The sequence below is a fragment of the Pseudomonas sp. NPDC090208 genome (assembly GCF_044746785.1).
Taxonomy (GTDB): Bacteria; Pseudomonadota; Gammaproteobacteria; order Pseudomonadales; family Pseudomonadaceae; genus Aquipseudomonas.
In genome coordinates this window covers 1-115,343 of sequence record NZ_JBIVCU010000003.1, presented here as the reverse complement: position 1 = coordinate 115,343, position 115,343 = coordinate 1, and the positions used below count along the sequence as shown (strand labels likewise).

Sequence of the window (115,343 nt, the reverse complement as noted above, 5' to 3'; positions counted from 1 at the left end):
AGATAAGTCGGCATGTAGCTGAGCAGCAGGTAAAACGCCACTGCGTTGAGGCAGGTCACGCCGATGCCGATCAGCAAGCTGCGCCGATGCTGGGTGAGCAGCTCACGCACCGGCGCTTGCTGGCCGCCCTCCTTCTCTTCGAGACGCTTTTCCATTTCCAGAAACTTGGGCGTGTCCTGCAGGCTCATGCGGATATAACGACCGACCAGTCCAAATGGCGCTGCCAGCAGAAACGGCAGGCGCCAGCCCCAGCTGCTGAGGTCTTCGACACTCAGCCAGGCGTGCAGGCCGGCAACGAACAACGCACCGAACAGCAGGCCCGCCGCCGTGCTTGCCGGCACGATGCTGGTGTACAGGCCGCGTTTGCCTTTCGGCGCGTATTCGGCCAGAAACGCTGCAGCGCCTGCGTACTCGCCCGAGGCGGAAAAACCCTGGAACAGGCGAATCAGCAACAGCAGCGCCGGCGCCCACAACCCGATCTGCTGATAACCCGGCAACAGGCCGATGCAGAACGTCGACACCGACATGATCAGAATCGACCAGGACAAGGCGCTGCGCCGGCCGTAACGGTCACCGAAATGCCCCCACACCAGCCCGCCCAGCGGCCGGACGATGAAGGAAATGGCGAATACCGCAAAGGTGGCCAGAAGTCCGCTGGTCTTGTCAGTCTGCGGAAAGAAGATCAGCGCGATGACCGTCGCCAGGTAGCCATAGGCGGCGTAATCGAACCATTCGACGAAATTGCCCATGAAACTGGCGCTGGCGGCGCGACGCAGGGCGTTGCGTTCGGCGCCTTGTTCGTATGCGTGGTGCACGGTGGTGCCTGGAATCGTCATGACGGATACCCTCTATTGTTGTACTTGGCAGGGTGAAAAGTCAGAAATGGCTGCGTGTCTGAGCGCGCATGCCGAAGGCGTGAAGCGAAAACGCCGCACGGTCGGCCCGTGCGGCGTCTGGCTTATTTCTTGATGATGTTGTGTTCCGGGCCGTACGGGAACTTGGTGATGTTCTCGCCGCCGTGCTCGTTGACGATGAGGATGTCGTGCTCACGGTAGCCGCCGGCACCCGGCAGGCCTTCCGGCAGCATGATCATCGGTTCGATGGAGACCACCATGCCCGGCTCCAGCACCGTGTCGATGTCTTCGCGCAGCTCCAGCCCGGCCTCGCGACCATAGTAGTGGCTCAAGGTACCGAACGAGTGGCCGTAGCCGAAGGTGCGGTATTGCAGCAGGTCGTGCTCCAGGAAAATCTCGTTCAATTGCTCGGCGATGTCGCAGCAACGCATGCCCGGTTTGATCAGTTTCAGGCCGGCCTCATGCACCTTGACGTTGACCTCCCACAGACGCAAATGCTCGTCGGAACAGTGATCGAGGAACAGCGTGCGCTCCAGCGCCGTGTAGTAACCGGCGATCATCGGGAAGCAGTTGAGGCTGAGGATGTCACCCTTGCTGACCTTGCGCGAGGTCACCGGGTTGTGCGCGCCGTCGGTGTTGATGCCGGACTGGAACCAGGTCCAAGTGTCCATCAGCTCCGAGTCGGGGAAGGTCTTGGCGATTTCTCGAACCATCGCCTGAGTGGCGTGCAGCGCCACTTCGTATTCCGGCACCTGATCACGCAGCGCCTCGACGATGGCCGCGCCGCCGACATCGGCAATGCGTGCGCCCTGACGGATGATCGCGTGTTCTTCGGCGGATTTGATCATGCGCATGCGCATGCACGGCGCAGCGATGTCCACCAACTCGGCCTGTGGGTAGCGGCTGGCCAGCTTGTCGCGGTTGAGCAGGTTCAAGTGGTCGAACTCGATGCCGATGCGCCCGGCTTTCGGCAGTGCCTGCTGGATAGCAGCGAAGTAGTTGTCGCGCTGCCAGTCGGTGTAGACGATGTTGTCGCCGCTCACGGTGCGGCGCCATGGCTGGCCGCCATCGATGTTGGCGCTGATCGACACCACGTTGTCCTGGGTCACCACCAGCGCATAAGGGCGGCCGAACGAGCAGTAGAGGAAATCGCTGTAGTAATTGATGTTGTGGTACGAGGTGAAGACTGCGGCGTCGATGTTGTTCTGTGCCAGGTGTGCGCGCAGTTTCGCCTGACGATTGGCATATTCCTGGGCGGAGAACGTCGGTTTGACCTTTTCGCCGTTCTTGATCTGGATGGTTTTCGGCATTTGCATGTCTTCATTCCTTCAGTGATTGAGCAACAGGGGGCGCCGTTTGACTGGCCCGCTGGAGATCATTCGAACAGAAGGACGCGGTGCTTTTTTGCGTGAATCCGACCTGTAATTGACTGGATCCGCTGCTGGCTAAATCGTCTCAGCACAAAAAACAGAATGCCCCCGGCAAACGCTGTGCAAGCCGCTTGGCGGGGGCATTGAGAAACGGGGTGAGAGAATCGCGGGGAGTCAGTGCAGATGCTGAGAGGAGGCGTGGGTTTCTTCGGCGAGCAATTCGAGCATCAACCGGCGCACGGTCTGCGGGCGAACACTGGCCAGGTGCATCATCACGTCGAACGGCTGCGCCGGGTCCAGCGGCTGAGTCGCCATGGTGATGCCGTTGCTGGCCTTCAGCGGATGGCCGCGCTGGCTCAGCATCTGCCATTCGCACACGGTCTGACCGGCACGCTCGTTGGCCAGACGCAACGGTTCCAGGGCGCTGGCCAGTGCATAGAAGTCGAAGGCGTCGCTCAGCCAGAAGCCGATGCGCAGCACCTTGACCGGTGTGGGCCGAACGTCAGTCCGTTGCAACATGCGCGCTCTCCTGGTGCACCGTCGGATGAAGGCTGATTGTCGGTGCAATGCCCGCACGGGACGTGTCTGAAGTCGACCTGCGATTGTCCGTCCGTACCGCCCGCAGTGCAGTCCCGGCCCCATAACGACGGCCACCGGCCCGATTGCGACGCGGCGCTTTGGCGCGCTGCCACGGGGCTTTTTTCCACGCTATAACAGGCGCCCGTTGTTCATGGAGCCTTGCCAATGAGTGTCGAGTTTCGTCCGGCCACGCGCGCCGACGCACGTGAAATCGCCCGCCTGTTCCAGATCACCTCGGAAGGTGCTTCGGACTACATCTGGAGCCAGCTGGCCGAGCCCGGTGAGGAATTGCTGGCTGTTGGTACCCGCCGTTATGCCCGTGACGAGGTGGATTTTTCTTACCAGAACTGCCTGATCGCCGAAGCCCACGGCGAAGTCATCGGCATGATGCACAGCTATGCGATGCGCGAAGATCCCGATCCGTCGCCCGCCACCGATCCGGTGCTGGCGCCCTACGCCGACATGGAAATCGCCGACACCCTGTACATCTCCAGCCTGGCGTTGCACGAAGGCTGGCGCAACAAGGGCCTGGGCCTGAGTTTTCTGCAACACGCGCAGGAGCGGGCCAATGCCATGGGGCTGCAAGGGTTGAGCCTGATCGACTACGCCGCCAACACCGGCGCCCGGCGGTTCTATGAGCGCCACGGCTTCAGCATCGTCAAGACCTGCCAGATCGTCCCGCACCCGATGATTCGGGTGACCGGCGAGGCGTATCTGATGCATCGCCCCTCCTGAAGCGGCCACACCATCCTGTGGGAGGGAGCCCTGCCCGCGAATACATCAGACCTGACACTGCCATGTTGACTGACCCAACGCCTTCGCGAGCAGAGCTCCCTCCCACGGTTTCGTGGTGTGAGGTACATCTCGGCCCGACACCATCCCGTAGGAGCGCGCTTGCCCGCGATCGCGTCAACTCAGTCACAACCGTGTTGACTGACCCAACGCCTTCGCGAGCAGAGCTCCCTCCCACGGCCTTAGGCCACAATCGACGGCGGACGGCACGCATCGATCCGTAGCAGTCCGGCTTCAGCGCCGCGCCAGTTCATGCTTGATACAGCCCTCGTAATACACCTGCTTGACACTGGCAGGTCCAAGCCGCGACGGGCTGTCGTAGGTCTGTTCGGTAATCCCCAGCGCGCTCATGCGCATCCACTGCTGGGGAAAGTGCCTGGACTGGATCTTTTTCCGCGCCCCGTAAAGGGTCAGCCCGGAAAGCTTGTACTGTTGCGCGGTGCCGGCAATCCCGGCACCCCAGCTGCAAATATCCCGTTCGTTCTTGTTGGGCTCCCGCGCCAGTGCGGTGGAAGAAGCACCTGCGAGGACGCATAACGTCAGCACAACCTTGATAATTCGCATGCAGTTCCTTGCGTAAATGGCTGAAAGTGTTGCGATTCTGCCGAGTGTTTCAAAACCTGTGGGCCAGCATAATGCCTTCTTTCGCCGACAACCGACCAATGACACCCACACCGCCCCGGCACTTCACAATTGAGTAACGAAAGCCTGCTCCGCCTGCTACCTTGTAAAGGTCGATGGTGAACCTTATCCGCCGATTCCCGGTCGATAGTTGCACCTCTGGTCAGGTCTGTCGTTCGCGGTTTTCGATGCGACGATCTGACTGGCTTCATCTCCAGAAGGACCGTCCATGATTCCAATTCAACGTGTTGCCTGGCTCAAAGCATGGGGCGCCCATGGTTTTACGGCCACCGGTGTAGTGCTGGCCTTTTTGGCGACCATCGCCCTGCTCGATAATCAACCCAAAGCCTGCCTGTTGTGGCTGGGCATTGCCCTGATCGTGGACGGCGTTGACGGCTCACTGGCGCGCAAGGTCAATGTGCAGTCGGTGCTGCCCAACTTCGATGGTTCGGTGCTGGACCTGGTCATCGATTACCTCACCTACGTATTCATCCCTGCCCTGTTCATCTACCGCTACATTCCGCTGCCCGACTACACCCTGCTGCTGACCATTTCGATCATGCTGGTGTCGTCGCTGTTCTGCTTCTGCAACGTCGAAATGAAAAGCAAGGACAACTATTTCCAGGGCTTCCCCGCCGCCTGGAACGTCGTCGCGCTGTGCGTGTACATTCTCTCGCCCGCGCCGTGGCTGACTTTCGTCACCGTCATCTGTCTGGCACTGCTGACTGTGACCCGGATGAAATTCCTCCACCCGTTCCGCGTGCGCCGCTTCATGCCGATCAACATCGCCGTGACCAGCGTCTGGTTCCTCTGCAGTTTCCTGCTGGTGCTCAACCATCCGTACATCAGCTCTGTGGTGCTGGTGGTGTGGCTGGCGATGTCGGCCTATTTCCTGGGCATCTGCATCTGGCGCACGTCGCTGGAGTGGATCGACAAGTCGCGGATCTGACTCTTTCGGAAGACTGCGCGGTGCAGCTTCTGTTTCTGGCCGAAGGCCGTGGGAGGGAGCCCTGCTCGCGAACGCGTCAAGTCAGCCGTCGCATCATTGACTGACACGACGCATTCGCGAGCAGGGCTCCCTCCCACAGACTGTTGTAACCCGGCGCAAGCATTCACCTTACCGCCCCAAACCACCCTGCAACGGTAACTCGAACGACTTCTTGATGGTGCGGATGACCAGCGTCGAGGAGTAGGTGCGGATGGGTATCTCGCGGTAGGTGTCGAGAAAGTTGTAGATGTAATCGGTGTATTCGGTGGCGTCGCGCAGTTTGGCGACCATCACGAAGTCGTATTCGCCGGTCATCAGGTAGCAATCCTGGATTTCCGGGCGGCTGCACAGGATGTGCTGCATGCGTCGGTCGATGTCCGGGGTGTCGCGGTCGAGTTTGACCAGAAACAACGCCGTGACCTGAATGCCCAGCTTCTTTTCATCCAGTACCGCCACTTTGGCGCGGATCAGGCCGGCGTCCTCCATGCGCCGGATTCGCCGGTAACAACTGGTGGATGACAGGCCGACGCTGTCGCTGAGCAGCTCCAGGCTTTCGGTACAGTCCTTCTGCAATCTGCCAAGAATCTTCAGATCAATCGCATCTGCCATGATTCGTGCATCTTCCCTGGAAAAGTTGCAATAAAGGCGGCGCGAACCACCAGTACTTTGCACACCTGATTCCCGACGGCTGGATACCATCTTCAGCATCAGCCTAGCAGCCAATTCGTCTTGTGCAGGCTGCAAGAGAGGGATCTATGATCGTCGCAAAACCGACATGGACGGCGGACGTCCGCGGACTTTTCACGGCCCCCTACTGGATCGCCCCGGAACGTCGGGAAGCGGTCGCCGCAAGCTGGGTCGGCTGCATGAACGGCTATTTCATCTATCTGGACCAGGTCGAGTCGGTCAAGGAATGGTCGGTGACCATCTACCAGCACCTGGCCTCGCAAAACATGCCGCTGACCACCGATCACCGGCAGTTCTGGCCCATCGATGCGCTGGAAACTTTCCGCCTGTGGGTCAATCAGGGCTGGCGCATCGATCAGCACTCGCCGTTCGATCCGGCCGAACGCATCCCGCCGCCCGATCTGCCGCAGCGTTCACGTCGGGTGCGCCGGGACATCCGCTCACTGAGCCTGGAAGAGCTGAACATCTACCGCGCACGGCTGGACGATGTCATGCAGATCGGCAATCCCGATCCGGGTTCACCGTGGCAGCGCTACGCCTATATCCATACCAACTGGTGCCTGCACTATCAGGAGGCGTTCGCGCTCTGGCACCGAGTGTATCTGATGTATCTGGAAGAGCTGATCGACCACGCCATTCCCTATTGGGACTGGATGGCGGCGGACGCCAGCATCGATGGCAGCCCCGAGGCCGGACTGCCCCAGGCGTTTCTCGACGAAACCTACGTGCGCCCGGACACCGGCCTGACCTGCCCCAACCCGTTACGCTATGCCGCAGCCAAGGACGGTCAGTCCAAGCTGTGCAGCACAGGTCAGATGAGCGGGCCGCAATGCCGCTACGTGCAGCGCAATCCGCTGTTCTACACCCACGGCGACGACCAGCGTCAGGCGCGCACGCAGCTGTACGCCATGAGTCGCATCTTTCAGCAGCAGGTGGTCGATGCGCTGAAGTTCGAAACCTTCAGCACGCCACAAGGCGTCCCCGGTTATCCGTGGGCCAATATCCCGACCTTCGACCCACCGCAGCCAGACGATCTCTACCCCTACCGCGACGTCAACTTCGACGGCCTGTTCGAACAGCCCCACGACAACTACCACGGCTGGATCGGCGCGGACATGGCCGACAACGCCTACACCGCCTTTGACCCGGTGTTCTGCTCCTATCACGCCAACATCGACCGCATGCTGGAGCGCTGGATTCGCGCCCATCCGGCGGCGCAGTACACCACGCAGACCGTGCTGCAGCCGTTTCTCGGGCCATTGGGCAAGGAGATCAGCTTCACCAGCGCCGATCAGTGGCGCTACACCACCATCGGCAACATGGCGCAGGACAGCCGTCGCCTGGGTTACGACTACGGCACCCCGGTGGCGCGGCAGTTCGGCGGTCTGGAGAAAGCCGGTGAGGGTCAGGCCAGTTGCTGCCATGCGGCCGCCAGCGAAACCCCGACTCAGGCCACCAGCACCGGCCCGTGGGTGGTGTTCGACCATGTGCGCTGCACCCATGACAGTTTTCTGATCGATGTGTTTCTCGACCAGGCCGACGCCGGCCAGCCGCAGATCGATGCCGACAACCCCCATTACGTCGGCCGCTTCAGCCGCATCGGCATGGGCCTGGTGGACGATAAGGGCCGCTGCATCACCCATGGCGTGTCGCGAATGCTCAACGCCGCGCGCACGGTACGGGCACTGAACCTGAATGAAGACGACCGGCCGCAGGTGTCGCTGGTCGTGACCCACGTCGACAGTGGCCGGGTCTTGCCGCCGCAGGAGTATGCGGCGCTGCCCGGCTTTGTCGCGCAACTGGTGTGGAGGGATCCACGCCAACCCATTACCGGCCCTGCCCCAGGGGCCGGTTGCTGTTCAACTCACTCAGCAGTACGCCCAGGAGATTTGTAATGAACACGAAGTTTACCCAGTTCACTTCTCCCGCTGAACAGGCCCCAAAGGACTACAACGCATTGGGACTCGAGCAGGAGCTGGCGCAGTTCGAGACAGACTGGAACAACAATCTGACCGGCTGGACGCTCTCCTCCATCATCGGCAACCCGTGGTCGGGTCTGAACGATGCGCCTCGCTCGGGCTATTACAACCCGCTGCAAACCGGCTTCGGCAACCAGACCGCGGTGATCACCTGGACGCCCTTCCCCAACCGTCTGATCGCCTTTCTGACCCAGCCGGGTTCGGCAAAAAACCCGCAACTGGGCGGCAAGGCGCTGACCAACACTCAGGTGCTGGCGCTGGCCGACAGCGGTGAAATCACCATCGATGGCACCCAGGTCAAACTCTACGACCCGGACAATACCGGCACCCTGCTGACCCTGCCGTCGGTCCGCTGCCCGCAGATCGACTGGGACAGCAAATACGTGGCCTTCTCGCCCTCGGGGCCGCGTGGCTGGCTGGACGAGTATTGCGAGTGGTCCATCACCCGCGACAGCAACGGCAACATGCGCAGCATCATGTTCACCTGCGAGAACCCGGCGTACTACCTGACCATGTGGCAAATCGATCCGAAGGCGGTGCTGGGCCTGTATCAGAAGTACATCGACCCGGCCGTGCAACTGGAAGACCTGTACCTGCGTTACAGCGTCGACCAGCCCACCGGCAAGAAAGGCGATCCGGTGATCGACCCCACCACCGGCCGCCCTGCCTATGACGTCACCAACAAGTGGAACTCCGGCACCGTGCGCGTGCCCGGCCAGTACGGCGGCGCCCTGCACCTGACCTCCGGCCCCAACACCCTCAGCGCCGAGGTGTATCTGGCTGCAGCTGCGACCATTCAGCGCCCGGACGCCAGCAGCCGCAACTCGCAGACGCTGATCTGCTGCTCGAAATACGGGCAGAACTTCCGCAACTCCGACCCCAACATCGGCTTCAACGCCAACGAGCTGTCGGCCAGCGCCAATATCTCGCTGACCGACCCGGTCGGCCTGTACCTGCAACAGCCCACCAACTTCTCCAGCTGGAAAGGCCCGCAAGGCCAGGATGTCAGCCAGTACTGGAGCGTGACCCGCGGCACGGCCGGTACCGGGCCGAACAAGTCCGACCAGATCCTGCATGCGGTGTTCGAAGTGCCGGCCAGTGCCGGATTCTCCATCAACGACATCACCATCAACGGCACGCCGATCACCTATGCCGGGGTGATCGCCAACCAGATGAAAGTCGCCCTGGCCGCTACGGCGATGGACGCACCACCTGCTGCTCAGCACCCTTGTGTCGGTGACCAGACCGGCAGTGCCCTGCAACCCTGGCCGGTGCAGTTGTTGCCGATCGACCTGTTCTACGGCGAGTCGCCCACCGATCTGCCGGCCTGGCTGGCACCGGGCAGCAGCCATCAGTTCGTGCTGGTGGTTCAGGGCGCCGACCCGAGCACCACGACCGCCACCGCGCGGGTGCAGTTCGACAATCCCGGTGTCACCGCGCAAGTGACGCAATTCCTGCCCAACGCCTCGGCCATTCCCGGCCAGACCAACAGCGGCGGCACTCAGGGCTACATCCTGACCATCAACGTTGCAGCCAATGCGGCGCCCGGGCTGGTCCAGGTGCGCGCGCTCAACCCGTCGGAATCGGCCAATCCGAGTGCCAGCGAGCATCCATGGGAAGCGGGTCTGGCCATCGTGACCCCGGCATGACCGGTCTGTAGTCGTGCGGCTTGTCGGCGGCAGGATCTTCGGATCGATGCCGCCGGCAAGGCGTATCCGTCCGTTTGGTCATACAGGAGTAAGACCATGTTCAGACTCAACCCTGCTGTACGCGGCGGCCTCGCGGGCGTCGTGTGGCTGCTGACTGTCTGTCTGTTTTGCGGTGTCACGGCGCAACCGGCCCGGGCCGCCGCCAACCCGGTCACCCCAGCCGAATGCGTGGCGCAACTGGTGTTCAATCCGGCCAGCGGCGGCTTCCTGACCAGCGACAACCCATTCATTGCCTCGCAATCACCGATCAACTGCTACGCGTGGCAAATGTTCATCGCCATGAACTGGCCAGTGAATCCGGGCTGGCCGGCCACGGCGTCGCTGGCCGGAGAGCCGGACACCGGCACCGCGCTGGCGCAATGGGGTGTGCCGGCCTCGCCGACCCAGCCGCTGGGCACCACGCCAGTGTGGGCCAGCTACAAGGACGCCAACGATATCTTTCTGCCGGGCGCGGCCACCCCGACCGCCTGGGGCGTGCAATCGCCGTCGCCGGCCGGCTGCCAGAGCGCCAATGCGCTGAGGGCGGTGCGGGTCGATGCACGCAAGTTCATGACCGCCACCTCGGAACGCTCGGTCAACGCCATCCACCGCTTCAACCTGTCGAGCAGCACGCTGGCTGTCGAAGACACCCCGGACCCGACCATGGAAGCCTCCGGCGGCTGGCTCACCGACCAGTCCGGCAATCTGGTGTATTTCGAGCGCAAGGTTGGCAAGGCGGAATTCGACTACATCGTCGATAACCAGCTGTACGACGCAGCCGATCAACTGCGCGTGGCCAACAACACCGACGGCCAGCATCCCAAGGGGCTGTCGCTGCCGGCGGGTGCGCATTTCCGCACGGTGCCGACCCAGCCGGTGGCGCAGGAGCAACTGGGCGCCTTCGAAATCAAGGCGGCGTGGCGCATCCTCACCGGCAAGACCAGCCTGTACAGCCGCTACCTGACCACCGTGTCCTGGGTGCAGCGGCCAGACACCGGTCAATGCAGCCAGGAAGTCGTCGGGCTGGTGGGCATGCACATCATCCACAAGACCGAGAGTTTTCCGGACTTTGTCTGGAGCACCTTTGAACACGTCGACAACGTGCCGGACGGCCAGCCGACGCCGCCGGGCGGTTTTACCTTCAACAACCCGGCCTGCACCACCTGCGCGGTGAACCAGCCACGCATCCAGTGCCCGGCCAGTGGCGACGGCCCCTGCACCGACCTGTTTCCACGCAGCGAACCGGTGCAAGTCAGCCGTACCAGCCCGCTGGACAGCACGATGAGTGACCTCAATCAGGCGGTGCAGAAAGCCATTGCCGCGAAAACTGCAGGCAAGTCGGTGTTCCAGTACTACAAACTGATCAACGTGCTGTGGGACGGTTCGCCCAACCCGCCAATCCCCGAACCGGGCCCTGGTGCGGTGACGCCGCTGGTGTACGGCACATTCAACACCGAAGGCAGCGTCCCGGCGGCCAACACCACACTGGAGACCTACATCCAGCAGGACTCCTGCGACGCCTGCCACAAATACGCGAGCATTGCCGGCAGCAACACCCTGGCCTCGGACTTCTCGTTCCTGTTCGAAAATGCCGACACGGCGAAAAGCCCGGCGTTGATGAAACAACTGCGCGGGCTCAAGCCATGACCTGAGCTTGCGCACGCCGACGGCCCGAGAACTTCTGTGGGAGCGGGCTTGCCCGCGAAGACGGTGTATCAGACGACCTCGACGTGTCCGGCCGGACGCATTCGCGGGCAAGCCCGCTCCCACAAGTCTTGTGGTGTCAGGTGATGATTGGCACGACGCTGAATCTGTAGCAGTCCGGCTTGCCGGCGGTGGCAATCTCACAAATACCGACACGGACAAGCCGGACAAATGACCAAAAGTGGGAGGGAGCCCTGCTCGCGATGGCGTCAGTCCTGACAATGTTGTAACGCCTGTCCCACCGCTATCGCGAGCAGAGCTCCCTCCCACAGGTCTTGTGGTGTCAGGTGATGATTGGCATGACGCTGAACCTGTAGCAGTCCGGCTTGCCGGCGGTGGCAATCTCACAAACACCGACACGGACAAGCCGGACAAATGACCAAAAGTGGGAGGGAGCCCTGCTCGCGATGGCGTCAGTCCTGACAATGCCGTAGCGCCTGACCCACTGCTATCGCGGGCAAGCCCGCTCCCACAGGTCTTGTGGTGTCAGGTGATGATTGGCATGACGCTGAACCTGTAGCAGCCTGGCTTGCCAGCGTCGAGGTATCCCGGACCTCACGCTGTCAGCGCGCATAATCCAGCGGCAGGCGCGTGGTGGACTTGATCTGCTCCATGGCAAAACTGGAGCTGATGTCGGTGATCCCGGACAGTTGGATCAGTTTCTTGTACACCGCGTCATAGCCGGCGATGTCCGGCACCACCATGCGCAGCATGTAGTCGGTGTCACCCGCCATGCGATAGCACTCCACCACCTCCGGCAGGGTCGCGATCAGCTCATGGAAGCGGCCCAGCCACTGGGCGTTGTGCTGGTTGGTGCGGATCGCGGCGAACACCGTCACCTTGACGTTCAGTTGCGACGCGTCAAGCAATGCCACGCGCCCGCGGATCATGCCCTGCTCTTCCAGCTTCTGTACCCGCCGCCAGCAGGCCGTGCTGCCCAGGCCGACGCTGTCGGCGATCTCGGCGATAGGGCGGGTGCAGTCGTGTTGCAGGATATCGAGGATGGCGTGGTCGAATTTGTCCATGGACAGGTCAATCCAGAAGAAGGCGTTATGCCGGAATGCGATAAGCATAGCGCCCATCTCGCGCTTTCCAGAAACGATATTCCAGCACACACACAAAACCCGGAAAAATATTCTAATCAGCAGGTAAATCAGCGTTCAGTAATCAATTTTTTTTCAGTTCGTCGCTAGTACCATTTTCTCCATTACTCAGCGCACGGATTGATCATGAGCACACGTCCCCTTTACTTCGATTACGCCGCCACCACGCCCGTCGACGACCGCGTCATTCAGGCCATGGTCGCCTGCCTCGGTCGCGAAGGCATTTTCGGCAACCCGGCATCCAGCTCCCATGATTACGGCACCCAGGCCCGCCAGGCGGTCGAACTGGCCCGACGTCAGGTGGGTGAACTGGTCGGCTGCAGCGCTGATGCGGTGATCTGGACCTCCGGCGCCACCGAATCCAACAACCTCGCCATCAAAGGCATCGCCGCCAGCAGCGACGGCACACGCCGGCACCTGATCAGCAGCCGTATCGAACACAAGGCGGTGGTCGACACCGTTTCGCAGCTGGAAGCCGCCGGTTACCCGGTGACCTGGCTGACACCGGACAGCCAGGGCCTGATTCAGCCAGAAGCGGTGCGTCAGGCACTGCGCGACGACACCCTGCTGGTGTCGCTGATGCTGGTCAACAACGAACTCGGCACCCTCACCGACATTGCCAGCATCGGCCAACTGGTCCGCGACAACGGCGCGCTGTTCCATGTCGATGCCGCACAAGGCGCCGGCAAGACCGCCATTGACCTGAGCGAACTGGCGGTCGACCTGATGTCGTTCTCGGCACACAAGATCTACGGCCCGAAAGGCATCGGCGCGCTGTACGTCGGCGAACGCGCACGACCGTTGCTGCAGGCACAGATTCACGGTGGCGGTCACGAACAGGGTTTCCGCTCCGGCACCCTGGCGACTCACCAGATCGTCGGCATGGGCGCGGCCTACGCACTGGCGGCGGCGGAACTCAAGGAAGAAGTCGCACGCATCGGCGCACTCTCGGCGCAACTGCGCGAGGGCCTGCTGCAACTGCCGGGCGTGCGTCTCAATGGCGATGCCCATCAACGCATTCCTCACACCCTGAACATCTGCGTCGAAAGCCCCGGCTTCGACGCCATGAGCCTGTCCAGCGAACTGGCCGTGTCATCGACCTCGGCTTGCAACTCCGCTAGCAGCAGCGTTTCCCATGTGCTGCTGGCGCTGGGTCTGACGCAGGCACAGGCCGGCAGCAGCCTGCGCCTGAGCCTGGGTCGCTACACCGAGGCCAGCGATGTCGAGAAAGCGATTGCGTTGATTGCCGGTCGGATGAACGCGCAGCCGACGACCTTCTGGTGATCGATTGATCCGCTTCACGCTCCCCGGTCATGCACGTTGCTGGCCGGGGATCCTTGCCATCGAGTCGGCCTTTCTTGTCCGTGCCGTTCTGCGCGTATAGGAATTTGGAATGGACTCGATGAACAATTGATCTATTCCTCGCTGCAACCGCCCTACTAGGCTTGAAGAGTGATATCGCGACGGACGCTCCCATGGCATGCAAGCCACTGCCATTCTTTTTGCAAAAGAGAATGAAAGATCATTATCAGGACCGGTTGAGCCAACAGTGGCGAGGTGTTCATTTATTACGGTCACGCGCACCTTCCACGGGAGATGTTTCGTTGTGCAGCAATGACTACCTGAGTTTGTGTCAGGAGCCGGGCCTGCGTATCGACGCCAACAAACTTTTTGCCACTAACATCTTGATGTCTTCCGTGTTCCTGGACGACGACAGTCTTCAATCTGCCGTAGAGCGCGCCTTTGCTGAATTCTTTCGCGTACAGAACAGTATTCTCTGCCCATCTGGATGGATGGCGAATGCGGGCTTGATTCAGTCCATCGCCGATCAGAATGTCCCGGTCTACCTCGACATGTTGGCACACATGTCCTTTCATGACGGCGCACGCCTGGCTAACGCTCAGGTACACCTGTTCGCCCATAACGACGCGGCTCACGCTCGTAAACAAATCCATCTGCACGGTGCCGGAATCATTGTGGTCGACGCCGTCTACAGCACCAACGGCAGTCGCTGCCCATTGGCTGACTTCGCCCTGCTGGCCGAAGAACATGACTGTATTCTCGTCGTCGACGAATCCCACTCTGCGGGAACCCATGGCGCTGAAGGGCGCGGATTGGTAAATGCCTTGAACTTGCAAGGTCGAGTGGACTTTCTGACAGTGAGCCTCGCCAAGGCGTTTGCCGGCAGAGCAGGACTGATCACCTGCTCTACGGATTTCAAGGACTACTTTTCGCTGGAGTCGCACCCCACCATATTCAGCACGGCGCTGATGCAGCACGATCTGCAGTGGTTCGCCCAGGTGCTGCCATTCGTTGCTCATGCAGAAGATAAACGACGGCGGTTACACGACATTGCCCATCGTCTGCGCGATGAACTGGCCCGCCTCGGTTACCGGGTGGGCAGCGGTACCGAGCAGATCATCGCCGTGGAGATCGGTAGCGAAAGCGACGTGCAGTTGATGCAGAACAGCCTGTTGCGGCAAGGCATCTTCGGCTCGGTCTTCTGCTACCCCGCCACCGCCCGCAATCGCGCGCTGATCCGGCTTTCGGTACACGCTGCGCTGACCGATGCCGAGCTATCCCGTACGGTCCAGGCCTTCAGCCGTACGGCGCAGGAGACAGGCTGCCTGCGCCCTGCCTGATCATTCACTGAAGAAGCCTGTAAAGGCTACAAATCGAAAAGTAGCCTGAAAAGGCTACTTTCCTCCCAGTTTCAGCACCGCCAGCCCTATCGCGATGCTTACGCTGAAGCTGACCAACGTGCCCAGCAGCACGTATTCGCTCAACGAACGTTGCTCGGACCCTTTGATGTCGTTGAAGCGCAGGATGCTTTTTGCGGTGAGCAGAAAGCCGATGGCTTCCCATTGTTCCAGCAGCACGAAGGTCAGGATCAGCGAGCGTTCCAGGTAGCCGATCCAGCTGCCGGCCTTTTTCAGCGAGTCCTTGCTGCTTTCCTTGACCCCCGGCATGAAAGGTGTGAGCACGGCGCCGGTCAGTGCCGAGGCCGGGCGCCACACCAGCAGATACGCGAGCAAGACCAGCAGATTGTGCGGGGTGAACTGGTCCTTGCCGGCATCGGCCAGCCAGCCCCAGTAGCCTTCGACGCTCAGCCAGATCACCAGCAGCAGCGCCACTTGCAGGGCGAACTGCCAGATGAAGCGATAGACCGATGTCAGGCTGTCCATGACCCAGCGGATCAGTCCCCAGCCCACGGCGAATCCAGCGCTGGCGGCCAGCGCCACCAGTACGTGGCGATCAAAACCATACACCAGCGCCCCGACGCCAACGCCCTGCAGCAACGCCATCAACAAAGTCTGCCCGGCATCCGCTACGGTCCGCGCGCGCCAGGATGAAAATGCGTAATCCAGCAGCATGTTGAGCAGGATCAACAGCAACAGCAGCACCGAAACATCATGCATCGCCGTTCTCCTGCAACCATTGGCGGGTGTGGGCCAGATAGCGGTCCAGCAGCCGCGCCTGCCCCCGCTGCAACGCCCGGTTCACTGACACTCGCGATTTGCCCAAGTGCTCGGCGATCTGCTGTTGGTCGCCGATGCCGCGCAAGTGCGCGTCGTAGGTCTGCGCTTCGACCACGGTCCATTTATCGACAATGGCGGCGACGAATTCGGTCAGCAACTCGGCACTGCGCAACAGCGACGCGTCATGACTGAACAACCCCAGGCTGAGTTTTTTCATGCCGTCCAGCCCCTGACCTGACAGCACGTAGGCTTCGCCATAGCCACGGCCTTCGCTGGCATGACCGATGCCGATGGCGATGCGGGCATCCCAGCGTTCACCCTCAGGGCTCGCAGCAATCAGTGCAGCACGAATCGCCAGCGCGCACTCGAACGCCTGCTCGGCGCGCTTCGTGACCACCTGAAAACCATCACCGCGATAGGTTTCAATGCTCAGGCCATAGTGCTCTTCAAGTGCTGCCAGCACACGTTTCAGACCATCCAGATAGGCCTGCGTATCGGCGACGGTCTGCGACTGCATCAAATCGCCGGTCAAGACTGCGTTGAGGGACATGGGGGTTCCGATTGACCTGATAGGTAAAGACACTATAGGCGAATTCGGAAAAAAGTAACCTTAAAAGGCTACTTTCAAGAAAGTAACCTCTAAAGGCTACTTCTATTGAAAAGACAGTGCGCTCCCGCTCTGGCACAATCGCCCATCGTTTTTTTCGAGATTGACCCGAGCATGGACCTGAACAGCGTTTATCAGCGCCTGAACACCGGCAGCAAGAAGTGGAGCCAGTACCCCGAAGATGTGTTGCCAATGTGGGTGGCAGACATGGACTTCCCGGTGGCCGAACCGATCATGCAGGCGCTGAAAACCCGTCTGGAGCATCCGTTGCTGGGTTATTCCGTCGCCCAGAACAGCTTGCGCGAAACCCTGGTCAACCATCTGGCGACGGCCTATGGCTGGCAGATCGACCCGGAGCATCTGGTGTTCCTGCCTGGTGTCGAGCCCGGCGTGAACATGGCCCTGCATGCGCTGCTGCCCGCCGGCAGCGGCGTGCTGGTGCAGACGCCGAATTACTCGCCGCTGCTGCACGCCCCGGCCAACTGGGACCTGCCGCGCATCGACCTGCCGCTGCACGCCGATGCCAACGGCGAATACCACACCGACGTCACCGCCTTGCAGCGCGCGCTGCCCAAGGCTCGCGCCTTGTTGCTGAGCAACCCGCACAACCCGCTGGGCAAAGTGTTCGACCGCGAGGAACTGCTCGCCATCGGCGAAGCCTGCGTGGCCGAGGATGTGCTGATCATCTCCGATGAAATCCACGCCGACATCCTCTTCGACGGTCGCCGTCATGTGCCGATAGCGTCCCTCAGCGACGACATCGCCGCCCGCACGATAACGCTGATGTCGGCCAGCAAGGCGTGGAACATCGCCGGGCTGAAAACCGCCTTCGCCGTCGTGCCCAATGCCGAACTGCGTCAGCGCTTCAATGCCGGGCGCCTGGGCATGGTCGACAGCGTCAATGCTCTCGGGCTTGAGGCCACCGAAGTGGCTTACCGCGAGGGCGGTCCGTGGCTGGCCGCGGTGATGGCGTATCTTCAGGGCAACCGCGACTACCTGGCCGAAGCCATCAAGACCCGTTTCCCCGGCATCCGCATGCACCTGCCGCAGAGCACCTATCTGGCCTGGCTGGACTGCTCGGCGCTGGATATCGAAAAGCCGCAGCAGTTTTTCCTCACCCAAGCGAAGGTCGCGCTCAGCGACGGCCTGGAATTCGGCGCGGACTGCGGCCAGTTCGTGCGCCTGAACTTCGGCTGTCCGCGGTCGATGCTCGAGGAAGGCCTGGCCCGCATGGAACGCAGCCTGCGCGAACGCCGCTGATCAGCCGCGCTGCTCTGCGTGCCGCGTGTCAGCGTCCGGGCCCAGCCGGGCGCTGACAAAATCGATGAAGGCCTTGAGCTTGGGCAGGCGCGAGCGCTGCGGCGGGTAGATCAGGTGAACCGGCTTGGGCGCCGGCAGAAACTCCTCCAGCAACGACACCAGCGCACCACTGGCCAGATCGTCCTCCACCAGAAAGCGCGGTTGCATCAACACCCCGGCACCGGCCAGCGCCGCCAGCCGCAAGGCCGGGCCATCGTTACTCTTCATCACCCAGTCCTGCGGCCAGGGAAATTCCTGGCTGCCGTCCTTCAGTGCCCAGTTGAAACGCTGGGTCCATGTCGAGTGCACCAACAACCGGTGCTGGCCGAGATCCGCCGGTGTCAGCGGCGTGCCATGCCGTTGCAGGTAATCCGGCGCGGCGCAGATCAGCATGGCGTAGGGCTGCAAAGGCCTGGCGACCAGATCGAGTTCATCCAGCCGAGCAATGCGAAACGCGGCGTCAAATCCTTCCTGCAACAGATCCACCGGGTTGTTGTTGAGGATGAGTTCGACCCGCACCTGCGGACAGGCCAGCAGAAAATCCGCCACCAGCGGCGCAACCACGCTGGAACCGAGAGTCATCGGCGCGCTGATGCGCAACAGCCCGCTGGGCGCCGATTGCAGGCCCTCGACACTCTCATAAGCCCGGCGCAGTTGCTCCAGCACCTGCCGCGCTTCGGCATAAAACGCCTGACCAGACTCGGTCACGCGCATCTGCCGCGTGGTGCGCTGGATCAGTTGTGCCGCAAGCCCCTGCTCCAGTTCCTGGATGTATTTGCCGACCATCACCGCCGAGATATCGAGAGCTCGCGCCGCCGCCGTGAAGCTGCCGCTTTCGATGACCGCCACATACACCTCAAGGCTGCGAAGCCTGTCCATTGCGAACCTCTGGTTAGAAATAGCCGAACGAATGCTGCATTTATCACGTTGGCCGTTATCAATACAGTCGCGGGCACGACTTTCATCCAAGGAACACGCGATGCACAGCTCACTGGATCAGGCGCTGCAATTCATACCGCGTCTGCCGCTGCTGGACGGACCGACGCCGATACAACGCGCCACCCGCCTGGAGCAGGCACTCAGGCAGTACGCCAAAGGCGTCGGCATTTACCTCAAGCGCGACGATCACATGAGCATCGGCGGCGGTGGCAACAAGCTGCGCAAGCTGGAATACCTGCTCGGCCGCTCGGTTGAAGAGCGGATCGACACGGTGATTACCGTCGGCGGCGTGCAGTCCAACCATGCCCGCCTGACCGCTGCCACCTGTGCGCGCCTTGGCCTGGACTGCGAGCTGATCCTGACCCGCGCCGTGCCCAAGTCGGACACCGACTACGCACTCAACGGCAACGTGTTGCTGGATCAACTGTTTGGCGCTCGCATGGAGATTCATCCGGCCGGAACCGACAGCGTGGCCCTGGCTCAGGCCCGTGCCGCACAACTGGCGGCAGCAGGTCGCAAGGCCGTGGTGATTCCCACCGGCGGCTCGACCCCGCTCGGCGCCCTGGGTTATGCCCGCTGCGCGGCGGAAATCGCCGACCAGGAGCCACAGTTCGGCGTGACCTTCAATCAGGTCATCGTGCCCAACGGCAGCGCCGGTACCCATGCCGGACTGGCTGCGGGTTTTGCCTTGCTGGGGCGTGACCCGGCGCAGGTGCGGTCGTTTGCCGTGCTGGCCGATCAGGCCACGGCCATCGACAAGACCCGCCAGTTGCTGGATGCGACGCTCGCGTTGCTGGGGGCAGACGCCAGCACGGCTGCGCCGAACATCGACGGTCGCCAACTCGGCAGCGGTTACGGGCTGCCCACGCAGGAAATGCTCGATGCGGTTCGACTGATGGCCCGCAGCGAAGGGTTGTTGCTCGACCCGGTCTACTCCGGCAAGGCCTTCGCCGGCTTGCTGAACGACCTGCGCGAAGGCCGTTATCAGCCGGGCGACAACGTGCTGTTCATCATGACCGGCGGCGCGCCCGGCTTGTACGCCTATCGCGAGACGTTTCAGGGCTGATGCCCTTGCCGGCCTGCCTGGTAGAGAAGAATGCAGAGAATGCAGAGAATGCAGAGAATGCAGAGAATGCAGAGAATGCAGAGAATGCAGAGAATCCTGTGGGAGGGAGCCCTGCTCGCGAAAGCGGAGTGTCATTCAATGTCGTTGTGTCTGACTTGACGCCTTCGCGAGCAGAGCTCCCTCCCACGGTTTTGTGGGGTGAGGTACATCCCGGTCCGACACCCTCCCCGTAGGAGCGCGCTTGCCCGCGATCGCGTCAATCCAATCACAACCGTGTTGACTGCCTCACCGCTTTCGCGAGCAGGGCTCCCTCCCACGGGGCTCGACTGGATGCACGGGCCTCAGTCCGGAGTGAACGCCAAGGCCTTCATGTTCATCCGCGCGTCTGCCGTGCCAGGCTGGACACCGACGCCACCGCATCATGAGGATGCAGACTTTCCAGATGCCGGACCGCAACGCTGCTGCCGGGATAGCGTCCACTCAAGTGCTGCTGGATCCTGCGGGCCGCATCTTCGACGTACATCAGGTTCTGTCCGTTGAGGCGGGCGAACGCCTGCTCGTCGGCACGTTTGACGGCGGTCTGGACCGGTGTCCCCAGCGCGTCTTCGACACCATCGATCAGCGCCAGCAGGCCGACGCGTTCAGCCTGTGGATCGACCTCGACGCGGACTTCGGCAATGCTGCGCTGGCTGTGGGGCGTGGCGTGGGAACCGTGCTGACGCAACCACACGGCGACGCTTGCGCTGTCCACCGGGCCCACGCCGAAGTGGGCGACAAACGCCTGTTCCAGCAACTGCCGCGACAACGCTGCCGAACACGGGCAGGTCGAGGAGTACGTCACTTCGACACTGGCCTGCAGTTGCAACCGGCCGTCCTGCCAGTGCGCATCGATCACCACCGGATAGGATTTCCAGCCGCTCAAGCCTTGAGTCACCAGCGCCGCACGCTTGCACAGCAGCGCGAAACTCAAGCGCAGACGAGCGTTGCGGCTGTGGCAATCGGCGTGGCTGGCGACCATCAATTCCAGCAATGCAGCCAGACTCGCCGGCGTCACCGCCTGATGTTCGGCGAAGCGATCCAGCAGCGTGTACAGGCGCGACATGTGGATGCCCTTGACCTCGGCGCGCGGCAGATCCACTTGCAGATCGGCGCGCGCGTGTACCGGCGCTTCGGCACCGGCCTCGTCAAGAATCAGGGGAATGTCGATGCCCTGCATGCCGACCCAGTCCAGGGGCAACAGCGAGAGCGAATGTTCGGAGCAGGCAACGTCGGGGAGCGGACTGTTCATACAGGTTGGAAATTCTCGGCACGCAGAAACCGGCAAGCACTCAAGAATGCTTACAAAATAGAGTTATAACATAACACTACAAAGGGTCGATCTGGCAACCGGAATTGCGCGGGATCACACCGGACAGGGCGGGCTCCCCTGCCCTGTCCGGCGTGTTTCAGGCTTCAGCGGGCTCAGTAACCCAGCGACAGCCCGGTGTTGCGGCGAGGGTCGTTAGCCCCGTAGAAGCGGTTGTTGCCGACCGGTTTGCCTTCCAGCGAAGGTGCGCCGACCAGAATCGCCGCCAGGTGGTTGGCATCCTGTGGTCCGGCAAACTTGTGGCCCCAGCTTTCGAGGATTTTCTGCGTGTCGGGGCTCACCGCAAAGTTTTCCAGGTTGGTGGTTTCCGGCATCCATTGCTGGTGGAAACGCGGCGCATCCACCGCTTCCTGAATGTTCATGCCGTAGTCGATGACGTTGAGCATGGTCAGCAGCGTCGCAGTGATGATCCGGCTACCGCCCGGCGTACCCACCACCATCACGGCCTTGCCGTCCTTGGTGACGATGGTCGGGCTCATCGACGACAGCGGCGTCTTGCCCGGTGCGATGGCGTTGGCTTCACCCTGAATCAGGCCGTACATGTTCGGCACACCGACCTTGGAGGTGAAGTCGTCCATCTCGTCGTTGAGGATCACCCCGGTCTTGCTCGCCATCACCCCGGCACCGAACCAGTCGTTGAGGGTGTAGGTCACCGACACCGCGTTGCCCCACTTGTCGACGATGGAGTAATGCGTGGTGTTGTTGCCCTCGTGCGGCGCCACGCCCGGTTTGATCGCCTGGGAGTTTCCGGCCTTTTGCGGTTCGATGGCGGCGCGCAGCTTGGCGGCGTAATCGCGGTCCAGCAGATGGCTGATCGGGTTCTTCACGAAGTCCGGGTCACCCAGATAGCTGTTGCGGTCAACGTAGGCGTGACGCATAGCCTCGATCTGATAATGCAGGCCCTGGGCGGAGTGATAGCCCAGATCCTTCATCGGGTAGCCTTCAAGGATGTTCATGATCTCGCAGATCACGACGCCGCCGGAGCTCGGAGGCGGTGCGGAAACCACGTGATATCCGCGGTAATCGCACTCGATGGGCGCCAGTTCGCGGGTTTTGTATTTGTCGAGGTCAGCCTGGACGATGATGCCCTTGCCGGCCTTGCTCGAATCGACGATGGCCTTGGCCACCCAGCCCTTGTAGAAACCGTCGCTGCCTTTGGCGGAAATTTCCTTGAGGGTTTTCGCCAGGTCCTTCTGCACCAGCTTCGCACCGACTTTCAGCGGTTGACCCTTGTTCAGGAAGATCGCCGAGAGGTCCTTGTCGGCCTGGAATTCCTTGGTGGCGTAGTCCAGCAGATCGACGTCACCCTGCTCCAGCACAAAGCCGTTTTCCGCCAGTTTGATCGCCGGCGCGATCACTTCGGCGCGCTGCTTGGTGCCGTATTTTTTCAGCGCCAGTTCCATGCCCGAGACCGTGCCCGGTACGCCGACCGCCAGATGGCCCTTGGAGCTCAGATCCGGGACGACGTTGCCATCCTTGTCCAGGTACATGTTGGCGGTGGCCGCCAGCGGCGCTTTTTCGCGGAAATCGAGGAAGGTCTTGCGGCCATCGGCCAGCTGCACGGTCATGAACCCGCCGCCGCCCAGGTTGCCCGCTGCCGGATAGACCACCGCCAGCGCGTAGCCCACGGCCACGGCGGCATCGACCGCGTTGCCGCCGGATTTGAGCACGTCGACGCCGACGCGCGACGCCAAGTGTTGTGCGGTGACGACCATGCCGTTTTCCGCTGCGACGGGTGCCACGGAGGCCGCGTAAGTGATGCTGGAGACAGTGAGGGTGAGTGCCGTCGCAACCAGCGACCTGGCGAAGATTTCGTACTTCATGGGGTCGACTCTCTTTTTCTAATGTGGAACAGCCTTGATCGGGCGATCCGGATATCCGGCGACGCCCTGCGTCCTTGCCACTGCAGACACACCGACAGGAGCCCTGTAAAAGTAGCGGCTGATGGAAAAGTTGACGAAATATTTCACGGAATCGACGACTGGGCCGTCGCAAGAGGAGCGCTGCCGCCCCTGCGAAAGGGAATGCGGCAGCACGATACAGCGAGGATTAACGCGACACGGCCGCCTGCGGGCTGACCTGTTGTTCCACCGGGCGCGAAGGCTTTTGCGCATGCAGGGTCCATAGCAGGATCACCCCTACTACCCCGGCAGCGGACAACGCCAGCATGCCGGCACGCGGATCGGCGACCCAGATTTCCATGTTGGCCTTAAGCATCGGCGCAACGAAGCCGCCGATGTTGCCGAGCGAGCCGATCAGGGCGATCCCGCCTGCTGCCGCAACCCCGCCGAGATAGCCGGTCGGCAGGGTCCAGAACAACGGCTGCACCGTCACGAAACCCGCCGCCGCGAAACAGAACGACAGCAGCACCAGCGGCAGGCTGGCCAGCAAGGTCGACGCCGCGATCCCCAGCGCCGCCATGCCCAGCATGCACATGGCCATCGGCAGATGGCGGGCGCTGCGGTCGGCGTAACGGGTGACGAAGAACATCACCACGGCGGCGCACAGCCACGGAATCGAGGTCAGCATGCCGACCTTCAGGCCCACCGTGGTGCCGAGCAGTTCGGCAATACGCGTCGGCAGATAGAAAATCACGCCGTACACACTGACCTGCACGCTGAAGTAGATCAGGATGAATTTCAGCACCCGCAGGTTGCGCACCATACCCAGCAGATTGCGCGGGCCGTGGTCGAGCTTCTGCTGGTCTTCCGCTCGCAACTCCGCACTCAGCGCGGCTTTCTCTTCAGCGGTCAGCCAGTTGGCCTCTTCCGGCTTGCTCTTGAGATAGAACAGCGCGACGACACCGACCACCACGGCGGCCAGGCCTTCGACGAGGAACATCCACTGCCAGTTGGTCAGCTCGAACACGCCGTGCATGTCCAGCAACCAGCCGGACAGCGGGCTGCCCAGCATCAGCGCGAACGGCAGGCCGAAGTAATAGATACCGATGGCCTGGCCGCGACGACGGGCCGGAAACCAGTAGGTCAGGTACAGAATCACGCCCGGCGAGAACCCGGCTTCGGCCACGCCAAGCAGGAAACGCAGGACGTAAAAGCTGGTTTCGCTGTGGGTGAACATCATGGCGGCCGAGACCAGGCCCCAGGTGATCATGATCCGGCTCAGCCAGACCCGCGCGCCGACGCGGTGCAGCATCAGGTTGCTGGGCACCTCGAAGATGGCGTAACCGATGAAAAAGATACCGGCGCCGAGGGCGAAGGCGGCATTGCTCAGGCCCACATCGGCCTGCAACGCGGCCTTGGCAAAGCCCACGTTGGAGCGATCGATCATCGCCAGGGCGAACATCAGCGCCAGAAACGGCAGCAGCTTCCAGCGGCATTTGCCGATTGCACTTTCAATAGCCGCCGCAGCGGCATCAGATCTTGTTGTTGTCATTGTTATGTCCGTCGGGGGTTCTGAATGCCCGTCGAACCTAGATCAGCGCTGCGATAATTCCCAATGACAAATGTTCAGCATTTGATAGCCGGAAGTTATTGGGCAACCTGCCTCCCCTACACATAACCACTGTGGGAGGGAGCCCTGCTCGCGAATGCGTCAGTTCAGACACTCTTGCGCTGGCTGACACGACGCTTTCGCGAGCAGGGTTCCCTCCCACAGGATCAGCGCCGTCCGCACAGCGTCGGTACGCCCCCGGACTGCTACGGGTGCGATGTGAAAAATGTCAGAACCATCGATCGTTGCGTTTGCGCCCGCGGGTCAGCGACGGCAGGATCAGCCCCAGCAGCAGGCCTGCACCGGCGATGCTGCCGCCGTAGACCATGTAGCGCATCAGCACCTGATTGTTCTCGTCGCTCAGCTTGGCCTGGGTCGAGCGCAGTTCCGACTGGGCGTCGCTCAACTGTGCGTTGAGGTCCTTGCTCCGCGCTTCCAGCTCGTCCACCAGTTTCTTGCGCGAGTCGAGGGTTTCCTGCATGCCCTGGACCTTGGTTTTCCAGTCATCGTCGATGCTCTTCAGCCGAGCGCTCAGGTCTGCCACTTCCTGAGTCAGCTGTGGCAGGCGCTCGGCCTGGCCGGGCACTTCCTGCAGGTCATTGGAGGGAATCCACACGGTGTCGCCGGACCCGCCGCGCACCTGGCTGTAATCGCCCTGAGTGGTGAGCAGTTCGACTTTCTGCCCCGACTTCAAGGTGCCGACAATGCGGTAACCGTCAGTGGGGCCGCTGCGCACGTAGGTGCTGAGGGTGTCGGTGACCCAACGGTCCTTGCTGGTGGTTTCGGCCTGAGCCGGTGCCACATTGCCGGCAAGCAGGACGCCCGCGACAACGGCGCCAAGCGCGGTAGAACGGGAAGCGATGGAAAACGGGCGAGATAGAGGCATGGGCAATCTTCAACAAAAAATAAAAAGAAAAGGCCGGATGATCGGGCCGGTCGAAACATGGACAAAAGCCTGGCCGACAGCGACGGGCAACGCGCTGCAACTGCGGGGAAAGGCAAGCGAACACGCAGGATTTCTCTGACAACATTGGGGCCGCGTGACCCGACGCGCTGCGCGCACAGTGGTCAACTGACAGTGGAAATGGAGTCAGGTTCACTACAGACAGGTTGCGTTCGTCAGACAGAAAGGCGGTAGCGCCCGGTCTGGCGGCCTGTCTGCGGTCTCTTGTAGGAGCTGGCTCGCCCTGCGACCGGCTGCGCAGCAGTCGTAAATCCGGTAAACGCGGTGTGACAGACAAACCGCATGCACAGGTTTTACGACGACTTCGTCGCCGCTCGCAGGGCAAGCCAGCTCCTACAGAAAGCACGCGTTGGGCATGTTGGCGCGCTGGGAATGTTGGAGAGAAATGGCGGAAGGCAGCGGGAGTCGAACCTGCCCGGGAACGGCTGCCGTCCCCAACCGGGTTTGAAGCCCGGCCGCGCCACCGGGCGCGATTGCCTTCCTTGATCGATCAGACCGTATCGCTTCGCAGCCCGCCATGGGCCAGTGCGTTGTCCGGACGAATCCGGCGCTGGTCGCCCAAGCGCCGGGTCAGGCCGATACGGTCGAAAAACTCGAGAATCTGGATGCTGCGCTTGCGGCCGATGCCCAGTTGGTCGCGAAACGCTGCAGCCTGAATCACCGGCTCACGCTCGGCCAGTTGCAACAGCATAGCCACCATTCGTTCGACCGTGGTCTGCGGATAGAACAGATCCCGCACCACCTGATGCGCCTCGCCGATCCGCGCCAACTTGCGCAACAGCAGACGCACGTCGCCTTCGGCCTGGCCGCTTGCGCTTGCCAGATCGCGTACCCACGGCGGGTCGAAACCGCCCTGCTCCATCAGCGGCAGCAACTGTTGCCACAGCGCGGCGTCGAGTTCATTCAATTGCACTCGGTGCTGCGGCAGGTGCAACCACGGCCCGCTGCTGTGGATGGCGGCGCCGGCCAGCAATTCGTCGATCAACGCGACAAACGCCGAGCGCTCCAGAGGCAGCGCACAGAAACGCCGCAGGCGGTCTCGATCCGGGCCTAGCTGGTCGGGTTCCTGTTCATGGAAGCGCGCCAGTTGCGCCAGCACCTGTTTCTGCAACGCCTGCCAGCGTTCGTGGCTGAACAGCAACGGGCCCTGGCGCGTCGCGATCAACTGCACATCGTCCGGCAACCGCCAGCTGGCGCGCAGGCGATTGAATTGCCGCTCCAGCCGTTGCGGATCGATACCGCTGTCGCTGTGGGCAAGCAAGGCCGGCAACACCTGCTCCAGACTGTCGGCCGTTGCCAGCAGCTCCAATTGTTTCAGGCGCTCGCCACTGCGGCGCTGTCGGGACGGCGCAAACGGATCGAGCACCCGACCGCCACCCAGCGTGCGCTGGGCATTGTGATCGCGCAGCACCAAGCGGTCACCGTGCACGGCATGGATCGGCGCGTTGAGCAGCAACTGGGCGAACATGCGCTGGCCCGGCAGCAGGCGGTTGCCCTCCAGCAAGGCGACCCGGGCCGTCACATCCTGGGTGCCGATGTGCACGTGTACCGGGGTGAAATGTTCGAAGGTGCGGGTCTCGCCGGGCAGCAATTGAAAGTCGATGTCGATCCGCTGGGTCGGCGCGAACAGCCATTCGGACAGCACCCAGTCGCCCCGGTGAATCTGCTCCAGCGCCAGCCGTTCCGCACCCAGGTTCAAGGCCACACGCTGGCCGGCACGGGCCTGACTGGCAGTCTGATTCTGCGCGTGCAGGCCACGGATCCGGACCGGTTTGCCAGCCTGTCCCAGGGCCAGAGTGTCGCCGACCGTGACCTGCCCGGCCAGCGCGGTGCCAGTCACCACGATGCCGGCACCGACCACGTTGAACGCCCGGTCGATGTCCAGCCGAAAGCCGCCACGGTCGCTGCGCTCGCTCACCTCGCCCTCCGCTGCCAGCAAGGCCTGACGCAGGGTTTCGATGCCTTCGCCGTTGTGGCTGGAGACCACGAATTGCTTCGCCTCGGCGTAGGGCCCCGGCGCCAGTAGATGCTGCACCTCGATCTGTACCTGCCTGACCCGCGCCGACTCGACCCGGTCGCACTTGCTGATCACCACCCACAGTTTCGCAATCCCGAGCAATTCGACGATTGCCAGATGCTCACGGGTCTGCGGCATCACCCCGTCGTCGGCGGCCACCACCAGCAGCACCAGATCGATACCCTGAGCGCCGGCCAGCATGTTGTGAATGAAGCGCTCGTGGCCCGGCACGTCGACAAAGCCGGTCAGCGGCGCCTGCGGGATCAGGCTGGCGTAGACATAGCCCAGGTCGATGGTGATGCCACGCTCGCGCTCTTCGCGGCGGCGATCACCGGCCTGACCGGTCAATGCCTCCAGTAACGCGGTCTTGCCATGGTCGATGTGTCCGGCGGTTCCGACAATCACCCCTGCGTGTCCTCCATGTGCAACTGGCTCAACTGTGCAATCCAGCCCGTTTCGTCATCGAGCTGGCGCAGATCCAGCCACAAGGCGTCATCGTCGATACGTCCCAACACCGGGATCGGCAAGCCGCGCAACGCTGCCTCCAACTCATGCAGACAGCGGCCCCTGAGTTTTTTGGAGACGATCGGTCGTAAATGCAGCGCCGCGCTGGGAAGGCGCGCCACCGGCTGGCTGCCGCTGCCGATCATGCCCAGGCTCGGCTGCACCGACACACTCCAATGCTCGCCCAGTGCCGCCGCCAGCAAGGGGCGCAGGCGTTCAGCCTGAGCCAGTATCTCCGCCTGCGGGCGGGTCAGCAGACGCAGGGTCGGCAGGCGCAAGGCCAGACGCTCCGGATCACGGTACAGACCGAGCACCGCCTCCAGCGCCGCAAGGGTCAGCTTGTCGACCCGCAAGGCGCGTTTCAACGGGTTCTTCTTGATCTTGCCGATCAACTCTTTACTGCCGACGATGATTCCCGCCTGGGGGCCGCCCAGCAGTTTGTCGCCGCTGAAGGTGACGATGTCGGCACCTTCGGCGAGGGTCTGGCGCACGGTGGGCTCGGCGGGCAAGCCCCAGCGGGTCAGATCCAGCAGGCTGCCGCTGCCGAGGTCTTCCAGCAGCGGCAAGCCGTGCTGATGGGCGATGCGCGCCAGCTCCACGGTCGGTACGCTGCTGGTGAAACCCTGAATGCTGTAGTTGCTGGTGTGCACACGCATCAGCAGGCCGGTGCGCGGGTTGATCGCCGCTTCGTAATCCCTGGCGTGGGTGCGGTTGGTGGTGCCGATCTCGTGCAGCTTCACCCCGGCGCGGCTCATGATGTCGGGGATGCGGAAGGCGCCACCGATCTCGATCAGTTCGCCCCGGGAAATGATGCCTTCCTTGCGCGCGCCGAGGCTGTTGAGGGCCAGCAGCACCGCAGCGGCATTGTTGTTGACCACAGTCACCGCCTCGGCGCCGGTCAGCTCACGGATCAACCCTTCGATCAGGTCGTCACGGTCACCTCGCTTGCCGCTGGCCAGGTCGAATTCCAGATTCAGCGGATAACGCGCGGCGGTCTGGATCGCCTCGATGGCTTCCTCCGGCAACAATGCCCGGCCGAGGTTGGTGTGCAGCACGGTGCCGGTGAGGTTGAACACCCGACGTACCCGGCTCTGGTGCTGTATCGCCAGCCGTTCGGCGGCCCGCCCCAGCAGTATCTCTGCACCCTGCTCCACGGCATCGAGTTGCCCGGCCAATGCCGCCTCGCGGACGTCATCGAGCAGTTGACGCAAGGCTGCCAGCACCGCGTCGCGGCCATAACGGTCGGTCAGTGGCTGGCAGGCGGGATGGCGCAAAAGGCTGTCGATGGAAGGCAAACGGGGGAAAATCGAGGCGGGGTTGGCGGGCATGCAGCGGCTCCGATAATTCTCTGAATCTCACTCGACGCGTAGCAGTCCGGCATCCGCGAACATCGACAAACCCAAATTCCGTAGGAGTGAGCTTGCTCGCGATGGCGTCCGTTCAGTCACAAGGAGCTGTCTGACAGAAGGCTATCGCGAGCAAGCTCACTCCTACAGGGTTTGGCGATAAATGCACCGTAGCAGGCTATCGCTGGTCTGGCCTGAGTGTAGCCGCGTATTTCACTCCCCTCCGGGCGCGAGCATCAGGTTGGGCGCGAGGCGCTGGTAACCTTCCAGATCGAGGCGCATGTCCAGGGCCAGGCTCGCCAGGTCCGCCGACAGCGCTTCGGCTTCAGCATCACTCTCCAGGTAGATCTGCTTGAGGTAGCTGTTGCAGCCGGGACAGACCTCGGCACGCAACGGCGCCTTCTCGGCGGCCACGCGGTCATCGTCGAGGCTCACGTATTTAAGGCCCTTGCTCTGCTCGCACTGCACGCACTTGACCCGCACCACATGCCACTCGCAGGCACACAGCGAACAGACCAGATAACGCAGGCCGTTGTGTTTGCCGCGATGGCGAATCACCCCGGCCATGGCCGGCGAACCACAGGCCGGGCACTGGCTCAGGCTGTCGCCGGGTTGCAGATCGTGCGACGGCAGGTTGAACAGCCAATGGCTCCAGGCCGCCTGCAATGCCGCGCCGAGAAACGGCATCAGCGCCACCGGCACCCCGGCGTACTGGCCACTGAGCAGGCAGATGGCCCACGCCTTGCGCTGCCCGTCGTCCGCCTCGCGCAATTGCCTGAGCGCCTGTTGTACCTCGGTTTGCGCAGGAGCCGTATACCGCGCGAGAAAAGCATCGAGATACACCTGCCATGGCGCCTCGCGCACCAGGCTGTCGGCGGCCAACGGTGGCAGACCGTGCTGGCGACACAGCGCCACACGCTGGGCATCCGGTAGCCAGTCGCCGGGCGGCAGATCGAGCAGGCTTTGCTGCGTCCGACACACCCCGGCAATCAAGTGCAGATACGCCGCCAGCGGATTGCCCGTGGCGAGCGTTTCCAGCCGCGCAGCCCGCACGGCAAACAGGTTGGCCGGCGGCATGTACAAAAACGGCGGCGCACTGGCCGCCGCTTCGATTTCCCCAGGTTCCAGAATCTGGCTCAATGGCTCATCCTTTTTTCGTCACCCGTGGTTGACCGCCAGCGGTCGGCGGCGATTCCTTCTCGGTGATCTGCCGATACCACAGTTCATGGTGTTTCTTCGCCCAGGTACGGCTGACCCAGCCATGCAGCATCGCCCCCACCGAACCCTTGATCCAGATGCCGGCGTAGATGTGCACGATGATGCTGGTGATCAGCACGAAACCGGCCAGCGCATGAATCAACGCGCCGAAGCGAATCACGGTGATGTCGAAGTATTGGCTGAAATACGCCCGCCAGATCACCACACCGCTGACCAGCAGCCCGAGCATGCACAGCAGCAGGGTCCAGAACAGCAGCTTCTGTCCGGGGTTGTATTTGCCAATCGGTGGCACGCCTTCCTCGGAATTCACCATCACCCGGTCGATGCGCTTGAGCCACAGACGGTCATTGGCAATGAACAGGTTGGCGCGCCAGAAACGGATCACCAGGCCCATGAAAAACACGAACATCGCCACCCCCATGAACGGGTGCAGGATGCGCGTCCACGGTCCGCCGCCGAACAGATTCGTCAGCCAGAACATCGCCGGGTGAAACAGCGCCAGGCCCGACAGGCCGGCCATGAAAAAAAGGATCGCCACCAGCCAGTGGTTGGTCCGCTCGTTGGGGTTGTAGCGCTGGATGGTCTTGCCCGGTTCACGATTATCGCTCATGGCCGTCGCTCCCCTTCAGGTCCCGGTCTGCCGCGATCAGCGCTGCCGGGATCGTAGACATGCACCGCCGGGTCGACTTCGTGGACGCTGGCGTCGCCGACATGTTCCTCTTCTTCACGCTGCGGGCCGATCCGTACGTAATGGAAGAACCCGGCCAGCACCGCCACGCCCATCGCCAGCAGGCCCAGTGGTTTGCTGACGCCTTTCCACAGGCCCACCAGCGGGCTGATTTGCGGGTCGTGAGGCAAGCCGGCGTAACGCTGCGGATCGTCGGCATGGTGCAACACGTACATCACGTGGGTACCGCCGACGCCCGCCGGGTCGTACAACCCCGCATTTTCAAAGCCACGGGACTTGAGATCGACCACCCGCTCGGCGGCGTGCACCTTCATGTCTTCCTTGGTGCCGAAGACGATGGCGCCGGTCGGGCAGGTTTTCACGCAGGCCGGTTCCAGCCCCACCGACACTCGATCCGAGCAAAGAGTACATTTGTACGCCTTGTGGTCTTTCTGCGAGATGCGCGGAATGTTGAACGGACAACCGGTGATGCAATAACCGCAGCCGATGCAGTGATCCTGGTTGAAATCGACGATGCCGTTGGCGTGCTGGATGATCGCGCCGGGGCTCGGGCAGGCTTTCAGGCAGCCCGGCTCGGCGCAGTGCATGCAGCCGTCCTTGCGGATGAGCCACTCCAGGTTGTTGTCGGCGGTTTCGTGCTCGGTGAAGCGCATCAGGGTCCAGGTCTCTGCGCTCAGGTCCTGCGGGTTGTTGTAGGTGCCGTGGTTGTGGCCGACCTCGTCGCGCAGTTCGTTCCATTCCGAACAGGCGACCTGGCAGGCCTTGCAACCGATGCACTTGGTGGTGTCGATCAGCTTGGCGACCTCTTCAAGCTGACGCACCGAGGACGGCACCGTGGTGGTGGCCGAGCGGGCAATGACGTCTTGAATGGCCATCAGATTTTCTCCACGTTGACCAGGAACGACTTGGATTCCGGGGTCTGGCTGTTGCCGTCACCGAGGAACGGCACCAGCGTGTTGGCCAGGTAGCCGTTGCGCGTGGTGCCGGTGAAACCCCAATGGATCGGGATGCCGATCTGGTGCACCACCTGATTGTTCACCTGCAACGGCCGAATGCGTTTGGTCACCACCGCGACCGCTTCGATGAAGCCGCGCTTGCAACTGACCCGCACCCGATCCCCCGCCGCGATGCCCTTCTCCTTGGCCAGCACTTCGCCGATTTCGACGAACTGTTCCGGCTGGGCAATGGCGTTGAGCCGGCAATGCTTGCTCCAGTAGTGGAAGTGCTCGGTCAACCGGTAGCTGGTCGCCGCGTACGGGAAATCCTTGGCGACGCCCAGCGTGTCCCACACCGAATCGAAGATGCGCCCGGCCGGATTGCTGGTCGCCTGCTTGTTGTTCGGGTGCAGCGGGTTGATGCCGATCGGGGTTTCGAACGGCTCGTAGTGTTCCGGGAATGGCCCTTCGTTCATCAAACCGACGGCGAAGAATCGCGCCACGCCTTCGGGGTTCATGATGAACGGGTTCATGCCGGCTTCCGGCGGCGAATCGACCTTGAAGTCCGGCACGTCGGTGCCGGTCCAGGTCTTGCCGTTCCACCACACCAGGCGTTTCTTCGGATCCCAGGGTTTGCCTTGCGGGTCGGCGGAGGCGCGGTTGTAGAGGATCCGCCGGTTGTTCGGCCACGCCCAGGCCCAGCCCTGATGCTGGTGCATGCCGTAAGGGTCGCTGTTGTCGCGACGGGCCATCTGATTGCCGGCCTCGGTCCAGCTGCCGCAGAAAATCCAGCAACCGGAAGACGTGCTGCCGTCGTCCTTGAGCTGGGCAAAACCGGCCAGTTGCGCGCCGCCCTTGACCGCCGCGCCGCTGGCATCGGTGAAGTCGGTGGTGGCTGCGCCGTTGATTTCCTTGGCGATTTCCTCCGGCGAAGGTTCTTCCGGCACCTTGTACGGCCAGCTGAGGTTGAGCAGCGGATCCGGGAAGGCACCGCCCTCCTCCTTGTAGCGCTTGCGCAGACGCAGGAACAACTCGCTCATGATCCGCACGTCGGTGATCGCCTCGCCAGGCCCTTCGGCGCCCTTGTAATGCCACTGCAGCCAGCGCGCGCTGTTGACCAGAGAGCCGTCCTCTTCGGCAAAACAGGTGGTGGGCAGGCGAATCACTTCGGTCCGGATATTGTCGCTCTGTACATCGTTGTACGGCCCGACGTTGCGCCAGAACTCCGAGGTTTCGGTGGCCAGCGGGTCCATCACCACCAGCCACTTGAGTTTGGCCAGCGCCTTCATCACGCGGTTCTTGTCCGGCAAGGCGGCAATCGGGTTGAAGCCCTGACAGAAGTAGCCGTTGACCTTGCCCTGGCCCATCAGGTCGAACATTTTCAGCACGTCGTAGCCGGGAATATCCAGCTTCGGCAGCCAGTCAAAGCCCCATTTGTTCTCGGCCGTGGCGTTGGCGCCATACCAGGACTTCATCAGGCTGACGTGGAACTTGCTGTAGTTCTGGTAGTAGGACAGCTGGCCGGGACGCAGCGGTTTCTGCGTGCGTTTGGCGATGTAGGCGTCATAGTCCTGCTCGGCGTCACCGGCCAGGGTCATGTAACCCGGCAGCGAGTTGGACAACAGGCCCAGGTCCGTCAGGCCCTGGATGTTGGAGTGACCGCGCAGGGCGTTCATCCCGCCACCGGGCATGCCAATGTTGCCCAGCAGCAACTGGACCATGGCGGCGCTGCGGATGATCTGCGCACCGATGGAGTGCTGCGTCCAGCCCAGCGCGTAGAGAATCGTCATGGTCTTGCCCGGTGTCGAGCAGGTGGCGATCTCTTCCCAGATTTTCATCATCTGGCCCTGCGGCATGCCGCAGATCAGGCTGGCGATTTCCGGTGTGTAGCGGCTGTAGTGGGTTTTCAGCAATTGATAGACGCAGCGTGGGTCCTGCAGGGTCGGGTCGACCCTGGCGAAACCGTCTTCGCCGATCTCGTAGCCCCAGCCGGACTTGTCGGTGTACAGCCGTTTGGACGCGTCGTAGCCACTGAAGATGCCGTCTTCGAAGCCGAAACCGGCTTTGACGATGAACGACACGTCGGTGTAGTTGCGTACGTATTCGTGCTGGATCTTGTCCTGGGTCAGCAGGTAATTGATCAGACCGCCCATGAAGGCGATATCGGTGCCGGTGCGGATCGGCGCGTAATAGTCGGACACCGAGGCAGTCCGCGTATAGCGCGGGTCGACCACGATCAGGCGGGCCTGGTTGTGTGCCTTGGCTTCGGTCACCCATTTGAAACCGCAAGGGTGCGCTTCTGCCGAGTTGCCGCCCATGACCAGAATCAGATTCGCGTTGGCGATATCCGACCAGGTATTGGTCATGGCGCCACGGCCATACGTCGGGGCAAGACTTGCCACCGTCGGGCCATGTCAGACACGTGCCTGGTTATCGAACCCCAGCATGCCGGTTGCGCGGACGATCTTGTGCGTCATGTAGCCGGCTTCGTTGGACGCCGCCGAAGCCGCGAGGAAGCCTGTGGTCAGCCAGCGGTTCACCGTCTGGCCCTTGTCGTTCTTCTCGATGAAGTTGGCATCGCGGTCGGCCTTCATCAGGTCGGCCACGCGGTCCAGCGCGTCTTCCCAGGAGATCCGCGTCCATTCCTTGCTACCGGGCTTGCGCACCTGCGGGTAATGCAGACGGCCCGGGCTGTGAATGAAGTCGAGCAGGCCCGCGCCTTTCGGGCACAGGGTGCCGCGGTTGACCGGATGGTCGGCGTCGCCTTCGATATGGATGATGTTCTGCGCCACGTTTTTTGCGGCGTCGCCCTGGCTGTACATGATCAAGCCGCAGCCGACCGAGCAATACGGACAGGTGTTGCGGGTTTCATGGGTGTGGGCGAGCTTGAAATGGCGTATCTGCTCGGCGAACGCCGGCGTCGGGGCCATCCCCAACGCGGCCAGGCTCGAGCCTCCAAGGCCTATGGCAGCGACCTTGAAGAACTGCCGACGGTTGAGATCCATCGTGCTCTCCTGATCAGGTGAATGCCCGGTACATCGCCGGGGACTGTTCGATCACGGTGTCGACGCAATTGCGCCGACGTAGAGAGCCTAGTCCAGATTGCCAGCAGTGCAGATGAAACCAGACTGCTGGTGGCACGCACTTACACTGGGTTGCGGTATCCACAAGAATGTCGACAAACACACCACCTTGTAGGAGTGAGCTTGCTCTGGGCGGCACTCCGACGATGATGTTCGTTCAGTCACATCGATGTTGCCTGCCCCGCCGCTATCGCGAGCAAGCTCACTCCTACAGTGATTTGGAGCGTCTGCGGGAGTTTCGACAATTACCGATACCGTAGGAGCGCGCTTGCCCGCGATAGCAGAGTGTCAGTCACCGTTGCGGCATCAGACAGATCGCCATCGCGGGCAAGCGCGCTCCTACAGGCGCTGACGCCCGCCCTGTCCAGGATGCATGCAATTCACTGTAGGAGCTGGCTTGTCCTGCGACCGGCGGGGAACCCGTCGTAAATCCATGCGCATTGGCCGTTTCAGGCGCATCGCGTTTTGCGGTTTTACGACGGGTTCCCCGCCGGTCGCGAGACAAGCCACGCTCCTACAATGGTCAGCCCTGCTCGCCGGTCGGTTTGAACACCACCACCGCCAACGGCGGCAGGTTCAGCGACAGGGAGGCGGCCTGGCCGTGGCTGAGGATTTCCTCGGCCACCACGCCGCCGCCATTGCCGACGTTGGAACCGGCATAAATCCCCGCATCGCTGTTGAACAGCTCCGCCCATTTACCGGTAAACGGCACGCCGACCCGGTAATCATGGCGCGGTACCGGCGTCAGGTTGGCCACCACCAGCAGCGGCTCACCCTCGCGGCTCCAGCGCATGTAGGCGTAGACGCTGTTACCGGCATCGTCGCCGATCAACCACTGGAAGCCCATCGGTTCGGTGTCGCGGTCATGCAGGGCCTTTTCACTGCGATACAACTGGTTGAGGTCGGTCACCAGCTTTTTCACGCCGATGTGTTCCTGATACTGCAACAAGTACCAATCCAGTTGCTCGTCATGGTTCCACTCACGCCATTGGCCGAACTCGCAGCCCATGAACAGCAGCTTCTTGCCCGGATGGGTCCACATGAACGTCAGATAGGCGCGCAAGTTGGCGAACTTCTGCCAGCGGTCGCCGGGCATCTTGTCGATCAGCGAGTGCTTGCCGTGTACCACTTCGTCGTGGGAAATCGGCAGGATGAACCGCTCGGACCAGGCGTACACCAGGCCGAAACTCAGCTCGTTGTGGTGATGCTGACGATGGATCGGATCCTGCTGGATGTAATGCAGGGTGTCGTGCATCCAGCCCATGTTCCATTTCCACGAAAAACCAAGACCGCCCTGCTGGGTCTGACCGGTGACGCCGGGCCAGGCCGTGGACTCTTCGGCGATGACCATCGCACCCGGTGCTTCCAGCGCAACGACATCGTTGAGATGACGCAGAAAATCGATGGCCTCCAGGTTCTCCCGGCCGCCAAAGCGGTTCGGCACCCACTCCCCGGCCTTGCGCGAATAGTCGCGATAGAGCATCGAGGCCACCGCGTCCACACGCAGGCCGTCGATGTGGAAATGCTTGAGCCAGTGCAGGCCCGAAGCAATCATGAACCCGTGGACCTCGGTGCGGCCCAAGTTGTAGATCAGCGTGTCCCAGTCCTGGTGAAAGCCTTCCTGCGGGTTGCCGTATTCGTACAGCGCGGTGCCGTCGAATTGCGCCAGACCGTGGGTGTCAGTGGGGAAATGCGCCGGCACCCAGTCAAGAATCACGCCGATGTTGGCGCGGTGGCAGGCATCGACGAATGCAGCGAACTGCTGCGCCGTGCCATAACGGGCGCTCGGGGCGAATTGCGACAGCAGCTGATAACCCCAGGATCCACCAAACGGGTGCTCCATGATCGGCATCAGCTCGATGTGGGTGAAACCCAGTTCCTGAATGTACGGAATCAACCGTTCAGCCAGCTCCTGCCAGTTGCACAGCCGCCAGTGGCCGTTCTCGCCCTTGTCATCGGTCTGCCAGATTTTTTGCCAGGAACCGGCATGCAGCTCATAGATCGACAGCGGCGAATGGATGTTCTGCTTGTCACCGCGCGACTGCATCCAGTCGGTGTCCTGCCACTCGAACTGCAGCGGTGCCGCGACTTTCGACGCAGTGTCCGGCGGCAGCGCGGTAGCCAGTGCCATCGGGTCGGCCTTCAGCGGCAGAATGCCGTGCTGGCCGAGAATTTCGTACTTGTAGTGCTCACCGGGACCGATGCGCGGAATGAAGATTTCCCAGACTCCGGCCGGATGGCGCAGGCGCATCGGGTGACGGCGCCCGTCCCAACTGTTGAAGTCGCCGACCACCGACACCCGCCGCGCATTGGGCGCCCACACGGCGAAGCGCACGCCGTCGATGCCATCGATGGTTTTCAGCTGCGCACCCAGCGCGCTGCTGAGGTCGCGGTGGTTGCCTTCGGCGAACAGGTACAGGTCCATTTCGCCGAGCAACTGACCGAAGCTGTAAGGGTCTTCGGTGATCTGTTCACCGGTGGCCCAGTTGATCTTCAACAGGTACGGCTCGCGCACCGGGAATTGCCCGGCAAAGAAGCCGGGCTTGTCGCTCATGGTCAGTTCGCCAAGGTCGCGCTGACCGTCGCCGGACAGCACACGCACCCCCAACGCATTGGGCAGGTAGGCTCGGATCACCTGGCCATCCTTGCCATCGCTGTGGGGGCCCAACATGGAGAACGGATCGCGGTGTTCGGCGCGGATCAACGCGTCCAGATCGACGGCGCTGGGCAACAACTCATGGTTGCCTTTACCGAATGTGGCAGACGCACTCATTTTCACTCTCCATCAGACAGATCCAAAAGCCCGCGAAGCCCTTGAAGCGGCACCGACAACCAGGTCGGCCGATTCTCGGCCTCGTAGGCCACTTCATAAGCGGCTTTTTCCAGGGTGAACAAGGCCAGTGCCGCAGCCTCCCCCTTGGCATCCTGCCAGTCATGGGCAATGCCCCCGGTGGCCCTTGCGTAGCCCTCCAGGAATGCTGACCGTGCCTGACTCAGATAACGTTCGGCAACATGTTTTCGCGCAGCGCCGGCCTCGGCGGAGGTGTCGGCACTTTGCGCATTGCGTATCGCCATGGCGGCAGCGTAGTCGAAAGATCGCAGCACGCCGCTGACATCCTTGAACGGGCTGTATTTGGCCCTTCGTTCCTGCAACGGGCGCGCCGGTTCACCTTCAAAGTCAATCAGATAGGCATCGCCCTTGACCACCAGCATCTGCCCCAGGTGCAGGTCGCCATGCACGCGCATGCGCAAGCCACCGACCGACTGCGCGGCCAGGGATTTGACCTGCGCCAGCAGCGCCTTGCGCTTGCCCAACAGTTCACTGACCAGTTGCTGATCGGCCGGTTCCAGTGAATCGCGATGCTGTTCCAGTAACTGCAAGGCGCGTTCGACCTGGGCCGATACGCTTTTCTCCGAAGCCTGGCTGTCCTTGACGCTGGTGACTTCGGTCTTGAAGTCCGGGTTGTCGGTAGGCGCACTGAGCACGACGTGCATTTCGCCGAGACGTTGCCCCAGCAGGCCGGCGAAATCCTTGAGTTCCAGCAAGGCATTGGCGTGCTGTTCCTGCTCGGAGTGGGCGTGGGCCATTTCGTCGCGCACTGCCCGCTCCAGATTATTCTGCGTCCACTCCCAGGCATCGCCCTGATTGCTCAAATAACCCTGGGCAATCATCAGCAGGTTGCTTTCGCCCTGCCCGTCCACCCGCACCACGGCGCCGAGCAGCGGCGAAATGTGCGGATAACCGGCCTCGGTCAGGTACGCACCCATTTCCAGTTCCGGGTGCGTGCCGGCGCTGACCCGGCGAATCATCTTCAGCACCAGGCTGCTGCCGACCACCACCGAGCTGTTGGACTGTTCGGCGGACAGGTAGCGCACCTCGGACTCTTCGTTCAGGCCCAGTGGCACTAGTTTCGAGGTGCGCTGGAAACGCAACTCGCCGTCGTCGGTGGGCAGCACGCTCTGTTCCTGCATGCCGTGAATGACAGCGCGAATGAATGGCTCCAGGGTGAAGGCATCGGTGATCAAGCCGACCTGACGGCCACGGCGCACGCGGGCCAGGGCCAGTTGCTGGGGCAAGGCGCTGCTGAAGTCGTCTTCGGCGAGAAAGCCGAACGGCAACTGATAACGCACGACTTCGTCACCGGCACTGACTTCGATTTCGCTGAGCAGCACCGGCCGCTGGGCGGTGCCGAAGCGCACGGCATAGGCGATGTGCACCTTGTCGATGGCCGTGCCCTTGCCGGCGAACCAGCGTCGCTTCGGCAGATAGACCGCCAGCGAATCCTGCTCCATGGTCTGGCGCAGCGGTTCGTCGAGCAGTTCTTCCAGGCGCTGCTTGAGCACCAGGGTCGGAAAGTCGGGCATGCTTTCGGCGGCTTCCACGTGCCAACTGGGCATTTGATTCTCCGCAGCCAGCAAGAACCAGTAGAAGCCATAGGGCGGCAACGTCAGCAGGTAATTGAGCTGGCCGATAGGTGGGAAGGCGCTGCCGCCGAGCATCTCCACCGGCACCGTGCCGGCGTAGTGAGACAGTTCGAGTTCGGCAGCCTGAGACGCCGCCGAGACGTTGGCGACGCAGAGGATGATTTCGGTCTTGCCGTCGGGCCCGGTGTACTCGCGGGTGTAGGCCAGGATCCGGCGGTTGCTCGGCGAGAGCATTTTCAGCGAACCACGACCGAAGGCCTTCTGCTGCTTGCGCACGGCGAGCATGCGCCGGGTCCAGTTGAGCAGCGAGTGCGGGTCGTGGTCCTGAGCTTCGACGTTGACCGACTGATAGCCGTACAGCGGGTCCATGATCGGTGGCAGCACCAGACTCGCCGGGTTGGCCCGGGAGAAACCGCCGTTACGGTCGATGGACCATTGCATCGGCGTGCGCACGCCGTCGCGGTCGCCGAGATAGATGTTGTCGCCCATGCCGATTTCGTCACCGTAATACAGGGTCGGTGTACCTGGCATGGACAACAACATGCTGTTGAGGAGCTCTACGCGCCGGCGGTCACGTTCCAGCAACGGCGCCAGACGGCGGCGGATGCCGAGGTTGATCCGCGCGCGGCGGTCGGAGGCGTAGTAGTTCCACAAATAGTCGCGCTCACGGTCGGTGACCATTTCCAGGGTCAGCTCATCGTGGTTGCGCAGGAAAATCGCCCATTGGCAGTTTTCCGGAATTTCCGGGGTCTGGCGCAGGATATCCGTGATCGGGAAGCGATCTTCCTGCGCCACAGCCATATACATGCGCGGCATCAGCGGGAAGTGAAAGGCCATGTGGCATTCGTCGCCGTGCTTGCCTTTGCGCTCGCCGAAATACAGCTGGGTGTCTTCCGGCCACTGGTTAGCCTCGGCCAGCAGCATGCGGTCCGGGTAGTTGGCGTCGATCTCGGCGCGGATCTTTTTCAGGACATCGTGGGTTTCCTGCAGGTTTTCGTTGTTGGTGCCGTCGCGTTCGATCAGGTACGGAATGGCGTCCAGCCGCAGGCCATCGATGCCCATGTCCAGCCAGTAACGCATGACTTCCAGCACCGCTTTCATCACCTGCGGGTTGTCGAAGTTCAGGTCCGGCTGGTGGGAATAGAAGCGGTGCCAGAAGTACTGGCCGGCCACCGGGTCCCAGGTCCAGTTGGACTTTTCCGTGTCGAGAAAGATGATCCGCGTACCGTCGTACTTCTGGTCGTCATCGGACCAGACGTAGAAGTCCCGCGCCTTCGAGCCTTTCTTCGCGTGGCGCGCGCGCTGGAACCACGGGTGCTGGTCCGAGGTGTGATTGATGACCAGCTCGGTGATCACCCGCAAGCCGCGCTTGTGCGCCTCGGCGATGAACTTCTTGGCGTCCGCCATGTTGCCGTAGTCGCTGTGTACGCCACGGTAATCGGAAATGTCGTAGCCGTCGTCGCGTCGCGGCGACGGGTAGAACGGCAGCAGCCAGATGGTATTGACGCCCAGCCGGGCGATGTAATCGAGTTTGGCGATCAGCCCGGGAAAGTCGCCGATTCCGTCGTCATTGGAGTCGAAATAGGACTTCACATGGACCTGATAGATCACCGCGTCCTTGTACCACAGCGGATCGTCGATGAACGCCGCGTTTCTTGTCTTTTTCGCCATGACCACATCCTTCGAATTATCGGTTGGCGGGTTTGATCCGCCAGATACCGAACGGCTGATACGAGGGGTCGATGCGCATCCATTGAGTCTTGCCGTACCACGTCCAGGAGTGCCCGGTCATCAAGTCTTCGCCGAGGGTTGCGGCGTCATCCGGCAGGCCCATTTCCCACAGCGGCAACTCGAAATGCGCTTCCTGGGCGTTGAACGGATCGAGGCTGACCGCCACCAGCACGAAGTTGCTGCCATCGTGGCTGCGTTTGCCGAAATACAGGATGTTGTCGTTCCAGGCGTTGTAGATGCGCAGGCCCAGATGGGTCTGCAACGCCGGGTTTTGCCGGCGGATACGGTTGAGCTGGGCGATTTCGGCAATGATGTTGCCCGGCGCGGTGAAATCCCGAGGACGGATTTCGTACTTCTCCGAGTCCAGGTATTCCTCCTTGCCCGGCACCGGCGCCGACTCGCACAGCTCGAAACCCGAGTACATGCCCCACAGGCCCGAGCCCATGGTCGCCAGCGCTGCGCGGATGAGAAAACCGGCGCGCCCGGCGTCATGCAAAAAGTACGGGTTGATGTCCGGCGTGTTGACGAAGAAGTTCGGCCGGTAGCACTCGCGCCACGGTGACTGGTTGAGCTGGCTGAAATACTCGCTGAGTTCGGCCTTGGTGTTGCGCCAGGTGAAATAGGTATAACTCTGCGAGTAACCGACCTTGCCCAGCCGCGCCATCATCGCCGGCTTGGTGAAGGCCTCGGCAAGGAACATCACGTCCGGGTGCTGGCTGCGCACATCGGCGATCAGCCATTGCCAGAACGGCAGCGGCTTGGTGTGCGGGTTGTCGACACGGAAGATCTTCACGCCCTCTTCGACCCAGCCCACCACGATGTCGCGCAGTTCCAGCCACAGGCTGGGGATGGCGTCGGGCGCATAAAAGTCGACGTTGACGATGTCCTGGTATTTCTTCGGTGGGTTCTCCGCATAGCGGATGGTGCCGTCGGGGCGCCAGGAGAACCAGCCCGGATGCTCCTTGAGCCACAGGTGGTCCTGGGAACACTGGATGGCAAAGTCCAGGGCGATTTCCAGACCGTGTTCGGCAGCGGCGGCCACCAGATTGCGAAAATCCTCGCGACTGCCCAGTTGCGGGTGAATCGCATCGTGCCCGCCCTCGGCACTGCCGATCGCGTACGGGCTGCCGGGATCATCGGGGCCGGCGGTCAGCGAGTTGTTCGGGCCCTTGCGGTGGGCGCGGCCGATCGGGTGGATCGGCGGGAAATACAGCACGTCGAAGCCCATGTCGCGAATCATCGGCAGGCGGCTGTGTACGTCGTTGAACGTGCCGTGGCGGTGCTTGTCGTCGGTGATCGAACGGGGAAACAGCTCATACCAACTGGCGAACTGGGCCAGCTCGCGTTCGACGTCCAGCGGGAATTCCAGGCTGCGGCTCAGGTACGCATGATTGTCGGCCTGGGCCATGATCGCGGCGGTTTCGCTGTGCAACAGCGCGGCGACCTGGGCTTCATGCGCGTCGTTCTCCGCCAGATGCTGCAACACCGTTTCGATCTGTCCGCGCAGCGGCTGCTGGCTGCGCTCGGCGGCGTGAACCAGGTGCAGGCGGCCTTCTTCCAGCTCCAGGCCGATCGCCACGCCGGCGGCGTATTTTTTCTCCAGCTCGTAGCGGTAGCTGGCGAACTGATCGATCCAGGCTTCCAGACGGAACACATAACGGCTGACCGAGGTCGGGGTGAATTCACCGATCCAGCTGTCGTTGCCCAGATCACGCATCGACGCCTTGTGCCACGTTTCTTCATCAGCGGCACGCCAGCGGATGCGCACGGCCATCTTGTCGTGGCCGTCGGCGAACACCTTGCTGGTCACGGTCACCGGCTGGCCGATGATCGCCTTGGCCGCCAACAGGCCGCCGTCGATCACCGGCTGCGTGTCTTCGATGACGATACGCGGCAGTTGCAAGGCTTGGGTCAGGGGTAAAGGCCGGGTCGGGTGCGGAACATCGGTGGCCAGTGAATCCGGGCCAAATGGCTGATCAGCAGTCACATTCATCGCGCATTACTCCTCACGCCCCACGGACGCTCCTTGGTTAGGGTCCATTCCATCGGTGTTTCATCCATTGGCAATCAAGGGCAAACCGCCGGATCACACACATCCTGACGCGGCCGCATAGGTTCCGAACGCCGCCTTCGGGGAAAAGTTCAAAGCCCTTTCGTCCACTGTGACAGCGCGTCATGAACAATCCGCTGCCAGCTTAGACGGCCTGGGGAAATTGCTCGAAATCTTCACGACCGGGCACTGTCGAAGCCTGCAAGCGCCTGTGACAGGCACTCTGAAACCCTGTAGCCAAACGCTCTGAAGGAAGGTGAAGCAATGAACATTCCCATTCCCGCAGAAACGCCCGATCCGATGATCGACGACCCGGCCCTGCCGGTGCCCAAGCCGGACAAAGAGCCGCCCGACACCATGCCGCCGGTGATCGAACCGCCCAAGGGCGACCCGCCGTCGCAGGAGCCGCCGGCGGTGTTGGGCTGAGCATCACAGGACAAACTTCACCAAGAGAGATGCTCTGCAGAAGATGAGCGCAGAACTCTCATTGTAGGAGCCGGCTTGCTGGCGAACGCGTCAGGTCAGGCAGCTCATGGTTGAATGGCACACCGCATTCGCCAGCAAGCCGGCTCCCACAGGTTTTGTGTATGGCTGACTGGCACGCTCAGAAATCTTGACCGACCCTCCAAGCCAGGCCTGCTCCCACAACGCTCTACACAGCAGGCCAGATGCTCAAGGTTGGTGCGAATCATCCTTGGTGTCGCTACCGGCGCGCGGATCATCCGGCGTATCGAAACGGTCGGTGATCAGCGGCACCAGGCTGAATATCGCCAGCGCCAGCACCGTGCTCAACACCGCCGTCAGTTCCTTGCCCACCCCGGCGGCAATGCCGATGGCAGCGGTCATCCACAAACCGGCGGCGGTGGTCAGCCCCTTGACCTGTGCCGTGCTCAGTTTCTGCCCCTTGAGAATCGTCCCCGCACCGAGAAAGCCGATCCCGGCGACAATCCCCTGCACCACCCGGCTCAGCGCGGCGTCATCGGCGCCCGCCAGGCTCGGCACCAGCACGAACAGCGCCGCGCCCATGCACACCAGCATGTGCGTTCTGACCCCGGCAGCCTTGCCCTTGTGTTCGCGTTCAAAACCGAGAATGCCGCCCAGCACGGCGGCGATCAGCAGGCGCACGGTCACCCGTGTCAGTTGCGAGGCATCGGTGATGTCCGAGAATTCGGCGTCGAGGGTTTCAACGACTTCCTGCCACCAGGCGTTCATGACCGATCCCTTTCTGTGGGCTGCACAGGTTATGGACCGCCGCCGACGCCGCGAGTGCTGGTGGTCGGAAAAGCGAAACGACAGACACCGGGTGCAGTCGTACTTTCATTGCCCGTGTACCGCCCGAGAAGGAGTACCGCCATGCCTGTTCAATTCGACAGCACCCATCAGTTCTGCTCGGCGGTGATCGATGACGTCGAGTACCGCAGCGCGGTGACCGACGTGGTGATCACCACCAATGACAGCACCCACATGTCCGAAGCCGATATCGGCGGCAGAAAGGTGCCGATCACCGAAGCGGAAGCCGACGCACTGACGGTGTACAAGGCCAAGGATCTGCGTCATCACACCATCGGCGTCGAGCCCGGCGAGAATTCCCCGGTGATTTGATCTGATCTGCTGTTTCTCGGAAAAACTGCATCTGTACTGAAAACACATCTGCGCGCATAGTCTGGCCATTACAGGCCTTCGGGCCTGCCCTGTACCGGACCAGACTGTGTAAAAACTATTACGCTCGACGGGGCTGCGTTAAAAACAGGCGAAAAATGCTCATTTAGAACACCTAGACTCCGCTTTTTCGCCTGTTTTTGCCTTGCCCCGTCTTCGCTCATGACGTTTTTACACACTCTGGGACTTTTGCGAGCTGCCATGAAGCGATACGAGAAGTTTGCCGACGACATTGCCGAGATGATCCGCTCCGGAGTGCTCGCCGCCGGCCAGCGTGTACCCTCCGTGCGCTATGCCAGCCAGACCCACGGCGTCAGCCCGTCCACGGTGTTTCAGGCCTACTACCTGTTGGAGCGTCGTGGCCTGATCCGTGCCCGGCCGCGCTCGGGTTATTTCGTCAACGACACCTTCGTCAACGAAAGCGTGAGCAAGCTGGTGTTCGAGCCATCACTGGGGCCGTTCCATACCCAGCCGACCCAGGTCAGCGAATCGACCAGCGTAGACGTCAGCGAACTGGTGTTCTCGGTGCTGGAATCGATCAAAGACCCCAACACCGTGCCGTTCGGCTCGGCGTTTCCCAGTGCTGCGCTGTTTCCGCTGCAGCGTCTGGCCCGCTCACTGGCCAGCGCCACCCGCGACATGGACCCGAGCATGGTGGTCAGCGACCTGTCGCCCGGCAACCCGACCCTGCGCCGGCAGATCGCCCTGCGCTACATGGTGGCCGGCCACACGCTGCCGATGGAAGAACTGCTGATCACCAACGGCGCGCTGGAAGCGCTGAACCTGTGCCTGCAGGCGGTGACCGAGCCGGGTGATCTGGTGGCGATCGAGGCACCGGCCTTTTACGCCTGCCTGCAAGTGCTGGAGCGGCTGAAGCTCAAGGCTGTGGAAATCCCCGTGCACCCACAGACCGGTATCGACCTCGCCGTGCTGGAGCAGACCCTTGAGCGGCATCCGGTCAAGGCCTGCTGGAGCATGACCAGCTTTCAGAACCCGACCGGCGCCACCGTCACCGAATCGCGCAAGCGCGCGCTGGTGGAACTGTTGCGCAAGCACGAAGTGCCGCTGATCGAGGACGATGTCTACGCCGAGCTGTATTACGGCCAGAACGCGCCGAAACCGGCCAAGGCCTTCGACACCGAGGGGCTGGTGCTGCATTGCGGTTCGTTCGCCAAGAGCCTGGCTCCCGGTTATCGGGTCGGCTGGGTCGCTGCCGGGCGCTATGCGCAGAAAGTCGAGCGGCTGAAACTGATGACCTCGCTGTGCGCGTCGATGCCGGCCCAGGCGGCGATTGCCGACTACCTGCAACACGGTGGTTATGACCGTCACCTGCGCAAACTGCGCAACAGCCTGGAAGACCAGTTGCGGGCGATGCTCGGCGCCGTGGCCCGGCATTTCCCGACCCAGACGCGAGTCAGCCAGCCATCTGGCGGTTACTTTCTGTGGCTGGAACTGCCGGAACAGGTCGATTCGTTGAAGGTGTTCCAGATCGCCCTGGCGCAGGGCATCAGCATCGCGCCGGGGCCGATCTTCTCCCCGACCCGACGTTTTCGCAACTGCATCCGTCTGAACTACGGCACGCCGTGGAACGACACCACCGAGCGAGCGATGGAGACGCTGGGCAAGATCGTCAAGTCGATGATGACGGTGTAAGTCAGGCTGTTGCAGGAGCGCGCTTGCCCGCGAATATCTCCGGATCTGTGGGAGCGTGGCTTGCCCGCGAAGACTGTCGCCCCGTCAGCATCCATGACACAGGCAGATCGCAATCGCGGGCAAGCCACGCTCCCACAGGGTTTGCGTCAGATTTACCGCCCACCACCCAGATCGATAAACGTCCCGGTCGAATACGAAGCCTTGTCCGACAGCAGCCAGATAATCGCTTCGGCCACTTCATCGGCCAGGCCACCGCGGCCCATGGGGATGCTCGGTTCCAGCTTGCTGACCCGCTGCGGATCGCCGCTCAGCGCGTGGAAATCAGTGAAGATGTAGCCCGGACGTACCGCATTGACCCGCACGCCCTCGCCCGCCACTTCCTTCGCCAGGCCAATGGTGAAGGTGTCCAGCGCGCCTTTGGAGGCGGCGTAGTCGACGTACTCACCCGGCGAACCCAGACGCGACGCCACCGATGACACGTTGACGATGCTGCCGCCATGGCCGCCATGCTTGGGTAGCATGCGCAACAGCGCGTGTTTGCTGCACAGCATCGGCCCGACCACGTTGCTCATCATGATTTTCAGCATGCGGAACTCGGACATGGTTTCCACCCGCGACGCATGACCAACGGTGCCAGCGTTGTTGACCAGCGCATCGAGGCGGCCCAGTTCACTGTCGACCCGGGAAAACAGGCGGATGATTTCGTCTTCGTTGCTGACGTCGGCCTGAATCGCAATGGCGTGCCCTCCTGCCTCGCGAATCTGCCCGCAGACGCGCTCGGCGGCGTCATGGTCGGACAGGTAGTTGATGCACACGCGATAACCCTGAGCGGCGGCCAGAATGGCCGTGGCGGCGCCGATACCCCGGGAGCCGCCGGTAATGAGGAGGTTTTTATCCATTTGAAATCCGAATCAATGCTGTTGACTAATGTTTGTGCAAAGCGTGAAACGTCAGAGTGTGTTGGCTGAAACCTTTCGGGTGGCGGCGGCGCCGATCTCGTTCATGAAACGGTCTGCCGGCAGTGGATGGCCCAGCAGGTAACCCTGCAGGGAGTCGCAGCCCAGTTGAGTCAGGAAGCTCTGCTGGCTGCTGGTCTCGACGCCTTCGGCGACGATACGCAGGTTCAGCGCCTGGCCCAGGGCAACAATCGCCGACACGATGGCCGCGTCGTCGCTGTCATGCTCAAGGTCGCGGACAAAGCCGCGGTCGATCTTCAGTTCGTTGGCCGGCAGCCGCTTGAGGTACATCAGGCTCGAATAGCCGGTGCCGAAATCATCGATGGACAGGTCGACGCCCATGTCCGACAGCTTCTGCAGCACTGTCATGCTCGCGTCAGCGTCGCTCATGGCGGTGGTTTCGGTGATTTCCAGGGTCAGGCAGTTGGCTGGCAGGCCATGGGCAGCCAGGGCCTTGGCCACCGTCTTGACCAGCCCGGCGTGACAGAACTGCAGCGCCGACAGGTTCACCGCGACGCGCCATTCGGGGTAACCGGCGTCGTACCAGACGCGCATCTGTCGACAGGCCTCGTTGAGCACCCATTCGCCGACATTGATGATCAGGCCGGTCTTTTCGGCCAGCGGAATGAACTTGTCCGGCATCATCAGGCCGTGCTCGGGGTGGTTCCAGCGCACCAGCGCTTCGGCGCCGACCGGCTCACCCGAACCCGCCGCGAACTTGGGCTGGTAGTGCAGGCAGAACTGGTTCTCGCGCAGGCCCACACGCAGATCCTGCAGCAGTTGTAACTGGTTGCGTGCGTTGGTGTTCATCGATGCATCGAAGAAGCTGTAGCCGTTCTTGCCGGCGCTCTTGGCGTGGTACATCGCGGCGTCGGCGTTCATCAGCAGTTCCTGCTGGGTGCGGCCATTGCCGGGGTACAGGCTGATGCCGATGCTGACCGTGACCTGCAGGTCATGGTCCTGCACGTTGAACGGCCGGCTGACCAACCCCACCTGGCGCGAGGCCACGGTGGAGGCGTCATCCAGCTCTTCCAGCTCCACCAGCAGGACGAATTCGTCGCCGCCGATGCGTGCCAGCGTGTCATGACGGTGGAAGTTTTCGCGCATGCGCGAGGCGACTTCGCGCAGCAACTGGTCGCCGACATGGTGGCCGAAGGCATCGTTGACCGGTTTGAAGCCGTCCAGATCCATGAACATCAGCGCGAACAGGCCGCCCTGAGAGTCGACCTTGCGCATCGCCTGTTCGATCCGGTCGGCCAGCAGAATGCGGTTGGGCAGCCCGGTCAGGGTGTCGTGCAGGGCCAGTTGCGTGAGTTCGCGGTTGGCATCGCTGAGCGACTGCGCCAACTGCGCGGTGCGTGCCTCCATGCGTGCATCGAGCACCGAAGTGAGCAAAGTAATACTCAGCACCGCCAGACTGGTCACCAGTACCAGTTTGTCGAGGCCGTCAGTGCGCAGGCCGGTGACGGCCGCGCCGCAGAAGCTGCCTTCGGCAAAATTCGCTGCCGCCATGCCGGTGTAGTGCATGCCGACGATGGCGAAGCCCATGATCACCGCCGCGCCACCGCGAATCATCCGCACATGGGGTGTTTCCTTGCGCAGGCGCAGGGCGATGCACAACGCCGCGCCGGACGCCGTCACCGCAATCAGCAGCGAGGCGCCGAACAGCGTCGGGTCGTAATCGATGCCCGGCTGCATGTGCAGCGCGGCCATGCCGGTGTAGTGCATGGAGCTGATGCCGACACCCATTGCCAGCGCACCGAACAGGATATGCAGCAACGGTACCCGTTCATGGCTGATCAACCACAGGGCAAAACCCGAAGACAATACGGCGATGGCCAGCGACAGCAGGGTCAGTTGCAGGTCGAAACCCAGATCGATGGGCAGCTTGAACGCGAGCATGCCGATGAAGTGCATGGACCAGATGCCGATGCCCATCGACAGGGCACCGCCGCCGATCCACATGAGCATCGCCCGGCCTTTCGCACTGGCGATGCGACCGGCAAGATCCAGTGCCGTATAGGACGCCAGAATGGCCACCAGAATGGAAACCAGGACCAGAGAAAACGTGTAGTGTCCAACCATCATTGGGGCGTGACTCGCGACAGGATAAATAAGGCTCGGTAGGCCTGCTGAATGTGCTGGCGATTCTACCGAAATCCGTAAAAATGTCGCGTCACTCCGTCTAAAGAATGGCATTTCGCCATTCATTTGGATTTAGCGTCTGGACATCTCCGGATTCCGCACCAGCCCGGTCTCAGCGTTCCACCCACCGCCCAAGGCAGCAATCAACTGAACGCTGGCCACCAGCCTGCTCTGCAACAGAGTCAGCACGCTGCGTTCGTTGCTCAACGCCGTTGTCTGCACGTTGACTACATCAAGATAGCCAATCAACCCGGCCTTGTATTGGTTACTGGTCAGACGCAACGATTCGCGGGCCGCATCCAGCGCCTCGTTGCGCACCGCCGCCTCTTGTTCATAGACCCGCAATTGCGCCATGTAGTCCTCGACTTCCTTGAAGCCGTCGAGCACCGTCTGCCGGTATTGCGCCACGGTCTGGTCGTACACCGCCTCGGTGCGCTCGACCTCGGCTGAGCGCTGGCCGCCGTCGAACAGGGTCATCGCCAGTTGCGGACCGACCGACCAGAAACGGTTCGGCAGGCTGATCCAGTTGCTGATGGTACTGCTGCTGTAGCCACCGTTCATGCTCAGGGTCAGATCAGGGTAATACGCCGCCTTCGCCACGCCGATATTGGCGTTGGCCGCCATCACCGAACGTTCGGCGGCGGCAATGTCAGGGCGGCGTTCCAGCAATTGCGAGGGCAACTGGGCCGGAATCTGCGGCAGGCTCGGCACCGAAGTGCTGGTGGCAAGGCTGAAATCCGCCGGTGCCTGGCCCATCGCCACGGCGATAGCGCTTTCGTACTGCGCGCGCTGCCAGGCCAGATCGATGAGATCGGCCTGGGTGCTTTTCAGTTGGGTCTGCGCCTGTGCGACTGCATCGCGCCCGGAAATACCGGCGCGGTACTGGTTCTGGGTCAGTTTGAGCGAGCGCTCGTAGGTCTCGACCGTGGCTTGCAGCAGGCGTTTCTGCTCGTCGATCACCCGCAATTGCAGGTAGTTCTGCACCAGCAGCGACTGCTGACTGAGGCGAATCGACGCCAGGTCCGCGAGGCTGGCCTGTGCGCTGGCCTTGTCGGCTTCCAGGCCGCGGCGCAGCTTGCCCCAGACATCGGCTTCCCAACTGACGCCCAGTTGCGTGCTGTAGGTGTTGCGAATCCCGCTGCTGGAACTGCTCAGGCTGGAACTGCTGCTGCCGGTGCCCTGACTCGAACGGTTCTTGCTGGCGCTCAGGTCCAGGGTCGGGAAGAACGCGCCACGGGCGCTTTTCACCAGCGCTTCGGCCTGGCGGTACTGCGCTTCGGACTGGGCAATGGTGAAGTTGGAGGTGTTGAGCTTTTCCACCAGAGCGTTGAGCTGCGCGTCACCGTAGATTTCCCACCAGGCGCCCCGGGCGATGGCGTCGCTGGGGTTGGCCTGGGTCCAGCCTTCGGCCTGCTTGAACTGCGCAGGCGTGGGCATCTCCGGCTTCTTGTAATCGGGGCCGACCGCGCAGGCGTTGAGCAACAGCGCACACAGCGCGATGCCGAAGGTGCGCCGAAACGGCAGCGTGCGCTGCATGACGGTAAGGTTCGGGCGGTCGGTCATAGCGGAGTTTCCAGGGCAGCATCCGTCTGCACACCGCGCCAGGCATTGAAGCGGTGACGCAGACGGTCGAGGTAAAGGTAAACCACCGGGGTGGTGTACAGCGTAAGGATCTGGCTCAGGATCAGGCCGCCGATGATGGTAAGGCCCAGCGGGCGGCGCATCTCGGCGCCCTCGGCACTGCTCAGCAGCAACGGCAAGGCGCCGAGGATCGCGGCCAGCGTGGTCATCAGGATCGGCCGCAGGCGTTGCAGGCAGGCATTGCGGATCGAATCCAGCGGGCTCATGCCGCCTTCGCGTTCCAGTTGCAGGGCCAGGTCGATCATCAGAATGGCGTTCTTTTTCACCACGCCGATCAACAGGAACAGCCCCAGCAGGGAAATCAGGCTGAACTGCCCGCCGGTGAGATAGATGCTCAGCAGCGCGCCGACCCCGGCCGACGGCAGCGTCGAGAGGATGGTCAGCGGGTGAATGTAGCTTTCGTAAAGAATGCCCAGCACCAGATACACCGCCACCAGCGCGCCGAGAATCATCCACGGCTGGCTCTTCTGGGTCGCGGCGAAGGCATCGGCGGTGCCGGCCATCTTGGCGATCACGTCTTCCGGCAGGCCGACCGCCGCCACCGCGCGCTCGATGGCGGCGTTGGCCTGATCGAGACTGACGCCATCGGCGAGGTCGAACGAAATGTTTTCCGAGGCAAACTGGCCGTCGTGGCTGACCCGATCATCTTCCAGGCTGCGCTCATAGTGGGCAATGGTCGACAACGGCACCCGCGCGCCGGCGGCGGTGATGACCTGCACCTGCTCCAGGGTCACCGGATCGAGCGCGTACTTGGGATTGACCTCCATCACCACCTGATACTGGTTCAGCGGGTCGTAGATGGTCGACACCTGACGCTGGCTGTAGGCGTTGTTCAGCACCGTGGTGACCATGTTCATGTCGATGCCCAGGCGCTTGGCGGCGTCACGGTCCACGATCAGCGTCACCTGCTGGGTGCCGCCGCCGTCGCGGGCGTCGATGGCGGTCAGTTCTTTCAACGATTTCAGCGCCGTGACCACTTTCGGGTACCACTCGCGCAGGCTTTCCAGATCGCCGCTTTGCAGGATGTACTGGTACTGCGAGGTGGTCTGTTCACGACCGCCACCCAGTTGCAGGTCCTGGTCGGGCTGCAGGAACAGACGCCCGCCCGGCACCAGCGGCATTTCCTTGCGCAACCGCTCGACCACCTGCTCGGCGCCGATCTTGCGCTCGGCAATCGGCTTCAGGCGCACGATGATGAAGGCGTTGCCGGTGCCGCCGTTGCCACCGATGAAACCGGCGACGCTCTCCACCGCCGGGTCCTTGAGGATGGCGTTGCGGAACACGTCCATTTTCGGCTGCATCACCGAGAACGACAGGCCGTCGTCACCACGCACGAAGCCCATCAACTGGCCGGTGTCCTGCTGCGGCAGGAAGGTTTTCGGCACCACCACATACAGGGCGATGTTGACGCCGATGGTCACCAGCAGCGACAGGACGGTCAGGCGGCGATGACGCAACACCCAGCCGAGGCTACGATCGTAGACCGCGACCATGCGCTCGTTGACCCGCTGGCTCCAGCGTTGCAGGCGGTTTTCATTGCCCGGCGTGTGGGGTTTGAGCCAGCGTGCGCACAGCATCGGGGTCAGGGTCAGGGAAACCACCAGCGAGACGATGATCGACACCGACAGAGTGATGGAAAATTCGCGGAACAGGCTTTCCACCAACCCGCCCATGAACAGGATCGAGAGGAACACCGCCACCAGCGAGACGTTCATCGACAGCAGCGTGAAGCCAACTTCCTTGGCCCCGCGATAGGCCGCCTGCATGGGCGGCACGCCCTCGTCGATGTGCCGGGAAATGTTCTCCAGCACCACGATGGCGTCGTCCACCACCAGGCCGGTGGCGAGAATCAGCGCCATCAGCGACAGGTTGTTCAGCGAGAAGCCATACAGATACATGATGGCGAAGGTGCCCACCAGCGACACCGGCACCGCCAGGGTCGGAATCAGCGACGCGCGGAAGTTGCCGAGGAACAGGAACACCACCAGGATCACCAGCACCACAGCGATCAGCAGGGTCATTTCCGCTTCATGCAGGGTGGCCTTGATCACCGGCGAGCGGTCCATGGCCAGGTCCAGCTTGACGCTGGCCGGCAGCACGGCTTGCAGGGCCGGCAGTTGCGCCTTGATCGCCGCCACGGTCTCGATGATGTTGGCGCCGGCCTGGCGGTTGATCACCAGCAGCACCGCCGCCTTGTCGTTGAAGAAGCCGCTGTTGTAACGGTCTTCCACCGAGTCCTTGACCTTGGCCACGTCCTTGATGCGCAGCGCCGCACCGTTCTGGTAGCGAATGATCAGCGGCTCGTAGTCCTTGGCCTTCTCCAGCTGGTCATTGGCCTGCACCTGCCAGTTGTGCTCGGGGCTTTCGACGAAGCCTTTCGGACGGCGCACGTTGTTGCCGGAGATGGTCGTGCGCACATCGTCCAGCGACACGCCGTACTGATCGAGCAACTTGGGTTCCAGCTCGACCCGCACCGCCGGCAGCGAACTGCCGCCGATCTGCACTTCGCCGACGCCGTTCACCTGGGACAGGCTCTGGGACAGGATGGTCGAGGCCATGTCGTACAGCTGGCCCTTCTCCAACGTATCGGAGGTCAGCGACAGCACCATGATCGGCGCCTGGGACGGGTTGACCTTCTTGTAGGTCGGCATGCTGCGCATACCGCTGGGCAGCAGATTGCGCGAGGCGTTGATGGCCGCCTGCACTTCCCGCGCCGCACCGTTGATGTCGCGATCCAGATCGAACTGCAGAATGACCCGCGTGCTGCCCTGGCTCGACCGGCTGCTCATGGTGTTGACCCCGGCGATGGTGCCGAGGGACCGCTCCAGCGGTGTTGCCACGCTGGACGCCATGATTTCCGGGCTGGCACCGGGCAGCGAGGCGCTGACCACGATCACCGGGAAATCCATGTTCGGCAGAGGCGCCACCGGCAACAGGCCGAAGCTGACACCGCCCAGCAGCATGATCGCCAGACTCAGCAGCAGGGTCGCTACCGGCCTGCGGATAAACGGGGCTGACAGATTCATGGGCGGCAGCCCCAAGTCGCAAGCTCCAAGCTGCAAGAGACGCAGCTCCAAGCTCCAAGCGGCAAGCTGCAAGAAAAAGCCGCGCCGCGTTCGCTCTTGCAGCTTGAAGCTTGAGACTTGTAGCTGCTCATGCCGCCACCTCGGCTTTGCCTTCGCTACGGAATCGGCGGCCCAGACGATCGAAGAACAGGTAGATGACCGGCGTGGTAAACAGTGTCAGCACCTGGCTGACCAGCAGGCCGCCGACCATCACCAGACCCAGTGGCTGGCGCAGTTCTGCGCCGGAACCTGTGGCGAACATCAGCGGAATGGCGCCGAACAGCGCGGCCAGGGTGGTCATCAGGATCGGCCGGAAACGCAGCATCGCGGCCTCGAAGATCGCCGTCTGCGGATCGACCCCACGGTTGCGTTCGGCGTCGAGGGCGAAGTCGATCATCATGATCGCGTTCTTCTTGACGATACCGATCAGCAGAATGATGCCGATGATCGCGATCATGCCCAGATCGTTGCCGCTCAGGATCAGTGCCAGCAAGGCGCCGATGGCCGCCGACGGCAGCGTCGAGAGGATGGTGATCGGGTGGATGTAGCTCTCGTAGAGCACACCGAGCACGATGTACATGGTGATCACCGCCGCCAGCACCAGCAGCAAGGTGCTCGACAGCGAGGCCTGGAAGGCTTCGGCCGCGCCCTGGAACTGGGTCTGCACGCCGATCGGCATGCCGATGTCCTTCTGCACCTGCTCGATGACTTGCACCGCCTGCCCCAGCGCCACGCCGGGCGCGAGGTTGAACGACATCATCACCGCCGGGAACTGGCCGATGTGGGCAATCGCCAGTTGCGCCTGACGCTGTTCGACCCGCGCCAGACTGGACAGCTTGACCTGCCCGCCGTCGGTGGTCTTGACGTGAATCTGCTCCAGCGCCTTGGGCCCCAGGTCATTGCCGGCCGCCGCCTGCAACACCACGCGGTACTGGCTGGCCTGGGTGTAAATGGTGGAAATCTGCCGCTGGCCGAAGGCGTCATACAGCGCATCGGTGATATTGGCCACGGTCACGCCGACACGGCTGGCCGCGTCGCGGTCGATGTTCAGGTACACCTGCAGGCCCTTGTCCTGCAGGTCGCTGGCGACGTCGGTGAGTTCCGGGCGCTCGGCCAGGGCATCGACCAGCTTGCCGCTCCACAGGCTGAGCAGGTCGGCATCCGGCGAGGACATGCTGAACTGGTACTGGGTGCGGCTGACCCGGTCTTCGATGGTCAAGTCCTGCACCGGCTGCATGAACAGGCGGATGTCCGACAGTTGATCGACCTGCGGTTGCAGGCGCTGAATGACCTGGGCCGCGGTCAGGTCGCGCTGGTTATGGGGCTTGAGGTTGATCAGCATCCGCCCGCTGTTGAGCGTGGCGTTGTCGCCGTCGACCCCGATGTAGGACGACAGGCTGGCTACGGCCGGATCTTCGAGGATGATCTTCGCCAGCTCTTGCTGACGCTGGCTCATGGCCGCGAACGACACCGACTGCGGCGCTTCGGTAATGCCCTGAATGACGCCAGTGTCCTGCACCGGGAAGAAGCCTTTGGGCACCGCCAGATACAGCAACACGGTGATGCCCAGGGTGGCGATGGCGATCAGCAGGGTCAGCGGCTGGTGTTTCAGCACCCATTTCAGACTGCGGCCGTAACCGGCGATCAGCCAGTCGATCCACGCGCCGCTGGCCCGGTAGAACTTGCTCTGCTCTTCTTCTTTCGGCTCACGCTTGAGCAGACGCGCGCACATCATCGGCGTCAGGGTCAGCGAGACCACCAGCGAGATCAGGATCGCCACCGCCAGAGTGATGGCAAATTCGCGAAACAGTCGGCCGACCACGTCGGCCATGAACAGCAATGGAATCAGTACGGCAATCAGCGAGATGGTCAGCGACACCAGGGTGAAGCCGATCTGCCTGGCGCCCTTGAGCGCGGCCTGCAGCGGGGTTTCACCCTCCTCCAGGTGCCGGGAAATGTTCTCCAGCATGACGATGGCGTCGTCGACCACAAAGCCGGTGGCAATGGTCATCGCCATCAGTGTCAGGTTGTTCACCGAGAAGCCGGCCAGATACATGACGCCGAAAGTACCCACCAACGACAGCGGCACAGCCACCGACGGGATGATGGTGGCGCTGAAACGGCGCAGGAACAGGAACGTCACCAGCACCACCAGCACGATGGCGATCAGCAGTTCGTGCTGCACGTCGCTGACGGCTGCACGGATAGTCTGCGTGCGGTCGGTCAGTACCACCACTTCGAGCCCGGCCGGCAGGTTGTCGGTGATGCTCGGCAGCAGTGCCTTGATGCGGTCGACCACTTCAATGACGTTGGCACCCGGCTGACGCTGGATGTTCAGCAACACTGCCTGATTCTGGTTGGCCCAGGCGGCCAGACGCTCGTTTTCCGCGCCGTCGACGATCTGCGCGACGTCTTTGAGGCGCAGCGGTCCGCCGTTGTTGTAGGCGAGGATCAGATTGGCGTATTCCTCGGGCGACTTGAGCTGGTCGTTGGCATCGAGCATCGACACTCGGGTCGGGCCGTCGAAGTTGCCCTTCGGCGTGTTGACGTTGGAGGCGCTGACCAGCGTGCGCACGTCGGACAGGTTCAGGCCGTTGGCCGCCAGTGCTTCCGGGTTGACCTTGATCCGCACCGCCTGACGCTGGCCGCCGGCGATGCTGACCAGACCGACGCCGCTGATCTGGGCGATCTTCTGCGCCATGCGCGTATCGACCAGGTCATTGAGCTTGGGCAGCAGCATGGTTTTCGAGGTGATCGCCAGGGTCAGCACCGGCGTGTCGGCCGGGTTGACCTTGTTGTAGGTCGGCGGCGCCGGCAGATCGCTGGGCAGCAGGTTGGTCGCGCCATTGATCGCCGCCTGCACTTCCTGCTCGGCGACGTCCATGTTGATTTCCAGGCTGAAACGCAGGGTGATCACCGAGGCGCCGCCGGAGCTGGTCGAGGCCATCTGGGTCAGGCCCGGCATTTGGCCGAACTGACGTTCCAGCGGTGCGGTCACCGCGCTGGTCATCACTTGCGGGCTGGCGCCGGGGTACAGCGTCATGACCCGGATGGTCGGGTAATCCACCTGAGGCAACGCCGACACCGGCAGCAAGGTGTAGGCGATCAGGCCGGCCAGCACGATGGCCAGCATGCTCAGCGTGGTGGCGACCGGCCGCAGGATGAACAGGCGTGACAGGTTCATACGTTGCCTTTCTTCACAGGCTCGGCGCCGGCCGACTCACCGGACTCTTTCGACGGTTTGCCCTGCAACTTCTGCCCCGGGGTCACCGGAACGTCCTTGCTGTCATTGACCACTTCGACGTCGCTGCCGTCCTTGAGGCGGTCGGTACCTTCCAGCACCACACGGTCGCCGGCGCTCAGGCCGTCGGTGATGACGGTGGAGTTTTCATCGCTCGGGCCGGCTTTCAGCTGGCGAATGCGCACCTTCTTGTCGCCGTCCATCACGTAGACAAAGGTGCCGTTGACGCCGAACTGCACCGCCGCCGACGGAATCAGCACCACGTTTTTCAGGGTGTTGGCCAGCAGACGCGCGTTGACGAACTGGTTGGGAAACAGCGTTTCGCTGTCATTGTCGAACCGTGCCTTGAATTTCAGGGTGCCGGTGGTGATGTCGATCTGGTTGTCGATGCTCGCCAGCACGCCCTTCGCCTGCATCTTCACGTCGCCGCGGTCCCACGCCTCGACCGGCAGCTTGTCGCCGCTGCGGTAACGGGCGATGACTTCGGCGAGGTCTTTCTCCGGCAGGGTGAAATTGACCGTGATCGGCTTGGTCTGGGTGATCACCGCCAGCGCGGTGGTGTCGTTGGCCGCAACGAGGTTGCCGATGTCCAGCTGGCGCAGGCCGATGCGCCCGGAAATCGGCGCGCGGATCTGGGTGAAGTCGAGATTGAGTTTGGCGTCGCCGACCGCGGCCTGGTTGGTCTTGATCGTGCCCTGATACTGGCCGACCAGCGATTCGGCGGTGTCCAGGGTCTGCTTGGCGATGCTGTCTTCTTTATACAGGTCCCGATAACGCTGTACGTCGATCTGCGCATTCTTCAGCAGCGCCTGGTTCTGCATCAGCGTGCCCTCGGCCTGCTGCAAGGCGATCTGATAACTGCGTGGGTCGATCACCGCCAACAGGTCGCCGGCCTTGATCTGCTGACCTTCCTGGAAGTTGATCTTGACCAGTTCACCGGCCACCCGGCTGCGCACGTTGATGGTATTCAACGCCGTGACGGTGCCCAGTGCCTTGTAATAGATCGGGAAATCGCCCGTGGTCGCCGCCGCCACACGCACCGGTACCGGGCCGGTCGAACCGCCGAAGCCCGGACGCTGCCCGGCCATTCTGGCGGCCCCGCCACTGCGGCCCGCCCCCTTGTGCGGCTGCTCGCTCTTCTGCGCGGCAGTGTCCGCATGCTGTGCCGAACCCGGCCAGAAGTGCCAGCACACACCGGCGATGATCAACAGAACCAGCAGGCTGATAAGCCAGCGACGAGAATTGCGGGGAGCAGGCGATTGCATGAATAAGTCGACCAATATGCGCGTGAGCGTCTTCGGGAGGCTGAACAATAAGCATAGTTACGTGCCAAGCAAAGGGCCTTTACCGGCAATTTACCTAGTGCTTACTTTGGATAAGGTGCTGACGTGCAAATAAAAACGGCCTGATCTGGTCAGGCCGTCCTGCATTACCGAGTATCGCCGTACATCAAGGGCGACAGCCGTGTCACAACTTACTTGAGCACAGCCAGCGCGGCGTCATAGTTTGGTTCCTGACCGATTTCCGGAACCAGTTCGCTGTGCAGAACGTTGTCGTTTTCGTCCAGCACGACAACAGCGCGAGTGGTCAGGCCGACCATCGAACCGTCAGCGATTGCCACGCCGTAGTTCTCCATGAACTCTGCGCCACGCATGGTCGACAGGTTCTTCACGTATTCCAGGCCTTCGGCACCGCAGAAACGTGCCTGAGCGAATGGCAGGTCAGCCGAGATGCACAACACCACGGCGTTGTTCAGGGCGCTGGCCTGGGCGTTGAACTTGCGCACGGAGGTGGCGCAGGTCGGGGTGTCGACGCTTGGGAAAATGTTCAGCACTTTGCGCTTGCCGGCAAAGGTTTCCAGCGTCACGTCAGCCAGATCGCCACCGACCAGTTTGAAGGCAGGCGCCTTGCTGCCGACTTTTGGCAGTTCGCCGCTGATTTGTACCGGAGCGCCTCTACGAGTCACTTGAGCCATGAGCTGAGTCCTTATTGTTGAGGTTGCGGGAAAAGCGGAAGTTAACCACGAAAGTGTGTAGCCACCTACCGTTCTAAACGATTTTGTTGTCAGTTCATCGAGCCTGCAACAGGCCTGTCCGCCAGATCAGGGTGCAAGCACAGGTTCACCAGCCAGTCGACGAACACCCGCACTCGTCGCGACATCTGCCGGTGCGACGGGTACAGCGCCGTCAGCGGCAGCGAAGGTTGCGCGTCATCGGCCAGCACTTCGATCAATTCGCCACGGCGCAGCGGCTCGGCGACGTGATAATACGGCGTCTGCACCAGACCGTAGCCGGCGCTGCACGCCGCCAGATAGCCATCGGCACTGTTGACCGCCAGGGATTTGCTCAGGCTGAGTTCAACTTCCTGCCCCTCGATCATGAACGCCAGCCCGTAGCGCTTGTTCGAGGTGGACGAAAAGTATTCGATCACCTTGTGCTGCTGCAGGTCATCAATATGCCGCGGCGTACCGAAACGTTGCAGATACGCCGGGCTGGCACACACCACCTGACGCATCTGCGCCAGCGGCCGCGCCACCAGCGAGTGGTCCAGCGGCTGCCCTCCCCGTATCACGCAATCGAAACCTTCACGAATCAGGTCCACTGGCCGGTCGTTCATGCCCACTTCCAGTTCAAGCCCCGGATAACGCTCGGTGAACGCCGGCAGCCCTGGCATGAAAATCAACCGACCGAAGCCCGACGGCATGTCGACGCGCAATACGCCTTCCGGGTCTTTCGCCACCGAAGAGAACACCGACTCGGCGTCGTCCAGGTCACGCAGCAGGCTGACGCAGCGTTGGTAATAGGCCTGACCGTCCAGCGTCAGCGTGACCTGGCGCGTGGTACGCAGCAGCAGTTGCACGCCCAGATGTGCTTCCAGCTGTTTGATCAGCACCGTCACCGAGGCTCGTGGCATGTGCAGGCTGTCAGCGGCCCGGGCGAAACCACCCAGCTCGACGATGCGAGTGAAGGCACGCATGGCGTTGAATTTGTCCATAGCCGTTCTGCAAGCCTCATTATTTAGAAAATCCGAACAGTGAAAGCAGTTTTAGCCGGTTTATCGCGAATCTGTCGAGGGGCAACAATGGTGAGTCTTCACACCACAGGGATTTCCATCATGCAAACACGTCTACTCGGCAAGAATGGTCCACGGATTTCGGCACTAGGCCTGGGCTGCATGGGCATGACCGACTTCTACACCACCGGCACAGATGCCCGGGAAGCCGTTGCCACCCTTCACCGTGCGCTGGAGTTGGGCATCACCCTGTTCGACACCGCCGACATGTACGGCCCGCACACCAACGAAGAACTGCTGGGCAAGGCGCTGGTCGGCAAACGCGATCAGGCGTTCATCGCCAGCAAGTTCGGCATCGTCCGCACCCCGGGCGACGCGGCGGCGCGCGGCGTCAATGGCAGCCCTGAATACATTCGCGCCGCCATCGACGGCACCTTGCAGCGCCTGAAGATCGACACGCTGGATCTGTACTACCAACACCGCGTCGACCCGAACATCGCCATCGAGGAAACCGTGGGTGCCATGGCCGATCTGGTCAAGGCCGGCAAGGTGCGTTATCTGGGCCTGAGTGAAGCCTCGGCGGCGACGCTGGAGCGTGCCTACAAGGTGCATCCGATTGCAGCCTTGCAGACCGAATACTCGCTATGGAGCCGCGATCCGGAAGAAAACGGCGTACTCGAAGCCTGCCGCCGCCTGGGCGTCGCCTTCATCCCCTACAGCCCGCTGGGCCGTGGTTTTCTCACCGGCACCCTGAAAAGCCCGGACGATTTCGCCGCCGACGATTACCGCCGCAGCAGTCCGCGCTTTCAAGGGGAAAACTTCGCGAAAAACCTTTTGCTGGTCGAAAAGGTCCGGCAATTGGCTGCGGACAAGGGGGTGAGCGCCGGACAACTGGCACTGGCCTGGGTGCTGGCCCAAGGCAACGACGTGATTCCGATCCCCGGCACCAAACAGCGCAAATACTTGGAGGAAAACGTCGCGGCACTGGACGTGGCGCTCAGCACCGCAGAACTTGAGGCGCTGAAAGACCTGTTCCCTGCAAATGCTGTTGCAGGCGGACGTTACCCGGAAGCGGCGTTGAAGCTGGTGAATGGCTGATCTCGAATATCCCTGACTGCTACAGGGTGATCGACACCCATCCTTTTGTGGGAGGGAGCCCTGCTCGCGAATACGATGGATCAATCGACATCAATGTGTCTGACCGGACGCCTTCGCGGGCAAGCCCGCTCCCACAGGGATTAGTGTTTGCCTCTGCCCTCATGGCGGCTCGAAATACGTAGCAGTCCGGCTTGCCGGCGGTGACATATCCAGGATCACTGCCGCCGGCAAGCCGGACTGCTACAGGGTGACCGCCCCCCATCCTTTTGTGGGAGCGGGCTTGCCCGCGAAGGCGGTGTGTCCGGCGACATCGATGTATCTGGCCGGACGCATTCGCGGGCAAGCCCGCTCCCACAGGTTCTCTATTGGCCGCCCCCCCCCACGGACGCCGGACTGCTACGGGATGATCGCCCCATACTTTGTGGGAGGGAGCCCTGCTCGCGAATACGATGGATCAATCGACATCAATGCGTCTGACCTGACACTTTCGCAAGCAGAGCTTTCTCCCACAGGTTCCGTGAGGCACCAGACCGCATTTACCGCAACTGAATCCACGTGGTCTTGAGCTGGGTGTATTTGTCGAAGGCATGCAGCGACAGATCGCGCCCGAACCCGGACTGTTTGAAGCCACCAAACGGTACGCTGACGTCCAGCGCATCGACGGTGTTCACCGATACCGTGCCGGCCCGCAGACGTTTAGCCACCCGGTGGGCGCGGTTGAGGTCGTCGCTCCACACCGATGCTGCCAGGCCATAGATGCTGTCATTGGCCAGCGCCACCGCTTCGTCCTCGGTGTCGAACGCCGTGACCGCCAGCACCGGGCCGAAGATCTCCTCGCAGGACAGCGCCGAGTCCGGCCGCACCTGAGTGAAGATGGTCGGTTCGATGAAATTGTCCGAACCGTCGAACGACAACTGCCGTCCGCCGGCCACCAGCTCGGCACCCTGCTCTCTCCCTTGAGCGATGGCAGCAACGATACGCCCGGTCTGCGTGGCGTCGACGATGGCCCCGGCGCGGCTGGCCGGGTTCAGCGGATCGCCGGGCAGCCAGTCACGGGCTTTGCTGATCAGACGCTCAACGAACTCGTCGTGAATCGAGCGCTGCACGAACAGCCGCGAGTTGGCCGAGCAGACTTCGCCCTGATTGAAAAAGATCCCGAAAGCCGCCTTTTCCGCTGCCAGATCCAGGTCACGGCAGTCGTCGAACACCAGATTGGCACTCTTGCCGCCGCACTCCAGCCACACCTGTTTGAGGTTCGACTGCGCCGAATACTGCATGAAATATTTGCCAACCTCGGTGGACCCGGTGAAAACCAGACAATCCACATCCGAGTGCAGACCCAGCGCGCGACCGGCCGTGATGCCCAGTCCGGTCACCACGTTGAGCACGCCATCGGGAAGCCCGGCTTCCTGCGCCAGTTGTGCCAGGCGCAAGGCTGAAAACGACGACTGCTCGGCAGGCTTGAGCACCACACTGTTCCCGGCAGCCAGCGCTGGCGCCAGCTTCCACGCCGCCATGTCCAGCGGGAAGTTCCATGGCACCACCGCACCGACGACGCCGATGGCTTCGCGGGTGATGGTCGCCACCGCATTGGCTGCGGTGGGCGCGACCTGATCGTAGAGTTTGTCCAGCGCCTCGCCGTACCAGGCAAACACATGGGCCGCGCCGGGCACGTCGATATTGAGGGCGTCCATTACCGGCTTGCCCATGTTCAGCGACTCCAGCAGCGCCAGCTCTTCGCGATTGGCCAGCATCAACTCGGCCAGGCGCAACAACACTTTCTTGCGCTCGACCGGCGCCATGCGCGCCCAGTGGCCGTTTTCGAAAGCGTCGCGGGCGGCGGCCACGGCCAGATCGACATCAGCCGCGTCGCAGGCAGCCATCTGCGCCAGCACAGCGTTGGTGGCCGGGTTGACCGATTCGAAGGTGGCGCCGGACAACGCGGCCACCGGCTGACCGCCGATCCATGCCTTGTCGGGGAAAGTCTGACGGGCAGCCCGCTGCTGCCAGTAACCAAAGTCGTACACGCTGCGCTCCCTGACCGACCGCTGGTCGGAGTGTGGTAGTGGTCTGAGCCCTGATTGTTGCGGCAGCGGCGCGGTCAGCCAATTAGTAAAAATATGCCGGGGCGATATGAAAAAACTGGGGGCCGCTATCGTAAGGGGACTGACTTGCCGTTGTTGCCTGGAGGCACATTTGCGGCAAGCCGCTGTCCACCCCACAGGTATTGCGCAGTAAGGAGACGACATGTCAGCTGATTCCCGTCCCGCCGTGCTCGAACTGATCGGCAACACCCCACTGGTGCGCGTCAGCCGTTTCGATACCGGCCCCTGCACGCTGTTTCTCAAACTCGAATCACAAAACCCCGGCGGCTCGATCAAGGACCGCATCGGTCTGGCGATGATCGACGCCGCCGAACGCGACGGCCGCCTCAAGCCCGGCGGCACCATTGTCGAAGCCACCGCCGGCAACACCGGGCTGGGTCTGGCGCTGGTGGGCCGGGCCAAAGGCTACCGGGTGGTGCTGGTGGTGCCGGACAAGATGTCCACCGAAAAAGTGCTGCACCTCAAGGCCATGGGCGCCGAGGTACACATCACCCGTTCCGACGTCGGCAAGGGCCATCCGGATTATTACCAGGACGTTGCCGCCCGACTGGCCGGCGACATTCCCGACGCATTCTTCGCCGACCAGTTCAACAACCCGGCCAACCCGCTGGCCCATGAATGCAGCACCGCACCGGAAATCTGGGCGCAGACCCAGCATGACGTCGATGCCATCGTGGTCGGCGTCGGCTCGGCCGGCACCCTCACCGGCCTGACGCGTTTCTTCAAGCGCGTGCAGCCGGATCTGGAAATGGTCCTGGCCGACCCGGTCGGTTCGGTGGTCGCCGAATACAGCCGCAGCCGCACCCTGCCGACGCCCGGTTCCTGGGCGGTGGAAGGCATCGGCGAAGACTTCATTCCGTCGTTCACCGACATCTCGACGGTGCGCCACGCCTACTCGGTCAGCGACGAAGACAGCTTCGACCACGCCCGCCAGTTGCTGCGCAAGGAAGGCATTCTCGGCGGCTCGTCCACCGGCACGCTGCTGGCTGCTGCGCTGCGTTATTGCCGCGAACAGACCGAACCGAAACGGGTGGTCAGCTTCGTCTGCGACACCGGCACCCGCTATTTGTCCAAGGTCTACAATGACCAGTGGATGACCGACCAGGGCCTGCTGCAGCGCACTCATTACGGCGATTTGCGCGACCTCATCGCCCGTCGTTTCGAGGACGGCCGGGTGATCAGCGTCGGTCCCGACGACACCCTGCTCACCGCGTTCCAGCGCATGCGTCTGGCCGATGTGTCGCAACTGCCGGTGCTGGTCAATGGCAAGCAACTGGTCGGCGTGATCGATGAATCGGACATCTTGTTGGGCGTGCATCGCGACACGTCGCACTTTCGCAGCACAGTGGCGGACGTAATGACCGACAAACTGGAAACCCTGCCACCCGATGCGAGCCTGGCGCAGCTCCAGGAAGAACTTGACCGAGGGCTGATAGCCATCATCGCCGACGCCTCCGGTTTCCATGGCCTGATCACCCGGGTCGACCTGCTCAATCACTTGCGGAGATCCCTTGCATGAGTCAGCACGACGAACATCACCCGTCTCACGCGTTTGCCACCCGTGTGATTCATGCCGGGCAAACGCCGGACCCTTCGACCGGGGCGTTGATGCCGCCGATCTACGCCAACTCCACCTACCTGCAACAAAGCCCCGGCGTCCACAAGGGCCTGGATTACGGCCGCTCGCACAACCCGACGCGCTTCGCGCTGGAGCGTTGCGTGGCGGACCTGGAAGGCGGCACCCAGGCGTTTGCCTTCGCTTCCGGGCTGGCGGCGATTTCCTCGGTGCTGGAATTGCTCGACGCCGGCTCGCACATCCTCTCCGGCGACGACCTGTACGGCGGCACCTTCCGGCTGTTCGACAAGGTGCGCAAACGCAGTGCCGGCCATCGTTTCAGCTTCGTCGACATGACCGACCTGTCGGCCTTTGAAGCCGGGCTACAAGACGACACCAAAATGATCTGGGTCGAAACCCCGAGCAACCCGCTGCTGCGCCTCAGCGACCTTGCCGCCATTGCGCGGATCTGCCGGGATCGCGGGATCATCTGCGTGGCCGACAACACCTTCGCCAGCCCGTGGATTCAGCATCCGCTGGCGTTGGGCTTCGACATCGTCCTGCACTCCACCACCAAATACCTCAACGGCCACTCCGACGTGATCGGCGGCATTGCCGTGGTCGGCGACAACCCGGCGCTGGCCGAACGACTGGGCTTTCTACAGAACTCGGTAGGCGCCATCGCCGGGCCGTTCGACGCCTTCCTGACCCTGCGCGGGGTGAAAACCCTGGCGCTGCGCATGGAGCGCCACTGCAGCAATGCGCTGGAACTGGCGCAATGGCTGGAGCGCCAACCGCAGGTTGCACGGGTCTACTACCCTGGCCTGCCGAGCCATCCACAACATGCCCTGGCGTGCCGACAGATGCGCGGCTTTGGCGGGATGATTTCACTGGACCTGAACACCGATCTGGACGGTGCGCGGCGTTTTCTGGAGAACGTGCAAATCTTCGCCCTCGCCGAAAGCCTGGGCGGCGTCGAAAGCCTGATCGAACACCCGGCGATCATGACCCACGCCAGCATCCCGGCGGAAAACCGCGCACGCCTGGGCATTGGTGATGCGTTGGTGCGGTTGTCGGTGGGCATCGAAGACCTCGAAGACCTACGCGCCGACCTGGCGCAGGCACTGGCCAGCATCTGAGCCCGCCTGTGTTTTTGCAGGAGTGAGCTCTGCTCGCGATGGCGGTCGACCAGCCAATAAAGCATCGGCTGGCATAACGCTTTCGCGAGCAGGGCTCCCTCCCACAGGATCGGTGTCGTTCCCATAACCTCTGCCCGACACCCACCCCCGTAGCAGTCCGGCTTGCCGGCGGTGGCGATCTTGAGGACGCCTTCGCGGGCAAGCCCGCTCCCACAGAGAGTGTTTGTTTCGCCGGCTTTTGATCTGGCTTTTGATTTTGGGGCCCCGTCCCAGAAGGCCGAACGCAGGTGATGTGGAGTGGCGCCGAGCGGCATGGATGCCGCGAGAGCCGCGCTGGGCCATGGATGGCCCATTCGCGGCGGGCCCACGGAGCATTGCCGGAGTGAGGGTACATCGAGCCTAGGCGAGATGCCGTATGGCGGGGATAAGAGCCCTTGGTTACTTGGGGCTTTTCCAAGTAACTCGCCGTGAGGCGAAACAAGGCTGCGTTAGCAGACTCGGCAGAGAGTCAGACAAGCCAAGGACACAGGTTTTACGACGACTTCGTCGCCGGTCGCAGGACAAGCCAGCTCCTACAGGACATCGCGGTTGTTCAGGACACCATCGCGGGTCAAAAAACAGCACAGATCCACCACAGGGGACCGTAACAGACATCAGGGTGCCCATTTCTGCCATGCCGCCGTTGCGAGGGTTTCATGGCGACTGCCGTGGGTATACTCCAGACGCACCGGGGCGAAGGGCCCCGGACGTGGGGGCCCGATGCAGGAAGAACACTTTATTCAATCCCTGATGAGCGCGCATCTCGACCCTTCCTGGTCCGACGGCGGCCGCTCGCGAACAGAAAACGAACTGACCGCCGCCATCGCCCATGAAATCTGCCAGCCGCTGCTGGGCATCTCCTCCAACGCTGCCGCCGGCCTGCGCTGGCTGCAACGCGACACCCCGAACCTCGAAGAAGCCGTGGCGGCACTCCAGGACATCCGCGCCGGGTGCGAACGCGTCGCCAGTATCGTCAAAGCCCTGCAGGCGCTGGCCAGACAATCGCCCTTGCGGCCCTTCCCCACCTGCATCGACGACATCATCGGCGAAGTCCTGAGCCTGGTCGCACCGGCGCTGGCCAAACGTAACGTCACCCTGGACACCGCCCTCGACGCCAGACGCATCATCCCCGCCGACCCGATCCAGATTCATCAATTGCTGTTCAACCTGATCACCAACGCCCTTGAGGCCATGTCCGAAGCCCGCTGCACCGGCGGACGCATCCGCATCACCTCGGCCACCCTGGCCGGTGTCGTCGAAGTCTGCGTCGACGACAATGGCCCCGGTATCCCCGCCGAACGGCGCCAACAGATCTTCACTGCCTTCTACACCACCAAACGCAGCGGACTGGGCATGGGCCTGGCGATCTGCAAATCGGTGGTCGAAGCCCATCACGGCAGCCTGTTCGCCGAAACCTCGGACATCGGCGGCGCGCGCATCCGTTTCCACCTGCCCGCCACCTGCCAGGTGTCCTGACCGTCCGGAAAATGTGCCGCACTGGCATGCGGCATACCGCAATTATCGAAATCGCCATAGAATGCGACCTGTTATCAGGTAGCAGCCCTTGCGGGCGAGAAATAAAGGCGATTGAGGCATGCAAGACTCCGGTGCACACAGAACAGTGGTGATGGTGCTGTTCGACGATATGTTGATGCTTGATGTGACGGGGCCGATGGATGTCTTTTCGATCTCCAACCGACTGCTGCCCACAGACAGGCATTACCGCCTGCTGACCCTGGCTGCCGGCCATGGCACGGGATTGATCCGCTCCTCCTGCGGGCTGAAGGTGCAGGCCGACGGCAGACTGTCGGAATGCCCGGCGGACGTCGACCTGCTGCTGGTGCCCGGCGGCCCCGGCGCCTACGACGGCAGCCACCCGGCCCTGACCGCCTGGCTGCCTGATGCGGCGCGGGCGGCACGGCGCTTTGGCGCGATCTGCACCGGGGTGTTTCTGCTCGGTGAAGCCGGTTTGCTGGACGGTTACCGTTGCACCACCCACTGGAATTACGTCGAGCGGCTGGCCCAGCGCCATCCGCAAACGCGAGTGGAAACCGAGCAGATTTACGTCATCGACCGCAACCTGATCACCTCGGGCGGCATCACGGCCGGCATCGACATGGCCCTGGCGGTGGTGGCTGAAGATCATGGCAAGGAACTGGCGCTGGAAGTCGCCAAGGTGCTGCTGGTGGTAATGAAGCGTCAGGGTGGGCAGACGCCCTATGGTCCGCTGCTGGCCGCCGTGCCGCGGGACGACACCGCCATCGCCAAGGTGCAGGCCTACGTGGTCGATCACATCGACAAGGCCTACACCGTGCAGCAACTCTCTGAGCTGGCAGCGATGAGCCCGCGCAACTTCGCCCGGGCATTCCAGCGTGAGGTGGGGCTGACGCCCATGCAGTACGTACAGAACGCGCGGATCGACAACGCCCGCAAGCTGCTGGAAGGCAGCGAGTTGCCACTGAAAGTGGTGGCCTGCCGTTGCGGCTTCGGCAGTGCCCGGCATATGCGCAAAGTCTTTTACGAACGCATCGGCCTGACCCCGAATGAATACCGCCAGCAGTTCAGCAGTCAGTAACGCTCAACGGCGCGGCTTGTAATCCCGAGGGTCGATGCCCCATTTGCGCAGGCGCGATTGCAGGGTGGTCGGCTTCACACCCAGCAGTTGCGCTGCACCGCCGTCACCAGACACCTTGCCGCCGGTGCGTTTCAGCGTGGCCACGACGTTGGCGCGCAACTGCTGTTGCAGCTGTTCATCGGGCAGCGTCTCGTCGGCGTCGACCGGCTCCACCACCGCGGCCACTTCGTTGCCCGCGCCACTGGTCAGTAGGTCGTCGAAGCGCAGGCGGCCATCGCGGGACACGATGATCTGCCGCTCGATGACGTTTTCCAGCTCACGGATATTGCCCGGCCAGCGATAGCGCTTGAGCAATTCGACCTGGGCCAGCGACAGCCGCACGCCCGGTTTGTTGAACGCCTGGGACGCACGCTGCATGAAGTGGCTGGCGAGCAACGGAATGTCGCCGACGCGTTCGCGCAACGGCACCGAACGCACCGGGAACACGTTCAGCCGGAAATACAGGTCTTCACGGAAACCACCGGCATCGACCATGGCGCGCAAGTCGCGGTTGGTGGCGGCGATGACTCGCACATCCACGGCGCGGGTGACGTTATCGCCGACCCGCTCGAACTGCTGGTCCTGCAACACCCGCAGCAATTTGCTTTGCAGCTCCAGCGGAATTTCACCCACTTCGTCGAGAAACAACGTGCCGCCGTCGGCCAGTTCAAAACGGCCCATGCGTTCGTTGACCGCGCCGGTGAACGCGCCTTTGACATGACCGAAGAACTCGCTTTCAAACAAGTCACGAGGAATCGCCGCGCAGTTGACCCGGATCAGCGGCCGGTCGCGGCGCCCGCTGCTGGCGTGAATCGCACGGGCGATCAGCTCCTTGCCGGTGCCGGATTCGCCGGTGATCAGCACGTTGGCATCGGTCGGCGCCACCAGTTCGATCTGGCGGATCAGGTGCAGCACCGCCGGGCTTTCGCCAACGATTTCATGGTGATTGCGCTCGGCCTTGATCTCTTCCTGCAGGTACTGGTTTTCCACTTCCAGACGCTGCTTGAGCTGTTCGACTTCGTTCAGCGCTTCGCGTAACCGCTGCTCGGCCAGTTGCCGTTCACGGATGTCGCGGAACAGCACCACCGCACCGACCAGCCGGCCCATCTCGAAAATCGGTGTGCTGGTGTACTCCACCGCAATCGCCTCGCCGTTCTTGTGCCAGAACACCTCGTTATCGACCCGATGTACCTGACCGTCGCTGAACGACGCATGGATCGGGCACTGCATCACCGGGAAACTGCTGCCGTCACTGTGGCTGTGATGGAACAACAGGTGCGCGTCATGGCCGACCATGTCATGGGCGCTCCAACCCAGAATGCGCTCGGCGGCCGGGTTGATGAACGTCGTCTGGCCCTTGGCGTCCAGCCCGTAGATGCCCTCTCCCACAGCGCCAAGGATCAAACGGTTCTGCCGCTCGATGCGCTCGAATACCTGGGAGATCCGCTCCCAGCCGACATGCCCGAGCCGATGCTGACGGCGTGCTTCCGAACGGTTGCGACGGGTTTCCAGCGGATCGCGCGGCTGGACCATAAACAGAATGCGCCGCCCGTCCGCCAGCGCACTGGCATTGACCTCCACCGCGTGCTGACGGCGGTTACTGTCCACTAAAACCAGATCATCCGACCAGGCTTGGCCCTGGGTCAGGGTTTCGTCGCTGAAACTGACCCACAGCGGCAGGCCTTCACCGAGAAAGCGACTGAAACGGGTCAGCGCGTTTTCAGCACAGCCGAGCAAGGCCAATGCGGCGCTGTTGGCCTGCAGCAGCACATCGTCCTGCGGGTCGACCACAAGCATGGCTTGCGGGGCGTGGGTCACGGCTTCATCGTCGAATGGGGCGGTCATGTCAGGACTCGGGTTGATCAAGGGCTACGACATTTTTGTTCCGTACCGCGATCACCCGTGGGAGGGAGCCCTGCCACAGGCTTGATGGGGTCCGATCGATTTCGGCATGGACACGGCACCGTGAAGATAAACGATATTTCGTCATTTAATTAACCAAATTTCGTTATTGACGAAATATCGTTAATTGAAATTTTCAAGTTCGATATTTATTTTTCTTTAATTTCAATGGCTTACTTTGAAAACCAAAACTGGCACGACTCTCGCTATCTCTCTTGTGCGAACCATCCCTCCCTGAACAAGAGAATCGCCCCATGAACAAACTCGAAATGCACCACACCATCATGGCCGCCAAGGCACGTTTGAACCTGAGCTGGGACGCGCTGGCCGATGCCGCAGAAAAAGCCCCGGTGTGGGTGGCGTCGGTGTGCTACGGCAAGAACAGCGCAGCCCCTGAAGTGGCGGCGCGCTTGTGCAAGGCGCTCGAGCTGGGCGATGACGTGGCTCAGGCCATGACCGTATTCCCGGTCAAGGGCTGGGACGACGCGATTCCGCAGGATCCGCTGATCTACCGCCTGTACGAAGTGGTTGGCGTGTACGGCGAAACCCTGAAAGACGTGATCCAGGAAAAATTCGGCGACGGCATCATGAGCGCCATCGATTTCTCCATGCACGTCGACAAGATCGAAGACCCGAAAGGCGACCGCGTGTTGCTCACCCTCAACGGCAAATTCCTGCCTTACCGCTCCTGGTAAGCGATCCCCTGCCCCCCTTAATTCGCCGCGCCGACACTCGCCACGAGGAAACTGCAATGTCTTACCTGATGCCTTTTGAATTCGTTACCAAGATGCTCGACGCCGGCGAATCGAAGATTCACATGTCGACCCGGGATACGCTGATTCGCGCCTACATGGCCGGGGCGATTCTGGCGCTGGCGGCGGTGTTCGCCGTGACCATCGCCGTGCAGAGCGGCTCGGCCCTGCTCGGTGCCGTGCTGTTCCCGGTCGGGTTTTCCATGTTGTACCTGATGGGTTTTGACTTGCTGACCGGGGTGTTCGTGCTCACGCCGCTGGCGCTGCTGGACAAGCGCCCGGGCGTCACCGTCAGCCGCGTGCTGCACAATTGGGGGCTGGTGTTTCTTGGCAACTTCGCCGGGGCGCTGACCGTTGCGTTCATGATGGCGTTCATCTTCACCTACGGCTTCCAGGCAGCGCCCGGTGCGGTCGGTGAAAAGATCGCCAGCATCGGCGAGGCGCGCACCCTGGGCTACGCCCATTACGGCGTGGCGGGCTGGATCACCATTTTCCTGCGCGGCATGCTGTGTAACTGGATGGTCTCGATGGGCGTGGTCGGCGCGATGATCTCGACCACCGTGGGCGGCAAGGTCATCGCCATGTGGATGCCGATCATGCTGTTCTTCTTCATGGGCTTCGAGCATTCGGTGGTGAACATGTTTCTGTTCCCGTCGGCGATGATCATGGGTGGCAGCTTCTCGGTCATGGATTACATGGTCTGGAATGAAATCCCCACCGTGCTCGGCAACCTGGTCGGCGGCCTCGCCTTCACCGGCCTGACCCTCTACAGCACCCACATCCGCACTGCCGCCAAGCGCAGCTTCAGTACACAAACCCGTGTCCCAGCTCGCTCTCCATCCACTCAAGGAAACGTCTGACCCGCGGAAAACCCGAGTGCGCCTTGGGAAACACCAGATGATGGGCTGCCACCGCAGCGCTTAACGCCTGCGGTGCAACCTCGACCAGCGCACCCGACGCCAGATACTTCTGCGCCAGCAACGTACTCTCCAGCGCAAAGCCCAGGCCATGACTGGCCGCCTCCAGCGACATGTAGGAACGGTCGAAGCTCAACGCGTAAGGTTTTTCCGGGCGCGCCAGGCCGTGACGGGCAAACCACGCCGGCCACTTGAGCAGGGTCGCTTCGGACAGAATCAGATCCAGCCCCAACAGATCGCCAGCCTCCCTGACCGTGTGCCGCGCCAGCAATTTGGGCGACGCCAGCACGGCGAAGGCTTCGTTGCCCACGGTGCGTACTTCGTAGCTCGGCCAGTTCGGCTCGCCGTGGCGAATGTCCACGTCGATCTTGTCGCGGCTGAAATGCAGCGACTCATAGGAACAGGACAGGTTGATCTGGATGTCAGGGTGCGTCGCGCGAAACGCCTCCAGCCGCGGCATCAACCACAGCAGGCCGAAGCTCGGTGACGAGTGCAGGCGCAGACAATCGAGGCTGACATCGCTGCTGGCGCGCTCGGTCGCCACCGCCAGGCTGTGCAGCAGCCCGGAAACGTCCTTCAGGTACTGCTCGCCCACCGGGGTCAACGACACGCCGCGCGCCGCCCGAACGAATAACTGACGGCCAATCATCGCTTCCAGCTTGGCCAGTTGATGGCTCACCGCTGACGGGGTCAGGTCGAGCACTTCGGCGGCGCGGGCGACGTTACCGAAGCGTGCCGTCTGCTCGAAGGCCTGAATGGCTCTCAGCGGTGGAAGATTCGGTGTGGCTTCATCGACAGGGCCCATGGGCGTTGACTCCATGCAATACGCTTGAATGCTGCGGGTTTGACATTCAAACACCACGTCGCGCCGCTGACGAGTGCTGAATTTTTTTCAGCATCCAATGATTTTTGCGTTATTGCTCGTCCCCTGCCCCGAGCCCAAGCTGAGCCCCATCGATCGCCGACAGATCGAACCGATAACAATAATCAGAGGTCATGCTCATGCTTCTTCAAGGCAAAGTCGCAATCATCACCGGTGCCGCGTCGGCACGCGGTATCGGCCGGGCCACCGCGGCCACCTTCGCTGCCCACGGCGCCCGTGTGGTGATCCTCGACCTGGACGAATCCGCCGCCCGCGACGCTGCAACCACCCTCGGCGAAGGCCACCTCGGTCTGGCCGCCAACGTCGCCGACGAGGCGCAGGTCAAACACGCCGTCACCCGCATCATCGAACACTTCGGCCGCATCGACGTGCTGGTCAACAACGCCGGCATCACCCAGCCGCTCAAGACCCTGGACATCAAGCACGGCGACTACGACAAGGTCCTCGACGTCAGCCTGCGCGGCACGCTGTTGATGTCCCAGGCAGTGATTCCGCTGATGCGCGAACAGGCCTCAGGCAGCATCGTCTGCATGTCGTCGGTGTCGGCGCAACGTGGCGGCGGCATCTTCGGTGGCCCACACTACAGCGCAGCAAAAGCCGGCGTGCTCGGCCTGGCCAGGGCCATGGCGCGGGAGCTGGGCCCGGACAACGTACGGGTGAACTCCATTGCGCCCGGCCTGATCCACACCGATATCACCGGCGGCCTGATGCAGGACGAACGACGCCACGCGATCATCGACGGCATCCCCCTGGGTCGCCTCGGCGAAGCCCAGGATGTGGCCAACGCCGCGCTGTTCTTGGCCAGCGACCTGTCGTCCTACCTGACCGGCATCACCCTGGACGTGAACGGCGGCATGCTCATCCACTGATGCCCCTCGCGCCGGTCTACCCACCGGCGCTGTTCTGAATCGACGTTGCAGCCCCGCGCTGCCCATAACAACAAGAGATCAGACCATCATGACTACCCTGTCCCTGGAAGCGGTCGTGTCCGTCCGCTCCAACGCCTACCGCAAGACCGCCTGGCGACTGATGCCGTTCCTGATGCTGTGCTACCTGTGCGCCTATCTGGACCGGGTCAATGTCGGCTTCGCCAAGCTGCAGATGATGAACGACCTGTCCTTGAGTGAAACCGTGTACGGCCTCGGTGCCGGCATGTTCTTCATCGGCTATTTCCTCTGCGAAGTGCCCAGCAACCTGATCCTGCACAAGGTCGGCGCCCGGCGCTGGATCGCCCGGATCATGATTTCCTGGGGGATCATTTCCGCGCTGTTCGCCTTTGTCGAAACCGCCTGGCAGTTCTACGCCCTGCGTTTTCTGCTCGGCATCGCCGAAGCCGGCCTGGCCCCCGGCCTGCTGCTGTACCTGACCTATTGGTTTCCGTCCTACCGCCGAGCGCGGATGACCGTGCTGTGGTTCGTCGCCATTCCGCTGTCCGGCATGATCGGCGGCCCGCTGTCGGGCTTCATCATGAACCAGTTTGCTGGCTTGCATGGCTGGGCCGGCTGGCAGTGGATGTTCGTCATCGAGGCCATTCCCACGGTACTGGTCGGCTTTATGGTGCTGGCCTACCTGAAAGACGGCGTGCATCAGGCCACCTGGCTCAGCGACGAAGAAAAGGAACTGGTCAACAGGGAACTGGCGGAGGACAACAGCCGCAAAGTCACCCACGCCTCGCCCCGCGAGTTCATTCGTGACCGCCGTCTGTGGCTGCTGGCCTGCATCTACTTCTGCGTGGTCATGGGCCAGTACGCAATCACCTTTTGGCTGCCGACCTTGATCCGCAACGCTGGCGTCTCCGATCCGCTGCACATCGGGCTGCTGACCAGCCTGCCGTACATGTGCGCCATTGCCGCGATGCTGCTGATGGGCCGCAGCGGCGACAAACACCGCGAGCGGCGCTGGCACCTGGTGCTGCCGATGATTGCCGGGGCGACGGGCCTGACCCTGGCCGCACTGCTTGGCGGCAACCTGTTGCTCTCGGTGCTCAGCCTGTGTCTGGCGGCAGCGGGCGTATTGTCGGCGTCGTCACTGTTCTGGATGTTGCCCACCACGCTACTTGGTGGGGTGTCGGCCGCTGCCGGCATCGCCGGGATCAACAGCTTCGCCAACCTCGCCGGATTCTGTTCGCCTTACCTGATCGGCTGGATCACCACCACGACCGGTTCGAGCGCCATCGGCATGTACCTGATCACCGCCGTGCTGCTGGCCGGCGCAACGCTGGTCCTGCGCATCCCCGCCGCTTCCGTCAATCGTTAAATCCTTGGAGTTTTCACCATGAACGTATTACCCAACGAGTCACGCTCGCTGGCAGAGCGCGCCCATAACATTCGCCGTCATGCCTTGCGCATGGGCCAGGTGCAAGGCCAGGGCTACGTCGGCCAGGCCCTCGGCGCTGCCGATCTGCTGGCGGTGTCGTACTTCCACGCGCTGCGCTATCAGCCGCAGGACCCCGAGTGGGAACAGCGCGACCGCTTTTATCTGTCCATCGGCCATTACGCGATTGCGCTGTACGCCGCCTTGATCGAAGCCGGCGTGATCCCGCAGGACGAACTGGAAACCTACGGCTCGGACGACAGCCGCCTGCCAATGTCAGGGATGGCCGCCTACACGCCGGGCATGGAAATCACTGGCGGCTCCCTCGGCCACGGCCTGGGCATCGCGGTCGGCGCCTGCCTGGGGCTCAAGCGCAAACAGTCGGATTCGTTCGTCTACAACCTGCTGTCCGACGGTGAATTGAACGAGGGCTCGACCTGGGAAGCGGCGATGTCGGCCTCGCACTGGAAGCTCGACAACCTGATCGCGATCATCGACGTCAACAACCAACAGGCCGACGGCCATTCCAGTGAAGTGCTGGCGTTCGAGCCGATCGTCGATCGCTGGCAGGCCTTCGGCTGGTTCACCCAGCGGGTCGACGGCAACGATATCGACGCGCTGGTCACCGCCTTCGACACCGCGCGCAATCACCGGGGCGCACAGCCACGGGTGATCATCTGCGACACCAAAATGGGCAAGGGCGTGGATTTTCTGGAAAACCGCGAAAAGACTCACTTCATCCGCGTCGACGAAAACGAATGGGATCTGGCACTGCAAAACCTTCAGGTCGGGAGAACCGCATGAGCACCGCAAACACCACCGAAACCGGGAAAAAGCGCCTGACCACTTCGGCGATGATCGCCTCGATTGCCGCCGAGGGGCAGGCCACGCGCTCCGCGCCCTTCGGCCATGCGCTGGCGGCACTGGCCGAACAGCGTTCGGACATTGTCGGGCTGTCGGCAGACCTGTCGAAGTACACCGACCTGCACATCTTCGCCAAGGCCCACCCGGACCGCTTCTATCAGATGGGCATGGCCGAGCAACTGCTGATGAGCGCCGCCGCCGGCATGGCCCGCGAAGGCTGCGTGCCGTTCGCGACCACTTATGCGGTGTTCGCCTCGCGCCGCGCCTATGACTTCATTTGTATGGCGATTGCCGAGGAGAACCTCAACGTCAAGATCGTCTGCGGCCTGCCGGGGCTGACCACCGGTTACGGCCCCAGCCATCAGGCCACCGATGACCTGGCGATCTTCCGCGCCATGCCCAACCTGATGATCGTCGACCCGTGCGACGCGTTGGAGATCGAACAGGCAGTACCGGCGATAGCTGCACACCAAGGCCCGGTCTACATGCGTTTGCTGCGCGGCAACGTGCCGCTGGTGCTGGATGAGTACGGCTATCAGTTCGAGATCGGCAAGGCCAAGACCCTGCGCAGCGGGCGCGATGTGCTGATCATTTCCACGGGGCTGATGACCATGCGCTCGCTGGAAGCGGCGGCGCAATTGCAGAAGGACGGCGTCGACGTGGCGGTGCTACATGTGCCGACCATCAAGCCGCTGGACGAACAGACCATCCTGGCCGAAGCGCGCAAATCGGGACGGCTGGTGGTGACAGCGGAAAACCATTCGATCATCGGCGGCCTGGGTGAAGCGGTGGCCGGGTTGTTGCTGCGTAACGGCGTCACGCCGACCTTCCGCCAGATCGCCCTGCCGGACGCCTTCCTCGACGCCGGCGCCCTGCCGACATTGCATGACCGCTACGGCATCTCCACCCAGGCGGTCAGTGCGCAGATCAAGGCGTGGTTGTAGGTTGGATTCTGGCCGTACGCCGTGGGAGGGAGCCCTGCTCGCGATCTGGCGCGCAGCGGCAGTAAAACCGGGCGATGCGGTGGTGTCAGACAAACCGCGTGCACCGGTTTTACGACGACTGCGGTCGAGCGCGACCCCGGTCCGCTCGCAGGACAAGCCAGCTCCTACAGGTTTGCGGTGTACGTGTTGTAGCAGTCCGGCTTGCCAGCGGTAGCGACCTCGAAAACGCTGACGCCGGCAAGCCGGACTGCTACGGGTGGTGCGCACGGCAATGCTCTTGATTCTGGCCGCAGGCCGTGGGAGGGAGCTCTGCTCGCGATCTGGCGCGCAGCGGCAGTAAAACCGGACGATGCGGTGATGTCAGACAAACCGCGTGCACCGGCTTTACGACGACTGCGTCGCCGGTCGCAGGACAAGCCAGCTCCTACAGGTTTGCGGCGTACGCTTTGTAGCAGTCCGGCTTGCCGGCGGAAGGGCCCGCCAGATCGCTGCCGCCGACAAGTCGGACTGCTACGGGTGGTGCGCACGGCAATGCTCTTGATTCTGGCCGCAGGCCGTGGGAGGGATCCGAGTTTGCGAGGGTCGCGAAGGCGGTGCCTCTGACACACCACCTTCTCCCGACGTTAACGAATGAAGCCTACGCCGCCACCTCAAACAGCTTCGGCAATTCCACCTCGCCGCTCACCAGGCTCTGACGCATCCGTGCCGCCTGCAGCGCCGCCGCCTTCATCGCGCTTTCCTTCACGTGCCCGTAACCACGAATACGCTCCGGCAAACGCGCCAGGCTCAATGCGGTATGCCGATTGTCGGGATTCAAGTGAACCAGCATCAACTCGACATCAGCGACATAGCTTTCGATCAGCTCCCGCTCCTGACGTCGCTCAAGGCTGCGCCCGAACGGGTCGAACGCGGTACCACGGAGGAACTTGAATTTCGCTAGCACATCGAACGCCTTCAACATCCATGGCCCGAAACCGCGCTTGCGCGGTTTGCCGGCGGCATCGTGCTTGACCAGCCACGACGGTGCCAAGTGGAATTCCAGCCGGTAATCACCTTCGAACTGCGCCTGCAACTGGCGCACGAACTCGCCATTGCTGTACAGCCGCGCCACTTCGTATTCGTCCTTGTAAGCCAGCAACTTGAAGTAGTTGAATGCAACCGCCTCGGTCAGCACCGGCGCCTCACCGGGGAACAACCGCGCCTCGGCGTCGCGCACTTTGTACACCAGCGCCAGATAACGCTCGCCCAACGCCTTGTTCTGGTACTCGCCCAAGGTTTTCACGTTGTCGGCCAGCCGCTGCTCCAGGGTCAGCACTGGCGCGGTGGCGGCCAGCGCCGACTGCGGATCTGCCGCCTGCTGCACTGCCGGCAGATCCAGCGCCGCACGGCGGCCCCAGAGGAACGCCTGCTGGTTGAGATTGACCGACACGCCATTCAGCTCGATGGCCTTCTCGATCGCTCTGGAAGTCAGCGGAATCAAGCCCAGTTGGAAGGCATAACCGAGCATGAACAGGTTGCTGGCAATGCTGTCGCCCATCAGGCGGGTTGCCAGATCGGTGGCCTGAACGAAGTGGGTCTTGTCGGCGCCGACCGCTTCGCGAATCGTCTGCATCATGGCTTCGCCGGGGAATTCGGCGTCCGGGTTGCGGGTGAACTCCGCTGTCGGCGTCTGCTGGCTGTTGACCACCGCGTGGGACTTGGCGCTGTTGAGTTTGGCGATCACGTCCGGGCCTGCCGAGACCAGCAGGTCGCAGCCAAGCAGCAAATGCGCCTCGCCAGCCGCGATGCGCACGGCGAACAGGTCTTCCTGACGAGCAGCAATGCGGATATGACTGACTACCGGGCCGAATTTCTGCGCCAGACCCGCCTGATCGAGCACGCTGCAGCCCTTGCCTTCCAGGTTGGCGGCATAGCCGAGCATGGCGCCGACCGTGGTCACACCCGTGCCACCGACGCCGGGCAGCAGGATATTGAACGGTTGGTCTAAATTCGGCAGCACCGGTTCGGGCAGTTCGGCAAAAGCCTGAATCTGCTTCGGCAATTGCGGCTTGCGCAGCTTGCCACCATGCACGGTGACGAAACTCGGACAGAAGCCTTCGACGCAACTGAAGTCCTTGTTGCAGGCGCTCTGATCGATCTCGCGCTTGCGCCCTTGCGCGGTTTCCTTGGGCAGAATCGACAGGCACCCAGATTTCGCACCGCAATCACCGCAGCCTTCGCACACCGCCGGGTTGATGATCGCGCGCTTGTTCAGTTCCGGCATGCTGCCGCGTTTGCGCCGACGGCGTTTTTCGGTGGCACAGGTCTGGTCGTAGATGATCACCGAAACGCCCTTGAACTCGCGCAATTCACGCTGAACGCTGTCCAGGTCGCTGCGGTGATGAAAGCTGGTGATCGGCGCGAACGCCTCGCGGCTCAGGTATTTGTCCGGGTCATCGGAAACCAGAGCAATGCGCTGCACGCCTTCGTTGAACACCTGACGGCTGAGCTGATCGACCCGCAAAATGCCGTCGATAGGCTGACCGCCGGTCATGGCCACAGCGTCGTTGTAGAGAATCTTGTAGGTGATGTTGACCTTTGAGGCGACGGCGGCACGCAGGGCCAGGTGGCCAGAGTGGAAGTAAGTGCCGTCCCCGAGGTTCTGGAACACGTGAGGCGTTTCGGTGAACGGCGCCTGACCGATCCAGGTCACGCCCTCGCCGCCCATCTGGGTGAACGTGTCGGTTTCCCGGTCCATCCAGATGGTCATGTAGTGACAGCCGATCCCGGCCAGCGCGCGGCTGCCTTCCGGCACGCGAGTGGAGGTGTTGTGCGGGCAGCCGGAGCAGAAATGCGGGGTGCGCTGGGTCTTGAACAGCGGCGCGGCCAGGGCCTTTTCCTTGTCGGCCAGGAATTGCAGGCGCGCTTCGATTTTCGGGCTGCTGTAGATCGGCGCCAGGCGCCGGGCAATGACCCGGGCAATCATCGCCGGGGTCAGTTCAGCAAGGTTGGGCAGCAACGAGCGGCCTTCTTCGTCGAATTCGCCGACAACCCGAGGGCGCTTGTCCACCGGCCAGTTGTACAACTGGCCAGTCAACTGGTCCTCGATGACGCTGCGTTTCTCCTCGACCACCAGAATCTCGTCCAGGCCCTCGGCGAAGTCATGCACGGAAACCGGTTCAAGCGGCCAGCTCATGCCGACCTTGAGCACACGGATGCCCACCGACGCGCAAAGCTGTTCGTCGATACCCAGTTCTTCCAGCGCCTGGCGCACGTCGAGGTAGGACTTGCCGGTGGTGATGATGCCCAGCCGTGGCTGCGGCGAGTCGATCACCACCTTGTTCAGGTTATTGGCCCGGGCAAAGGCCCGGGCGGCGTAGATCTTGTAGGTGTTGAGACGTGCTTCCTGGGCTAACGGCGGATCGGGCCAGCGAATGTGCAGACCGTCCTTGGGCAGTTCGAAATCTTCCGGAACGCGAGTCTGGATGCGCAGCGGATCGACCTCGACCACCGCCGAGGAGTCGACGTTTTCGGCGATGGTCTTCATCGCCACCCAGCAGCCGCTGTATCGCGACAGTTCCCAGCCGATGATGCCGTAATCGAGGATTTCCTGGACGTTGCTGGGGTTGAGCACCGGAATCATCGAAGCGATGAAGGCGTGCTCGCTCTGATGGGCAATGGTCGAGGATTTGCAGCCGTGGTCGTCACCGGCCAGGATCAGCACCCCGCCCTTTTCCGCCACGCCCGCCGAGTTACCGTGTTTGAACACATCGCCGCAGCGGTCGACGCCGGGCCCTTTGCCGTACCACAACGCGAACACGCCGTCGTATTTGCCATGGGGAAACAGATTGACCTGCTGGCTGCCCCACACGGCGGTGGCGGCGAGCTCTTCGTTGACGCCCGGCTGGAAATGGATGGCGTTCTGCTGGAGGTAGTCCCGCGCATCCCACAGGCTCTTGTCGAGATTGCCCAGTGGCGAGCCGCGATAGCCGGAAATGAAGCCGGCGGTGTTGAGGCCACGCGCTTCGTCGCGTTGCTTTTGCAACATCGGCAGGCGGGTCAGCGCCTGGGTGCCGGTCAGGTAAAGATTGCCGGTGGCGAGACGGTACTTATCGTCCAGACGGATATCGGCCAAAGTCATTCATGCACTCCCTTGTTTTTATTGGGTTAGATAAACCCTTGTGCGATTTGAATGTGGCAGGCAACGCCTCGTGGGCGTCTTGCTGCCTGGTCGCCGGGACGGTTCACCCGGCGCACACGATGCTCATGTTGCCTGTGGCCAGCGGGCTTTTTCTTTCTAAATTGGCCGAAATCTGCTCATATCCTGCATGCCTGTTTCATTTAAAGAATAAAAAAGGGTCAATTCATGCAGGTCAAACTCAGCCCCATCGATCGCAAGATCCTCCGTCTGCTGCAGCACGACGCCAACCTCTCCGCCGCCGAGATCGCCGAGCGCGTGGAGCTGTCTCAGTCGCCTTGTTGGCGGCGCATCAACCGGTTGGAAGAAGAGGGTGTGATCGAACGCAAGGTCGCTTTGCTCAGCCCGGCAAAGCTTGGACTGACCATGACGGTGTTCGTCGATGTGAAATTGTCAGGCCACGGGCGCCGCTATCTGACCGAGTTCGAAAACGCGATCATCGGCTACCCCGAGGTGCTGGAGTGCTACACCATGGCTGGCGACATGGACTTCATGCTCAAGGTGGTGGTGCAGGACATTGCCAGCTACGAGCGCTTTCTGCGTGATCACCTGCTGCAAAGCCCCCACGTCCAGGAGGCTCATTCCAACATCGCGATGAGTACAGTCAAGCGCACCACGGAACTGCCGATACCGGCGTGAAACCCTGATGGTACGGCGGTGGCGTGGCTGAAATTGCCGCCGTCGACAAAGCGTTTCGGCACTGACAAAGGGGAAAGAAACGAGAAAGGCAGAAAATTTTTTTCGCAGGAAAGCGAAAAAACATTTGACGTGCAAATGATAATAATTATTATTGAGCTCAGCCGGTCGCGAGACTGGCGGGTAACCCAGAAGCCTTAGGTCGGCTTCCGGATTATCTCCTCATCAGGCTAATCACGGTTTTTGACCCGGCTTTTTGCCGGGTCTTTTTTTTCGTGCCCTTGAAGGGTCTGGTTCGGTCGGGGTGCTGCGTTCTTCAGGCTAATGAAGAGGGTCGACATTCGATGGCCGGCATCATAGCAAAAGAAAATTGAGCACTGAACCGCTTGCGAGGTCAAAAACGACATATTCGGTAAAAATTTTGCAAAAAAACGACGCGACACTTGAGAATGAATCTCATAAGCACTAAGATCGACCTCGCGTCACGGACGATGCCCCCCACTCCTCCACAGCGGACGCCTTACGGATGAAAAGCGAGTGAACCATCATGGCCAATCAGCTCAGCCCCCTGTTTGCACTCTCCTCCCGGCAATCTGATCTGCCGATCAGCGCCCAGGACGATCACTATCGTCGCCTGATCCAGAAGCTGCCACGTCGTACCCAGCAGATTTTTCTGTTGAGCCGCCTGGACCAACTCGCCTACGGCGACATCACCCAACTGCTGGAACTGGATGTCGGCGCGGTCGAACGCAGCATGTTCCGCGTGCTGCAACAGTGTGCCGATGATCACGCCGATGCACCCGTTCCCGACGATATCCGCCAGCATGCGCAGCGTTGGTACGTGCACCTGCAAAGCCCGCAAGCCACGGCCAGTCAGCGTATCGAGTTCCGTCACTGGCTCGATGCCGATCCGCTTCACCTTCAAGCCTTCGAAGCCACGGAACGTCTGTGGCGCCGTCTGCAGACACCCGCTGCGATTCTTGGCGCCAGCGGCTGGCATCGGCGCAAGCGTCGCGGCTATCTGGGCTGGCTGCTGCTGACCGCGTTTCTGTGCAGCCTGCTGGTCACCGCCGAAGCCTTCTATTGAAGCGCTCCCGTTTATCGGGGGCGTTTGCATGGCCGATAGACTACATATTCTGTCGCCGTGGCTCCGACCGATGCGTGTAAAGTACCTGCCATAACAGCCCCGAGCGGCATCCGGCCTGGCCGTGACTGCCGCCAGATGGCGTCGAGTTGGCATTAACGTACTCAGGACTTTGCCGTGATTCAGACCACTCTTTCGATTACCGCCGATTTTGACAGCGGCAACATCAACGTGCTCGACGCCAGCGATCCTCGCGCCGTGAAGCTGGCGATCCGCCCCGACACCAAAAGCGCGCATTTCCAGTGGTTCCACTTCAAGGTCGACGGCATGCAGGTCGGCCAGCCCCACGCCTTCAGCCTCACCAACGCCAGCGAATCCAGCTACAACCGTGCCTGGACCGGCTACAACGCCGTGGCGTCCTACGATCAGAAAAGCTGGTTCCGCGTGCCCAGCCAGTTTGACGGCAAGGCGCTGAATTTCGAGCTGTCGCCGAGCGAGCCGCAAGTCTGGTTCGCCTATTTCGAACCCTACAGCCGCGAACGTCATGAGTGGCTTGTCGATCAGGCGCTGAACAAGGCCGGTACCGAACTGCTGGCGACCGGCAAGAGCGTGGAGGGCCGCAACATTCCACTGCTGCGCAAGGGCGATGGCGCCGAAGGCAAACGCAAGATCTGGATCATCGCCCAGCAACACCCGGGCGAGCATATGGCCGAGTGGTTCATGGAAGGCGTGATCGAGCGCCTGCAGGAAAACGACGCCGAGTTGCAGGCCCTTCTGGCTGCAGCCGATCTGTATCTGGTGCCGCACATGAACCCGGACGGCTCTTTCCATGGTCATCTGCGCACCAACGCGCAAGGCAAAGACCTCAACCGCGCCTGGCAGGATTCGACCCCGGAACTGAGCCCGGAGGTGTTTTTCGTCAAGGAGCAGATGGAGAAGTACGGCGTGGACATGTTCCTCGACGTACACGGTGACGAGGAAATTCCTTATGTGTTCACCGCGGCCTGCGAAGGCAATCCGGGTTACACCGACCAGCAGAAAGCACTGGAAGCCGACTTCCGTGCCCGCCTGGGCGGCATGACCAAAGACTTCCAGAGCCGTTACGGCTATCCGAAGTCGGAGCCTGGTCAGGCCAACATGAACCTGGCGTGCAACAGCGTCGGCGAGCGCTATAAATGCCTGTCGCTGACCCTGGAAATGCCGTTCAAGGACAACGACGACGCCCCGGACGCGCTCACCGGCTGGTCCGGCAAACGCTCCAAACAGCTGGCGCGGGATGTGTTGACCACCTTGGGGCAGATGGTGTCGGTGCTGCGTTGAGTCGATGAGAGAGCCGAGCAGATTTGGCGGCAATCCACAAAGCCTGTGGCTGACAGCAATCCTGTGGGAGGGAGCCCTGCTCGCGAACGCGGTGTGTCAGCCAACATCACGATTTCTGACCCGTCGCCTTCGCGAGCAGAGCTCCCTCCCACACTGGATCTGCTTCTACCCAACCCTCCCGGTACACGCCTCAATCCCGTAGCAGTCCGGCTTGCCGGCGGTGGCGCCCGTGAGAGCGACACCGCAGGAAGCGTCAATTGCGCGACGATCCTTTCAACATGCTGTCCAGCACTTCATCGCGCCGGATCCACGCGTGGAACAGCGCCGCGGCCAGGTGCATCAGAATGGTCAGGAAGAACAGGTAAGCCAGATAACGGTGAGCCTTGCGCAGGAACGCGAAGGTTTCCGCATGGGCGGCCACAATCGACGGCAGGCGCAGCGAGCTGCTGATCATGACCGGGTCGCCAGCGGCCGAGATCATCGCCCAGCCGATCAATGGCATCGCCAGCATCAGCGCATACAGCAGCACATGGGACAGTTTTGCCGCCAGGGCCTGCCAGGCCGGCAAGTCGGCCGGCAACCCCGGAGTGCGGCTGCTGAAACGTACGATCAGGCGCACGATGACCAGCACCAGAATCGCGATACCCAACGGCTTGTGCAGGCTGAGCAGCCATTCGTGACGCTCCGACACCGAAGCGACCATCCCGGCGCCGATAAACAGCATGGCGATGATCATCAGCGCCATCAGCCAGTGCAGCAGCCGGGCCAGAGGCGAGAAATGCGAGGCTGGCTGATTCATGGCTGTTTCTCCTGTGCCGGTTGTGCGCTCAATTGCCCTACTTCACTGGTGCGTCGCATGTAAGAAGACGCATACGCCGCCGAACGCGCTGCCAACAACGGATCGTCAGAACCCTCGATGCCGCTCGGCAGTATCAGCGGGTCGAAGTTGATGTCGCGGCAGCTGCCACTCAGTTGCGAGCTGTCGCCTTCGACCACCAGAGTGCCGGCGTTGACCGTCTTGTGCTCGCCAGTCCAGGCTTTCGAGGCGTCGTTGGTAGGGTCCTGCGGATTGCCCAGGGTCAGGACCAGATCCCAGCGTTGCGGGCCGCTGGCAAGTTTTTCATCCAAGTCCTTTTGCAGGTAATCCTTGGCATCCGGTGCGGTGGCATCCGCCTGCGCATGGGGCACCAGATTCCAACGCACCGGCTGACGCTTGCCATTTGCATCGACCAGAATGAACGCGTTGACGCTGTTGTAGTTTTCCGTGACGAAACTGGCCGACGGCTTGACCGTCTTGACCCAGGCCAGGAACGGTTGCGCTTCCGGGTGAGCCGCGAAAAACGCCGCCGGCTTGGCCGGATCGGGCTTGCCGGTGGCCGGGTCCGGAGCCGTGGCTTTCAGCAGATCGACGAACGCTTCGGGCGTCCCGATCGGGAACACCGGCATGCTGTTCATGCCGGTGCGCCATTGCTGACCATTGGCCTGAGTGAATTGCAGGGCGAAACTGCGGATCGGTGCCGCGCTGTCCGGCGAATACGGGTTACCGGTCGGCAAGGCCAGACGGCCGATGACCGGCGTGCGCCCGCTGGCGAACACTTCGGCCTTCGACAGGCTGGCGGCAGCGCCGTTGCTTTCAAAATAGCCGGCCACACAAATGCCTTTCGGGTGGTTGCGCCGGTAGCCGGGATGGACGCCATTGTTGTGCTCGAAAACATCGACCACCCGTGCCGGTGTCAGACGCTGTGGCTCAAGGCTGCCGTTGACGTAGGCAAAAGCGGCTGCGGCAACCAGCACCACTGCGCCGATACCGGCCAGGCGTGCGAGTTTTGCCGAGTTGCTCAGCGGTGGTTTGCGTGGGTACGGCGGCTCACGGTCAAGCATGGGACGATCTCCGGGCCTGTGGCCTCTGTGAATGATTCTGCGGTGGGACGTGGCCGACAGACATTTATTCCGGCGACGGCGATTTATTTTTTTGTGCAGTGGAATAACCTGCGATGACGGGCGTCTGTCTGGTCACACGATCCGAAACGATCCTGCCGATCGCCCTGGAAGCCACACCATGAACGATGTCGATGACCAACTGCGTGAACTGCTGCCGCGCCTGCGCCGTTTCGCGGTATCGCTGACCCGCGATTACAGCAGCGCCGACGACCTGGTGCAGTCAAGCCTGGAAAAAGCCCTGTCCGCGTGGAACAGCCGACGCCAGGACGGAGACCTGCGTGCCTGGTTGTTCTCCATTCTTTATAGGCAATTTCTCGACGCCCATCGTCGCTCTCGACGCTACAGCCGCATGCTGGAGCTGTTTACCGGCGGCAAGGAAGACCAGATGCAGCCTTCGGCGGAGCGCACGGTGGTCGCCCAGACCACCTTGCAGGCGTTCGAGCGGCTGAGTACCGAACAACGCGCGCTGCTGCTGTGGGTCTCGGTCGAAGGCTTGAGTTACAACGAAGTGGCGGCGATTCTCGAGGTCCCGGTGGGGACCGTGATGTCCCGTCTGTCTCGCGCACGCCAGGCCTTGCGCCTGCTCAGCGAAGGCGAAATCACCACCCCTGCTCTGCGGATACTGAAATGATCACTTTGCCTCCCAGCGAACGCGACCTGCACGCCTACGTCGATGGCCTGCTCAATGAAGCCGATCAGGTGACCATGGAAACCTGGCTGGCCGCCAATCCCGAACAGGCCCGGCAGATCCTCGCCTGGCAACTGGATGCCCAGAACCTGCGAGCGGGTCTGAGCGGCGAGCTGCACCGCTCGGCGAATCCGGATCTGGACCCGGCGTTCATTCGTCAACGCCTGCGCCGCAACCGCACCCGCCACTTCGCCAGCGCCGCAGTATTGCTGATCGCCGTGGCCGTTGGCGGCCTGAGTGGCTGGCAGGCACGGGAAATGACCCTGGCCAGCGGCGTGTTACCGATGGCCGATGCCGTACAGGCGTACCGCATGTTCGCGCTCAACGACAACATGGCGACCGACTGGAACCCGGGCAAACCGAACAACGTGCAGGTCTGGCTGGACAAGAATTTCGCTCAGGCCAACCGCCTGCCGGACCTTGAAGCGGCCGGTTTCAAACCGGTCAGTGGTCGCTTGAGTAGCACCGAACAGGGCGCCGCAGCGACCGTGGTGTACAAGGATGCCCAAGGGCGGACCTTGAGTTTCTACATTCGTCCGCCCGGCGATCACAACCACTTGCTGCCCCGTGGCATGCGCCGTGACGGTGAGTTGCAGGCCGACTACTGGTCTGGCAGCGGTTACAACTACGCGGTGGTCGGCCCGGCCAACGACCCGGCGGCGGAAGCGGCACGCCGGGCATTGAAGCGAGCGATCTGAAGCACAGCTCGTGTGTTCTGGCCTTCGGGCCTGCCTTATACAGTGTGGGAGCGAATTCATTCGCGAGAGGCCAGCCCGGTCGACATGGATCTGTCATCGGCAAACCCTATCGCGAATGAATTCGCTCCCACAGTCGTCATGAGCCGCCGCGCAGCTGCGTCGGATCGCTCTGAAGCAACACCTGATCCTGAATGCTCGCCAGTGCATCTTTCAACAGCGAAGTCCCGCGCCCCAATTGCGCCTGTTTGTCCTGTTGCAGGGCTTGTTGCAGCACGCTGAGGAAGTTGTGGGTCCTTGATGCACTCACCGGCGTCTTGGTGTCTTCTTCCAGATGCCCCAACACGTACTTCGACACGCGCGTGGACTGGCTGGCCGACTGTGCCACCGAGGCGTTGACCAATGCACCCTTCTCATAGCCGATCCGGGTGGTGCTGCTGGCCGAATCCTCGACCTGGAAATACTGATAGCTCTGGGATTTCGGATCGCGGGTCAGGTCCAGCTTCTGCCCCGGATACAACGCCTTGTGGTAACTGGCGGTCAGGTGCGACTGCTGGTTCTGTTCGATGCTGCGATTGAGCTGGTTGCGGCCTTTGGACTGGGTCGACTGCGACAGGTCATAGGCAAAGCTGTCCAGCTCGTTCGGACGCACCGGGTTGTCGGCCTTGCTGTGCTCGCTGACCGATGCGCTGAAATCGGCCAGGCCCGTGAGCAACGCGTGATCGGTGTTGGTCAATTCGATGGAGCTGACGGTCTGTGGCTTGTTTGAAACGCGGGTGTCGGGGTAGTTGCTGTGCAACGTCTTGAAGCCATCCTCGAACATCGACAGCAACGCCGGATCGCCATCGCCACGGCGACGAGCCGCTTCGATCTGGTTGATGTAGCCCTTCAACGCCCTCGCCTGCTGGTCGCTGTCGCCTCTGATCGCCGAGTTTTTGAGGTCCACCGACATCTGCATGTCGCCCGCCGCGCCGCTCATGCGCAGTGAACGCTGTTCGTCGTTGGCATGCAGCTCGAAAGTCTGAATGCTGTTGTCACTCAGCTTCAGGCGGGTGCTCAGGTCTACCGAGGAAAACACCTTTGAATCGAAGTGGGTCAAGGCATCCAGTTTCAGTTGCGGCGGTTGCTGGGTCAGCCCGTCGATGGCCTTTTGAAAGCCGTCGGCCATCGCCCCCAGCGCTACTAGCTCATCGTCGGTCAACTGCCCACCGCTGACATCCGCCTGCATCGACAAGCCGTTGGTCGAACTGCTCAAGGTCAGTTGCACGGTTTTGCCGCTGGCGGTCTTCAGGGTCAGGCTGATGCTGTTGTCGGCCTGGGTATGCAGCCTGTCCCGGGCCGCCGCGACTTCCGCAGGCTCCAGCGCCCGGCCGGTGGTGGAACGCAGCACCGACTGGGAAATACCCTTGCCGGTCTCCGCTAGTTGGCTGATCAACGCTGCGCCCAGCCCGGCGAAGCGGCTGGCGCTGGATGAGTTGCCAAAGTTGCCCATCATCGCCAGCGACACCTTGTCCTGCTCGGTGTACTCCCAGGCCGGCGGCACATCGGGGTCGGCGATGACGCCACGCGCGGTGTAGGTCTGCGCATCGGTCACGCCGCTGTCCTGGCCGAGGGTGACGACCGTCGTCGGCGAAGCGGGTGCCGATGCAGTAACGGCGAGCGGCTCATTGGCGGCCGGCACCGTGGCGGCGAGTTTGGCGACCACCGGCTGTTGCGCGGCGGCGATGGAAGAAATCGCTGTCATGACACGTCCATGATCGAAGGGATGGAATGATCCTCTTCAATCATGTCGGCTTTGATACAAACAACTTGAGCCGGACGTTGCTCACAAACGCGCATTTCCGGCCAGTGCTTCGGCCACCTCCCCGAGAATCGCCGGATCGTCGATGGTCGCCGGCACCGCGTATTCCTCGCCATCGGCGATCTTGCGCAGCACGGCACGCAGGGTCTTGCCGGAACGGGTCTTGGGCAGCCGCCGGACCACCGTCACCCGGTTGAAACAGGCCAGCGCACCGATCCGCTCACGGATCAGCGCCACCAGTTCGGCTTGCACCTGTGCGGCGTTCTGGCCGATGCCATCCTTGAGCACCACCAGCGCCAGCGGGACCTGACCCTTGATCTCGTCATGCGCGCCGATCACCGCGCTTTCGGCTACCGCAGGATGCTGGCCGACCAGGTCTTCCATTTCTCCGGTCGACAGACGATGACCCGAGACGTTGATCACGTCATCGGTGCGCCCCATGATGTAGACGAACCCGTTCTCGTCGATATAGCCGCCGTCGCCAGTGTTGTAATACCCCGGAAAACGCTGCAGATACGCCTGCAAGTAACGCGGATGATCGTGCCACAGGGTCTGGCTGCACCCGGGCGGCAGCGGCAAGGCGATGACGATTGCGCCCTGCTCTCCGGCGGCCAGCAGTTGCCCTTCTTCATCCATGACGCTTACAGCGTATCCCGGCACGGCGCGATTGCTCGAACCCGGCGCCGGCTCATGGCCCGGCAACCCCAGACACGGCGCTGTCACCGGCCAGCCGGTTTCGGTCTGCCACCAGTGGTCGAGCACCGGTTTGCCGGTCAACTGCTCCAGCCATTGATGGGTGCTGGAATCCAGCTTCTCGCCGGCCAGAAACAGCTGCCGAATCGAACTCAGGTCATGTCGCTTCAGGTGTTCACCGTGCGGGTCTTCCTTGCGGATCGCACGCATCGCCGTCGGTGCGCAGAACAGCGCGTTGACCCGATACTGCTCGACGATTCGCCAGTAAGCGCCGGCATCCGGAGTGCGCACCGGTTTGCCCTCATAAAACACCGTGGTGCAGCCCGCCATCAGCGGCCCGTAGACGATCAGCGTATGACCCACCACCCAACCGACGTCGGAGATCCCCCACCAGACATCCCCGGCCTGCATGCCGTACACCTGATTCATGGTGTAGCGCATGGCCACGGCGTGACCGCCATTTTCGCGGACGATGCCCTTGGGTTTGCCGGTGGTGCCCGAGGTATACAGCACGTACAACGGGTCGAGAGCAGAAACCGGCACCGGCCCGACCGTCTCGGCGTCGGCCAGCGCCGTCTGCCAGTCCAGATCACGCGGTTCGACCAACGTCGCCAGAGACTGTGATCGTTGCCAGAGCAGCACCCGCTCGGGGTTGTGCCGGGCCAGTTGCAGCGCCTTGTCCACCAGCGGCTTGTAGGGAATGACCCGCTCGAACTCCAGCCCGCAGGAAGCGGTCAGCAGCAGCCTGGGTTTGATGTCATCGATGCGCAGCGCCAGTTCGTGGGGCGCGAAGCCGCCGAACACCACCGAATGCACGGCGCCGATCCGCGCGCAGGCGAGCATCGCCATGGCCGCCTGGGGAATCATCGGCATATAGATGATGACGCCGTCGCCCTTCTCCACACCCAGTTGCCGCAGCAACCCGGCCAGCCGTGCCACTTCATCGCGCAACTGGTTGAAGGTGTATTGCCCCTGCTGGCCGGTCACCGGCGAGTCGTAGATCAGCGCCAGCTGTTCGCCACGGCCCTGTTCGATCTGATAGTCCAGTGCCAGATAGCTGCTGTTGAGCTCGCCATCGGCAAACCAGCGATGGGTGCCATCGGCCAGGGTCTGCAAAGTCTGTTGTGGCGCGCGGTACCACGCGACCTGACGGGCCTGCTGCGCCCAATAGGCGACCGGATCGGCCAGCGCCTGACGATAATGCTGGGTGTAATGCTCGCCTGCCGGCTGGCGGGTTGACTCACTCATTCGCGGATCCCTGTGATTGTTTTTATCGGGTCTGACCACACAGGAATCAAACTAGCAGACCTTCCGCTGCCTGCCATTCAAGGCTCTAGCAGCCGGGCTTGCTAGCGGTAGCACACTTGAGATCGCCACCGCCGGCAAGCCGGACTGCTACGGAATGTTCGCCACAAAATCCTGTAGGAGCCGGCTTGCTGGCGAACGCGGCAGGTCAGATACCTCTTCAGTGACGGATCTGACGCTATCGCGAGCAGAGCTCCCTTCCACAGGACTTGCAAGGCCCGGCAGATCGCGGCCAGCCGCTCTGCTCTTGAAGCAACCTGGCTTGCCAGCGTCGGCACACTTGAGATCGCTGCCGCCGGCACGCCGGACTGCTACGGAATGTTCACCGCAAAATCCTGTAGGAGCCGGCTTGCTGGCGAACGCGGCAGGTCAGATACCTCTTCAGTGACGGATCTGACGCTTTCGCGAGCAGGGCTCCCTCCCACAGGACTTGCAAGGCTCGGCAGATCCCGGCCAGCCGGACTGCTGCGGAATGTTCACCACAAAATCCTGTAGGAGCCGGCTTGCTGGCGAACGCGGCAGGTCAGATACCTCTTCAGTGACGGATCTGGCGCTTTCGCGAGCAGGGCTCCCTCCCACAGGACTTGCAGGGCTCGGCAGATCCCGGCTAGACCCCTGTTCTTGTAGCAGCATGGCTTGCCAGCGGTGGCGTACTTGAGATCGCAACGGTCTACACACCTGATGTCGCAGGCGACTGTTCGCGCCGCATCAGCAACCCGCCCAGCGCCAGCAGGGCCAGCAGCACCACCACCGAGCCATACACGTTGGTGGTCAGCAGTAACCCCGCCGTTTTTACCGAGTAACCAGCCAGCAGCGCCGGCAGGCAGAACGCCAGGTAACTCAGCACCAGGAACGCCGACATCAACCCGGCCCGCTCGTGGGCGTGAGCCAGCGGCAGCAACAGACGCAACGCCCCCAGAAAACTGGCGCCGAAGCCGACACCTGCGACCACCGCCGCAACGAAAAACAGCCACAACCAGCCCAGATTGACCGCCAGCAAAATCACCGTCACACCGAATGCGAGAAAGCTGCAACCGACCCGCAACGCCAGTTGCGGCGCGCGCAGGCGCAGTGTGAGGATCGAAATCGCCCCGCTGATGGTCAGCGCCGCAACGGCCAGACCGCCGTTGAGCACCGAGGTCGAACCGGTGGCGACCGTCAGCAGCGACGGTGCCAGTGACAAGAAGAAGCCACCCAGCGCCCACGCAGCGATATCCGCTGGCAAGACCAGCAGCAAGGTCCGGCGCGCCCGCTGCGGCACATACAGACTGGGCCTGAGGGTTTTCAGCACACCCGGCTGCGGCGTCACGGTTTCCTGCACACGCCACAGGTACAGCGCCTGGGCAATGAAGGCCGCCAGCAGCAGAATGTAGGCCAGCCGGGTCGGCAGCGGCGCGTACTCCACCAGCGCGCTGGTACCAAGCGCGCCGGCGGCCATGCCGAACATCGGCGCGATACTGTTGATCAGCGGCCCTTGGGTCTGGTCGGTGTCAAGCATCGCCGCACCCAAGGCGCTGCTGGCAATCGCCGTCGCCACGCCCTGCAGGCCCCGCGCGGCGATCAGCCAGCCGACATCGCTGGCGCCGATGAACAGCAACATCGAGAGAATTTCCAGCAGCAACGCCGCAAAGATAACCGGTCGGCGGCCGAGATAGTCCGACAGCGATCCCAGCACCAGCAAGGTGCCGAGCAGGCTCAGGGCATAAACCGCAAAGATCAGCGTCAGCACCGCTGAAGAAAAGCCCCAGGCCTGCTGATAGACGTGATAAAGCGGGGTCGGCGCGCTGGACGCGGCGAAAAAGCACAACAGCACGAATGCCAGAAACGCGAGGTGGCCTCGCCCCCGACCATCGGCTTGCGGGTTCTGCAAAGAATCAGACACGCGTACACTCTCCCGAAAAAGCACATCACAAAAGCCACGAATTAGCTTTAGAGAGTGTGCGAGCAGAATCCGCTTAAAGCAAATACTTTGTGTTAAGGTCAGGCTCCATGGCTATCAAAGAAGGCATTCGAACCGGCGGGCGCAGCGCCCGGGTTCAGACATCGATCTATGCGGCAGTTCGCGACCTGCTGCAGGAACAGGAACGCTCGTCCCTGAGCGTGCCCCTGATTGCGGCGCGTGCGGGCGTGACGCCTTCGACCATTTACCGCCGCTGGGGCGACCTCACCTCGCTGCTGGCCGACGCCGCCGTCGAGCGCCTGCGCCCGGACGAGCCGGTGGATTGCGGCAATCTGCGCGACGACCTGCGCACCTGGGTCGAGGTCTATCTAGAAGAAACCAGCTCGGCGCCAGGCCGGGAAATGATCCGCGACGTGGTCGCCAGCAGCGCGACCCTGTGCTCCGGCAAATGCCTGAACATGGTCCGCGATCAATTGCAGATCATCATCGACCGTGCGCAGGATCGCGGCGAACGCAGCCCGTCCGCCGATGAGCTGGTCGACGCCGTGGTCGCGCCGATGGTCTATCGCATCCTTTACGCCGAAGCGGCGCCGACCCTGGAACGCATGCATCAGTTGCTCGACCGCTGCCTGGGCTGAGCACGCCGTCGGCCATCTGGTTATGATGGCCGACCAACGATCACAGGTGTCCCTTCCCCATGCATACCCTTGCAGACCTGCGCGCCGGCACGCTGGCGGGCAGCAAACGGCTCGATCTCAGCTGCGGGCTGGATGAATTCCCCGAAGAAATCTTCAGCCTCGCCGACTCGCTGGAGGTGCTGAACCTGAGCGGCAACCGCCTCAGCGACCTGCCCGCCGATCTGCACCGGCTCAAACACCTGAAAATCCTGTTCTGCTCCGACAACCTGTTCACGCATCTGCCAGAAGCCATTGGCCGCTGCGAGCAGCTGTTTTTCGTCGGCTTCAAGGCCTGCCGGATTCGTGAAGTCTCGCCCCGTGCACTGCCGCCAAGCCTGCGTTCACTGGTGCTTACCGACAATCAGATCGAGTCGCTGCCGGATGAACTCGGGCAATGCCAGCATTTGCAAAAGCTGATGATGGCGGGCAATCGCCTGCAAAGCCTGCCGCCGTCATTGGCCAATTGCCGGAAGCTTGAGCTGGTGCGCATCGCCGCCAACCGCCTGCGGCAACTGCCGCCATGGCTGCTGGAGATGCCCGCGCTGGCCTGGCTGGCCTTTGCCGGCAACCCGCTGAGCGACATCCATACGGAAGAGCCGATCAGGACCATCGCCTGGCCGCAATTGCAGCTACAGCAGCGACTCGGTGAGGGCGCTTCGGGTGTGATCCAGCAGGCGCTGTGGCTCGATGGCGAAGCCGAAACGCCGGTCGCGGTGAAACTGTACAAAGGCCAGCTGACCAGCGACGGTTCGCCGCTGGACGAAATGGCCGCCTGCATCGCCGCCGGACAGCACCCCCATCTGATTCCGATCGAAGGCCAGGTCAGCGAACACCCGCAGGGCACGCGCGGTCTGGTCATGCAGTTGATCCCACCCAGCTTCATCACCCTGGCCCGGCCACCGAGCCTGGAAAGCTGCACTCGCGATGTCTACGACGGCGTCCAGCTGGACCCGCAGCGTGCCAGGCGAATGGCCGCCGGCATTGCCTCGGCCTGCCGTCACTTGCACGGACGCGGCATCAACCACGGCGATCTGTACGCACACAACATCCTCTGGCAGCCGGACGGCAGCAACTTGCTGGGGGATTTCGGGGCGGCGGCGTTCTATCCGGACGAACAGACCGGGCAGCGGCTTGAGCGCATCGAAGTGCGGGCGTTCGGGATTCTGTTGGGGGAATTGCTGGCGTGTTGCGAAGGTGTCGACGAGGGGCTGCAGGCGTTGCAGCAGGCGTGCGTTCAGGCCGGGATCGAGCGGCGGCCGACGTTTGCCGAGATTGAACAGAAGCTGAAAGCGTAGGACTTTGCTGCCGATCGCAGGAGTGAGCTTGCTCGCGATTGCGTTGAACCGGTCACCAGATAGTGATCGGTCTACCGCTATCGCGAGCAAGCTCACTCCTACAACGGGTCAGGGTGAATCCTGACGGGCTTAGCCCGCCAGACCGACGTAGAAGTTCTGCACGTCGTCATGGCTGTCGATGGCTTCCAGGAAGGCCTCGACTTCAGCCATCTGCTCGTCGCTCAGACCCGATACCGGGTTTTTCGGACGGTAGCCGATCTTCGCTGACTCAACGGTAAAGCCATGCTCCGGCAGCGCCTTGCACACCGCGTCCAGATCGGTGGTTTCGGTGTAGAACAGGGTCACGCCGTCATCGCCGGCTTCGACATCCTGCGCACCGGCTTCGATGGCAGCCTCATCCGGGTCGACGCCCGCAGTGGCCGCGACTGCTTCGATCATGCCCAGATGGTCGAAGTCCCAGGCCACCGAACCGCTGGCGCCCAACTGGCCTTTGCGGAACAGCACGCGAATTTCCGCGACGGTGCGGTTGACGTTGTCGGTCAGGCACTCGACGATCACTGGCACCTGATGCGGCGCGAAGCCTTCATACGTCAGCTTTTCGAATGTGACGTGCTCACCCAGCAGACCAGCGCCTTTCTTGATCGCGCGCTCCAGGGTTTCACGAGGCATCGAAGCCTTTTTGGCCTGCTCGACGACCAGACGCAGACGCGAGTTCATGTCCGGGTCGGCACCGGCGCGCGCGGCGATCATGATTTCCTTGGACAGCTTGCCGAAAATCTTGCCCTTGGCGTTGGCTGCTGCTTCTTTGTGTTTGACCTTCCACTGTGCGCCCATGATTGCTCTCTTGTTCCGATGGCGGTAGTCCGTCAGCACCCGCCCGTCGCAACACGGCAGGCAGTGCCGAAAAACGCGCATTTTATACGCGATGGCCGCAGATGAAACCCCTGGCGTGTTGCCGTCGATCAAACGCAGCGGAATAAGTTTCAAGGAAGCTTCCGTCTCTTGCTTAGGAATTATGGATTTTCGCTCGTAGGACACTTCCGAAAATTCAGTCTGAGCGCTTTTGGCCTGCAGCATTCCGTACCCTCTGCACCCCCGATTTTTTCAATGGTGAGAGACGACTGATGCATGAAGACCCGCGCATGACCATGATCCTGGAGACAAGCGACTGCCCGGGCGATCTCCAGATCATCAGCGTCAGCGGTCATGACAGTCTGAATGCACCGTTTCGCTTTGAAATCGATGTGGTCAGCCGCGATCCCCGGTTTGAGCAGGCAGACATGCTGCAGGCCGGCGCCTGCCTGATTCTTGCCGCAGCAGGCCAACCCGAGCAGCGAATACACGGACAGATTTTCGAATGGACCCAGCACTATCGCGGCAGTGGCCTGAGCCTGTACCGCCTGACCCTGATGCCCGAGTTGCAGCGCCTTGCACTGCGCAGCTGCCGCCGGGTGCTCAACGGCCAGAGTGTTCCGCAAATCATTACCGGCCTGTTGCGCGAACATGGCGTGGCGGACGACGGGTTTCGCTTCGAGCACCTGCTCGGCGTCTATCCGCCGCGCCACCACTGCGTGCAGTTCGACGAAAGCGACCTGCAACTGCTGCAACGCCTGTGCGCCGAGGAAGGCATCGTGTTCCGTTTCGAACACCACCACGACCGCCATGTGCTGGTGTTTTCCGATGATCCCGCAGGGTTTCCCGAATGCTTGCAGCCAGCCCAGGTCGACGACTTGGCCGAACATCTGTCGATGCGGGCCTGCCACAGCAGCCACTGGGGCGCGAGTTATGTACCTCAGCCGGTCACCCGGCTATCGGACTGGGCGGACAACGACACGCTGCCTGCCGACATCAACCGCGCAACGCCTGCCGACCATCGCCAGCAGCTCAGAGAGCGGCAATTGCAGCGCCTGCGCTGCGAGCGGCGCCGGGTGGTCGGCCACAGCAGGCTGCCGTGGCTGGTCGGCGGCAGGGTCATTCGCGTCGAAGCCCACGCCGACCTGTCGCTCAACGATCAATGGCTGCTCAAAGAGGTGCACCACGTGGGAAAGCAATGGGCCGCACCGGACGGCTGCTCGCCTGCGGATCAGGCAAGCCTGCTGCAATATCTGGGCGGTCACGAGCCGCCCGTCTCGGTCAGCGCCGACACACCCGGCGCCTATCACAACACTTTTGAGGTCACCCCGTGGGAAATGCCGTTCCGCCCGACACTGCCTGCACGGCGGCCACAGATCAACGCTCGCCAGCCCGTGACACAAACCAGCGAAAAGCCCGACAGACTGGGGCGGATAAGCTTCCGTTACGACTGGCAGATCGCAGGCAGCGACTGCTGGGCGACCGTTGTCGGCAGCCTGCCCGCTACCGGCCTCGGTACACGTCTGCAAGTGGCGTTTTTCGATGGGGATCCGGATCAGCCGCTGATCTGCGGGATCCTCGATGTCGGCGTCGAAGCCCGGACTGCCACGACGCTCGTCGATTTACCGTGTGAGCAGCGGTCAGTCCGCTTGCAGCCCGGTCAGCACCTGATCCTCAACAGTCAGGATGAGTGGCTACTGCGCAGCGCTGCCGCCAGCATCCACGTGACGGCTGACGGTATCGGATTCTCCCCCGTCACCCTCGCCGGCCCGCGCGCCGCCAGCACAGCCAGACAAAGTCCGCCAGAGCCGCCTGAAGGCCCGCAAGACCTGCAACTACGACATCCCGAGCTGTCAGGGCGCGTGCTGCCCCATTGCGCCTGGTACATCGTGCGCATGGCCAAGCTGGATCTGAAGAGGTTGCCGCGACTGTGCGCCGACGACATCCTCTTCGAAGGTGAAACCGACGCCGATGGCTGGCTGGGGCTGGGCCGAGACGATCTTGTCCGGCTGTTGCAGCTGCAGCGCGAATTTCCCGGCCAGTTGTGTCTGGCTCATCCGGGGCATTGCCGCGCGCTGCTCGATTGTTTCTGGCCAGTTGCACCAGACTCGCAACAGACCTTGGACAGCGATGCCGAGATCTATCCGTGAGCGCTCTTGTCCACCTGCGGCTTCAACGGTGCTTGAACACCGGCTCACGCTTCTCGATGAACGCCGCCATGCCTTCTTTCTGATCTTCACTGGCGAACGCGGCATGGAAGATCCGCCGTTCGAAGCGGATCCCTTCGGCCAGGTTGACCTCGAAAGCGCGGTTGACGCTTTCCTTGACCATCATGGTGACCGGCAAGGATTTTTCGGCGATCGATGTAGCCACCTTGAGTGCCTCTTCGATCAGTTGATCCTGCGGCACGATGCGCGCCACCAGCCCCGAACGCTCGGCTTCCACTGCATCGATCATGCGCCCGGTCAGGCACATTTCCATGGCCTTGGCCTTGCCCACCGCCCGGGTCAGGCGCTGTGTGCCCCCCATGCCGGGCAGTACGCCGAGCTTGATTTCCGGCTGGCCGAAACGGGCATTGTCGGCCGCGAGGATGAAATCGCACATTAGCGCCAGCTCGCAACCACCGCCCAGGGCAAACCCGGCCACCGCAGCGATGATCGGCTTGCGCCGCGCCGCGACCCGATCACTGTCGCTGAACAGGTCGTCGAGGTAGATCTGCGGATAAGTCAGGCTGGCCATTTCCTTGATATCGGCGCCGGCAGCGAACGCCTTGGCTGAGCCTGTCAGCACGATACAGCCGATATCGCGATTGCTCTCCAATTCATCAAGAGCATGATTGAGTTCACTGATCAGCTGGGAATTCAGGGCGTTCAGTGCTTCGGGACGGTTGAGGGTGATCAGGGCAACCCGACCTTTTATTTCTTTCAGAATCGTTGTGTAACTCATTGTTTTGTATCCGTATTCATTCAATGGAAAGCATTTGAGCAATCACTTTATGCAACATTAACTTTGCGTCGTAACTCATTGATTTACATAAGCTCAACCGCCATTGCAGTCGCTTCGCCGCCGCCAATGCAGATCGCCGCGACGCCACGTTGCAAGCCACGCTGCTTCAGCGCCGACAGCAGCGTCACCAGAATCCGCGCACCGGAGGCGCCAATCGGATGGCCGAGTGCACAGGCGCCACCGTTGACGTTGACCCTGTCGTGGGGCAAGCGCAGGTGACTCATGGTGACCAAAGCGACCACCGCGAAGGCTTCGTTGATTTCAAACAGATCCACTTCGCTCAACGACCAGCCGGTGCGTTCCATCAGCGCATTGATGGCGCCGATGGGGGCTGTCGGAAACAGGTCAGGCTGGTTGGTATAGCCGGCGTGGCCGCGAATCACTGCCAACGGCTTGAGGCCACGGCGCGCGGCCTCGGACTGGCGCATCAAGGTCAGCGCTGCCGCACCATCTGAAATCGAGCTGGAGTTGGCGGCCGTGACCGTGCCACCTTCGCGAAAGGCCGGTTTCAATTCGGGAATCTTGTCCAGCCGCGCCTTCGGTGGCTGTTCATCCTGGCTGACGGTCTTCTGTTCCTTACCGACAGTGACCTGCAGCGGCACGATTTCCGCCTCGAAACGGCCCTCACGCATCGCCGCCTGGGCACGGGTCAGCGAGGCCACGGCGAACGCGTCCTGGGCTTCACGGCTGAAGCCTTCCAGGGAGGCGCATTCTTCAGCGAAAGTGCCCATCAGACGACCGCGCTGATAGGCGTCTTCCAGCCCGTCGAAAAACATGTGGTCGATGATCTGGCCATGGCCCATGCGATAACCACTGCGCGCCTTTTCCAGCAGATACGGGGCGTTGGACATGCTTTCCATGCCGCCGGCCACCACCACCTCGGCGCTGCCGGCCAGCAGCAGGTCATGGGCGAGGATCGCGGCCTGCATGCCCGAGCCGCACATCTTGTTCAGGGTCGTGCATTGCGTGGCAATTCCCAGCCCGGCGCCCAGCGCCGCTTGCCGGGCAGGCGCCTGACCCAGGCCTGCGGGCAACACGCAACCAAACAGCACCTGTTCGACATCGGCGGCTACCAGCCCGGCACGCTCCACCGCCGCACGAATCGCGGCGGCCCCCAGTTGCGGCGCGGTGAGACTTTTCAGATCGCCCTGAAAACCGCCCATGGGCGTGCGCACTGCGCTGACGATCACCACCGGGTCTTCGATCAGGGTCTGACGTTTGTTCAATGACATGTCGATGTCTCCTCGATCAGCGCGCGGCCATGCGCAAGGCACCGTCGAGACGGATCACCTCGCCGTTGAGCATGCTGTTTTCGATGATGTGCCGCGCCAGTGCGGCGTATTCGGAAGGCTTGCCCAGGCGTGGTGGGAACGGCACGCCGGCAGCCAGACTTTCGCGAACCTGCGGGGTCATACCGGCCATCATCGGCGTTTCGAAGATGCCGGGGGCAATGGTCATCACGCGGATGCCGAAGCGTGCCAGCTCACGCGCTGCCGGCAAGGTCAGGCTGGCGATGGCGCCTTTGGAGGCGGCATAGGCAGCCTGGCCGATCTGCCCGTCGAAAGCCGCCACCGAGGCGGTATTGATGATCACGCCGCGCTCGCCGCCCTCATCGGCAGCGCCTTCGGCCATGGTTGCGGCAGCCAGGCGCAGCAGGTTGAAGCTGCCGATCAGGTTGACATTGATGACCCGGCTGAAACTGTCGAGGCCGTGTGGGCCTTCCTTGCCGAGGACTTTCTCTGCGCCGACGATTCCGGCGCAGTTGACCAGCCCGTTGAGCTGGCCGAATTCGCTCAAGGTCTTGTTCACCGCCGCCTGGGCGGCGCTTTCCGACGTGATGTCGGCGACGCTGGCACGGGCCTTGTCGCCCAGTGCCTGAACCTGCGCCGTCAGCGCCTCGGCGTTGACATCCACCAACATGACCCTGGCGCCTGCTTCGATCAGCATCTGCGCAGTGGCCGCGCCCAGGCCGGAGGCGCCGCCGCTGACCAGAAATACCTTGCCTTCGATCTGCATGATTGTGTCGTCCTTTCACTTTTATTGTTGGAGTGCAGGAAATACTCCGCCCTGTCGCGCCACGGGGCAATAGTCAAAGCGCGCAGTGCGGGTGGTGCTTTTAGACAGTAGGCAACACCGCTCGGCCCTGCACGAACGGATTCGGGCGATTACCGAACGGATTGCATGAAAGCCTGCCCCAGAGGTACTTTTGCAAAATTAACTATCTGGTACATTTTGCTCATGTCTGTAGTCCCGAGCCCGGGGCATCGAATAACAAGAGCGGATCGCCATGACCACAAATCCACGCAAACCCTCCATTCTGGCCGGCCTGATCGGCGCCGGTATCCAGGCCTCCCGCACCCCCGCGCTGCACGAGCATGAGGGCGACGCCCAAGGCATGCGCTACCTGTACCGGATCATCGATCTGGATGCGCTGAGGCTCGATATCACCGCCCTGCCGCAGCTACTCGACGGCGCTCAGCGCAACGGCTTTACCGGGCTGAACATCACCTTTCCGTGTAAGCAGGCGGTGATTCCACTGCTCGACGAGCTGTCCGACGAGGTCCGTTGCATCGGTGCGGTCAATACTGTGGTGTTCAAGGATGGCAAGCGCATCGGCCATAACACCGATTGTCTGGGCTTTGCCGAAGGTTTTCGGCGCGGCCTGGACGATGTGAAGCGTCAGCGTGTGGTGCAAATGGGCGCGGGTGGCGCCGGTGCTGCGGTGGCCCATGCGCTGCTCAGCGAGGGTGTCGAGGTGTTGAGCATTTTCGATGTCGATCCGGCGCGAGCACAGAGTCTGGTGGACAACCTGAATGGCCACTTCGGGAGCGGTCGCGCCCGGGTCGGTGAGAATCTGCCACAGAGCATGGCTGAAGCCGACGGTCTGGTGAACACCACCCCGGTGGGCATGAGCAAACTGCCGGGCACCCCGGTTCCGCCCGAGTTGCTTCGCGCAGCGTTGTGGGTGGCAGAGATTGTCTACTTCCCGCTGGAAACCGAACTGCTCGCCCACGCCCGCCGTCTGGGCTGCCGCACCCTGGACGGCGGCGCCATGGCGGTGTTTCAAGCGGTCAAGGCGTTCGAACTGTTCAGCGGCTATCCGGCCGACGCGGCACGGATGCAGGCGTTTTTCGGTACGTTGAACGGCTGATACGCACTGCCATGAACTCGCTGGATACTCTGGCTTTCGATTCTGCTGAAGGCCGTGGGAGGGAACTCTGCTCGCGATCGCGGAAGTTCTGTCGACATCGTATCGACTGACCGGACGCCTTCGCGAGCAGGGCTCCCTCCCACAATGGATCGGTGTGATCACCTGAACTGTCTGATCAGCAGATCCCTGACAGACCTGCACTGCCACGAATTCACTGGCTACTCTGACTTCGACTCTGGCCGAAGGCCGTGGGAGGGATCCGAGGTCGCGAGGGTCGCGAAGGCGTCATGTCAGACGCCGCAATATCAGATGACTCACCACGTTCGCGGGCAGACGCCCCGTCAAGGCATCAGATAGCGCATCACCGAATCGGTGATCATCGCCTTGTGCCGCGTTTTCACCTCTTCTTCCTCCAGGTTGATCTGGAAAATCTCGGAAAAGGTGTGGCGGTTGGAAACGCGGTAGAAGCAGAACGAACTGATCAGCATGTGCAGGTCGACGGCCTGTACACCACTGCGGAACACGCCTTCCTGTTCGCCCCGACGCAAGGTTTCGTCCAGCGCCTGCAGCACGTGCTGGCTCAGAGTGCGGATGGTCGGCGACTGTTTGACGTTGTCGCCGTTGTGAATGTTCTCGATGCAGACGATACGGACGAAGTCGACGTTACGGTCATGGTGATCGAAGGTGAACTCGACCAGACGTTTGATCGCCTCCATCGGCTCCAGCACATCGAGCTTCAGGCCACTTTCCGTGGTGCGGATGTCGCCATACAACTTCTCCAGCACTTCGCCGTACAACTGCTCTTTGCTGTTGAAGTAGTAGTAGATCATCCGTTTAGAAGTTTGCGTCCGTTCGGCGATGGAATCGACCCGTGCGCCCGACAGCCCCTGGGCGACAAACTCGGCGACGGCCGCCTGAAGGATACCGTCGCGGGTTTTTTCCGGATTGTTCTTGCGGCTCTTGCGCGGGGCCTCTACGGGCGCCTGGGCATCGACAGTTTTCATGCTTGGCTCACGACCACGGTGGAATCGGGCGATTATGAGCCGCACGGCGCCGTTACGGAAGCGGCATATGCCAGCATGCCATCACGGCTCACTCACAAGCGTGCCTGGCGCGCAGTGGCGCTGCGCGATTTGGCCATCGCCGCCAGGCGTACCGCCACGTTGGCCGCACCGTAGCCGACATAGCCATTCTTGCGCTGCAGGATTTCAAAGAAGAAACGCCCGTCAAACGCCTCGGTGTAGACGTGGAACAGTTCTCCGCCGTTGGCATCGCGGTCGTACAGGACGTTGTAGTAGGCCAGCTCGCTGAGGAATTCGTCGTCGAAATCGAAGCGCGCCGCGAGGTCGTCGTAGTAGTTCAGCGGTATGTCCAGCAGTTGCACGCCAGCTTCTTTGGCCCGGGCGATCTGGGCAAAGATATCGTCACAGGCGAAGGCGATATGGTGCACGCCACTGCCACGATAGCTGGACAACGCATGGGCAATCGCGGTGTTGCGGTTCTCCGAGATGTTCAGCGGCAGGCGCACGGTGCTGCACTGGCTGCGCACCGCGCGGCTCTTCACCAGACCGTAAGGGTCAGGCAGCACCACTTCGTCGTCCGCCTTGAAATCCAGCACGCTCTTGTAGAACAGCACCCAGCTGTCGAGGCTGTCGGCCGGCAGCGCCATGGCCATGTGATCGATGCGCTGCAGCCCGCCATTCGTGGGCGCCTGAGCATTGATCTGGAAATCGCTGTCGTAGATCGACTGGCCCGGCTCGGCGCCCTCGACCAGATAGATCAGGCTGCCGTCCGGAGCACGCACGGCCGGAATTTCCCGCTCGTTTGGCCCGACCAGGCCGCGATAAGGCTGGCCCTTGTACTGCCGCGCCCGCTCCAGCGCGGCGTTACCCTTGTCGACCCGCAAGGCCGTGGCGCACAGCGACGGACCGTGGGATTCAAAGAAACTGTGGGCAAACGAATAGGGTTCGGCGTTGAGCACGATCTTGATATCGCCCTGCCCCAACAGGCTCACCGCCTTGGACCGGTGTTGACCCAGGGTCGCAAAACCAAGCTTTTCCAGCCAGCCGGCCAGACGCGCGCCTTGAGCATCATCCACCGCGAATTCGAGAAACTCGACGCCGTCATAACGGCTGGCTGCCGGTGGATTGAACAGCAGTTGCGGCTCGACCGGCTGTGCTTCTTGCTCCAGCAGCTTGCGGGTTTTCTCTTCCAGATACAGCAGCGAGCGCAGGCCATCGGCAGCGTTGGCACGGGTCGGCGCCGCACGGAAACCGTCGTTGAACACCTCCAGCGACAGCGGGCCGGTGTAGCCGCTACGCAGGATCGGCGCGAGGAAGCCCGGCAGGTCGAACTCGCCCTGACCCGGGAAGCAGCGGAAATGCCGGCTCCACTCCAGCACGTCCATCGCCAGCAGTGGCGCATCGGCCATCTGCACGAAAAAGATCTTGTCGCCGGGGATATCGGCAATGGCGCTCGGATCACCCTTCAGCGACAGCGTGTGGAAGCTGTCCAGCAGCACGCCAAGGGCCGGATGGTCGACCTGACGAACCAGATTCCACACTTGCTGCCAGGTGTTGACATGCCGACCCCAGGCCAGTGCTTCGTAACCCACCCGCAGGTTGCGCGCGCCGGCACGTTCGGCCAGCAGCGCCAGATCGTCGAGCAGCACGCGTTCGTCACCCAGCGAATCGCTGGCAGTGTTGCTGCAGACCAGCACCAGATCAGTGCCCAACTCCTGCATCAGATCGAACTTGCGCTCGACGCGATCGAGGTTGCGCTGCAGGCGGTCGCGGCGGCAGCCTTCGAAATCGCGGAACGGCTGAAACAGGGTGATGGCGATGCCCAGGTCGGCGCACATCTGCCGCACGTTGCGCGGGCTGCCGTCGTAGTACAACAGGTCGTTTTCAAATATCTCCACGCCGTCGAACCCCGCGGCGGCAATGGCTTCAAGCTTTTCCGGCAGGGTACCGCTCAAGCAAACGGTGGCAATCGAGCGCTGCATGTTCTGACTCCCGAGTGTTCGACATCGTGTTCTCACCCGACTGGCTGTTCTGTGACGCCCTGCTCAGGTGTTAATGCGATTATTCTCCCGGTATTCTCAGACAGCAATTTAAATGTACGAACTGGTTAGTTTTGTGTTCGGTAATCGCCCAAAAGCGTTTTCGGTCAATTGACGCTCCTGTTGCCGGTGTCCAACATCGTTCTCACATTGTCGGACAAGGTAGACGTTCACGGCTTTCACCCGGTGCCGCCTTGCACCGGTTACGCACCACCCGAACCAGACCATAACAATTCCAAGACAGGTTAAATGCTCATGCGCTCATACCCTGCTACTCCTGCGCCCGCCGCAGCCACCCCGGTACACCCCCATGCCGGGATCGGCGAAAAGATCCGTGGCGCCCTCGCCGTCGGCAAGACCCGCTGGGGCATGCTGGCGCTGGTGTTTTTCGCCACCGCTCTGAACTACATCGACCGCGCCGCCCTGGGCGTCATGCAACCGATCCTGGCCAAACAGATGAGCTGGACGGCGATGGATTACGCCAACATCAACTTTTGGTTCCAGGTCGGCTACGCCGTGGGCTTCGTCCTGCAGGGCCGCTTCATTGATCGTGTCGGCGTCAAACGCGCCTTCTTCCTCGCCGTGCTGTTGTGGAGCTTCGCCACCGGCGCCCATGGTCTGGCGACCTCAGCGGTGGGCTTCATGGTCTGCCGCTTCATTCTCGGGATTACCGAGGCAGCCAACTACCCGGCCTGCGTCAAGACCACCCGCCTGTGGTTCCCGGCCGGTGAACGCGCGGTGGCCACCGGTATCTTCAACGCCGGCACCAACGTCGGCGCCATGGTCACCCCTGCGCTGCTGCCGCTGATTCTCAGCGTCTGGGGCTGGCAGGCAGCGTTCATCTGCATGGGCGTGCTGGGTCTGAGCTGGGTGGTCGTCTGGCGTCTGAAGTACTTCAACCCTGAAGAGCACCCGACCGTGCGTCAGAGCGAGCTGGATTACATCAACAACGGTGAAGCCGAGCCCGAGCCCGTCAAGGTGCCGTTCTCACGCATCCTGAAAATGCGCGGCACCTGGGCCTTCGCCTTGGCGTACGCGATGACCGCACCGGTGTTCTGGTTCTACCTGTACTGGCTGCCGCCGTTCCTCAACCAGCAATACAACCTGGGCATCAGCGTGACCCAGATGGGCGTGCCACTGATGTTGATCTGGCTCACCGCCGACTTCGGCAGCATCGGCGGCGGCATCCTCTCCTCGTGGCTGATCGGTCGTGGCGTAAAGCCGACCACTTCGCGGCTGGTCTCGATGCTGATCTTCGCCCTGACCATCGTCAGCGTGGTATTTGCAGCCAATGCCAGCGGACTGTGGGTCGCGGTGGCCGCGATCGCCCTGGCGGTGGGTGCACACCAGGCCTGGACGGCGAATATCTGGAGCCTGGTGATGGACTACACGCCCAAGCACATGATGAGCACCGTGTTCGGCTTCGGCGGCATGTGTGCGGCGATTGGCGGCATGTTCATGACCCAGATCGTCGGTGCCGTCCTGACCGCCACCCACAACAACTATGCGGTGCTGTTCACCCTGATCCCGGCGATGTATTTCATCGCGCTGGTGTGGATGTACTTCATGGCGCCGCGCAAGGTTGAAGCGGTCGACTGATCCGGCCAGAGCATTTACTTGGTTATCCGGCCCGGTGGGACGATTCCGTCCGCCGGGCCGCGTCATTTTCAGCCTGTAGGAGCCGGCTTGCTGGCGAACCGGGGCTGTTGGACACATCGATGTTGGCTGATCCAACGCCTTCGCCAGCAAGCCGGCTCCCACGGCCTGCGGCCAGAATCAAATGCAATGGTGTAAACCGATCTGTAACAGCCTGGCTTGCCAGCGACAGCGGCCTTGAGAGCGCCGACGCCAGCCAGCCAGCCGGACGCGCCATCCCTTGTGGGAGCGAATTCATTCGCGATGCGGCGTCCCGGGCAACAGATCTGTGTGAGCTGAAATACCCTTCGCGAATGAATTCGCTCCCACAGAGAATCACCCCATCTCCGAGTCCGTCGCTACCCGCCCTTCTTGCGCTGCTGCCACGCCGCCGCCAGGCCGCTGAGGCAGATGATCGCGATGCCCGCCTGGGCGGTGAGTGAAGGCGCGTGGTTGAACACCAGATACCCCCACAACCCGGCAAACACGATCTGGCAGTAACCGAACGGCGCCAGCAATGCCGGCGCAGCGAAGCGGAAGGCCTGGGTCAGCATCAGGTGCGCGACCATCCCGCAGGTGCCCAGCGCCAACATGAACGGAATGTGTTTCCACTCCGGCGACTGCCAGAAGAACGGCACGATGGCGCTCATCAACAAACTGTTGAACAGCCCGGCGAAGAAGTTGCTGGTGGTCGGGCTGTCGTAGGCTGCGACCACCCGGGTCAGCAGTTGATAGCAGGCAAAACACAGCGCCGAGCCCAGTGGCAGCAGCACCGCCGGGGTGAACAGTTCACCGCCCGGATGGACGATCACCATCACCCCGCTGAAACCGACCAGCACCGCGATCCACTGCCCGCGCGAGACGCTTTCCTTGAGCAGCGGCACCGACAACGCCGTCACGAGCAGCGGCGCAAGAAAGTTCACCGCCGTGGCCTCGGCGATCGGGATGAACATCAGCCCGCTGGTAAACAGCAGGCTCGTACCAAGCAGACACACCGCACGCAGTGCCTGCAACAGCGGCTTTTTGGTGCGCAGCACCCGCAGCCCGGAAGACGGCATGAAGATGCACGCCATCAGCCCGGTGTGCACCACGTAGCGCACCCAGACCACCATCATGATCGGGTAAATGCCGGAGAGGTATTTGGACAGGGTGTCGTGACTGGAAAACAAAAAGGTCGCAAGAACAATCAGCGCGATGCCCTTGAGGGGCTTGTTGACGCCGGAGAGCGGCGTACTGGGGGTACTCATCGGTTTTCCTTTGGCCGTGCATGAATACAGGGTGGGTCTGTTGCCTCTGCGAGCACTTGGTTAGACACGGAAAGAATATAGAAGGAGTTGTCGGATAACCAAACAAACCTCACACATTCCGTTGTTTTCTGACCGGCCGGTGGCGTCATTTCCTATGCGGCTGTCGCAGCGGTATGACAACGATATCGGCAGCGTCTTACATCTCTCAAAGACAAATGTACGAACCAGTTAATTAATGTTCGATCACCGCACAAAACTGCATTTCCGCGATTGTTCCGGCTGTGCCGCCCTCGCACCATGGACCTCAGTTTCGCGCTGCCAATAACTACAAAAAAGGTCCAAACGATGCACAGCAAATCCCCTGTTCTCGGCGGTTTGACCGTCGCCATTGCCGCTGGCGCCCTTACCTCGCTGCCCGTCCGGGCCGAGGGTTTCGTCGAAGACGCGAAGGTCGGGCTGAACCTGCGCAACTTCTTCATCAACCGCAATTTCGTCGATCCCGCTTACCCGCAAAGTGGTGCCCAGGAATGGACGCAGAACTTCATTCTCGATGCCCGCTCCGGCTATACGCCGGGCACCGTGGGTTTCGGCCTTGATGTGCTGGGGCTGTACTCGGTCAAGCTCGACGGCGGCAAGGGTTCGGGCGGCACGCAGTTGTTGCCCATTCACGATGACGGGCGCCCTGCCGATGATTTCGGGCGGCTGGCCGCGGCGGCGAAAATGAAGGTATCGAATACCGAACTGAAGGTCGGCGAATGGATGCCGGTGTTGCCGATCCTGCGCGCCGACGACGGTCGTTCGCTGCCGCAGACATTTCGCGGCGGACAGGTCACCTCGAAGGAAATCGCCGGCCTGACCTTCTACGGCGGCCAGTTCCGCGGCAACAGCCCACGCAACGACGCAAGCATGGAAAACATGTCCATGACCGGCAAGGCGGCGTTCACCTCGGACCGCTTCAACTTCGGCGGCGTCGAATACAGCTTCAACGACAGGCACACCCAGGTCGGCGTCTGGTACGCGCAACTGGAAGACATCTACCAGCAAAAATACTTCAACCTGATCCATAGCCAGCCGCTCGGTGACTGGGTACTGGGCGCCAACCTCAGTTACTTCATCGGCAAGGAAGACGGCAGCGCCCTGGCCGGCGATCTGGACAACCGCACGTGGTCGGCGATGCTGTCGGCGCGCTACAAGGCCAGCACCTTCTATGTCGGTTTGCAGAAAGTCAGCGGCGACAACGCCTGGATGCGGATCAACGGCACCAGCGGCGGCACTTTGGCCAATGACAGCTACAACTCAAGCTTCGACAACGCCCGGGAGCGTTCCTGGCAGGTGCGCCATGACTTCGACTTCGTTGTGCTGGGCGTGCCCGGTCTGACCCTGATGAACCGCTACATCAAGGGTGACAACGCCCATGTCGGCAGCATCAGCGATGGCGAGGAATGGGCACGAGAATCGGAACTGGCCTACGTGATCCAGGCTGGCAGCCTGAAGAACCTGTCGGTGAGATGGCGTAACTCGACCATGCGCCGGGATTTCAGCAGCAATCAGTTCGATGAGAACCGGCTGATCATCAGCTATCCGTTGTCGATTTTGTAGGCTGCGTACCTTTGTGGGAGCGAATTCATTCGCGATGCGGCATTCCGGGCAACAGATCACTGTCGTCCAGAGTGCCTTATCGCGAATTCGCTCCCACACGACAAACTCCAAGCCGGCGGGCATCAGTCCTGAAGCGACTCCACCCCCAACTCATTCCACACCTCTTCAGCGAGGTGGAACGTCGCGTTGGCCGCCGGAATGCCGCAATAGATAGCGCTCTGCATCAGCACTTCCTTGATCTCGTCGCGGGTCACGCCGTTGTTTTTCGCGGCGCGAAGGTGCAGGCGCAGTTCGCCTTCGCGGTTCATGCCGATCAGCATGGCGATGGTGATCAGGCTGCGGGTGTGGCGTGGCAGGCCCGGGCGGGTCCAGATGTCGCCCCAGGCATGGCGGGTGATCATTTCCTGGAACTCACTGTTGAACGGTGTGAGTTTTTCCAGGCTGCGATCCACGTGGGCATCGCCCAGCACAGCGCGACGCACTTGCATGCCAGCGTCGTAACGTTGTTTTTCGTCCATTGCGGTTCCGTCCATTCAAATCAGAGGGAGTTGAAAGCCTGATGCTCGGCCACGGCGCGCTTGACCCAGCGCTGTGACTGACCCAGATAGTGGGCCGGGTCGAGCAGTGTATCCAGCGTTGCCGCCGACAGCTGCGCGGTGACCTCGGCCTCGGCACCCAGCACCTCACGCAGATGCACGCCCTGCTCGACGGCACGGCGGCAGCAGCGTTCGATCAGGTGATGCGCGGCATCGCGACCGATGCGTTGCGCCAGGGCGATGCTCACCGCCTCGGCCAGCACCAGCCCGTGGGTCAGTTGCAGATTCTGCGCCATGCGCTCGGCATCCACCTCAAGCGCCGGCACCACGGCCAGCGCCTGTTGCAGAGCACCCGACACCAGGCAGCACAGCTCCGGCAGGGTTTCCCATTCGGCATGCCACAGTCCGAGGCTGCGCTCATGCTCCTGGGGCATGGCGCTGTACATCGTCGCCACCAGCCCCGGCGCACGGGTCGCAGCACTGATCAGCACGGCGGCACCCACCGGGTTGCGTTTATGCGGCATGGTCGACGAACCACCTTTGCCCGCCGCTGCCGGCTCGAACACTTCGCCGGCTTCGGTCTGCATCAACAGGCTGATGTCGCGACCGATCTTGCCCAGGCTACCGGCGACCAATCCCAACCATCCAGCCATTTCGACCAATCGGTCGCGTTGGGTGTGCCAGGGCTGATCCGGCACGTGCAGATCCAGTTCGCGGGCCAATGCTTCGGCCACTGGGAACGCACTTTCGCCCAGCGCCGCCAGGCTGCCCGACGCACCGCCGAACTGCAGACACAGCAAACGCGGCTTGAGCTCGGCCAGGCGCTGTCGATGACGGGTGACAGCACCCAGCCAGCCGGCGATCTTGGCGCCGAGGGTCACCGGCGTAGCTTGCTGCAGCCAGGTGCGGCCCGACATCGGCAGCGCCGCGTACAGGTTGGCCTGCAGCGCCAGGCTGTCGGCCAGAACTTCAAGATCAGCCTCCAGCAAATGGATGGCACTGCGCAATTGCAGAATCAGCCCGCTGTCCATGGCGTCCTGGCTGGTGGCGCCCATGTGCACGTAACGCTCGGCGGTCGGATTGCGGGCGGCGATCTGCCGGCCCAGCGCCTTGACCAGCGGAATCGCCGAGTTGCCGGCATTGCCGATGGCTACGGCCAGCGCTTCGAAATCGTACAACCCGGCATCACAGGCAGCGGCGATATCGGCGACCACGTCGGCCGGGATCACTCCCAGCCCCGCTTGGGCACGCGCCAGGGCCGCTTCAAAATCAAGCATGCCCTGCACCCGGCCGTGGTCGGAGAAGATCGCCCGCATCGGCTCGGTGCTGAAATAACGGTCAAACAGTTGATTGCCCGAAGGATTCACGGTCTGTGCCCCGCTCAGAAATCGAAGAACACGGTTTCATCGGCGCCCTGCACGCGGATGTCGAAACGATAGGCCAACTTGCCGTCGACGTTGCAACGACGGGCTATCAGCGTCTGCCGACGCTGGGGCTGCTCGATCAGGTTCAGCACCGGGTCCACGGCGTTGCCTTCGGCTTCATCGTCGAAGTACAGGCGCGTGTGCAGGTGAATGTTGATCCCCCGGGCAAACAGCGAAACATTGACGTGGGGCGCCATCGGCACACCGGCGGCATTGCGCACCACGCCGGGCTTGACCGTCTTGACCAGCCATTCACCTTCATCGGTAGTGGCGGTGCGGCCGAAGCTGTTGAAGTCCTTGCGCAGGTCATAATCGGCGTCGTACACACCGTCGGCATTGGCCTGCCAGAACTCCAGGAACGAGTCGCGAATCAGGTGGCCGTTGCCGTCATAGACATGGCCGAGCAGCAGAATGTGCTCGCCAGGCGCCGCAGGCTTGGCCATCTCGTTCCAGATTTCCTGCTCGCGGGGCGGGTTACCGGCGGCTTCCAGTGCCAGGCCGATGTGAACGTAGGGGCCGGCGGTTTGCGAAGGGGTGTCCGGCAGCAATTGAACGGGCATGGCAGCGCTCCTCAGACGTTTTCGAAGTGGGTCCTGCGCTGGCCGCGCAGCACGATGTCAAAACGGTAAGCCAGGCAATCCATCGGATTGGCCATGCTCATGTCGAGCCGGGCGATCAGGCTCTGCACCGCATCGGGGTCAGCGATGGACTTGACGATCGGGCACATGCCTATCAGCGGGTCGCCTTCGAAATACAGCTGGGTGATCAGGCGCGTGGCAATCGACGGGCCACTGATCGAGAAATGGATATGCGCCGGGCGCCAGTCGTTGGGGCCGTTGCGCCATGGGTACGGACCGGGCTTGATGGTGCGGAAACTGTAATTGCCGTCACGGTCGGTCAGGCAACGACCGACGCCACCGAAATTCGGGTCCAGCGGCGCCAGGTAGGCGTCCTTCTTGTGCCGGTAGCGACCGCCCGCGTTGGCCTGCCACATTTCCACAAGGGTGTGTGGCACCGGCTTGCCGTACTGGTCGATGACCCGGCCGGCAACGATGATGCGCTCGCCGATGGGCAGGCCGCCGTTGTCGAAGTTGAGCAGCAGGTCGTGGTCATGACGACCGAACTGCAGATGGGAGAAATCCGGACCGGTGGTTTCCGACACTGATTGCGGAATGCTCACCAGCGCCTGGCGCGGCGAACGGAGGATGGAAGTCTTGTAATCAGGCGTCAGGGCTTTGGGGTGCCAATTGCGGTCGCGAATGGCGAAGCGGCTGTCAGGGGCGTCGGACATGCCGGTCTCCTTTTTTCGTTATTGGAGGTCTGTGCCTGTCATCAAAGAACAGGTGTCGACGCAGTGTCCCGCGTCGACGACCTCGGCAAAACTGAAAAAATGCACGGCATCCATAACCGTTTGGTTATGGATAGCGTTATGGCTGCTCTTGTGGAAAGCCGCCTTCACGGTAGGACTGCCCTACCTCGCGCAAGACCTCCACGCACCACTGTGCGGCAATCGCCAATGGCAATGCCGGGTTGCTGCACAGCCCCACCGAACCGCCCGGTTCGCGGATGCCCAACTGCAACTCCATCAATTCGCCACGGCTGAGGTCCTGCCGCACGGCATCGAACGGCGCGATCCACACTGCATCGCTACATTGCACGTAACGGTGGCTGAGGGTCAGCGACAGGGTTTCCAGACGCTGGCGCGACGGGCTGATGCCGTACTGAACGAACAGGCTGTCGGCGAACTTGCGGATGGTGGTGCCGGCCAGGGGCAGCACCAGGGGGAAGTCCTCCAGGGTCGAGCCGGCGTCTGCCGCAAGCAGCGGATGGCCGACGCGCACCACCAGGGTCATCGACTCGCTGTACAGGTGCTCGAAACTCAGGCCGAGAATCTGCGGGCTGTCGGTCATCCGGCCGACCACCAGATCCAGCTCACCCAGGCGCAGTTGCGAGAGCAGGTACGCGCTGGGGCCGGTGGCAACGCTGACCACCAACGCCGGATGACGCTCGTGCAGACGGCGGATCACCTCCGGCACCAGCAGGCTTTCCACGGTGGACAGCACGCCCAGCCGCACCGCGACCGGCTCATGCTCGCCGGAGCGCAGGCTGTTCACCCCTTCCCGCAACGCCTGCACACTCGGCCCGGCGTAGCGCATGAACGCCACCCCCGCCTCGGTCAACGCCGCCCCGCTCTTGCTGCGCACGAACAGACTGGCCGAGAGCAAGCCTTCCAGCTCCTTGAGGGTTTTCGACAGCGCTGGCTGACTGATGGCGAGCTTGTCCGCCGCCTTGGCCAGCGAGCCCTGACGCGCAACTTCAAGAAAACACACGAGGTGACGGAATTTGATGCGGGTGTCGATATTCACGGTACACACGGCCCCTGGCGGCTTGGACAGCCGATGCTACAGCGATTTCAGCGTATTCCGTAGCACTCCGGCTTGCTGACGGTAGCGTCTGCAGGATCACCACCGCCGCCACCCCGTACACATAACCACTGTGGGAGGGAGCCAACTGTCTTAAGCCTCCCACCCGACTAACGGCTGGCAGGCGAGTCTTGCCATGGTTTTCCATCCCGAACCATGGCATTCAGC

Annotated in this window: 87 protein-coding genes and 1 tRNA gene (1 of these 88 running past the window's edge); 35 read left to right on the top strand and 53 right to left on the bottom strand. The window is 62.3% G+C overall.

The genetic code is table 11. The annotated features are described in order from the left end of the window. The 3 genes from ACIPL0_RS06290 to ACIPL0_RS06280 all read right to left on the bottom strand — a co-directional run. A protein-coding gene (locus ACIPL0_RS06290; protein WP_400595845.1) for an MFS transporter crosses the window boundary here: on the bottom strand, positions 1–836 show its 5' portion. 493 nt of this gene lie to the left of the window's left edge; 836 of the gene's 1,329 nt are visible here — the first part of the coding sequence; it begins with the start codon at positions 834–836; its stop codon lies off the left edge, out of view. Between the two features lie 122 nt (positions 837–958). Then, positions 959–2,170, bottom strand: a complete 1,212-nt coding sequence (locus ACIPL0_RS06285) for a M24 family metallopeptidase (RefSeq protein WP_400731337.1) — start codon at positions 2,168–2,170, stop codon at positions 959–961. A gap of 228 nt (positions 2,171–2,398) precedes the next feature. Then, a complete protein-coding gene (locus ACIPL0_RS06280; RefSeq protein WP_400595849.1) occupies positions 2,399–2,743 on the bottom strand; it encodes a hypothetical protein in 345 nt (114 codons plus the stop codon). Positions 2,744–2,968: 225 nt separating this feature from the next. On the opposite strand from ACIPL0_RS06280, the gene ACIPL0_RS06275 reads away from it, so the two are divergent. Then, the gene (locus tag ACIPL0_RS06275) at positions 2,969–3,538 is read left to right on the top strand and encodes a GNAT family N-acetyltransferase (protein WP_400595851.1); all 570 of its coding nucleotides are present in this window, start codon (positions 2,969–2,971) and stop codon (positions 3,536–3,538) included. A 291-nt stretch (positions 3,539–3,829) separates the two neighbouring features. Here the strand turns inward: ACIPL0_RS06275 and ACIPL0_RS06270 are convergent, their stop codons facing one another. Continuing rightward, a complete protein-coding gene (locus ACIPL0_RS06270) occupies positions 3,830–4,159 on the bottom strand; it encodes a hypothetical protein (protein ID WP_400595853.1) in 330 nt (109 codons plus the stop codon). Positions 4,160–4,445: 286 nt separating this feature from the next. On the opposite strand from ACIPL0_RS06270, the gene pcsA reads away from it, so the two are divergent. Next, a complete protein-coding gene (gene pcsA / locus ACIPL0_RS06265; RefSeq protein ID WP_400595855.1) occupies positions 4,446–5,165 on the top strand; it encodes a phosphatidylcholine synthase in 720 nt (239 codons plus the stop codon). A gap of 168 nt (positions 5,166–5,333) precedes the next feature. On the opposite strand, the gene ACIPL0_RS06260 is transcribed toward pcsA, so the two are convergent. Next, positions 5,334–5,813, bottom strand: coding sequence for an Lrp/AsnC family transcriptional regulator (locus tag ACIPL0_RS06260; protein ID WP_400595857.1), 480 nt, complete (start codon positions 5,811–5,813; stop codon positions 5,334–5,336). Positions 5,814–5,959: 146 nt separating this feature from the next. Between ACIPL0_RS06260 and ACIPL0_RS06255 the strand changes: the two genes are divergently transcribed. From ACIPL0_RS06255 to ACIPL0_RS06245, 3 genes are all read left to right on the top strand, one after another. Beyond that, entirely contained in the window at positions 5,960–7,786 is a 1,827-nt protein-coding gene (locus ACIPL0_RS06255; protein WP_400595859.1) for a tyrosinase family protein, read from the top strand. Next, complete coding sequence (locus tag ACIPL0_RS06250; RefSeq protein WP_400595861.1) at positions 7,786–9,519, top strand: hypothetical protein; 1,734 nt, start codon at positions 7,786–7,788, stop codon at positions 9,517–9,519. Before ACIPL0_RS06255 ends, ACIPL0_RS06250 begins: the two co-directional genes overlap by 1 nt. Before the next feature lie 96 nt (positions 9,520–9,615). Continuing rightward, positions 9,616–11,205, top strand: a complete 1,590-nt coding sequence (locus ACIPL0_RS06245) for a hypothetical protein (RefSeq protein ID WP_400595863.1) — start codon at positions 9,616–9,618, stop codon at positions 11,203–11,205. Positions 11,206–11,825: 620 nt separating this feature from the next. Here ACIPL0_RS06245 and ACIPL0_RS06240 read toward each other — a convergent pair. Then, the gene (locus ACIPL0_RS06240; protein ID WP_400596043.1) at positions 11,826–12,287 is read right to left on the bottom strand and encodes an Lrp/AsnC family transcriptional regulator; all 462 of its coding nucleotides are present in this window, start codon (positions 12,285–12,287) and stop codon (positions 11,826–11,828) included. 204 nt (positions 12,288–12,491) lie between these two features. On the opposite strand from ACIPL0_RS06240, the gene ACIPL0_RS06235 reads away from it, so the two are divergent. After that, positions 12,492–13,649 carry a cysteine desulfurase family protein gene (locus ACIPL0_RS06235; protein ID WP_400595865.1) on the top strand — a complete coding sequence of 386 codons (1,158 nt, stop codon included), beginning with the start codon at positions 12,492–12,494 and terminating at the stop codon, positions 13,647–13,649. Positions 13,650–13,840: 191 nt separating this feature from the next. Then, positions 13,841–15,007, top strand: a complete 1,167-nt coding sequence (gene cqsA / locus ACIPL0_RS06230; RefSeq protein ID WP_400595867.1) for an alpha-hydroxyketone-type quorum-sensing autoinducer synthase — start codon at positions 13,841–13,843, stop codon at positions 15,005–15,007. A 54-nt stretch (positions 15,008–15,061) separates the two neighbouring features. On the opposite strand, the gene ACIPL0_RS06225 is transcribed toward cqsA, so the two are convergent. Both ACIPL0_RS06225 and ACIPL0_RS06220 read right to left on the bottom strand, forming a co-directional pair. After that, entirely contained in the window at positions 15,062–15,784 is a 723-nt protein-coding gene (locus ACIPL0_RS06225; RefSeq protein WP_400595869.1) for a hypothetical protein, read from the bottom strand. Continuing rightward, a complete protein-coding gene (locus ACIPL0_RS06220; protein ID WP_400595871.1) occupies positions 15,777–16,394 on the bottom strand; it encodes a hypothetical protein in 618 nt (205 codons plus the stop codon). The genes ACIPL0_RS06225 and ACIPL0_RS06220 overlap by 8 nt, the downstream gene beginning before the upstream one ends. A gap of 171 nt (positions 16,395–16,565) precedes the next feature. Between ACIPL0_RS06220 and ACIPL0_RS06215 the strand changes: the two genes are divergently transcribed. After that, positions 16,566–17,711, top strand: coding sequence for a MalY/PatB family protein (locus ACIPL0_RS06215; RefSeq protein ID WP_400595873.1), 1,146 nt, complete (start codon positions 16,566–16,568; stop codon positions 17,709–17,711). On the opposite strand, the gene ACIPL0_RS06210 is transcribed toward ACIPL0_RS06215, so the two are convergent. Next, positions 17,712–18,629, bottom strand: coding sequence for a LysR family transcriptional regulator (locus ACIPL0_RS06210; protein ID WP_400595875.1), 918 nt, complete (start codon positions 18,627–18,629; stop codon positions 17,712–17,714). A gap of 100 nt (positions 18,630–18,729) precedes the next feature. On the opposite strand from ACIPL0_RS06210, the gene ACIPL0_RS06205 reads away from it, so the two are divergent. Next, positions 18,730–19,755, top strand: coding sequence for a D-cysteine desulfhydrase family protein (locus ACIPL0_RS06205; RefSeq protein ID WP_400595877.1), 1,026 nt, complete (start codon positions 18,730–18,732; stop codon positions 19,753–19,755). Between the two features lie 373 nt (positions 19,756–20,128). Here ACIPL0_RS06205 and folE2 read toward each other — a convergent pair whose 3' ends face one another. The 4 genes from folE2 to ACIPL0_RS06185 all read right to left on the bottom strand — a co-directional run bounded on the left by folE2 (position 20,129) and on the right by ACIPL0_RS06185 (position 25,457). Next, positions 20,129–21,043, bottom strand: coding sequence for a GTP cyclohydrolase FolE2 (gene folE2 / locus ACIPL0_RS06200; protein WP_400595878.1), 915 nt, complete (start codon positions 21,041–21,043; stop codon positions 20,129–20,131). A gap of 173 nt (positions 21,044–21,216) precedes the next feature. Beyond that, a complete protein-coding gene (ggt, locus tag ACIPL0_RS06195) occupies positions 21,217–22,944 on the bottom strand; it encodes a gamma-glutamyltransferase (RefSeq protein ID WP_400595880.1) in 1,728 nt (575 codons plus the stop codon). Positions 22,945–23,170: 226 nt separating this feature from the next. Next, positions 23,171–24,514 carry an MFS transporter gene (locus tag ACIPL0_RS06190; RefSeq protein ID WP_400595882.1) on the bottom strand — a complete coding sequence of 448 codons (1,344 nt, stop codon included), beginning with the start codon at positions 24,512–24,514 and terminating at the stop codon, positions 23,171–23,173. Between the two features lie 286 nt (positions 24,515–24,800). Beyond that, a complete protein-coding gene (locus tag ACIPL0_RS06185) occupies positions 24,801–25,457 on the bottom strand; it encodes a TIGR04211 family SH3 domain-containing protein (RefSeq protein ID WP_400595884.1) in 657 nt (218 codons plus the stop codon). Between ACIPL0_RS06185 and ACIPL0_RS06180 the strand changes: the two genes are divergently transcribed. Beyond that, positions 25,456–25,596 carry a hypothetical protein gene (locus ACIPL0_RS06180; RefSeq protein WP_400595886.1) on the top strand — a complete coding sequence of 47 codons (141 nt, stop codon included), beginning with the start codon at positions 25,456–25,458 and terminating at the stop codon, positions 25,594–25,596. The two genes, ACIPL0_RS06185 and ACIPL0_RS06180, sit on opposite strands and share 2 nt — an antisense overlap. A gap of 325 nt (positions 25,597–25,921) precedes the next feature. On the opposite strand, the gene ACIPL0_RS06175 is transcribed toward ACIPL0_RS06180, so the two are convergent. From ACIPL0_RS06175 to ACIPL0_RS06130, 10 genes are all read right to left on the bottom strand, one after another. Continuing rightward, a tRNA-Sec gene (locus tag ACIPL0_RS06175) sits at positions 25,922–26,017 on the bottom strand. A gap of 8 nt (positions 26,018–26,025) precedes the next feature. Then, complete coding sequence (gene selB / locus ACIPL0_RS06170; protein WP_400595888.1) at positions 26,026–27,957, bottom strand: selenocysteine-specific translation elongation factor; 1,932 nt, start codon at positions 27,955–27,957, stop codon at positions 26,026–26,028. Continuing rightward, a complete protein-coding gene (gene selA, locus ACIPL0_RS06165) occupies positions 27,954–29,384 on the bottom strand; it encodes an L-seryl-tRNA(Sec) selenium transferase (RefSeq protein ID WP_400595890.1) in 1,431 nt (476 codons plus the stop codon). The genes selB and selA overlap by 4 nt, the downstream gene beginning before the upstream one ends. A gap of 231 nt (positions 29,385–29,615) precedes the next feature. After that, positions 29,616–30,542 (bottom strand): formate dehydrogenase accessory protein FdhE, encoded by a 927-nt coding sequence (gene fdhE / locus ACIPL0_RS06160; RefSeq protein ID WP_400595892.1) that lies wholly within the window; start codon positions 30,540–30,542, stop codon positions 29,616–29,618. Between the two features lie 4 nt (positions 30,543–30,546). Next, positions 30,547–31,230, bottom strand: a complete 684-nt coding sequence (locus ACIPL0_RS06155; RefSeq protein ID WP_400595894.1) for a formate dehydrogenase subunit gamma — start codon at positions 31,228–31,230, stop codon at positions 30,547–30,549. Beyond that, a complete protein-coding gene (gene fdxH, locus ACIPL0_RS06150) occupies positions 31,227–32,183 on the bottom strand; it encodes a formate dehydrogenase subunit beta (RefSeq protein ID WP_400595896.1) in 957 nt (318 codons plus the stop codon). Before fdxH ends, ACIPL0_RS06155 begins: the two co-directional genes overlap by 4 nt. Further along, positions 32,183–35,248 (bottom strand): formate dehydrogenase-N subunit alpha, encoded by a 3,066-nt coding sequence (gene fdnG / locus ACIPL0_RS06145; protein WP_400595898.1) that lies wholly within the window; start codon positions 35,246–35,248, stop codon positions 32,183–32,185. Before fdnG ends, fdxH begins: the two co-directional genes overlap by 1 nt. A 601-nt stretch (positions 35,249–35,849) precedes the next feature. Beyond that, positions 35,850–38,099: a 1,4-alpha-glucan branching protein GlgB gene (glgB, locus tag ACIPL0_RS06140; RefSeq protein WP_400595900.1), complete on the bottom strand. Its 2,250-nt coding sequence runs from the start codon at positions 38,097–38,099 to the stop codon at positions 35,850–35,852. A gap of 2 nt (positions 38,100–38,101) precedes the next feature. Further along, positions 38,102–41,422: a maltose alpha-D-glucosyltransferase gene (gene treS / locus ACIPL0_RS06135; protein ID WP_400595902.1), complete on the bottom strand. Its 3,321-nt coding sequence runs from the start codon at positions 41,420–41,422 to the stop codon at positions 38,102–38,104. Positions 41,423–41,438: 16 nt separating this feature from the next. Further along, complete coding sequence (locus ACIPL0_RS06130) at positions 41,439–43,475, bottom strand: alpha-1,4-glucan--maltose-1-phosphate maltosyltransferase (RefSeq protein ID WP_400595904.1); 2,037 nt, start codon at positions 43,473–43,475, stop codon at positions 41,439–41,441. 321 nt (positions 43,476–43,796) lie between these two features. Here ACIPL0_RS06130 and ACIPL0_RS06125 point away from each other — a divergent pair, with 321 nt between their 5' ends. Next, positions 43,797–43,958, top strand: coding sequence for a hypothetical protein (locus ACIPL0_RS06125; RefSeq protein ID WP_400595906.1), 162 nt, complete (start codon positions 43,797–43,799; stop codon positions 43,956–43,958). 246 nt (positions 43,959–44,204) lie between these two features. Here the strand turns inward: ACIPL0_RS06125 and ACIPL0_RS06120 are convergent, their stop codons facing one another. Continuing rightward, the gene (locus ACIPL0_RS06120) at positions 44,205–44,744 is read right to left on the bottom strand and encodes an MgtC/SapB family protein (RefSeq protein WP_400595908.1); all 540 of its coding nucleotides are present in this window, start codon (positions 44,742–44,744) and stop codon (positions 44,205–44,207) included. Between the two features lie 141 nt (positions 44,745–44,885). Between ACIPL0_RS06120 and ACIPL0_RS06115 the strand changes: the two genes are divergently transcribed. Both ACIPL0_RS06115 and mapR read left to right on the top strand, forming a co-directional pair. After that, a complete protein-coding gene (locus tag ACIPL0_RS06115) occupies positions 44,886–45,134 on the top strand; it encodes a DUF3203 family protein (RefSeq protein WP_400595910.1) in 249 nt (82 codons plus the stop codon). Between the two features lie 258 nt (positions 45,135–45,392). Continuing rightward, on the top strand, positions 45,393–46,844 hold the full coding sequence (gene mapR, locus ACIPL0_RS06110) for a GntR family transcriptional regulator MpaR (RefSeq protein WP_400595912.1): 1,452 nt from the start codon (positions 45,393–45,395) through the stop codon (positions 46,842–46,844). 152 nt (positions 46,845–46,996) lie between these two features. On the opposite strand, the gene ACIPL0_RS06105 is transcribed toward mapR, so the two are convergent. The 8 genes from ACIPL0_RS06105 to ACIPL0_RS06070 all read right to left on the bottom strand — a co-directional run bounded on the left by ACIPL0_RS06105 (position 46,997) and on the right by ACIPL0_RS06070 (position 60,886). Continuing rightward, positions 46,997–47,743: an SDR family oxidoreductase gene (locus ACIPL0_RS06105; RefSeq protein WP_400595914.1), complete on the bottom strand. Its 747-nt coding sequence runs from the start codon at positions 47,741–47,743 to the stop codon at positions 46,997–46,999. Between the two features lie 51 nt (positions 47,744–47,794). After that, on the bottom strand, positions 47,795–49,888 hold the full coding sequence (locus ACIPL0_RS06100) for a putative bifunctional diguanylate cyclase/phosphodiesterase (protein ID WP_400595916.1): 2,094 nt from the start codon (positions 49,886–49,888) through the stop codon (positions 47,795–47,797). Positions 49,889–50,017: 129 nt separating this feature from the next. Next, a complete protein-coding gene (locus ACIPL0_RS06095; protein WP_400595918.1) occupies positions 50,018–51,508 on the bottom strand; it encodes an efflux transporter outer membrane subunit in 1,491 nt (496 codons plus the stop codon). Further along, on the bottom strand, positions 51,505–54,612 hold the full coding sequence (locus tag ACIPL0_RS06090; protein WP_400595920.1) for an efflux RND transporter permease subunit: 3,108 nt from the start codon (positions 54,610–54,612) through the stop codon (positions 51,505–51,507). Before ACIPL0_RS06090 ends, ACIPL0_RS06095 begins: the two co-directional genes overlap by 4 nt. 127 nt (positions 54,613–54,739) lie before the next feature. Next, positions 54,740–57,835, bottom strand: coding sequence for an MdtB/MuxB family multidrug efflux RND transporter permease subunit (locus ACIPL0_RS06085; protein ID WP_400595922.1), 3,096 nt, complete (start codon positions 57,833–57,835; stop codon positions 54,740–54,742). Further along, positions 57,832–59,157 carry an MdtA/MuxA family multidrug efflux RND transporter periplasmic adaptor subunit gene (locus ACIPL0_RS06080; RefSeq protein ID WP_400595924.1) on the bottom strand — a complete coding sequence of 442 codons (1,326 nt, stop codon included), beginning with the start codon at positions 59,155–59,157 and terminating at the stop codon, positions 57,832–57,834. The genes ACIPL0_RS06085 and ACIPL0_RS06080 overlap by 4 nt, the downstream gene beginning before the upstream one ends. Positions 59,158–59,366: 209 nt before the next feature. Then, on the bottom strand, positions 59,367–59,867 hold the full coding sequence (tpx, locus tag ACIPL0_RS06075) for a thiol peroxidase (RefSeq protein ID WP_400595926.1): 501 nt from the start codon (positions 59,865–59,867) through the stop codon (positions 59,367–59,369). Positions 59,868–59,956: 89 nt separating this feature from the next. Further along, on the bottom strand, positions 59,957–60,886 hold the full coding sequence (locus ACIPL0_RS06070; protein ID WP_400595928.1) for a LysR family transcriptional regulator: 930 nt from the start codon (positions 60,884–60,886) through the stop codon (positions 59,957–59,959). Positions 60,887–61,006: 120 nt separating this feature from the next. Between ACIPL0_RS06070 and ACIPL0_RS06065 the strand changes: the two genes are divergently transcribed. Further along, complete coding sequence (locus ACIPL0_RS06065; protein ID WP_400595930.1) at positions 61,007–62,002, top strand: aldo/keto reductase; 996 nt, start codon at positions 61,007–61,009, stop codon at positions 62,000–62,002. Positions 62,003–62,538: 536 nt separating this feature from the next. On the opposite strand, the gene ACIPL0_RS06060 is transcribed toward ACIPL0_RS06065, so the two are convergent. Next, positions 62,539–64,029 (bottom strand): aldehyde dehydrogenase, encoded by a 1,491-nt coding sequence (locus ACIPL0_RS06060; RefSeq protein WP_400595932.1) that lies wholly within the window; start codon positions 64,027–64,029, stop codon positions 62,539–62,541. A 220-nt stretch (positions 64,030–64,249) separates the two neighbouring features. On the opposite strand from ACIPL0_RS06060, the gene ACIPL0_RS06055 reads away from it, so the two are divergent. From ACIPL0_RS06055 to ACIPL0_RS06040, 4 genes are all read left to right on the top strand, one after another. After that, positions 64,250–65,626, top strand: coding sequence for a pyridoxal-phosphate dependent enzyme (locus ACIPL0_RS06055; protein ID WP_400595934.1), 1,377 nt, complete (start codon positions 64,250–64,252; stop codon positions 65,624–65,626). Then, complete coding sequence (locus ACIPL0_RS06050) at positions 65,623–66,801, top strand: cystathionine gamma-synthase (RefSeq protein ID WP_400595936.1); 1,179 nt, start codon at positions 65,623–65,625, stop codon at positions 66,799–66,801. The genes ACIPL0_RS06055 and ACIPL0_RS06050 overlap by 4 nt, the downstream gene beginning before the upstream one ends. Positions 66,802–67,590: 789 nt before the next feature. After that, positions 67,591–68,316, top strand: coding sequence for a sensor histidine kinase (locus ACIPL0_RS06045; RefSeq protein WP_400731336.1), 726 nt, complete (start codon positions 67,591–67,593; stop codon positions 68,314–68,316). Positions 68,317–68,434: 118 nt separating this feature from the next. After that, the gene (locus tag ACIPL0_RS06040; protein ID WP_400595940.1) at positions 68,435–69,415 is read left to right on the top strand and encodes a GlxA family transcriptional regulator; all 981 of its coding nucleotides are present in this window, start codon (positions 68,435–68,437) and stop codon (positions 69,413–69,415) included. 3 nt (positions 69,416–69,418) lie between these two features. Here ACIPL0_RS06040 and ACIPL0_RS06035 read toward each other — a convergent pair whose 3' ends face one another. Continuing rightward, a complete protein-coding gene (locus tag ACIPL0_RS06035; RefSeq protein ID WP_400595942.1) occupies positions 69,419–71,299 on the bottom strand; it encodes a sigma 54-interacting transcriptional regulator in 1,881 nt (626 codons plus the stop codon). 311 nt (positions 71,300–71,610) lie between these two features. Here ACIPL0_RS06035 and cynS point away from each other — a divergent pair, with 311 nt between their 5' ends. Next, complete coding sequence (gene cynS, locus ACIPL0_RS06030; RefSeq protein ID WP_400595944.1) at positions 71,611–72,051, top strand: cyanase; 441 nt, start codon at positions 71,611–71,613, stop codon at positions 72,049–72,051. A gap of 56 nt (positions 72,052–72,107) precedes the next feature. Continuing rightward, entirely contained in the window at positions 72,108–72,968 is an 861-nt protein-coding gene (locus ACIPL0_RS06025; RefSeq protein WP_400595946.1) for a formate/nitrite transporter family protein, read from the top strand. On the opposite strand, the gene ACIPL0_RS06020 is transcribed toward ACIPL0_RS06025, so the two are convergent. Continuing rightward, positions 72,913–73,830: a LysR substrate-binding domain-containing protein gene (locus tag ACIPL0_RS06020; RefSeq protein ID WP_400595948.1), complete on the bottom strand. Its 918-nt coding sequence runs from the start codon at positions 73,828–73,830 to the stop codon at positions 72,913–72,915. The genes ACIPL0_RS06025 and ACIPL0_RS06020 overlap by 56 nt on opposite strands. Positions 73,831–74,027: 197 nt before the next feature. On the opposite strand from ACIPL0_RS06020, the gene ACIPL0_RS06015 reads away from it, so the two are divergent. The 4 genes from ACIPL0_RS06015 (at position 74,028) to ACIPL0_RS06000 (ending at position 78,029) form a co-directional block, all read left to right on the top strand. After that, on the top strand, positions 74,028–74,777 hold the full coding sequence (locus ACIPL0_RS06015) for an SDR family NAD(P)-dependent oxidoreductase (RefSeq protein WP_400595950.1): 750 nt from the start codon (positions 74,028–74,030) through the stop codon (positions 74,775–74,777). An 88-nt stretch (positions 74,778–74,865) separates the two neighbouring features. After that, positions 74,866–76,164: an MFS transporter gene (locus ACIPL0_RS06010; protein WP_400595952.1), complete on the top strand. Its 1,299-nt coding sequence runs from the start codon at positions 74,866–74,868 to the stop codon at positions 76,162–76,164. A gap of 18 nt (positions 76,165–76,182) precedes the next feature. Then, entirely contained in the window at positions 76,183–77,025 is an 843-nt protein-coding gene (locus ACIPL0_RS06005; protein WP_400595954.1) for a transketolase, read from the top strand. Further along, positions 77,022–78,029, top strand: a complete 1,008-nt coding sequence (locus ACIPL0_RS06000) for a transketolase family protein (RefSeq protein ID WP_400595956.1) — start codon at positions 77,022–77,024, stop codon at positions 78,027–78,029. The genes ACIPL0_RS06005 and ACIPL0_RS06000 overlap by 4 nt, the downstream gene beginning before the upstream one ends. Positions 78,030–78,666: 637 nt before the next feature. Here ACIPL0_RS06000 and ACIPL0_RS05995 read toward each other — a convergent pair. After that, positions 78,667–82,149, bottom strand: coding sequence for an indolepyruvate ferredoxin oxidoreductase family protein (locus tag ACIPL0_RS05995; protein WP_400595958.1), 3,483 nt, complete (start codon positions 82,147–82,149; stop codon positions 78,667–78,669). Between the two features lie 225 nt (positions 82,150–82,374). On the opposite strand from ACIPL0_RS05995, the gene ACIPL0_RS05990 reads away from it, so the two are divergent. From ACIPL0_RS05990 to ACIPL0_RS05980, 3 genes are all read left to right on the top strand, one after another. Then, a complete protein-coding gene (locus tag ACIPL0_RS05990; protein ID WP_400595960.1) occupies positions 82,375–82,845 on the top strand; it encodes an Lrp/AsnC family transcriptional regulator in 471 nt (156 codons plus the stop codon). 544 nt (positions 82,846–83,389) lie between these two features. Further along, entirely contained in the window at positions 83,390–83,929 is a 540-nt protein-coding gene (locus ACIPL0_RS05985; RefSeq protein ID WP_400595962.1) for a DUF4880 domain-containing protein, read from the top strand. 174 nt (positions 83,930–84,103) lie between these two features. Beyond that, positions 84,104–85,246: a M14-type cytosolic carboxypeptidase gene (locus tag ACIPL0_RS05980; protein ID WP_400595964.1), complete on the top strand. Its 1,143-nt coding sequence runs from the start codon at positions 84,104–84,106 to the stop codon at positions 85,244–85,246. Positions 85,247–85,499: 253 nt separating this feature from the next. Here ACIPL0_RS05980 and ACIPL0_RS05975 read toward each other — a convergent pair whose 3' ends face one another. Next, on the bottom strand, positions 85,500–86,045 hold the full coding sequence (locus ACIPL0_RS05975) for a cytochrome b (RefSeq protein WP_400595966.1): 546 nt from the start codon (positions 86,043–86,045) through the stop codon (positions 85,500–85,502). Then, positions 86,042–87,127 carry a catalase family peroxidase gene (locus ACIPL0_RS05970; RefSeq protein ID WP_400595968.1) on the bottom strand — a complete coding sequence of 362 codons (1,086 nt, stop codon included), beginning with the start codon at positions 87,125–87,127 and terminating at the stop codon, positions 86,042–86,044. The genes ACIPL0_RS05975 and ACIPL0_RS05970 overlap by 4 nt, the downstream gene beginning before the upstream one ends. Positions 87,128–87,305: 178 nt before the next feature. Between ACIPL0_RS05970 and ACIPL0_RS05965 the strand changes: the two genes are divergently transcribed. Continuing rightward, the gene (locus tag ACIPL0_RS05965; RefSeq protein ID WP_400595970.1) at positions 87,306–87,818 is read left to right on the top strand and encodes a sigma-70 family RNA polymerase sigma factor; all 513 of its coding nucleotides are present in this window, start codon (positions 87,306–87,308) and stop codon (positions 87,816–87,818) included. Next, entirely contained in the window at positions 87,815–88,573 is a 759-nt protein-coding gene (locus ACIPL0_RS05960) for an anti-sigma factor family protein (protein ID WP_400595972.1), read from the top strand. Before ACIPL0_RS05965 ends, ACIPL0_RS05960 begins: the two co-directional genes overlap by 4 nt. 136 nt (positions 88,574–88,709) lie before the next feature. On the opposite strand, the gene ACIPL0_RS05955 is transcribed toward ACIPL0_RS05960, so the two are convergent. The 3 genes from ACIPL0_RS05955 to ACIPL0_RS05945 all read right to left on the bottom strand — a co-directional run bounded on the left by ACIPL0_RS05955 (position 88,710) and on the right by ACIPL0_RS05945 (position 94,251). Then, positions 88,710–90,314 carry a lactate dehydrogenase gene (locus ACIPL0_RS05955; RefSeq protein ID WP_400595974.1) on the bottom strand — a complete coding sequence of 535 codons (1,605 nt, stop codon included), beginning with the start codon at positions 90,312–90,314 and terminating at the stop codon, positions 88,710–88,712. 81 nt (positions 90,315–90,395) lie between these two features. Further along, on the bottom strand, positions 90,396–92,312 hold the full coding sequence (locus ACIPL0_RS05950; protein ID WP_400595976.1) for a propionyl-CoA synthetase: 1,917 nt from the start codon (positions 92,310–92,312) through the stop codon (positions 90,396–90,398). A gap of 727 nt (positions 92,313–93,039) precedes the next feature. Then, positions 93,040–94,251: an MFS transporter gene (locus ACIPL0_RS05945; RefSeq protein WP_400595978.1), complete on the bottom strand. Its 1,212-nt coding sequence runs from the start codon at positions 94,249–94,251 to the stop codon at positions 93,040–93,042. Between the two features lie 107 nt (positions 94,252–94,358). On the opposite strand from ACIPL0_RS05945, the gene ACIPL0_RS05940 reads away from it, so the two are divergent. Further along, positions 94,359–94,907: a TetR/AcrR family transcriptional regulator gene (locus tag ACIPL0_RS05940; RefSeq protein ID WP_400595980.1), complete on the top strand. Its 549-nt coding sequence runs from the start codon at positions 94,359–94,361 to the stop codon at positions 94,905–94,907. 59 nt (positions 94,908–94,966) lie between these two features. Beyond that, entirely contained in the window at positions 94,967–96,241 is a 1,275-nt protein-coding gene (locus ACIPL0_RS05935; protein WP_400595982.1) for a leucine-rich repeat-containing protein kinase family protein, read from the top strand. Between the two features lie 129 nt (positions 96,242–96,370). On the opposite strand, the gene ACIPL0_RS05930 is transcribed toward ACIPL0_RS05935, so the two are convergent. Beyond that, positions 96,371–97,075 (bottom strand): YebC/PmpR family DNA-binding transcriptional regulator, encoded by a 705-nt coding sequence (locus ACIPL0_RS05930; protein ID WP_400595984.1) that lies wholly within the window; start codon positions 97,073–97,075, stop codon positions 96,371–96,373. Between the two features lie 308 nt (positions 97,076–97,383). Between ACIPL0_RS05930 and ACIPL0_RS05925 the strand changes: the two genes are divergently transcribed. Continuing rightward, positions 97,384–99,243, top strand: a complete 1,860-nt coding sequence (locus ACIPL0_RS05925; RefSeq protein WP_400595986.1) for a type VI secretion system Vgr family protein — start codon at positions 97,384–97,386, stop codon at positions 99,241–99,243. A 22-nt stretch (positions 99,244–99,265) separates the two neighbouring features. Here ACIPL0_RS05925 and ACIPL0_RS05920 read toward each other — a convergent pair whose 3' ends face one another. The 3 genes from ACIPL0_RS05920 to ACIPL0_RS05910 form a co-directional block, all read right to left on the bottom strand. Beyond that, entirely contained in the window at positions 99,266–100,039 is a 774-nt protein-coding gene (locus tag ACIPL0_RS05920; RefSeq protein ID WP_400595988.1) for an enoyl-CoA hydratase, read from the bottom strand. A gap of 83 nt (positions 100,040–100,122) precedes the next feature. Further along, entirely contained in the window at positions 100,123–101,331 is a 1,209-nt protein-coding gene (locus ACIPL0_RS05915; protein WP_400731335.1) for an acetyl-CoA C-acyltransferase, read from the bottom strand. 16 nt (positions 101,332–101,347) lie between these two features. Next, entirely contained in the window at positions 101,348–102,115 is a 768-nt protein-coding gene (locus ACIPL0_RS05910; protein ID WP_400595992.1) for an SDR family NAD(P)-dependent oxidoreductase, read from the bottom strand. Positions 102,116–102,386: 271 nt separating this feature from the next. Here ACIPL0_RS05910 and ACIPL0_RS05905 point away from each other — a divergent pair, with 271 nt between their 5' ends. Beyond that, positions 102,387–103,250, top strand: a complete 864-nt coding sequence (locus ACIPL0_RS05905) for a shikimate dehydrogenase (RefSeq protein WP_400595994.1) — start codon at positions 102,387–102,389, stop codon at positions 103,248–103,250. 341 nt (positions 103,251–103,591) lie between these two features. Here ACIPL0_RS05905 and ACIPL0_RS05900 read toward each other — a convergent pair whose 3' ends face one another. Next, complete coding sequence (locus ACIPL0_RS05900; RefSeq protein ID WP_400595996.1) at positions 103,592–104,254, bottom strand: TetR/AcrR family transcriptional regulator; 663 nt, start codon at positions 104,252–104,254, stop codon at positions 103,592–103,594. A 92-nt stretch (positions 104,255–104,346) separates the two neighbouring features. Then, positions 104,347–106,254 (bottom strand): 3-dehydroshikimate dehydratase QuiC, encoded by a 1,908-nt coding sequence (gene quiC, locus ACIPL0_RS05895; RefSeq protein ID WP_400595998.1) that lies wholly within the window; start codon positions 106,252–106,254, stop codon positions 104,347–104,349. Between the two features lie 312 nt (positions 106,255–106,566). Here quiC and ACIPL0_RS05890 point away from each other — a divergent pair, with 312 nt between their 5' ends. Next, positions 106,567–107,910 (top strand): MFS transporter, encoded by a 1,344-nt coding sequence (locus ACIPL0_RS05890; protein ID WP_400596000.1) that lies wholly within the window; start codon positions 106,567–106,569, stop codon positions 107,908–107,910. A 395-nt stretch (positions 107,911–108,305) separates the two neighbouring features. Here the strand turns inward: ACIPL0_RS05890 and ACIPL0_RS05885 are convergent, their stop codons facing one another. Next, entirely contained in the window at positions 108,306–109,193 is an 888-nt protein-coding gene (locus tag ACIPL0_RS05885; RefSeq protein WP_400596002.1) for a DMT family transporter, read from the bottom strand. Between the two features lie 345 nt (positions 109,194–109,538). On the opposite strand from ACIPL0_RS05885, the gene ACIPL0_RS05880 reads away from it, so the two are divergent. Then, positions 109,539–110,792: an OprD family porin gene (locus tag ACIPL0_RS05880; RefSeq protein WP_400596004.1), complete on the top strand. Its 1,254-nt coding sequence runs from the start codon at positions 109,539–109,541 to the stop codon at positions 110,790–110,792. A gap of 122 nt (positions 110,793–110,914) precedes the next feature. Here ACIPL0_RS05880 and pcaC read toward each other — a convergent pair whose 3' ends face one another. The 5 genes from pcaC to pcaQ all read right to left on the bottom strand — a co-directional run bounded on the left by pcaC (position 110,915) and on the right by pcaQ (position 115,118). Then, positions 110,915–111,310, bottom strand: coding sequence for a 4-carboxymuconolactone decarboxylase (pcaC, locus tag ACIPL0_RS05875; RefSeq protein ID WP_400596006.1), 396 nt, complete (start codon positions 111,308–111,310; stop codon positions 110,915–110,917). Between the two features lie 20 nt (positions 111,311–111,330). Further along, positions 111,331–112,695, bottom strand: coding sequence for a 3-carboxy-cis,cis-muconate cycloisomerase (locus tag ACIPL0_RS05870; protein WP_400731334.1), 1,365 nt, complete (start codon positions 112,693–112,695; stop codon positions 111,331–111,333). 14 nt (positions 112,696–112,709) lie between these two features. Beyond that, positions 112,710–113,312 carry a protocatechuate 3,4-dioxygenase subunit alpha gene (gene pcaG, locus ACIPL0_RS05865; protein ID WP_400596010.1) on the bottom strand — a complete coding sequence of 201 codons (603 nt, stop codon included), beginning with the start codon at positions 113,310–113,312 and terminating at the stop codon, positions 112,710–112,712. Positions 113,313–113,323: 11 nt separating this feature from the next. Next, positions 113,324–114,043: a protocatechuate 3,4-dioxygenase subunit beta gene (pcaH, locus tag ACIPL0_RS05860; protein ID WP_400596012.1), complete on the bottom strand. Its 720-nt coding sequence runs from the start codon at positions 114,041–114,043 to the stop codon at positions 113,324–113,326. A gap of 136 nt (positions 114,044–114,179) precedes the next feature. After that, on the bottom strand, positions 114,180–115,118 hold the full coding sequence (gene pcaQ / locus ACIPL0_RS05855; RefSeq protein ID WP_400596014.1) for a pca operon transcription factor PcaQ: 939 nt from the start codon (positions 115,116–115,118) through the stop codon (positions 114,180–114,182). Between the last annotated feature and the right edge of the window lie 225 nt (positions 115,119–115,343).

Excerpts from the sequence above, each read along its gene's own strand:
- ACIPL0_RS06285 (WP_400731337.1), bottom strand. The coding sequence starts at position 2,170 with ATGCAAATGCCGAAAACCATCCAGATCAAGAACGGCGAAAAGGTCAAA.
- ACIPL0_RS06280 (WP_400595849.1), bottom strand. The coding sequence starts at position 2,743 with ATGTTGCAACGGACTGACGTTCGGCCCACACCGGTCAAGGTGCTGCGC.
- ACIPL0_RS06275 (WP_400595851.1), top strand. The coding sequence starts at position 2,969 with ATGAGTGTCGAGTTTCGTCCGGCCACGCGCGCCGACGCACGTGAAATC.
- ACIPL0_RS06270 (WP_400595853.1), bottom strand. The coding sequence starts at position 4,159 with ATGCGAATTATCAAGGTTGTGCTGACGTTATGCGTCCTCGCAGGTGCT.
- pcsA (WP_400595855.1), top strand. The coding sequence starts at position 4,446 with ATGATTCCAATTCAACGTGTTGCCTGGCTCAAAGCATGGGGCGCCCAT.
- ACIPL0_RS06260 (WP_400595857.1), bottom strand. The coding sequence starts at position 5,813 with ATGGCAGATGCGATTGATCTGAAGATTCTTGGCAGATTGCAGAAGGAC.
- ACIPL0_RS06255 (WP_400595859.1), top strand. The coding sequence starts at position 5,960 with ATGATCGTCGCAAAACCGACATGGACGGCGGACGTCCGCGGACTTTTC.
- ACIPL0_RS06250 (WP_400595861.1), top strand. The coding sequence starts at position 7,786 with ATGAACACGAAGTTTACCCAGTTCACTTCTCCCGCTGAACAGGCCCCA.
- ACIPL0_RS06245 (WP_400595863.1), top strand. The coding sequence starts at position 9,616 with ATGTTCAGACTCAACCCTGCTGTACGCGGCGGCCTCGCGGGCGTCGTG.
- ACIPL0_RS06240 (WP_400596043.1), bottom strand. The coding sequence starts at position 12,287 with ATGGACAAATTCGACCACGCCATCCTCGATATCCTGCAACACGACTGC.
- ACIPL0_RS06235 (WP_400595865.1), top strand. The coding sequence starts at position 12,492 with ATGAGCACACGTCCCCTTTACTTCGATTACGCCGCCACCACGCCCGTC.
- cqsA (WP_400595867.1), top strand. The coding sequence starts at position 13,841 with ATGGCATGCAAGCCACTGCCATTCTTTTTGCAAAAGAGAATGAAAGAT.
- ACIPL0_RS06225 (WP_400595869.1), bottom strand. The coding sequence starts at position 15,784 with ATGCATGATGTTTCGGTGCTGCTGTTGCTGTTGATCCTGCTCAACATG.
- ACIPL0_RS06220 (WP_400595871.1), bottom strand. The coding sequence starts at position 16,394 with ATGTCCCTCAACGCAGTCTTGACCGGCGATTTGATGCAGTCGCAGACC.
- ACIPL0_RS06215 (WP_400595873.1), top strand. The coding sequence starts at position 16,566 with ATGGACCTGAACAGCGTTTATCAGCGCCTGAACACCGGCAGCAAGAAG.
- ACIPL0_RS06210 (WP_400595875.1), bottom strand. The coding sequence starts at position 18,629 with ATGGACAGGCTTCGCAGCCTTGAGGTGTATGTGGCGGTCATCGAAAGC.
- ACIPL0_RS06205 (WP_400595877.1), top strand. The coding sequence starts at position 18,730 with ATGCACAGCTCACTGGATCAGGCGCTGCAATTCATACCGCGTCTGCCG.
- folE2 (WP_400595878.1), bottom strand. The coding sequence starts at position 21,043 with ATGAACAGTCCGCTCCCCGACGTTGCCTGCTCCGAACATTCGCTCTCG.
- ggt (WP_400595880.1), bottom strand. The coding sequence starts at position 22,944 with ATGAAGTACGAAATCTTCGCCAGGTCGCTGGTTGCGACGGCACTCACC.
- ACIPL0_RS06190 (WP_400595882.1), bottom strand. The coding sequence starts at position 24,514 with ATGACAACAACAAGATCTGATGCCGCTGCGGCGGCTATTGAAAGTGCA.
- ACIPL0_RS06180 (WP_400595886.1), top strand. The coding sequence starts at position 25,456 with ATGGGCAATCTTCAACAAAAAATAAAAAGAAAAGGCCGGATGATCGGG.
- ACIPL0_RS06185 (WP_400595884.1), bottom strand. The coding sequence starts at position 25,457 with ATGCCTCTATCTCGCCCGTTTTCCATCGCTTCCCGTTCTACCGCGCTT.
- selA (WP_400595890.1), bottom strand. The coding sequence starts at position 29,384 with ATGCCCGCCAACCCCGCCTCGATTTTCCCCCGTTTGCCTTCCATCGAC.
- ACIPL0_RS06155 (WP_400595894.1), bottom strand. The coding sequence starts at position 31,230 with ATGAGCGATAATCGTGAACCGGGCAAGACCATCCAGCGCTACAACCCC.
- fdxH (WP_400595896.1), bottom strand. The coding sequence starts at position 32,183 with ATGGCCATTCAAGACGTCATTGCCCGCTCGGCCACCACCACGGTGCCG.
- glgB (WP_400595900.1), bottom strand. The coding sequence starts at position 38,099 with ATGAGTGCGTCTGCCACATTCGGTAAAGGCAACCATGAGTTGTTGCCC.
- treS (WP_400595902.1), bottom strand. The coding sequence starts at position 41,422 with ATGGCGAAAAAGACAAGAAACGCGGCGTTCATCGACGATCCGCTGTGG.
- ACIPL0_RS06130 (WP_400595904.1), bottom strand. The coding sequence starts at position 43,475 with ATGAATGTGACTGCTGATCAGCCATTTGGCCCGGATTCACTGGCCACC.
- ACIPL0_RS06125 (WP_400595906.1), top strand. The coding sequence starts at position 43,797 with ATGAACATTCCCATTCCCGCAGAAACGCCCGATCCGATGATCGACGAC.
- ACIPL0_RS06120 (WP_400595908.1), bottom strand. The coding sequence starts at position 44,744 with ATGAACGCCTGGTGGCAGGAAGTCGTTGAAACCCTCGACGCCGAATTC.
- ACIPL0_RS06115 (WP_400595910.1), top strand. The coding sequence starts at position 44,886 with ATGCCTGTTCAATTCGACAGCACCCATCAGTTCTGCTCGGCGGTGATC.
- mapR (WP_400595912.1), top strand. The coding sequence starts at position 45,393 with ATGAAGCGATACGAGAAGTTTGCCGACGACATTGCCGAGATGATCCGC.
- ACIPL0_RS06105 (WP_400595914.1), bottom strand. The coding sequence starts at position 47,743 with ATGGATAAAAACCTCCTCATTACCGGCGGCTCCCGGGGTATCGGCGCC.
- ACIPL0_RS06100 (WP_400595916.1), bottom strand. The coding sequence starts at position 49,888 with ATGATGGTTGGACACTACACGTTTTCTCTGGTCCTGGTTTCCATTCTG.
- ACIPL0_RS06095 (WP_400595918.1), bottom strand. The coding sequence starts at position 51,508 with ATGACCGACCGCCCGAACCTTACCGTCATGCAGCGCACGCTGCCGTTT.
- ACIPL0_RS06090 (WP_400595920.1), bottom strand. The coding sequence starts at position 54,612 with ATGAATCTGTCAGCCCCGTTTATCCGCAGGCCGGTAGCGACCCTGCTG.
- ACIPL0_RS06085 (WP_400595922.1), bottom strand. The coding sequence starts at position 57,835 with ATGAACCTGTCACGCCTGTTCATCCTGCGGCCGGTCGCCACCACGCTG.
- ACIPL0_RS06080 (WP_400595924.1), bottom strand. The coding sequence starts at position 59,157 with ATGCAATCGCCTGCTCCCCGCAATTCTCGTCGCTGGCTTATCAGCCTG.
- tpx (WP_400595926.1), bottom strand. The coding sequence starts at position 59,867 with ATGGCTCAAGTGACTCGTAGAGGCGCTCCGGTACAAATCAGCGGCGAA.
- ACIPL0_RS06070 (WP_400595928.1), bottom strand. The coding sequence starts at position 60,886 with ATGGACAAATTCAACGCCATGCGTGCCTTCACTCGCATCGTCGAGCTG.
- ACIPL0_RS06065 (WP_400595930.1), top strand. The coding sequence starts at position 61,007 with ATGCAAACACGTCTACTCGGCAAGAATGGTCCACGGATTTCGGCACTA.
- ACIPL0_RS06055 (WP_400595934.1), top strand. The coding sequence starts at position 64,250 with ATGTCAGCTGATTCCCGTCCCGCCGTGCTCGAACTGATCGGCAACACC.
- ACIPL0_RS06050 (WP_400595936.1), top strand. The coding sequence starts at position 65,623 with ATGAGTCAGCACGACGAACATCACCCGTCTCACGCGTTTGCCACCCGT.
- ACIPL0_RS06045 (WP_400731336.1), top strand. The coding sequence starts at position 67,591 with ATGAGCGCGCATCTCGACCCTTCCTGGTCCGACGGCGGCCGCTCGCGA.
- ACIPL0_RS06040 (WP_400595940.1), top strand. The coding sequence starts at position 68,435 with ATGCAAGACTCCGGTGCACACAGAACAGTGGTGATGGTGCTGTTCGAC.
- ACIPL0_RS06035 (WP_400595942.1), bottom strand. The coding sequence starts at position 71,299 with ATGACCGCCCCATTCGACGATGAAGCCGTGACCCACGCCCCGCAAGCC.
- cynS (WP_400595944.1), top strand. The coding sequence starts at position 71,611 with ATGAACAAACTCGAAATGCACCACACCATCATGGCCGCCAAGGCACGT.
- ACIPL0_RS06025 (WP_400595946.1), top strand. The coding sequence starts at position 72,108 with ATGTCTTACCTGATGCCTTTTGAATTCGTTACCAAGATGCTCGACGCC.
- ACIPL0_RS06020 (WP_400595948.1), bottom strand. The coding sequence starts at position 73,830 with ATGGGCCCTGTCGATGAAGCCACACCGAATCTTCCACCGCTGAGAGCC.
- ACIPL0_RS06015 (WP_400595950.1), top strand. The coding sequence starts at position 74,028 with ATGCTTCTTCAAGGCAAAGTCGCAATCATCACCGGTGCCGCGTCGGCA.
- ACIPL0_RS06010 (WP_400595952.1), top strand. The coding sequence starts at position 74,866 with ATGACTACCCTGTCCCTGGAAGCGGTCGTGTCCGTCCGCTCCAACGCC.
- ACIPL0_RS06005 (WP_400595954.1), top strand. The coding sequence starts at position 76,183 with ATGAACGTATTACCCAACGAGTCACGCTCGCTGGCAGAGCGCGCCCAT.
- ACIPL0_RS06000 (WP_400595956.1), top strand. The coding sequence starts at position 77,022 with ATGAGCACCGCAAACACCACCGAAACCGGGAAAAAGCGCCTGACCACT.
- ACIPL0_RS05995 (WP_400595958.1), bottom strand. The coding sequence starts at position 82,149 with ATGACTTTGGCCGATATCCGTCTGGACGATAAGTACCGTCTCGCCACC.
- ACIPL0_RS05990 (WP_400595960.1), top strand. The coding sequence starts at position 82,375 with ATGCAGGTCAAACTCAGCCCCATCGATCGCAAGATCCTCCGTCTGCTG.
- ACIPL0_RS05985 (WP_400595962.1), top strand. The coding sequence starts at position 83,390 with ATGGCCAATCAGCTCAGCCCCCTGTTTGCACTCTCCTCCCGGCAATCT.
- ACIPL0_RS05975 (WP_400595966.1), bottom strand. The coding sequence starts at position 86,045 with ATGAATCAGCCAGCCTCGCATTTCTCGCCTCTGGCCCGGCTGCTGCAC.
- ACIPL0_RS05970 (WP_400595968.1), bottom strand. The coding sequence starts at position 87,127 with ATGCTTGACCGTGAGCCGCCGTACCCACGCAAACCACCGCTGAGCAAC.
- ACIPL0_RS05965 (WP_400595970.1), top strand. The coding sequence starts at position 87,306 with ATGAACGATGTCGATGACCAACTGCGTGAACTGCTGCCGCGCCTGCGC.
- ACIPL0_RS05960 (WP_400595972.1), top strand. The coding sequence starts at position 87,815 with ATGATCACTTTGCCTCCCAGCGAACGCGACCTGCACGCCTACGTCGAT.
- ACIPL0_RS05955 (WP_400595974.1), bottom strand. The coding sequence starts at position 90,314 with ATGACAGCGATTTCTTCCATCGCCGCCGCGCAACAGCCGGTGGTCGCC.
- ACIPL0_RS05950 (WP_400595976.1), bottom strand. The coding sequence starts at position 92,312 with ATGAGTGAGTCAACCCGCCAGCCGGCAGGCGAGCATTACACCCAGCAT.
- ACIPL0_RS05940 (WP_400595980.1), top strand. The coding sequence starts at position 94,359 with ATGGCTATCAAAGAAGGCATTCGAACCGGCGGGCGCAGCGCCCGGGTT.
- ACIPL0_RS05935 (WP_400595982.1), top strand. The coding sequence starts at position 94,967 with ATGCATACCCTTGCAGACCTGCGCGCCGGCACGCTGGCGGGCAGCAAA.
- ACIPL0_RS05930 (WP_400595984.1), bottom strand. The coding sequence starts at position 97,075 with ATGGGCGCACAGTGGAAGGTCAAACACAAAGAAGCAGCAGCCAACGCC.
- ACIPL0_RS05925 (WP_400595986.1), top strand. The coding sequence starts at position 97,384 with ATGACCATGATCCTGGAGACAAGCGACTGCCCGGGCGATCTCCAGATC.
- ACIPL0_RS05920 (WP_400595988.1), bottom strand. The coding sequence starts at position 100,039 with ATGAGTTACACAACGATTCTGAAAGAAATAAAAGGTCGGGTTGCCCTG.
- ACIPL0_RS05915 (WP_400731335.1), bottom strand. The coding sequence starts at position 101,331 with ATGTCATTGAACAAACGTCAGACCCTGATCGAAGACCCGGTGGTGATC.
- ACIPL0_RS05910 (WP_400595992.1), bottom strand. The coding sequence starts at position 102,115 with ATGCAGATCGAAGGCAAGGTATTTCTGGTCAGCGGCGGCGCCTCCGGC.
- ACIPL0_RS05905 (WP_400595994.1), top strand. The coding sequence starts at position 102,387 with ATGACCACAAATCCACGCAAACCCTCCATTCTGGCCGGCCTGATCGGC.
- ACIPL0_RS05900 (WP_400595996.1), bottom strand. The coding sequence starts at position 104,254 with ATGAAAACTGTCGATGCCCAGGCGCCCGTAGAGGCCCCGCGCAAGAGC.
- quiC (WP_400595998.1), bottom strand. The coding sequence starts at position 106,254 with ATGCAGCGCTCGATTGCCACCGTTTGCTTGAGCGGTACCCTGCCGGAA.
- ACIPL0_RS05890 (WP_400596000.1), top strand. The coding sequence starts at position 106,567 with ATGCGCTCATACCCTGCTACTCCTGCGCCCGCCGCAGCCACCCCGGTA.
- ACIPL0_RS05885 (WP_400596002.1), bottom strand. The coding sequence starts at position 109,193 with ATGAGTACCCCCAGTACGCCGCTCTCCGGCGTCAACAAGCCCCTCAAG.
- ACIPL0_RS05880 (WP_400596004.1), top strand. The coding sequence starts at position 109,539 with ATGCACAGCAAATCCCCTGTTCTCGGCGGTTTGACCGTCGCCATTGCC.
- pcaC (WP_400596006.1), bottom strand. The coding sequence starts at position 111,310 with ATGGACGAAAAACAACGTTACGACGCTGGCATGCAAGTGCGTCGCGCT.
- pcaG (WP_400596010.1), bottom strand. The coding sequence starts at position 113,312 with ATGCCCGTTCAATTGCTGCCGGACACCCCTTCGCAAACCGCCGGCCCC.
- pcaH (WP_400596012.1), bottom strand. The coding sequence starts at position 114,043 with ATGTCCGACGCCCCTGACAGCCGCTTCGCCATTCGCGACCGCAATTGG.